The 110,957-nt window shown below is 47.6% G+C and carries 104 protein-coding genes, 1 tRNA gene and 1 pseudogene (1 of these 106 only partly in view); 15 read left to right on the forward strand and 91 right to left on the reverse strand.

What is annotated here, in order from left to right:
• The 3 genes from MHH93_RS21510 to MHH93_RS21520 all read right to left on the reverse strand — a co-directional run.
• Positions 1-736, reverse strand: the 5' end (the start) of a protein-coding gene (locus MHH93_RS21510) for a S8 family serine peptidase (RefSeq protein WP_500055680.1). The gene continues 3,224 nt to the left of window position 1, outside the view; the window shows 736 of its 3,960 coding nt (coding positions 1-736); the start codon lies at positions 734-736; its stop codon lies beyond the left edge, outside the window.
• Positions 737-1,128: 392 nt separating this feature from the next.
• Positions 1,129-1,899 (reverse strand): class I SAM-dependent methyltransferase, encoded by a 771-nt coding sequence (locus MHH93_RS21515; RefSeq protein ID WP_500055681.1) that lies wholly within the window; start codon positions 1,897-1,899, stop codon positions 1,129-1,131.
• 157 nt (positions 1,900-2,056) lie between these two features.
• Positions 2,057-2,130: transfer RNA gene (locus MHH93_RS21520), tRNA-Arg, on the reverse strand.
• Positions 2,131-2,475: 345 nt separating this feature from the next.
• Here MHH93_RS21520 and MHH93_RS21525 point away from each other — a divergent pair.
• Positions 2,476-2,769: a magnetosome magnetite crystal formation protein family gene (locus MHH93_RS21525; RefSeq protein WP_440391609.1), complete on the forward strand. Its 294-nt coding sequence runs from the start codon at positions 2,476-2,478 to the stop codon at positions 2,767-2,769.
• A 168-nt stretch (positions 2,770-2,937) separates the two neighbouring features.
• On the opposite strand, the gene MHH93_RS21530 is transcribed toward MHH93_RS21525, so the two are convergent.
• Together MHH93_RS21530 and MHH93_RS21535 are read right to left on the reverse strand one after the other, a co-directional pair.
• Positions 2,938-3,294, reverse strand: a complete 357-nt coding sequence (locus tag MHH93_RS21530; protein ID WP_500055682.1) for a hypothetical protein — start codon at positions 3,292-3,294, stop codon at positions 2,938-2,940.
• A gap of 31 nt (positions 3,295-3,325) precedes the next feature.
• Entirely contained in the window at positions 3,326-3,625 is a 300-nt protein-coding gene (locus tag MHH93_RS21535; protein WP_215075788.1) for a hypothetical protein, read from the reverse strand.
• Between the two features lie 193 nt (positions 3,626-3,818).
• Between MHH93_RS21535 and asnB the strand changes: the two genes are divergently transcribed.
• On the forward strand, positions 3,819-5,663 hold the full coding sequence (gene asnB / locus MHH93_RS21540) for an asparagine synthase (glutamine-hydrolyzing) (RefSeq protein WP_500055683.1): 1,845 nt from the start codon (positions 3,819-3,821) through the stop codon (positions 5,661-5,663).
• A gap of 96 nt (positions 5,664-5,759) precedes the next feature.
• On the opposite strand, the gene MHH93_RS21545 is transcribed toward asnB, so the two are convergent.
• The 9 genes from MHH93_RS21545 to MHH93_RS21585 form a co-directional block, all read right to left on the reverse strand.
• Positions 5,760-7,454: a methyl-accepting chemotaxis protein gene (locus MHH93_RS21545; protein ID WP_500055684.1), complete on the reverse strand. Its 1,695-nt coding sequence runs from the start codon at positions 7,452-7,454 to the stop codon at positions 5,760-5,762.
• Positions 7,455-7,868: 414 nt separating this feature from the next.
• Positions 7,869-8,729 (reverse strand): STM4011 family radical SAM protein, encoded by an 861-nt coding sequence (locus MHH93_RS21550; protein WP_500055685.1) that lies wholly within the window; start codon positions 8,727-8,729, stop codon positions 7,869-7,871.
• A complete protein-coding gene (locus tag MHH93_RS21555; protein ID WP_500055686.1) occupies positions 8,726-10,114 on the reverse strand; it encodes an STM4012 family radical SAM protein in 1,389 nt (462 codons plus the stop codon). Before MHH93_RS21555 ends, MHH93_RS21550 begins: the two co-directional genes overlap by 4 nt.
• 56 nt (positions 10,115-10,170) lie before the next feature.
• Positions 10,171-10,956: an STM4013/SEN3800 family hydrolase gene (locus tag MHH93_RS21560; protein ID WP_500055687.1), complete on the reverse strand. Its 786-nt coding sequence runs from the start codon at positions 10,954-10,956 to the stop codon at positions 10,171-10,173.
• The gene (locus tag MHH93_RS21565; protein WP_500055688.1) at positions 10,949-12,214 is read right to left on the reverse strand and encodes an STM4014 family protein; all 1,266 of its coding nucleotides are present in this window, start codon (positions 12,212-12,214) and stop codon (positions 10,949-10,951) included. The genes MHH93_RS21560 and MHH93_RS21565 overlap by 8 nt, the downstream gene beginning before the upstream one ends.
• Before the next feature lie 3 nt (positions 12,215-12,217).
• Positions 12,218-13,060, reverse strand: a complete 843-nt coding sequence (locus tag MHH93_RS21570; protein ID WP_500055689.1) for an STM4015 family protein — start codon at positions 13,058-13,060, stop codon at positions 12,218-12,220.
• Positions 13,061-13,412: 352 nt separating this feature from the next.
• Positions 13,413-14,036 carry an XTP/dITP diphosphatase gene (locus MHH93_RS21575; RefSeq protein WP_500055690.1) on the reverse strand — a complete coding sequence of 208 codons (624 nt, stop codon included), beginning with the start codon at positions 14,034-14,036 and terminating at the stop codon, positions 13,413-13,415.
• Between the two features lies 1 nt (position 14,037).
• Positions 14,038-14,793 (reverse strand): ribonuclease PH, encoded by a 756-nt coding sequence (gene rph, locus MHH93_RS21580; protein WP_253440370.1) that lies wholly within the window; start codon positions 14,791-14,793, stop codon positions 14,038-14,040.
• Between the two features lie 118 nt (positions 14,794-14,911).
• On the reverse strand, positions 14,912-15,967 hold the full coding sequence (locus MHH93_RS21585) for a GerMN domain-containing protein (protein WP_500055691.1): 1,056 nt from the start codon (positions 15,965-15,967) through the stop codon (positions 14,912-14,914).
• Positions 15,968-16,159: 192 nt separating this feature from the next.
• Here MHH93_RS21585 and MHH93_RS21590 point away from each other — a divergent pair, with 192 nt between their 5' ends.
• Positions 16,160-16,726: a phosphatidylglycerophosphatase A family protein gene (locus tag MHH93_RS21590; protein ID WP_105601152.1), complete on the forward strand. Its 567-nt coding sequence runs from the start codon at positions 16,160-16,162 to the stop codon at positions 16,724-16,726.
• Positions 16,727-16,885: 159 nt separating this feature from the next.
• Here the strand turns inward: MHH93_RS21590 and MHH93_RS21595 are convergent, their stop codons facing one another.
• The 5 genes from MHH93_RS21595 to MHH93_RS21615 all read right to left on the reverse strand — a co-directional run bounded on the left by MHH93_RS21595 (position 16,886) and on the right by MHH93_RS21615 (position 20,962).
• Positions 16,886-17,539: a ferric reductase-like transmembrane domain-containing protein gene (locus MHH93_RS21595; RefSeq protein ID WP_500055692.1), complete on the reverse strand. Its 654-nt coding sequence runs from the start codon at positions 17,537-17,539 to the stop codon at positions 16,886-16,888.
• A 37-nt stretch (positions 17,540-17,576) separates the two neighbouring features.
• Complete coding sequence (locus tag MHH93_RS21600) at positions 17,577-18,620, reverse strand: FAD:protein FMN transferase (protein WP_500055693.1); 1,044 nt, start codon at positions 18,618-18,620, stop codon at positions 17,577-17,579.
• A complete protein-coding gene (locus tag MHH93_RS21605; protein WP_500055694.1) occupies positions 18,617-19,033 on the reverse strand; it encodes a hypothetical protein in 417 nt (138 codons plus the stop codon). The genes MHH93_RS21600 and MHH93_RS21605 overlap by 4 nt, the downstream gene beginning before the upstream one ends.
• Before the next feature lie 174 nt (positions 19,034-19,207).
• Entirely contained in the window at positions 19,208-20,191 is a 984-nt protein-coding gene (locus MHH93_RS21610; RefSeq protein WP_500055695.1) for an MBL fold metallo-hydrolase, read from the reverse strand.
• A gap of 27 nt (positions 20,192-20,218) precedes the next feature.
• Positions 20,219-20,962, reverse strand: coding sequence for a class I SAM-dependent methyltransferase (locus tag MHH93_RS21615; RefSeq protein WP_500055696.1), 744 nt, complete (start codon positions 20,960-20,962; stop codon positions 20,219-20,221).
• A gap of 238 nt (positions 20,963-21,200) precedes the next feature.
• Here MHH93_RS21615 and MHH93_RS21620 point away from each other — a divergent pair, with 238 nt between their 5' ends.
• Positions 21,201-22,076 carry a DUF72 domain-containing protein gene (locus MHH93_RS21620; RefSeq protein WP_500055697.1) on the forward strand — a complete coding sequence of 292 codons (876 nt, stop codon included), beginning with the start codon at positions 21,201-21,203 and terminating at the stop codon, positions 22,074-22,076.
• A 157-nt stretch (positions 22,077-22,233) separates the two neighbouring features.
• On the opposite strand, the gene MHH93_RS21625 is transcribed toward MHH93_RS21620, so the two are convergent.
• From MHH93_RS21625 to MHH93_RS21670, 10 genes are all read right to left on the reverse strand, one after another.
• The gene (locus MHH93_RS21625) at positions 22,234-23,208 is read right to left on the reverse strand and encodes a phosphotransferase enzyme family protein (RefSeq protein WP_500055698.1); all 975 of its coding nucleotides are present in this window, start codon (positions 23,206-23,208) and stop codon (positions 22,234-22,236) included.
• Between the two features lie 97 nt (positions 23,209-23,305).
• Positions 23,306-24,388: a nucleotidyltransferase domain-containing protein gene (locus MHH93_RS21630; protein ID WP_500055699.1), complete on the reverse strand. Its 1,083-nt coding sequence runs from the start codon at positions 24,386-24,388 to the stop codon at positions 23,306-23,308.
• Between the two features lie 154 nt (positions 24,389-24,542).
• A complete protein-coding gene (locus tag MHH93_RS21635; protein ID WP_500055700.1) occupies positions 24,543-24,809 on the reverse strand; it encodes a CD3324 family protein in 267 nt (88 codons plus the stop codon).
• 339 nt (positions 24,810-25,148) lie between these two features.
• A complete protein-coding gene (locus MHH93_RS21640) occupies positions 25,149-27,344 on the reverse strand; it encodes a glycoside hydrolase family 88/105 protein (protein ID WP_500055701.1) in 2,196 nt (731 codons plus the stop codon).
• Between the two features lie 24 nt (positions 27,345-27,368).
• Complete coding sequence (locus MHH93_RS21645; protein ID WP_500055702.1) at positions 27,369-28,178, reverse strand: polysaccharide deacetylase family protein; 810 nt, start codon at positions 28,176-28,178, stop codon at positions 27,369-27,371.
• A gap of 17 nt (positions 28,179-28,195) precedes the next feature.
• Positions 28,196-31,549 (reverse strand): glycosyl hydrolase, encoded by a 3,354-nt coding sequence (locus tag MHH93_RS21650; RefSeq protein WP_500055703.1) that lies wholly within the window; start codon positions 31,547-31,549, stop codon positions 28,196-28,198.
• A gap of 44 nt (positions 31,550-31,593) precedes the next feature.
• Entirely contained in the window at positions 31,594-33,099 is a 1,506-nt protein-coding gene (locus MHH93_RS21655; protein WP_500055704.1) for an extracellular solute-binding protein, read from the reverse strand.
• Between the two features lie 18 nt (positions 33,100-33,117).
• Positions 33,118-34,005 (reverse strand): carbohydrate ABC transporter permease, encoded by an 888-nt coding sequence (locus MHH93_RS21660; RefSeq protein ID WP_500055705.1) that lies wholly within the window; start codon positions 34,003-34,005, stop codon positions 33,118-33,120.
• 12 nt (positions 34,006-34,017) lie between these two features.
• On the reverse strand, positions 34,018-34,947 hold the full coding sequence (locus tag MHH93_RS21665) for an ABC transporter permease (protein WP_500055766.1): 930 nt from the start codon (positions 34,945-34,947) through the stop codon (positions 34,018-34,020).
• A 332-nt stretch (positions 34,948-35,279) separates the two neighbouring features.
• Positions 35,280-37,511: an AraC family transcriptional regulator gene (locus MHH93_RS21670; RefSeq protein WP_500055706.1), complete on the reverse strand. Its 2,232-nt coding sequence runs from the start codon at positions 37,509-37,511 to the stop codon at positions 35,280-35,282.
• Between the two features lie 393 nt (positions 37,512-37,904).
• On the opposite strand from MHH93_RS21670, the gene MHH93_RS21675 reads away from it, so the two are divergent.
• The 3 genes from MHH93_RS21675 (at position 37,905) to MHH93_RS21685 (ending at position 42,679) form a co-directional block, all read left to right on the forward strand.
• Positions 37,905-39,260: a dipeptidase gene (locus tag MHH93_RS21675; RefSeq protein WP_500055707.1), complete on the forward strand. Its 1,356-nt coding sequence runs from the start codon at positions 37,905-37,907 to the stop codon at positions 39,258-39,260.
• A 1,041-nt stretch (positions 39,261-40,301) separates the two neighbouring features.
• Positions 40,302-40,937: a TetR-like C-terminal domain-containing protein gene (locus MHH93_RS21680; protein WP_500055708.1), complete on the forward strand. Its 636-nt coding sequence runs from the start codon at positions 40,302-40,304 to the stop codon at positions 40,935-40,937.
• Positions 40,938-41,098: 161 nt separating this feature from the next.
• On the forward strand, positions 41,099-42,679 hold the full coding sequence (locus tag MHH93_RS21685) for an oleate hydratase (RefSeq protein ID WP_500055709.1): 1,581 nt from the start codon (positions 41,099-41,101) through the stop codon (positions 42,677-42,679).
• A 507-nt stretch (positions 42,680-43,186) separates the two neighbouring features.
• Here the strand turns inward: MHH93_RS21685 and MHH93_RS21690 are convergent.
• The 4 genes from MHH93_RS21690 to MHH93_RS21705 all read right to left on the reverse strand — a co-directional run bounded on the left by MHH93_RS21690 (position 43,187) and on the right by MHH93_RS21705 (position 46,477).
• Positions 43,187-43,558 carry a hypothetical protein gene (locus MHH93_RS21690; RefSeq protein WP_278298463.1) on the reverse strand — a complete coding sequence of 124 codons (372 nt, stop codon included), beginning with the start codon at positions 43,556-43,558 and terminating at the stop codon, positions 43,187-43,189.
• A gap of 106 nt (positions 43,559-43,664) precedes the next feature.
• Positions 43,665-44,879, reverse strand: a complete 1,215-nt coding sequence (gene nagA / locus MHH93_RS21695) for an N-acetylglucosamine-6-phosphate deacetylase (protein ID WP_500055710.1) — start codon at positions 44,877-44,879, stop codon at positions 43,665-43,667.
• Positions 44,876-45,604: a glucosamine-6-phosphate deaminase gene (gene nagB / locus MHH93_RS21700; protein WP_500055767.1), complete on the reverse strand. Its 729-nt coding sequence runs from the start codon at positions 45,602-45,604 to the stop codon at positions 44,876-44,878. The genes nagA and nagB overlap by 4 nt, the downstream gene beginning before the upstream one ends.
• A 9-nt stretch (positions 45,605-45,613) precedes the next feature.
• Complete coding sequence (locus tag MHH93_RS21705; RefSeq protein ID WP_500055711.1) at positions 45,614-46,477, reverse strand: MurR/RpiR family transcriptional regulator; 864 nt, start codon at positions 46,475-46,477, stop codon at positions 45,614-45,616.
• A gap of 227 nt (positions 46,478-46,704) precedes the next feature.
• Between MHH93_RS21705 and MHH93_RS21710 the strand changes: the two genes are divergently transcribed.
• Positions 46,705-47,052 carry a hypothetical protein gene (locus tag MHH93_RS21710; protein ID WP_500055712.1) on the forward strand — a complete coding sequence of 116 codons (348 nt, stop codon included), beginning with the start codon at positions 46,705-46,707 and terminating at the stop codon, positions 47,050-47,052.
• Between the two features lie 118 nt (positions 47,053-47,170).
• Here the strand turns inward: MHH93_RS21710 and MHH93_RS21715 are convergent, their stop codons facing one another.
• From MHH93_RS21715 to MHH93_RS21745, 7 genes are all read right to left on the reverse strand, one after another.
• Positions 47,171-47,710 carry a DUF4303 domain-containing protein gene (locus MHH93_RS21715; RefSeq protein WP_500055713.1) on the reverse strand — a complete coding sequence of 180 codons (540 nt, stop codon included), beginning with the start codon at positions 47,708-47,710 and terminating at the stop codon, positions 47,171-47,173.
• Positions 47,711-48,136: 426 nt separating this feature from the next.
• The gene (locus MHH93_RS21720; RefSeq protein WP_017692532.1) at positions 48,137-48,361 is read right to left on the reverse strand and encodes a helix-turn-helix domain-containing protein; all 225 of its coding nucleotides are present in this window, start codon (positions 48,359-48,361) and stop codon (positions 48,137-48,139) included.
• Positions 48,362-48,607: 246 nt separating this feature from the next.
• Positions 48,608-49,597: a YhcN/YlaJ family sporulation lipoprotein gene (locus MHH93_RS21725; RefSeq protein ID WP_500055714.1), complete on the reverse strand. Its 990-nt coding sequence runs from the start codon at positions 49,595-49,597 to the stop codon at positions 48,608-48,610.
• 245 nt (positions 49,598-49,842) lie between these two features.
• Positions 49,843-50,862, reverse strand: coding sequence for a DUF4340 domain-containing protein (locus tag MHH93_RS21730; RefSeq protein ID WP_500055715.1), 1,020 nt, complete (start codon positions 50,860-50,862; stop codon positions 49,843-49,845).
• A complete protein-coding gene (locus tag MHH93_RS21735; protein ID WP_500055716.1) occupies positions 50,859-52,253 on the reverse strand; it encodes a GldG family protein in 1,395 nt (464 codons plus the stop codon). The genes MHH93_RS21730 and MHH93_RS21735 overlap by 4 nt, the downstream gene beginning before the upstream one ends.
• Positions 52,254-52,257: 4 nt before the next feature.
• The gene (locus MHH93_RS21740; RefSeq protein ID WP_500055717.1) at positions 52,258-52,974 is read right to left on the reverse strand and encodes an ABC transporter permease subunit; all 717 of its coding nucleotides are present in this window, start codon (positions 52,972-52,974) and stop codon (positions 52,258-52,260) included.
• Positions 52,971-54,134, reverse strand: a complete 1,164-nt coding sequence (locus tag MHH93_RS21745; RefSeq protein WP_500055718.1) for an ABC transporter ATP-binding protein — start codon at positions 54,132-54,134, stop codon at positions 52,971-52,973. The genes MHH93_RS21740 and MHH93_RS21745 overlap by 4 nt, the downstream gene beginning before the upstream one ends.
• 472 nt (positions 54,135-54,606) lie before the next feature.
• Between MHH93_RS21745 and MHH93_RS21750 the strand changes: the two genes are divergently transcribed.
• Positions 54,607-55,680 (forward strand): glycosyltransferase family 4 protein, encoded by a 1,074-nt coding sequence (locus tag MHH93_RS21750; RefSeq protein ID WP_500055719.1) that lies wholly within the window; start codon positions 54,607-54,609, stop codon positions 55,678-55,680.
• A 67-nt stretch (positions 55,681-55,747) separates the two neighbouring features.
• On the opposite strand, the gene MHH93_RS21755 is transcribed toward MHH93_RS21750, so the two are convergent.
• Together MHH93_RS21755 and MHH93_RS21760 are read right to left on the reverse strand one after the other, a co-directional pair.
• Positions 55,748-57,232, reverse strand: coding sequence for a DHA2 family efflux MFS transporter permease subunit (locus MHH93_RS21755; protein WP_500055720.1), 1,485 nt, complete (start codon positions 57,230-57,232; stop codon positions 55,748-55,750).
• A gap of 262 nt (positions 57,233-57,494) precedes the next feature.
• Positions 57,495-57,854 (reverse strand): hypothetical protein, encoded by a 360-nt coding sequence (locus MHH93_RS21760; protein WP_500055721.1) that lies wholly within the window; start codon positions 57,852-57,854, stop codon positions 57,495-57,497.
• A 185-nt stretch (positions 57,855-58,039) separates the two neighbouring features.
• On the opposite strand from MHH93_RS21760, the gene MHH93_RS21765 reads away from it, so the two are divergent.
• Positions 58,040-59,278 (forward strand): glycosyltransferase family 4 protein, encoded by a 1,239-nt coding sequence (locus tag MHH93_RS21765; RefSeq protein ID WP_500055722.1) that lies wholly within the window; start codon positions 58,040-58,042, stop codon positions 59,276-59,278.
• Positions 59,275-59,445: a hypothetical protein gene (locus MHH93_RS21770; protein ID WP_167483784.1), complete on the forward strand. Its 171-nt coding sequence runs from the start codon at positions 59,275-59,277 to the stop codon at positions 59,443-59,445. The genes MHH93_RS21765 and MHH93_RS21770 overlap by 4 nt, the downstream gene beginning before the upstream one ends.
• A gap of 326 nt (positions 59,446-59,771) precedes the next feature.
• On the opposite strand, the gene MHH93_RS21775 is transcribed toward MHH93_RS21770, so the two are convergent.
• The 20 genes from MHH93_RS21775 to modA all read right to left on the reverse strand — a co-directional run bounded on the left by MHH93_RS21775 (position 59,772) and on the right by modA (position 76,315).
• Positions 59,772-60,488 carry a glycosyltransferase gene (locus tag MHH93_RS21775; protein ID WP_500055723.1) on the reverse strand — a complete coding sequence of 239 codons (717 nt, stop codon included), beginning with the start codon at positions 60,486-60,488 and terminating at the stop codon, positions 59,772-59,774.
• A 96-nt stretch (positions 60,489-60,584) separates the two neighbouring features.
• Positions 60,585-61,301: a glycosyltransferase gene (locus MHH93_RS21780; protein ID WP_440391565.1), complete on the reverse strand. Its 717-nt coding sequence runs from the start codon at positions 61,299-61,301 to the stop codon at positions 60,585-60,587.
• A complete protein-coding gene (locus tag MHH93_RS21785) occupies positions 61,298-62,239 on the reverse strand; it encodes an NAD-dependent epimerase/dehydratase family protein (RefSeq protein WP_500055724.1) in 942 nt (313 codons plus the stop codon). The genes MHH93_RS21780 and MHH93_RS21785 overlap by 4 nt, the downstream gene beginning before the upstream one ends.
• Positions 62,221-63,048 (reverse strand): dTDP-4-dehydrorhamnose reductase family protein, encoded by an 828-nt coding sequence (locus MHH93_RS21790; protein ID WP_500055725.1) that lies wholly within the window; start codon positions 63,046-63,048, stop codon positions 62,221-62,223. Before MHH93_RS21790 ends, MHH93_RS21785 begins: the two co-directional genes overlap by 19 nt.
• Entirely contained in the window at positions 63,045-64,031 is a 987-nt protein-coding gene (locus tag MHH93_RS21795) for a polysaccharide biosynthesis protein (protein ID WP_017692517.1), read from the reverse strand. The genes MHH93_RS21790 and MHH93_RS21795 overlap by 4 nt, the downstream gene beginning before the upstream one ends.
• The gene (gene wecB / locus MHH93_RS21800; RefSeq protein WP_500055726.1) at positions 64,024-65,115 is read right to left on the reverse strand and encodes a non-hydrolyzing UDP-N-acetylglucosamine 2-epimerase; all 1,092 of its coding nucleotides are present in this window, start codon (positions 65,113-65,115) and stop codon (positions 64,024-64,026) included. Before wecB ends, MHH93_RS21795 begins: the two co-directional genes overlap by 8 nt.
• Positions 65,116-65,129: 14 nt before the next feature.
• On the reverse strand, positions 65,130-66,755 hold the full coding sequence (locus MHH93_RS21805; protein WP_500055727.1) for a glycosyltransferase: 1,626 nt from the start codon (positions 66,753-66,755) through the stop codon (positions 65,130-65,132).
• Positions 66,756-66,821: 66 nt separating this feature from the next.
• The gene (locus MHH93_RS21810) at positions 66,822-67,961 is read right to left on the reverse strand and encodes a CgeB family protein (protein ID WP_500055728.1); all 1,140 of its coding nucleotides are present in this window, start codon (positions 67,959-67,961) and stop codon (positions 66,822-66,824) included.
• A gap of 60 nt (positions 67,962-68,021) precedes the next feature.
• A complete protein-coding gene (locus MHH93_RS21815) occupies positions 68,022-69,116 on the reverse strand; it encodes a CgeB family protein (RefSeq protein ID WP_500055729.1) in 1,095 nt (364 codons plus the stop codon).
• A 252-nt stretch (positions 69,117-69,368) separates the two neighbouring features.
• Positions 69,369-69,710 carry a hypothetical protein gene (locus tag MHH93_RS21820; RefSeq protein ID WP_500055730.1) on the reverse strand — a complete coding sequence of 114 codons (342 nt, stop codon included), beginning with the start codon at positions 69,708-69,710 and terminating at the stop codon, positions 69,369-69,371.
• 4 nt (positions 69,711-69,714) lie between these two features.
• Positions 69,715-70,011 (reverse strand): hypothetical protein, encoded by a 297-nt coding sequence (locus MHH93_RS21825; RefSeq protein ID WP_421894415.1) that lies wholly within the window; start codon positions 70,009-70,011, stop codon positions 69,715-69,717.
• Positions 70,008-70,349 (reverse strand): alpha-helical endospore appendage domain-containing protein, encoded by a 342-nt coding sequence (locus MHH93_RS21830; RefSeq protein ID WP_017692510.1) that lies wholly within the window; start codon positions 70,347-70,349, stop codon positions 70,008-70,010. Before MHH93_RS21830 ends, MHH93_RS21825 begins: the two co-directional genes overlap by 4 nt.
• Before the next feature lie 23 nt (positions 70,350-70,372).
• Positions 70,373-70,660 (reverse strand): hypothetical protein, encoded by a 288-nt coding sequence (locus MHH93_RS21835; protein ID WP_017692509.1) that lies wholly within the window; start codon positions 70,658-70,660, stop codon positions 70,373-70,375.
• 121 nt (positions 70,661-70,781) lie between these two features.
• Positions 70,782-71,534 carry an amino acid ABC transporter ATP-binding protein gene (locus tag MHH93_RS21840; protein ID WP_500055731.1) on the reverse strand — a complete coding sequence of 251 codons (753 nt, stop codon included), beginning with the start codon at positions 71,532-71,534 and terminating at the stop codon, positions 70,782-70,784.
• On the reverse strand, positions 71,531-72,241 hold the full coding sequence (locus MHH93_RS21845; protein ID WP_500055732.1) for an amino acid ABC transporter permease: 711 nt from the start codon (positions 72,239-72,241) through the stop codon (positions 71,531-71,533). The genes MHH93_RS21840 and MHH93_RS21845 overlap by 4 nt, the downstream gene beginning before the upstream one ends.
• A 4-nt stretch (positions 72,242-72,245) precedes the next feature.
• Positions 72,246-72,989 carry an amino acid ABC transporter permease gene (locus MHH93_RS21850; RefSeq protein ID WP_500055733.1) on the reverse strand — a complete coding sequence of 248 codons (744 nt, stop codon included), beginning with the start codon at positions 72,987-72,989 and terminating at the stop codon, positions 72,246-72,248.
• Positions 72,990-73,012: 23 nt separating this feature from the next.
• Positions 73,013-73,852, reverse strand: coding sequence for a transporter substrate-binding domain-containing protein (locus MHH93_RS21855; protein ID WP_500055734.1), 840 nt, complete (start codon positions 73,850-73,852; stop codon positions 73,013-73,015).
• Between the two features lie 299 nt (positions 73,853-74,151).
• Positions 74,152-74,484 carry a hypothetical protein gene (locus tag MHH93_RS21860; protein ID WP_500055735.1) on the reverse strand — a complete coding sequence of 111 codons (333 nt, stop codon included), beginning with the start codon at positions 74,482-74,484 and terminating at the stop codon, positions 74,152-74,154.
• 275 nt (positions 74,485-74,759) lie between these two features.
• Positions 74,760-75,446, reverse strand: coding sequence for a molybdate ABC transporter permease subunit (modB, locus tag MHH93_RS21865; protein ID WP_500055736.1), 687 nt, complete (start codon positions 75,444-75,446; stop codon positions 74,760-74,762).
• Positions 75,443-76,315: a molybdate ABC transporter substrate-binding protein gene (gene modA / locus MHH93_RS21870; protein ID WP_500055737.1), complete on the reverse strand. Its 873-nt coding sequence runs from the start codon at positions 76,313-76,315 to the stop codon at positions 75,443-75,445. Before modA ends, modB begins: the two co-directional genes overlap by 4 nt.
• Before the next feature lie 298 nt (positions 76,316-76,613).
• Here modA and MHH93_RS21875 point away from each other — a divergent pair, with 298 nt between their 5' ends.
• Positions 76,614-77,657: a helix-turn-helix transcriptional regulator gene (locus MHH93_RS21875; RefSeq protein ID WP_500055738.1), complete on the forward strand. Its 1,044-nt coding sequence runs from the start codon at positions 76,614-76,616 to the stop codon at positions 77,655-77,657.
• A 141-nt stretch (positions 77,658-77,798) separates the two neighbouring features.
• On the opposite strand, the gene MHH93_RS21880 is transcribed toward MHH93_RS21875, so the two are convergent.
• Entirely contained in the window at positions 77,799-79,871 is a 2,073-nt protein-coding gene (locus MHH93_RS21880) for a beta-galactosidase (RefSeq protein WP_500055739.1), read from the reverse strand.
• A 180-nt stretch (positions 79,872-80,051) separates the two neighbouring features.
• Here MHH93_RS21880 and MHH93_RS21885 point away from each other — a divergent pair, with 180 nt between their 5' ends.
• Entirely contained in the window at positions 80,052-80,903 is an 852-nt protein-coding gene (locus MHH93_RS21885) for a helix-turn-helix transcriptional regulator (protein ID WP_500055740.1), read from the forward strand.
• Between the two features lie 122 nt (positions 80,904-81,025).
• Here the strand turns inward: MHH93_RS21885 and nfsA are convergent, their stop codons facing one another.
• Positions 81,026-81,760, reverse strand: coding sequence for an oxygen-insensitive NADPH nitroreductase (gene nfsA, locus MHH93_RS21890; protein WP_500055741.1), 735 nt, complete (start codon positions 81,758-81,760; stop codon positions 81,026-81,028).
• Between the two features lie 284 nt (positions 81,761-82,044).
• Between nfsA and MHH93_RS21895 the strand changes: the two are divergent.
• Positions 82,045-82,293: pseudogene (locus MHH93_RS21895) on the forward strand (winged helix-turn-helix transcriptional regulator); the annotation flags it as partial.
• Between the two features lie 21 nt (positions 82,294-82,314).
• Entirely contained in the window at positions 82,315-82,623 is a 309-nt protein-coding gene (locus tag MHH93_RS21900) for a winged helix-turn-helix transcriptional regulator (protein ID WP_500055768.1), read from the forward strand.
• 141 nt (positions 82,624-82,764) lie between these two features.
• On the opposite strand, the gene MHH93_RS21905 is transcribed toward MHH93_RS21900, so the two are convergent.
• The 27 genes from MHH93_RS21905 to MHH93_RS22035 form a co-directional block, all read right to left on the reverse strand.
• The gene (locus tag MHH93_RS21905) at positions 82,765-82,998 is read right to left on the reverse strand and encodes a helix-turn-helix domain-containing protein (protein WP_500055742.1); all 234 of its coding nucleotides are present in this window, start codon (positions 82,996-82,998) and stop codon (positions 82,765-82,767) included.
• Positions 82,999-83,007: 9 nt separating this feature from the next.
• The gene (locus MHH93_RS21910) at positions 83,008-83,484 is read right to left on the reverse strand and encodes a DUF2975 domain-containing protein (RefSeq protein ID WP_145151513.1); all 477 of its coding nucleotides are present in this window, start codon (positions 83,482-83,484) and stop codon (positions 83,008-83,010) included.
• Between the two features lie 275 nt (positions 83,485-83,759).
• The gene (locus tag MHH93_RS21915) at positions 83,760-84,119 is read right to left on the reverse strand and encodes a DUF3024 domain-containing protein (protein WP_500055743.1); all 360 of its coding nucleotides are present in this window, start codon (positions 84,117-84,119) and stop codon (positions 83,760-83,762) included.
• 22 nt (positions 84,120-84,141) lie between these two features.
• On the reverse strand, positions 84,142-84,411 hold the full coding sequence (gene rpsN / locus MHH93_RS21920; protein WP_036605831.1) for a 30S ribosomal protein S14: 270 nt from the start codon (positions 84,409-84,411) through the stop codon (positions 84,142-84,144).
• Positions 84,412-84,463: 52 nt separating this feature from the next.
• Entirely contained in the window at positions 84,464-85,660 is a 1,197-nt protein-coding gene (locus MHH93_RS21925) for a GTP-binding protein (RefSeq protein WP_500055744.1), read from the reverse strand.
• 331 nt (positions 85,661-85,991) lie between these two features.
• A complete protein-coding gene (gene cntE, locus MHH93_RS21930; protein ID WP_500055745.1) occupies positions 85,992-87,257 on the reverse strand; it encodes a staphylopine family metallophore export MFS transporter CntE in 1,266 nt (421 codons plus the stop codon).
• On the reverse strand, positions 87,254-88,447 hold the full coding sequence (cntE, locus tag MHH93_RS21935) for a staphylopine family metallophore export MFS transporter CntE (RefSeq protein WP_500055746.1): 1,194 nt from the start codon (positions 88,445-88,447) through the stop codon (positions 87,254-87,256). Before cntE (MHH93_RS21935) ends, cntE (MHH93_RS21930) begins: the two co-directional genes overlap by 4 nt.
• A gap of 13 nt (positions 88,448-88,460) precedes the next feature.
• On the reverse strand, positions 88,461-89,213 hold the full coding sequence (locus tag MHH93_RS21940) for an ABC transporter ATP-binding protein (protein ID WP_500055747.1): 753 nt from the start codon (positions 89,211-89,213) through the stop codon (positions 88,461-88,463).
• The gene (cntD, locus tag MHH93_RS21945) at positions 89,214-90,023 is read right to left on the reverse strand and encodes a staphylopine uptake ABC transporter ATP-binding protein CntD (protein WP_500055748.1); all 810 of its coding nucleotides are present in this window, start codon (positions 90,021-90,023) and stop codon (positions 89,214-89,216) included.
• Positions 90,004-90,900, reverse strand: coding sequence for a staphylopine uptake ABC transporter permease subunit CntC (gene cntC, locus MHH93_RS21950; protein ID WP_500055749.1), 897 nt, complete (start codon positions 90,898-90,900; stop codon positions 90,004-90,006). The genes cntD and cntC overlap by 20 nt, the downstream gene beginning before the upstream one ends.
• The gene (gene opp1B / locus MHH93_RS21955) at positions 90,900-91,832 is read right to left on the reverse strand and encodes a nickel/cobalt ABC transporter permease (RefSeq protein ID WP_500055750.1); all 933 of its coding nucleotides are present in this window, start codon (positions 91,830-91,832) and stop codon (positions 90,900-90,902) included. Before opp1B ends, cntC begins: the two co-directional genes overlap by 1 nt.
• 13 nt (positions 91,833-91,845) lie before the next feature.
• A complete protein-coding gene (cntA, locus tag MHH93_RS21960; protein WP_500055751.1) occupies positions 91,846-93,474 on the reverse strand; it encodes a staphylopine-dependent metal ABC transporter substrate-binding lipoprotein in 1,629 nt (542 codons plus the stop codon).
• A gap of 218 nt (positions 93,475-93,692) precedes the next feature.
• A complete protein-coding gene (locus MHH93_RS21965; protein ID WP_500055752.1) occupies positions 93,693-94,994 on the reverse strand; it encodes an opine metallophore biosynthesis dehydrogenase in 1,302 nt (433 codons plus the stop codon).
• A 77-nt stretch (positions 94,995-95,071) separates the two neighbouring features.
• Positions 95,072-96,028 carry an SAM-dependent methyltransferase gene (locus MHH93_RS21970; RefSeq protein WP_500055753.1) on the reverse strand — a complete coding sequence of 319 codons (957 nt, stop codon included), beginning with the start codon at positions 96,026-96,028 and terminating at the stop codon, positions 95,072-95,074.
• 43 nt (positions 96,029-96,071) lie between these two features.
• Positions 96,072-96,932, reverse strand: coding sequence for a histidine racemase CntK family protein (locus tag MHH93_RS21975; RefSeq protein WP_500055754.1), 861 nt, complete (start codon positions 96,930-96,932; stop codon positions 96,072-96,074).
• Positions 96,933-97,255: 323 nt separating this feature from the next.
• Positions 97,256-98,482, reverse strand: a complete 1,227-nt coding sequence (locus MHH93_RS21980; protein ID WP_500055755.1) for an amidohydrolase — start codon at positions 98,480-98,482, stop codon at positions 97,256-97,258.
• 50 nt (positions 98,483-98,532) lie between these two features.
• Positions 98,533-99,594, reverse strand: coding sequence for an LLM class flavin-dependent oxidoreductase (locus tag MHH93_RS21985; RefSeq protein ID WP_500055756.1), 1,062 nt, complete (start codon positions 99,592-99,594; stop codon positions 98,533-98,535).
• A 54-nt stretch (positions 99,595-99,648) separates the two neighbouring features.
• Positions 99,649-100,521, reverse strand: a complete 873-nt coding sequence (locus MHH93_RS21990) for a LysR family transcriptional regulator (protein ID WP_339305856.1) — start codon at positions 100,519-100,521, stop codon at positions 99,649-99,651.
• A 69-nt stretch (positions 100,522-100,590) separates the two neighbouring features.
• On the reverse strand, positions 100,591-101,139 hold the full coding sequence (ssuE, locus tag MHH93_RS21995; RefSeq protein ID WP_500055757.1) for an NADPH-dependent FMN reductase: 549 nt from the start codon (positions 101,137-101,139) through the stop codon (positions 100,591-100,593).
• Positions 101,140-101,262: 123 nt separating this feature from the next.
• Complete coding sequence (locus tag MHH93_RS22000; protein WP_500055758.1) at positions 101,263-102,180, reverse strand: ABC transporter permease; 918 nt, start codon at positions 102,178-102,180, stop codon at positions 101,263-101,265.
• Between the two features lie 60 nt (positions 102,181-102,240).
• Entirely contained in the window at positions 102,241-103,173 is a 933-nt protein-coding gene (locus MHH93_RS22005; RefSeq protein WP_036605816.1) for an ABC transporter permease, read from the reverse strand.
• Between the two features lie 261 nt (positions 103,174-103,434).
• Positions 103,435-105,078 carry an ABC transporter substrate-binding protein gene (locus MHH93_RS22010; protein WP_500055759.1) on the reverse strand — a complete coding sequence of 548 codons (1,644 nt, stop codon included), beginning with the start codon at positions 105,076-105,078 and terminating at the stop codon, positions 103,435-103,437.
• 118 nt (positions 105,079-105,196) lie between these two features.
• Positions 105,197-106,540, reverse strand: a complete 1,344-nt coding sequence (locus tag MHH93_RS22015; protein WP_500055760.1) for an LLM class flavin-dependent oxidoreductase — start codon at positions 106,538-106,540, stop codon at positions 105,197-105,199.
• Between the two features lie 324 nt (positions 106,541-106,864).
• Positions 106,865-107,143: a glutaredoxin family protein gene (locus MHH93_RS22020; protein WP_500055761.1), complete on the reverse strand. Its 279-nt coding sequence runs from the start codon at positions 107,141-107,143 to the stop codon at positions 106,865-106,867.
• A gap of 201 nt (positions 107,144-107,344) precedes the next feature.
• A complete protein-coding gene (locus tag MHH93_RS22025) occupies positions 107,345-108,313 on the reverse strand; it encodes an aminoglycoside phosphotransferase family protein (protein WP_500055762.1) in 969 nt (322 codons plus the stop codon).
• 194 nt (positions 108,314-108,507) lie between these two features.
• Positions 108,508-110,136: a glycosyltransferase family 2 protein gene (locus MHH93_RS22030; protein WP_500055763.1), complete on the reverse strand. Its 1,629-nt coding sequence runs from the start codon at positions 110,134-110,136 to the stop codon at positions 108,508-108,510.
• Between the two features lie 67 nt (positions 110,137-110,203).
• Positions 110,204-110,851 (reverse strand): GT-D fold domain-containing protein, encoded by a 648-nt coding sequence (locus MHH93_RS22035; RefSeq protein WP_440391528.1) that lies wholly within the window; start codon positions 110,849-110,851, stop codon positions 110,204-110,206.
• Positions 110,852-110,957 lie beyond the last annotated feature (106 nt).

Below are 110,957 nucleotides of genomic sequence, written 5' to 3' on the forward strand. Positions count from 1 at the left end.
ATTCTTGATATGTCGCTTCATACGGATCATTGTCGTTTCCAACAAAGTCCCATCCACCTTTGTAAGCTTCCTGCAAATTAGGATGCTCATAGTCAATCCCTGTATCGATGACACCCACTTTGATGCCATTTCCTTTGTAACCCAAATCCCATACTTCAGGTGCACCAATAAAAGGCGCTGTGTCTTTCATGTACGGGTTCACTTCATCTGTCTCAGGCGCTATGGTAACTTCAAGGTCAGGATATACGCTGACCACACCAGGTATTTGAAGCAATTGTCCCACTTGGTTTCCTTTAAGCTCAATCGCTACACCATTTAGGGCATATGCATATTCTTCCAGTACTTCATGTTTGATTTTCTTCTGAGTGAGGCTATGTACAAATGACTGTTGTTGTTGCTCAACTTGAGTCACAGCCTTTGTTTCCATAGAGGAGGTAAAAGATTTTCCAGAGAGGGTTGATTCACCTTGCGCTACAGCAACAGGTTTATTGGAAAGCTCAACGATTACTCGGGTGTTCTCTCCACCCAGGCCTTCCAAGCTTTTATCCAAAAATGGATCTGCGGCAAGTTTTGCCTCTCGCCCTGCAAGAATCTCTCTCCATTGTTTCGCTTCGGCTGTACTTGGTATGTTCTCAAGCTGAATTGCTGAATCTGCGGGAGCGGCTCCAGCCGTGGGGAGAATAATGGAAAAGACCATCAGAACACTTAATAACGTAGATATCAATCGTTTACTCAAGGCTTAGCCCCTCCTTTTAATGTAACTACCTCACCAAATGATGGGTTCCTGCTGTTTGTGCGTACTGCAATACACACTCCAATTTCACCACCTATCTGCAAGAAGATTGACCCATGGTAAATTATTCTATCAAAATACCACATTTTCCTTCTAAATACTTACAAATATGATATAGAAATTACTTATATGGGTCTTGAGTATGATAAAAATATCCATTTGTAATTATTTGTCGTTTGAATATTTCATTTTTAAAATAAGGCAGAAAAAAAAGACCAAGAGCCTCTTTATCCGAAAGAGATTCCTGGTATATAGGGGAAGCGTGGTTAGCATACAAGGCATCTAAATAATTCGTTTAACATCGATAAAAATTGATACATATCACAAAATCCTACTTATTCCGGCTTCACGGCTTCAATACGCAGACGCTTGTAATCTGCATACAAAGCATCATCCTTCCAAAGTTTAGGCATCACGATCCGACTGGTTTCATGGCATATTTGTTGTATCTCATCATGACTGAGACCTGCAAAATAGTCGCCGCCAAAATGAGCCAACCAGCCTACTATACCCTGCTCACCATCTGCCAGTCTGGTAGGACGCTCATAGTGATAGGCATGACGCACCAGAAATCCGCGTTGTTCTAAAATATGGCTATATTCTCCGATCGAAGGAAAATACCAAGGATTGCGTTCTGAAGCACGAATACCCGTGTTTCGCCCCACAACCTCCTCTAATGCATTCACAATGGTCTGCACGTTCCCTTTACCACCGAATTCTGCGACAAAACGCCCTGCGGGCTTCAGTGACTTCCATATGCTATCCACCACTAATTGCGGGCTTCGCATCCAGTGCAGGGCTGCATTGGAGAAGACGGCATCATATAGTCTATTCGTCTCAAATTGATGGCCGTCTCCTTCCACAAATTCAATTTCAGGGAATTTCTCCCTCGCACGGAGAATCATGTCGGGCGAAGCATCCATACCAATAACTTCAGCTTCGGTCAGAGAAATTTCATACGTCAAATCTCCCGTCCCGCAACCCAGATCAAGAATGTATTCCCCTTTTTGGGGTTGAAGCCAAGAGATCAGGTTTTTGCCATATCCGGACACAAAAGCCAGTTTGTTGTCATACGCCTCTGCTTGCCATTGATTTAAAGATTTCATGGATGCCACCGTCGCTTTCGTTATGATATCCTCATTGTGGCATAGAATTGTTTATTCTTTAAATATATAAATTCTATATTACTTATAGGTATAACCAATAAAACACTCTTCCCTTGAACGCAAAAAAACTTCCCGAAGGAAGCTTCTTCTTTTTTTACGTCCCAGGAGGGATTCGAACCCCCGACCGACGCCTTAGAAGGGCGTTGCTCTATCCAGCTGAGCTACTGAGACAAATATGTATAATAAATTTTCGGCGCGGTTCTTATTATACTCTGATTTCTATATTTTTCAATAGTTTTATAAAAAAATTAATAATTATATTTAAATACGGGTTTAAAGGCATCGCTTGTAATCAAAAGAGGAATTTTCGAACGACCTCTATGCATGTATTTTACTGTATTATTGTATTATTCTCATACTCCAATCTCATCGAGAATATGATAGCTTGAACCAGGTTATATTGAGGAGATCGGGACAACTGGAGCAAGTTGATCACAATACATGTTTATTGGCAGAGTTGTTGGGTAATGTTTTGCATACATATAATTCAATGTTCCATTGAAGGAGAGAATCGTCATGAGACAACTTTTATCAGCCCTATCCTACTTTAGTATTTTCTTTGCCCCATTCCTGTTTCCCATCATTATATGGATTGTAGCCAAGGATGCTTACATTGAGGGACATGCGAAACGCGCCTTGTTTTCACATGTATTCCCCTTTCTGGCTGCCATTCCGCTATTCTATTTCTTCGTGACTGCACATAGCCTGGGTTCAGCCGTCGGGTTTGTCATTCTATTTTTTGTGATCTACGGATTAAGCTTTCTGTACAACGTGGTCAAAGGCATTCAAGTGCTGCGCGAGTATGCTTGATCACATAGCCACCTGATCTGATCATCGCATAACAAAACCCGCCGTTTACAACGGCGGGTTTTTCCAGTTCCAGATAAAGATATAACAACAATAGGTTACTGTCTACGTATACTCAACATTGAACCCTATCCCGCTATCACCACATATGTTGCTGGAGAGCGTTGCCTGCTAAGCCCGCCCGATCAGATAACGCTGAAGTGTTGGACCAAGTAAACCAAAGGCAAACAACTCACTTTGAAACCGGGCCTTATCTTCTTCAACTGTCATACCTTCGCTGTTCTCAAATGCGGTATCTGTCGCCTCTTCAAATGCGGTGTGCATATTATTGTTATACCAGTCGATCGCTGAATCAGAGTGGTTGCGTACAATCCGAACGACTTCCAGCGAATTTCCGGGTTGAGTAGAGGCCACGTATACAAGTAATGACGGATCTCCGACATTTCCAGGCTGCACTTCCACTTCTGCACAGGATAATCCGTCTACCTCAGTTAATCTGCGTATTTTGGCATCTTGAATGGCATACATTCGTTATCGCGCTCCTTTTTCTGTGTTCTTATCACGTAGTTTGTTCAATCTGGTATCGTGTCTCTGGTGTGCCTAATCGGTAAATCTCCCGATACACCTGTTGTAATACCGTTTCATACGCCCGGTTTACGGATTCCTCCGGTGTATCTGGCCATGGGAATACCATGCCGGGAAAGGCTTCTTCCTCCTTCTCCTGCATAAGGTTAAGCAGTCCCAGCAAATGCTCCGCTTCCTGCGGCGTTGCCTGAATGATCCATTCATACGATGTTACCGACGGATCAGGAATAACGGAGCGGCCCATGACAGACACATAATACTTCATACTGTCCATTGCATGTTCTCTCCTTCACAGGCATGTTGAGGCCGTTGTCCCTAGAACTAGTTTCCGAAGAGGACAGACATTTTATGCCTGCTTTCGGCATATATTTGTTACGACCTCTGACGAAAAAGACAACATTTGCTGGTTGCCTGTAACGAAGCAACCATACGGATGAATGACTCGACCAAGAAAGGATGAACAAACCATGTGCGGTATTACCGGCTTCATACAGTGGAATCGGGATTTGACCCAGGAATCAGAGCTGCTGGTCCGTATGACGGATAGCTTGTCGAACCGGGGGCCCGACGCTTCAGGTACATGGATCTCCAATCCTTGTGCCTTTGGGCATCGGCGTCTTAGTGTAATGGACCCCGAGAACGGAGCACAGCCCATGCATGCGTTACAGGGAGATACCTCCTATACCGTCGTGTATAACGGAGAACTATACAATGCACCCGAGTTGAAAAAGGAATTGCTCCAGCGGGGGCATCAGTTCCGCACGCAATGTGATACGGAAGTGTTGCTCGCATCTTATATTGAGTGGGGACCAGCATGTGTTGACCGGTTTAACGGCATTTTCGCTTTTGCCATATGGGATGGGGGACGCGAGCAGGTTTTCATCGCACGAGATCGCCTTGGCGTAAAACCTCTGTTCTACAGTAATGCAAAAGACACCCTCGTATTCGGCTCAGAGCCCAAAGCCCTGCTCATTCACCCCGATGTGGAAGCGGCTGTTGGACCGGAAGGATTGGCCGAAGTGTTTATCGTAGGGCCTGCACGGACCCCAGGACATGGCGTATACTCTTCACTGAGCGAACTCAAGCCTGCGCACGCGCTGATTTATAACCGAAATGGGATCCGAACCTATGCCTACTGGAAACTGGAAAGTCAGAATCACGAGCATAACCTGGAAGAGACGGCAGCCGAGGTGCGTACGCTCTTGCAAGATACACTGGAGCGCCAGTTGGCTTCGGATGTTCCCGTATGCTCTCTTTTATCAGGAGGACTGGACTCCAGTGCATTGTCAGCATTAGCCGTGGATTATTACAACCGGACCGGGCAAGGCCAAGTCAGTACCTATTCTGTCGATTATGTGGATAACGCCAAGCACTTCCAGGCGCATTCCTTTCAGCCGGGTGCAGATGGCCCTTGGATCAAACGAATGGTGGAGGAACTCAAGACCGATCATCACTGGATTGAAATTGAGAATGGAGAGCTGGTTCATGCGCTGACACAGGCCATGCTAGTAAGAGATCTGCCAGGCATGGCAGATGTGGACTCCTCGCTCTATCTGTTCTGCAAAGAGATCAAAAAAGGGGCCACGGTTGCCATTTCAGGTGAAGCAGCGGATGAGGTATTTGGCGGTTACCCCTGGTTCCATCGGGATGAGATGCTGAACTCCGGTACGTTTCCATGGTCTGTAGCACCTGACATGCGAGCAGGGCTTTTATCACCTGACATACGGGAATGGATTCGCCCACTCGACTATCTTGCAGACCGCTATTCGGATGCAGTGGCTGAAGTGCCTCTTCTGGATGGGGAAACGGGTAAAGCTGCACAAATGCGTGTGATGTCCTATCTGAACATTACACGTTTCATGCCTACTCTTCTGGATCGCAAAGACCGAATGAGTATGGGGGCAGGGCTGGAAGTACGGGTGCCTTTCTGTGATCACCGTCTGATCCAATACGTCTTTAACATCCCTTGGGAGATGAAAATAACCGGCGGACGAGAAAAAGGTATTTTGCGTAAAGCACTCGAAGGTGTCCTGCCTGACGATGTGTTATATCGCAAAAAGAGTCCGTATCCAAAAACACATAATCCGCAATATCTGGCCGCAGTCAAACAACAGGTCCTTGATATTCTGGATGATCCTACATCGCCAATTTTGCCATTAATCGACAAAACTCAGATCCGCAATCTTGCGTCTTCACCGGATGCAGCGTCCAATCTGCCCTGGTTCGGGCAACTCATGTCGGGTCCTCAGCTATTTGCTTATCTGACTCAGATCAATAACTGGTTGCGGACATATAAAGTCGCTATTCGTTAGAATCATCCTCTGATTTCTCATTCATCAAAAAAAGGTGTCAGGAGAACAGCATAACTGTTACTCTCCTGGCACCCTCTTGTTATATATGCACAATCATTACACTTTGAATCGACTTACGGACTCCTGTAACTCTTCCGCCATGGACGAAAGATCAGTGGCTGCCGAAGCGATTTCCTGCATGGCAGACAGTTGTTCCTCGGACGTTGCACTAACTTCCTCTGTTCCAGCAGCCGCATTCTCTGTTACTTCCATGATGGTCTTCATGGACACACTAATCTGCTCCACACCCGCAGCCATCTGTTCTATTGACGCAGATACCTCCTGAGTCTGACCAGCGACATTGCTGACAGCTTCACGAATTTCTTCGAAAGTACCTCCCGCTTTATGAACAAGCTCCATACCCTCTTGAACCTCTGCGGTTACTTCTCCCATAGATTGAACTGCATCACTCATGCCTTTATTAATGGCAGTAACAAGTACACTGATCTGTTCCGCTGATTTCGCCGATTGGTCAGACAGCTTGCGCACCTCAGTAGCAACTACCTCGAATCCACGACCATGCTCGCCTGCTCTTGCAGCTTCAATGGCTGCATTCAGAGACAGCAGATTGGTTTGTGCAGATATCTCAGTTATACTCTCCACCATGAGCCCAATCTCCTGTGAGTGATTGCCCAACTCCTCAATAACTGCGGCAAGGCTCCGAACAGTCTGATGAATAGAATTCATCTGTCCAACAGCGGATTGAACTGCCTCATTACCAGACAAGGCTTTGGTTGATGCATGGATTGCTTCATTCGACATATTTTGTGTATTCTCTGTCATCTGCTGAAAACCTGTGGATAATTCATTGATCGTATGGAATCCATCTCCCACCATGTTCACTTGAGTATCCATACCGGTCGCAATCTCTTCCATCGTTGTAGCTACCTGTTCAGTGGCCGCTGCTGTTTGTTCTGTACTCGCCGTTAACTCTTCAGAAGAAGCCGCTACCCGATCCGCATTGTGTCCCACCTGATGGATTAATTGACGCAAGTTCCCCATCATCTTATTGAAGGATTCGGCCATATCTCCGATCTCATCCCGATTACGAACAACAATGGCCTCACCTGTGAGATCACCGTCAGCAATCCGGCTTGCAGCTTGTGCAACGGCAGCAACTGGCAAGGAGATCAATCTGCCGATGATCAACGCCACCAGTGTCCCTATTAGAATTGAAGCAATTCCGATGATCGTAATCCAACGAATAACCCGGGCAATCTGAAGATTGGCATCCACCACTCCTGAATTCATGGCATCTTGTTGATGTTTTTCCATTCCTTCCACAATTCCTTCAATCTCAGCAATGATCCCTGGTGCTGTCTCCTGGAACAACCTTGAGATCTCACTGTTATTCCCCTGTTTTGTCAATGTCATGATGTTCTGTGCTAATGCATAATACTTGTTCATTGACTCATCGGATTGCGTAAGGTAATCTTTCATTTTTTGACTTGTGACCGTTGGTTTTAACCCATCACTTAACGCTATGTAATTTTCATAAGCCTTATTAAATTCCTGTTCGTTTTCTGAGCTGTCTTCCATCACATAGTTCCTCAAAGCAATCTGCTGTGATTTAAGATCTATCGACATATTTTTGATGAGTAGTAATTTCGTTGTCCTATCATTAATTAATTCTGTATACGTTCTATCGACAGATACAAATTGGGTATAGGCTATGACTGTCACCGCTACCAATAACAACAATACAGATGAGAATCCCAAGAGTAATTTTCGGCTAATTGATATTCTTTTCATGTTATCCCCCCGAAAGTTCAAATAAAGTACATGGTGTTTCAAACTTCTCGCATCTGGCCTCCCTTAGGCATTATTAAGTCTTTAGACCCATTTGTAAATATATGCAGCGACTATAAACGCCCATATCATCTGAATAAGGGTCTTTATTCCTAAGATTACTAACCCACTAACTATGAAATTTGAACCATAAAGTACTCATGAAATATTTTCAGGAATTTTCAAAGAAATTCACGACTTAACCAGGAGAAACAAATTCACCCTCCACTCGAGAAATCAAAAAATACACCTCCATTATGGCGTGTTCAAACCACTATGGTTTGCTTCACGTTCACTCCGAAGATGTACTTTATGCCGTTCCATATCATTTGTGAGCAATGTAATTCAATCGTGATTCTGTTAGAAAATTGCATTCGCTTAACGAATCAATACCGGATTTCGCTCAAGTAACCCACTACCAAACGTTTCCCTGAAGGGAGAATCCTCCATATGGATATAACCGATGTAACAGCCACATTTTTTCATACGACAGGGCCGATCCGCGGCCAAATCTTCCAGACCATCGCGATACAGATGCCCTATGATTCGGCGATCCTTGTAACACCGCTTCACATGCCCGGACCCTTGTACATAAAATACTTCCGAACCCGCAGCACATCGTTTACCCAAGCTCTCGTAATCCTGCAAATTGCCCTCAAAAAGTGGATCAAGCTCACGTAAAAACTGAATCTCTTCTGGCGAGTAATACTTGGGCCGATCTTTGAAGGCATTAACCCACATATACACATCATCCGGCAACGCCTGTCTCATCGACTCAATGGCGGAGAAAGCACTACGCAGTCCTACCGTACCGACACTAAAAGCAAGTCCCATCTGACGCAAGGTCAGACATTGTTTTACAAAAGAAGCCTCTTTTGTCTCACGAGGATGATACGTCGCCCAAAAGGCTGCTTTATTCGCATCCAGCTCTCTCGCCCAATCCAGTTTGACGGACAGGTTGGTTTGAATTGCAACTTTATCCACATGTGGCATATGGGACAGCTCAACCATCGCTTCACGGTACCAACGACGCACCAAAGCTTCACCATAAGGATTGAAAAAAATCGAAAATTGATGCCCAGCACTCTCCTGCTCCCTCACCCAATCCACAAATTGACGCAATTGTTGTTCATCCACTTCCAACGTCTCTTTGGAATCCACCGTTTTGCTAAAAGGGCAGTACGGACAGTCGTAATTACAGGAAGACAACTTCCCCCGATAATACAAAGTCGCTCTCATGAGAAAACAAACCCTTCCATCTGTTCACGAATTTCGGCAGATATAAGCCAATCTCCAATCGCATCGGAGTAACCTAGCCCTTCTTCTGTCAGACGTAATACGCGTTCGCCTTCCTCCAGTTCAACCCGTCCCATATCTTCCGTAAACAACTCGCTAAGCCAAGGATAATCGGACATCACATCGGTACCGAATCGCTGTTGGTAGTCAGACAATGTCAATCCCTCGCGATGCAGCAAAGCTTTCAGAATAAAACGGCGTCTCTGTTCCTCACGACTTAACACGATACCATAATCCGCCACATCGTAGCGCTCAGTCGCCACATAATCGGCAATGATGCTCTGTGTGGCCTTGTAACTCACGCCGTACTTGGAAGCATAGTGTACTTCACTCGTATAAGAGCGTGCGCCACATCCCAGACCAACCATGCCCTCCTCCTGACAGCTATAAGGCAGAAGCACTTTGGAGGACGATTGTTCCTTGGCAAATCTTCGCATCGAATACTGCACATATCCTTTACTTTTTAAAGTCTCACGTGCAGCTATATACAGCTCCATGCGAATGTCAGGTCCCTGACGACGAATATCATCAGGCTTTACAATCGTATTTTCCCGAGTATACAAAGGATAGATAAAGACTTCGCCCGGCTCGTAAGCCAAAACTCTTTCCAGTGAATAGATCCACGATTCGACCGTTTGCCCCGGCAAACCATAGATCAAATCCAGATTCAATAATGGGAAATCATAACGAGTAAGCTTCTCAAGCGCCCGTTCGACCTCCTGCGGTTTTTGCGGACGATAGATGGCGGATGCTTCAGCTTCAATAAAACTCTGGATGCCCATGCTAACCCGATCCACACTTCGTTCCTTCATAATGGAAAGCTTGGCTTCCGTAACCGTATCCGGTGACGTTTCCACAGAGATCGATGCTTGTGTGGGGTCCAGCCCCATCACATGTTCTGCAATATCAAACAAACGATTCAACTGAACCTCATTCAATAATGTAGGCGTTCCTCCACCAATCGCGAACCTCGAATACGGCCTGCGAGATGTAATAGGTGCCCACTGCTTGGCCTGACGTTCCAGCGCATCCACATAGCGTTCATGCGTATCATCCCGTCGATCCGGCAGGGTGAACAGATTACAGAATCCGCAACGAGCAGCGCAAAAGGGAATGTGCATATATAAAAAATACGTATCCGTATTCTCCCGCTCCCATAAGGACTGCAGCGGCAGCGGTGGGTCCAGCTCCCGATATGCGGTCTTGTGAGGGTAAGAGTATAAATAAGAACGATACGGGAATGCCAGTACTTCACTGAGACCTGTAGTTATATCGGATCCGGACTGTGCGGAATGACCTGTTGTTGTATGTTGTACATGTTTGTCCATCGGTTTCCTCCTGTCTCCGGTTATTGTTATCATAAGCGCATTACATTCTATACGTTCTATACGAAAAATTCACGATAAGGCACCGTCCAGACGACATCATGTGCGAGTCGGTGCCCTCGATAACCGTCTTCACCGTAAGCTGTACCATGATCGGAAAAAGCTAAACAAAAGGCAGGCCGGGCACGTTGCCTCATCGCCTCAAACAATGGCCCAAGAGCTTCGTCTACGTAACGAAGTGCAGCCCGTTGAGTATCCACCGAGTCCTCCTTGGCTCCTTCTACAAAGTAACGATTGGGGCCATGAATGGCAGACACGTTCAAAAACAAAAATAATTTCTCATCCGGCGCAGTCTGTTCCAACAGTTTTAACGCATGCTGTACCTGATGTTCTGTCGATTTGGGGTTGGTTACCCCAAAATTCATTCGCCAGTAGCTCTGCTGGAAATAGCCAGGCAATACTTTTGCAAGCGGGTTTTTTTTCGTAAAAAAAATGACACCGCCAATACAGATCGTGCGATAACCTTCAGCTGCGAACCCGGATACAATATCCGGTGTATCAAACAGCCAGGTATGCGGATGTGTCTTGAGTCCGGTATTCCGGGAATGAAACAATCTTACATGAGATGCCTTATCCGTATTGGCAGGAGTCGGCATGAAACCACCAAAAAAAGCATGGTGCGCCGCATATGTAAAACTGCCAGGGGTATGACGCTTCTCCCACGGACCCGAACCACACAGATTAGGACAATTCGCCTCTTCCAGCTTAGCTACGTCATATCGCAACGTGTCCAAGGTAATCATTAACAGATCATAGGAGCCTACAATGGTGTTCATATCAGGCATGTTGAATAGGCTCCTTTCGCAGAAGTTCCATTTCCCACTCATAGGTTCCGAGGCCATGATGCTCAACCCTGTATAACAGATCTCCAAATGGATTCACATCCAGCACATAGGCACGCGGATTCGAATCACTCGTAAGCATCACATCAATCCCGGCTGACCACGAGTTGGGAAAAGCAGACATGGCTGCCTGCGCTGCCGTCCGAACCAGCGACATACGCTGTTCATCCAGACCCGCTTCAGCAGGCAACATACGTTCATTGCGCAGATGCAAATTAGTTATAGGCGTACGACTAAGTCGTATAATCGCATGGCCTGCCTGTCCACCTGCAACCAGTTGGCGAATATCATAGGCCCGCTGATTCAGCGTGGCTTTGGGCATCCACCGTTCAATCTGTGCGCCTTCTGCACATAACCAGTTCATCAACGTAGCAATCTCTTCACTGCGGGTGTACTTGCGCAGACGTCCTTCATTATAGAAAATCGTCTTGCCCTGCGCCTGTTCCATTCCCATCGTCGTTATGGCGATTTCATCACCCGTACGTGGGTTAATCTGATACGCGACAACACCTGAGGCCCCCGAACCGCACGCAAGCTTCACAAATACACGGTTCATACCGGCCGATTGCATCGCTGTACGCAAGTCAGTGTAACTTCGAATCGGCTGTGAAGACTGGAGCGTAGGAGGTACATGAACCCCCTGAGAGTATAGATGCTGCTGACATGTTCTCTTGTCAAACATCAATTGGATGTCAGCAGGATCATTCATGAATCGAACTTCAGGCCATATTTCCCGAGCCTCATGGCCGATTCGATCCAGACATGCTTTCCAGCCGCGGAACCACTGAGCAGGGGCATAGATTCTTCCCCACTCCTGTTCCAACGCAAGTACCTGCTCTGCTGAGAATGCCTCTGCCGCCATTTCATTTGCTAAGGATGACGTATCATTCATAACTCCAAGGAATAACAACTCACGCTCTACTTCCCAATCCTCACCAGGAGCATCAATCCGAACGAGGGGCACAGGCAGATTGGAATCTACTATATCAGCGATCGTTCGCCCCTGTCTCCAGTTCTGGAGTAATTGGGCATAAGGCAATACAACGGCAGGTTTCATCCCTAATCTATGCCTGGCCTCTTGCATCCTTTGCGTTCGTCGGTTATGAGGATTTCCGATCAATAATAATGGCTGCTCCCGGTCCAGATCAGGAACATCATCTGATTGATGCAGACTTTCAACTATTTTCGCAAAACCTGACATCAACTATTCCGTTAACGACGGATAACGCCAGTCATCCTCATCACTTTGTTGCTGGTCGCTAACATCTACGGATATACCCGATTGGTTCCAACGACGGATCATTTCATCAGTCATGTAATGGTAACTTAGATCGAGGTGTTTCAATTTCTTGATCTTGTCACTGGCAAGTAAGGCCTCAGCCCCTTCATCAGACAACGTTCCTTGCGATAGATCCAGTACTTCAAGTTGATCCAGAATAGGTGCTTCAGCTGCTGCTTTCGCAATCTCATCCTGAATTTCACTGTCTTTCAGACCCAGGTACACCAGCTTTGGAAATAATCCTTTTTCTAACAAAGGCAGTACATCTTCAATTGAACCATTGAAGCCATAATTATCGACGCCCAGATATAATTCCAGTTTACGCAATTCAGGCAATTTGGCATGGGTGATCGAAGATAATACCTCTTTCGGGAGACCGCCACAGATAATAATCAATTCTTCAAGCTTGGCATGTTGGAGCGGCTCCAGACTAAGGCCGCTACTGCCCTTAATCGAGAATGATGTTAATTGTGGAAAGGCACCCAATAAGGGAGCAAGATTCGTCTGAATAATCCACGACACTTCACATTCTTCGAATCCCATATCACCGATGAACAGTTTCTTCAATGACGGAAAGCTTGAAGCCGACTCGATGAGCGTGCTCATGAACTCTTGGGGCGAATTCTCATAAGCCTGTCCCCAATCTCCGACGACCAGACTTTCCAATGAGCTGGCCTCTGGTTTAGCCGCCAAATCCTTAATTAATTTTTCCATACGAATGCCGTCCTCATAATCATCGTAGGATACAACAAGCTTCACTTCTTGCATGAGCAAATCCCTCCGTTTAAGGTTCATATATGATTCGTTAATTTGAATGTTAACCCATACCACACACAGCTTGCAACTTCTTCCAACTCCAGTCCCAATGAGATTCCCAATCATGCAATGTGAAGCATTTCTTATGTAGGTACAAGAACATATGTTCTGTAATAAAGTCGCGCAGATAGCCCCCATTATTAGGTATATCGAAGGAGCTTACCTAACCCCATTGGACAACTTCAATTCATATAAAAAAGCGTTAATGGCGGGTGAACCATTCCCTCGGAATGCTCCTGTCCTTCCATTAACGCTTTGATTGTTCACATATCATTAAAATAAAGCAAAATGTTTCCGGTTAATCTCAGCCTTCAAGTCTGGATACGAGCGCTCTCAATGCATGACCACGATGGCTAATCGCTTGTTTTTGCTCGAGCGTAAGCTCTGCCATCGTCATCTCGTATTCAGGTACATAGAAGAGTGGGTCATATCCAAAACCACCAGCACCTGCAGCTTGAGCCGTAATCCAGCCTTCCGCAATGCCTTCTGCTTCATACTTGTCTCCGGTTGTCGGATCGTACAGTACCAACGCACAGACGAATCGAGCGGGACTAAGGAGCGGCTGCTCGGTGTCCTCACCGGATTTTAACGATTCCAGCGTCTCCAGCAACTTCGCATTATTCCGTGCATCCGTTGCTCCTTCGCCTGCATATCTCGCTGAATATACTCCCGGCTCGCCGTCCAACAGATCTACGCAAAGTCCTGAATCGTCTGCCAGAACGGGCAAACCAAGCGCATCACCAACCGCTTTGGCTTTCTTCCAGGCATTCTCAGCAAACGTTACACCGTCTTCCACCACATCCGGCAACTCCGGGTAGTCAAACATGCTCTTGACCTCTTTGCCAAGCGGTGCGAAAGCATGAGCGAACTCACGGACTTTACCCGCGTTGCGGGTTGCGACAATGAGGATTGGGCTGTCCAAGCTCATCTTACGCTTCCCCTAATCCACGCGCGCCAATTTTGAGCGCAATCGGTCCAAGTACTTCTTTTTGACGCTCAATCATCTCCAGAATTCCCTGCTCGCCCAGTTCCAGCATGGCGTTCAGCTCACGGCGATCAAATGGCGCTTCCTCACCTGTCCCCTGAAGCTCAACATATTTACCGCCGCCTGTCATCACCAGGTTCATATCCACCTTGGCTTTGGAATCTTCATCATAGTTCAGATCCAGTACAGGCTGTTCACCCACAACTCCCACGCTTACTGCTGCAATGAAATCCGTAATTGGGAATACTTGCAGTTTGTGTTGTTGAGAAATCTTGTTCACAGCAAGTGCCAGCGCTACAAATGCACCGGTAATGGACGTTGTGCGTGTGCCTCCGTCGGCTTGAATAACATCACAGTCCAGCGTAATCGTACGCTCACCAAGCGCCTGCAAATTGACCACCGAGCGCAATGCCCGACCAATCAGACGCTGGATTTCCATGGTGCGTCCAGTTAATTTGCCGCGATTGGCTTCACGCTGGTTACGAGTGTGTGTTGCACGTGGCAGCATGGAATATTCAGCCGTTACCCAGCCTTTTCCTTGCCCTTTCATAAAGGGAGGAACACGTTCCTCCACTGTAGCTGTACAGATTACCTTTGTATCTCCAACTTCAATCAGTACAGAGCCCTCGGCGTATTTATTCGTGTTCACTGTTAAATTCAGCGGGCGCAGCTGTTCGCTGTTTCGTCCGTTTGATCTCATTTTTTCTGCCTCCTACGACTTAAGCATCCTGTAATGCTGAGCTTGTTAACAATTTTACGAATCCCTTATATTTTACCAAAGAGTTCGGTTAAAAGCATCCTTATGCATTCTGCGTTCATTAAATCGGAATTTCGTTGATATATTCAGGCTTGGAAACAGGCGCACTGTAATCCCGGTTATCGTCACCCATGACCGTTTTTTGGCCGTTCCATTCGATCTGCACTTTGGCATCCTTGCCGGCTGTATTCTCCGCGGTCGTTAATACGACAGACTGTAACAGCTCGCTAGGTACGATATCCCCTTCGGCAAACATATCATCTTTCAAGGCAACCGTTACTGTGCCATCCTCAGCCGTTTTGACCGATTGCAGCTCTGTTCCGCCTGTCATGACTTCTTCCAATTCGCCGCCTTTGTCAGGTCCCTTGATCAGCTCATTCAATGCTGCCTGCACCCGATCTTCGCCAGGGGTAACGAGACGTGTAACTGGAACATAATATTGAATGCCTGCTGGTGAAGCAGCTGAGAAATAGACCGTGACCGGGCTGCTGTTCGCCACTAATGTTTCACCCAGATCCAGATTGATTCCCACAGCCCGATTCAGCGGTTCAGGCAAAGGTGTGCTGTTCACCGGCATTTGTGTTAACTTTTTGCCATCCACCCAGATCTGCACATTCTCCACATCAGGAGTTCCCGTCAATGTCCACGTGACAGCTTCTAGCATTTTCCGTTCTTGCTTCGCATCATACTTGGCAAAATTACCCGAGAACTCCACGACCGCCAGCTTGTCATCCGCGTGAATCGTTACATTCTGTACAACCGTCCCCTGCGGGAGAACGCCCTGGAATCCTTCCGGCAGCATACCCGCATATGCCCCGCCTGTGACAAGTGTATCCAATGCTGTCTTCGGACTGCTGGCATCTGTTCCAGAAGGAAGTGTCAGGGATACCGGAGCGAGCAGCCCCTGCTGGTCTTGCAGATATACCGTCGTTAACGGGAGCGTTGCAAGTGCCCCATTCCCTTCGGCCGCCTGAATCATGGCTGCTTCCTGAATGGGCGGTGGTGGATCAACAGCTTCGGAAGACTGTGCTCCAAACATGCCACAACCTGACAACACCATCGGAATGCTCAGCAGCGCAGCTGCCGATACCGTACGCAAAGATTGGATCTTTCTCATGATCACGTTCCCCCTCATCATTTTTACAGTTTGTACTACCATGTATACGAGCCTTTGTCCAAAAAATAACTAAAAGATCATAGCATCGCTGAAAACTTATAAATTCGATGATCTTAAAGAAACGTAAAACCGGTTAATACGTATTAGGAAGCAAGAGTAGGGACATTGCTAACTTCAGAGGAGGAATCGCCCATGGAACATCCTGAGCAAGAAAAAATCCCTTACAGCCTGAATAGCCGCAAGGTCGCGGAGGCAACAAGGGAATGGCTGCATAAGCGGGGCGTCACGATCCCTGAGATCGCAGAACTGGTCATGTTATTGCAGAAAAAATATTATCCTGGTCTTACGATGGAAGAATGTATCGAAAATGTGGAGATGGTTCTCCGTAAACGTGAGGTACAGAACGCTGTCCTGACCGGGATTCAGCTTGATATTCTGGCAGAACAGGGGCAGCTCATATCTCCTTTGCAGGAGATGATTGAGAATGATGAAGGGTTGTATGGCGTGGATGAGATTTTGGCATTCTCCATCGTCAATGTATATGGCAGTATCGGATTTACGAATTATGGCTATGTGGACAAGCTGAAGCCAGGGGTGCTCGAACGACTGAATGACAAGAGCCTGGGTCCTGTCCACACCTTCTTCGATGATATTGTCGGTGCGATTGCATCGGCAGCAAGCAGTCGGATCGCCCATCGCAAACAATCCGAGCTTGAAGAAGCACTGGGCGAAAAACCTGTCAGCGATGACACGGTATAACACGTAACTCGTTTCATTCCTGAAATCATGTGGATCATTGGACATGTGTGAGAATGCTTGGTGAAATGATTCTTTGAGGAAATAACTGTACATGGAAAAAGCGGCCTGATGGCCGCTTCTTTTGCATGTGTACGATACTTTTTGATGATCCACATATTATTATTTCAGATGTTTAGGTCGTACCGTTCCCGCCAGACCATAACCTTCAACCCACTTCTGCTCGGTAGCTGGCTCAGCTGATGCCCATTTCGGTCCAATCGTGATTTCCGGGCCTTTGCGCTCTCGCAACATGCCACGCAGCACAGTGATGCCGATTATGCTGAGTCCGGTAAATACATACATCATTCGCATGATAATGTTACCAGAATCTGATCCTGTTACCATGCCGTGAACCAGCAGACCTACGAATACGGGATAGGACAGCATGTGGAACATGAACCACCATTTGCGGCCAAGCTTGTTCCGCAGATCACTGGATAAGAGAACGATCACTAATCCGTAGAAGGATAATGTTCCCAGACCACTGCCGATCGGATGCACAGAGGCGGTAAAAGGAATCAGAAGTTCTCCCCAAGTAAACGGGCTGTAGTGATCAATATATAACGTTAACGCATGCACGAGTCCAAGTCCGAAGGCGAGCCAGGTCGTTCGTGTATGCCATTTGAACATGGCTGCTTTCGGTTTGCCTTTAGCCATAGGCATCCCTTGAGCAATGCCCAGAAATACTCCTGCAAAGAGCAGCACATAAGCAGCAATCCCACTAATTCGAATGATATTCCACGTCGGCAGGTAATCTACAATCCATTGTGCCATAACCGGCTCCCCCATATCTGTTAGACTTGTTCCCCGTTTAAATCAGACTGAAGCGATGATCCGGATCAAAACCGGGCCAGTGCTCAGCAAGCGTATCCGTATTTCCTCTAAAATAAGTGCTTCCATCCTGTGTTATCCACAGGACGTCATGCCGATCATAGTGCCGGTTTAACCAGCCCACCGCCTCTGCACTCCCCAGAATGCAGACCGTCTTGGCAATAATCTCGCATTGCGAAGCATGCTGTCCCAAAACGGTGCACTGTAACACATCCGTATTCGCCGGTTCCATTGTCCGGGGGTCAATGAGATGATGCGCAAGGCTTCCGTCTGAATTATGCCATTGTCTATGCGCAATACCCGAAGTGGCAACAGCTCCTCGCTGTAAGCGAACCGTACCTGACACATCCCCCTGTTCTTGCAAAGGATCTGCTACTTTCAAGGTCCACTGGGGATGATCCGATGTGCCCCATACCTGAACATCTCCACCGGCGTTAATTAAACCCGCCGGGATATGCAATGTTCGCTGCAACCAGTCCGCAATGCGCTCCACTGCCCATCCCTTAACGATCCCTCCCAGATCCAGCTCTGTTCCAGGGTCCAGATGAACCATCCGGCTACCTTCCCGCTGAATCCATCCCGGACGACCGTGGTCATGCCGATCTTCCATCATTCCTGAACTTTCAGGTGTTCTCGTTCGCAAAATGCGTTCAAGCAGCGGACGTTGCGGTTGTCGTTGTTGCAGTTTCTCGAAGCTTAGATCATATCCCGAAGCCTGAAGAGCTTGCGAGATACCCGGTTGGAAAATCCCTTCAGTCAGTCCAATATACCCATAGGCCAGACTCAAAACTTCATCCATCGCAGCAGAAATGGGCATCCATCCGTTCGCATGATTCAGACGATTCAGTTCACTGTCTGCCACAAACCGGCTAAAGCGCTGCTCTTGCGTCCCAAACCAATTCCTCACCAAGGTTGCTGCATGCTCAACTTGTTCCTTCCCGGCGGACAGCTGCACTTCAACATCCGTGTTCATCGCACGGAATTGAAACCTGAGCGGACAAGCAACTTGCACTGTGCGGCTCATGATGCACCTGTGCGTGACTGATAGTTGCCACTGCTGGTTCCGGAGTCTGTATCCTGATTACTTTGCCCGAAACGCTGAGCATCTGAATAACTTCCCTTATTGCTCATGGTCCGATCCGGCTGAGTTGCTTGTGTGTTGCCGGATGTTCCATTATCTTGACTATCCTTATTGTCATTGTCCTGCGTATTCCAGTTATGGCTGTCTGTTGTGCTACTAATCCACTCATCCATCACATCATCACGCGTACCTACCTGGCTTGAAGCAGTAACGCTTGTATCTGTGCCATTCGCTGCTGCGTAAGCCACATCAAAAGCATCCGAAGTTCTTACATATTGAAAGAGTGCAGCCACGGTTAACGTTGCTGCCGCTGAAGCTTGCCATTTTCTCCATTGATTCCGTTTTCTTCTGGTCATCGCTCTTCCCTGCTTTCTTTAGCGAAGTTCATAGATGTATCATAGGCACACTGGCTTAAAAATAGATGAATGAACCGTTAAGAGAGACTAAAAAGGCCCGAAACAGGTGAATTTTCTGTCCCGAGCCTCTATATAAGATCGCATTATCTTCTTGTAACCATATCAACATTCCGTTTAGATTTGAAAATAGAACGTACCATCCGTGTGCTGCTCTTGCTTCACTACTTCACGTCGAATTAACTCCTGCAAGTGGGCCAACGTCTCGCTCATCGCAAATCGCAGTTGATGGGTACCAAGCCGATTGCCAAACATGTATACACAGATGTCATACGCACTCGCTGGTGACTCCAGAATTCTCTCCGTCATCTTCTGAAGACGTTCTTCATGGTGTAAGAGCAGTTGAACGGTCCGTTCGTTAAATGTGGAAAAAGGATTCCGATGCCCTGGATACGCCTGCTTGACATTCAACTTCCCGAGACGTTGTAATCCTTCCATATAAGACAACAATGGCACAGGGTCACTGCCGGGTTGCAGACTGATATTCGGTGAAATCTGTGGCAAAACTGCATCTCCGCACAGAATCTCCATGGTCTCCGGCGCATAAAAGGATAAATGGCCTGGGGCATGTCCACCCGTCTCCACAGCGACCCAACGTCTCCCGCCCATATCGAGCCACTCGCCATCTTCAATGGGAATGACATTCGGAAGTGGCGTGATCTGCGTAGTAAAGGCCTTCATATGTTCATGTATCTGCTCAGTCATGTCTTCCGGCATACCATGACGACCATAATATTCAGGTAATATGGTATTGATGTGTGAATTAGGTCCCCACATATAATCAGCCTCTTGACGGGAGCGTGTGGACATTCGAACGGGTGCCCCCGACATCTGTTGCATCCAACCTGACAACCCAAGATGATCCGGGTGATGGTGGGTCAATACAATTTGACGAATATCACCAAAGGTCAGGCCGAGATCTGCCAGCGCTTCATTCCACTCCTGTTCTGTTTCCGAATTACGTGGTCCCGGATCTACAATGGTTATCTTTCCATCTGATTCTGATAATACATAACTGTTCACCCATCGCAAGGGAAACGCCATGCTGATCTTGATCCGGTGCATGCCCTCCGTCATGGATATCTCTTCTGTTCGCTTCATGTTATCCCCCTTCCTGACGGCCTCTGTTCACTCCACAGGACGACGACCCACAAAAATCATGCGCGGAGAAGTTTGCTCGTCATATTTCTCTTCATTATAGCCGCCATGAACCTGATCTACCTGAAGCCCAGCTTCACTTATCAGCTCACTCAGTTGATCCTTTGTGTACAACTTCACACGCTCCTGATATGCCCGCGGTTCATGTCCGGATGCGGTATCCGTAATACGAATCTCCTTCTGCACAAATCCATCCTCAATCTTGCGGAACTCTTCAATTCGCTGTCCTTCATCCTCTCGAACCGAGTGCGGTACCAGATGACGAGTCACATAAGCCGTGTTCATAAAATCAATAATATAGCTGCCACCCGGCCGAAGCATCCGATGAATGGCACATAAAACTTTCAGTTGTTCTCCGTCCTCCAGGAAATAACCAAACGATGTGAACAGATTGACTACAGCGTCGAATCCACCTTTCAGAGGGAGTTCACGCATGTCTGCATGGCACCAGGTTACTCGGTGTTCGGTGTCCATGAGGCTCGCTTCACGTAAAAGCACATCGGACAGATCAACTCCCGTCACTCGCAGTCCTGCATCAGCAAGTGCCAAGGAGTGTCGTCCCATACCGCAGCATAGATCCAATACTTCAGCATTAGGCTCAAGCTTCAACCAATTGATCATTTTATGTACTTCCTGATAGGCACCGTGCACATCCCGGTGCTTGTATACGAGAAGATAATCTTCTCCAAAACTCTTTTCATACCATTCCGTCATTCAATCTCGCCCTCCACATAGTCATCGGCCCTCTATCTGTAGTGCGCTTTGTGCAGGCCTGGTGATTTCCCCTAGCTTTAATGTATTGTAACGTCTTTATTCTGCAAACTCAAAAAATCCCAGTACATTACCTACATTGAAGAGCCCAAATGTAGACGATATAATGTTAAGCATACGCATACCCCTGCGAATCGGTTAATTATAAGAGGTTGTTCATAAAGCAACAGGAGGTGTTCTTATGATTCACATCGGACTTACCGGATGGGGGGATCAGGAAGATCTCTATCCGAACCGTACCAAAGCCAAAGACAAGCTCAGTCTATACGGTCAATACTTCTCCACCGTGGAGGTGGATAGTTCCTTCTATGCCGTACAGCCGCGGGATCGCATGGCTCGATGGGCTGCTGAGACGCCCGAATCCTTTGCTTTTATCATCAAAGCCTATCAGGGAATGACCGGACATTTGCGAGGCAAACCCTACTTCACCAGTACGTCGGAGATGTATAAAGCTTTTCGGGAATCACTGGAACCTGTCATAGAAGCCGGCAAGATGCAGGCAGCCTTATTTCAATATCCGCCCTGGTTCGAATGTAATAAGGACAATGTGAAAGAGCTTCGTGAAGTAAAACTTCGCATGGAGGGAATTCCATGCGCCCTGGAATTCCGGCATCGCAGCTGGTATGAAGATGACATGCGTGAGCGAACACTTTCGTTCATGAAGGAGCAAGGCTGGATTCACAGCGTCTGTGACGAACCTCAGGCGGGTTTAGGCTCCATTCCCATCGTGCCCCAGGCCACCGATTCGCACATGACACTGGTTCGCATGCACGGGCGCAATGTGTCCGGCTGGCATCAGAATGGTGCGCCCAATTGGCGCGAGACCCGTTATCTGTACCGTTACAACAAGGATGAGCTGTTGGAGTGGAAAGGTTATCTGGAACAATTGCAGGAGCAGAGTAAGGACGTCTATGTTATTTTCAACAACAACTCCGGTGGCGATGCAGCGGCGAATGCCCAGATGATGATGGATCTGCTGGACCTGCCGGTGAAGCCTTTTCCTGACCGTACTGAACCCGAGAAGGAAGAAGGACCGGAGCAGCTGGAATTATTTTGATCCGTGTTTACGATGTAGTTATTCATATAGTTGGGTGAAGTAAAATTATAATCAGCTAAAAGCGGCAAGCCCGAAGGCATTGCCGCTTTTTTCAGCACGTTATCCATATCTACTATTGCGATTGACTTCACTGAATTTATTGAGCTATCCTTTCCCGTTAGCTTAACAAAAAATTCGCTCCTTTAAGATATTTCACAAAATAATGTTGAATAACGGATGGGAAATTTTGTACCAAGGGTTGGTGTTCTTTTGGATTTAGAGAATGGAATGCGAAAGTCCTTATTATTGACCAAATAAAAAATGCCTCTAATAATTCTAAATAATTTTCTTGTAGCTGATTTACTTTGCTATACGATGAAATAAATACTTTCCTATTTTCAGATGAAAGATGCATACATGTTTCAGCCATATCAAATAAATAAAACCCATATCCACAATTCGAAAAATCTATGGGTCGAGGAATATCTTCATAAAAAACATAGTTACTCTCATGAAGATCTGAATGAATAATTCCCCAATTATTCAGCAATGGTGTATGACTGTGTATCGCATCTGCTATTTTATGTGCTGACTCTTCCACATGAACAAACGCTTCGCTTGAGATAAGCTCTAAATTAACTAACTCTTTTAATTGATGAAGTGATGAATATAAGTGATTGGCATTGTATAGTGGTCTATCAAAACCTTCAGGTTCATTCCACTGCATTGAATGTCTATGTAAAGCAGCCATTAAGAGAGCCAGATTCTCAGTTTCGTTACTAGTGGGCTCTCTATTAAGCACGCTTCCATTAACCCAATGCTGCATAGTCACGATGAATGTATTTCCGCTATGGTCAGTGGATATTTCTGTTACCAGATCACCTTGAAGATTTCTTACAGGTGCGGGTACAACGAGATTTGTATCTCTAACCAAAGCTTCAAGCCAAATAAGCTCTGATGCGATATTCCCTTTTGATTTAATGGAACTCGTTGCGGTATGGATTTTGATAAGAAACGTTTGATTAACATCGTGGGTCTGAACTCGAAAAGTAACATTATCACTCTTTCCAAGGTACACAAGTTCTTCCCATATGATTGGGTATTGACGTAACGCTTCTTTCGCCACCACCGTATAACTCTCTTCAGAAAACATAGTATCCACTCCAGTTATAGTGATCTCCACTTCACAATTTACCAAGTTAGCGCAATGCTTTCGCCATTTAACTTATTCAAACTCTTTGTGTATAAGGTCAATGATTCATATAATGGGCATATAGTTCTTCGAAGGTTGTAAACCGTTCGACTTCTCTGCCGACCTTATCATATTCCTCTAGATATTCATCCATCACTTCAAGGAACTTCTCTTTCATAACTGGTAAATTACTTGCATCAAAGTACTGCATCATATCAAATTTCTTAGTTCCATTTTCCCGAGACATTTCATCAAGATACCCTTGTGCTCCATAGACCGAAAGAAAGACGTAGGAAGCATCGTTCGTCATAACACTGTTCAGAATTTTATTGCGGTAGTTGCACCACAATTCTTCATATGTTCCCCTCAGATTATCATAGGTCGGGGCAGATTTAATTATGAAGTTATCACACATCGTGTTATATAATTTCGTAACGCTATTCAACATATTAAAAGAGGTTATTCGGATATCTTCAATGGTATGAGCTTCGATGATTGACATGTATAAGGAATCAAGATCATCAGGAACATAGCGAAACGAGCGGATCTCTTCCAAATAACGCTTGATTCCTCGCTTGATGCACGTGTTATTCATATTAACCAAGGCATTGACTAGATTGTACAGAACATCGGCAGATGCATGTCGCACAGAACCAATATCTTCACCTAGCATCGTATCGCTGTAGGCTTGTTTGGCCAGATCGATCCATTTTTTTGCTCGACCAAGACACGCTTCCCCTACCGGGTTCGCAAGTTCATCAAGTGCTTTTTGCCTGAAGTCGTTCAATTTCTCCAAATCCTCAGGCTTTGCATAGTAGAGTATTTTGAGCTCGGTCAAGCTCGATACGTTGGGACTCTCCAAGATGGATTGCTCTTGTATTCTTGAATCCCATGGCGTGCAATAGATGTCATATCCAACGTCATCTAAGATAAAGCATTTGGATATTTCCCATCCCTTTTCTGTATTATTAATGATAATTAAATCAAGATCGCTCTTCTCGTGATAGTCCCCGCTGCTAAATGAACCTGTAAGCCCAATAATTGCGATATCGTCTATAAAATCTCTTTTTACACGTTCAATCACCATGTTAATGAGTAGTTCATTTCTGTCCAGTAGCTTCTTCTTTATGATTTCATCCATTCGTTGCACCCCTTCGTGATCTGGCCGTCCTTTATCACAACAACCTTAACTTGATTCTATCGATTTAGAGGTGCTGTTAATATGTATAAGTTGATTTAACTCATCTTTGAACAAAATCCGCTAAACCGTCGATATGACGATTTAGCGGATTTCATTAGTTCTTTGTATAGACAATTTTCTTTATGCTTTCGCAGGACAAGAAAAACCGCCCCGCCAACTCCTCTATGCTGACTCCATTGTGGAATAAGGATTTTATCTCAGCGTTTCGAGCAGAGACTCTGCTCTTGCTATGTGTTTTCTCGCCCCACTTTAAATGTGCCTCTTTGGGTTTGGGGATATAAACCAATTCCCCTTGAACGTATTCTTGAATGATACGTAGCAATTCTTCCGGAAAAATAGACTCGGCTTTTGAATATTTCATGGGCCTCACTCCTTATTTAATAAATCAATAAGGTGCAAAGCCAGTTAACAGAATATTACGATTCCTCGTTGGCAATATGAATGTTTCTAAACTCTATGCAAAGCATTGCCATATCCTCCACTGGCTTTGCATAGAGCCATGCATGTAAATACCCTACCCCGATTGTTTTCAATAGCCTCACCTCCATAGAAAACAGATAGTTGTTATGTGCTATTATATCAGAGCTTGTTGTTCAAGTGTTTAAAGAGGAGTCGCCCTATAGGGACTCACGGCACCAAAATTTTAAGCATTTTCTGAAATACTTATGGGTAAATATCTGATCCTTTTTTGGGTTAAGCCTCAGATCGATGCCTCGCGTAGCTGCTGGTTCATCTTATGTGCTTCAATGCCTGCCAAGAGCACAATGCCGATTCCATGGGTATCGTTCAGATTCCACCCCAGATCATCGCGATAATACAAGGCAGTAAACGAGTACCCTGAACCCCGGCATACCCCATATACATTGCCCTTGTAGTCAATTGACAAGCGCGTCATGCCCTCCCATCCTTTGCGTACCGCCTCCAAATAAGGCTCCGGCTGTTCCAGCCAACCTTCCCGAATGCCACGAGCATAAGCGTAAATGAACATGGATGTGCAGGAGGTTTCTTCATACGAATCCGGGCGGTTCAGCACCTGATGCCAAAGCCCATTTTCCCCTTGCAACGCCAAATAACCTTCACTTAAAGCACGATAGAACTGTAATAGTTCCGTTCGTTTCACATGATCATACGGCAGGATAGATAACAGTTCGGTTAATGAGAATAGCACCCAGCCGTTTCCACGTCCCCACGGAATACCTGTCGCCCGACCACGCACAAAATCATACACATGGGACATGATCTGTTGATCGGGAAGGTAGAGGTATTTACGGAACATCAGGAACTGATTGATCGCATCATCCCAGTACGCCCTATCTCCTGTCAACTGACCATAACGCATCAGAAAAGGTGTACTCATGTACAAGTCATCACACCACATCGTCTCCTGACGCATCTCCCCACTGCCACGAACCCGGTAAAAGGCGCCATCCTCCAAACGTTCTTGCTCATCCGTAATGTAGCCCGCAATTCGATCCGCGGTATCTCTTCCCCCACGAATATCACCCAACTCCATCGCAGCAAGCATTGTAGATCCAAACGAACCACAATCATCCAGACTGTCTATCGCAGACAGCTGATTATTGATTCCTGCCGCACCATACCCTTTCCGATCCCACAGACCATAGCGGTCAAATGAAGTACTCAGTTCAATATGTTGCCGTACATACTTAATGTAGTCGTCCCGTCCCAATTCCTGTCCCGTCTGGAGCAGTCCAAGCAAGGTAACACCAAGCGGATAATTCCACTTCCCGTAATGTGTGTTCTCCAGATAGGGACGAACATGGGTGTCGGGCAGGTCTACCCGCCAATATACACCTTGTGCGCCATCATCAAACACGGTATCTGTTCGCACGATGTCAGTGTGGGATGGCTCAGCGCCGGGAGCAAACACACCTGTGTACAGCCAGGGGTCAGAGCACCCCGCAACCGGATAAGGTGATTTTAGTCTCCAGCCTGTGCAACCCGAACTTTCGTCATCTTCCAACGTGAATCCCCAGGAGCCACCTTGTGCCTGGATTTCACCTTTCGCGACCAGATCCCATGAACCGTAACGGCGCGGGAGTTCAACGTGGAAGTTAGTACTGCTTTCAGCAGAGTATATTTCCGTGCCATCCACATATAGAGTCAAAGCACCGTCATGATTGCCTTTTAAAATAATTGGCGTTGATCCCGGCAAGATTACATCCAGTCTCGTCCATGCATAAGCCACGGCGGGTTGTTCCGTACCCAAAATTCGAGCAAATGAACCCTTGCTCTGTTCCTCCCCTGTCCAGCTCCTGCGTGGATACCAGGTAAGACCTGTTTCTTCTTCCGTCATGCCGTTACGAGGAAGAGACAATACAGGTTCATCGACAGGTTCCGAATATAACCAGCCTTCCTGACCCTGACGATCTGTCCCCGGAGTAAGGAAATGCAGCGGGAAATTCTTGAACGAGGCTGTTCCGTAGATACCGCCGAATCCTACTTCTGTTTTGACAAAACACAGCAACACATCATTCCAGCCATAATTCACGGAAATCGGAATCTGGGTTCTTCGCTCGGGAAATAATTCCTGCAACAACTCCGACTTGAATACCTCTATGCCATTCACATAGATCGTCACTGGACTATAACAGTTCAGGCCTGTATTTAACGTTGTATTCTGCTCGCTCCATAACTTTCCCCATACATACACGTACTGCCCTGCACGCGCCTCTGCACATTTCTCATTCAGATTCAGGTCGTAGCGATAATCCCCCAGCCTGCGAAAACCTCCCTGATGATAAGCTCTGAACAAAAAGGAATGTTGCGGATGATCGCCAATATAACGCTGAGCTACCGTGGTCAATATATCCGGAATTGAATTGTACACCTTACCTGCAATCGCCTCGTTCTCATGGAAATAACGAATGGTCATCAGCTCCCTTCCTTATACCTTGATTCATTCCCTTAGCCGCAATGTCTCCCCGCCCTGCACTTCAACTACCTGCTGATCTGCCGTGAACCAAACCGGGATGGCAGACGGATTATGAATGATGGATCGATCGGCTGAACACTCCAGTCGTTGCACCGCTTTCCAGTAGGCAATCACTTCGATGTTCGTCGCGTACCAGATGTCGTTCCTGCCGCCAATCTGCTTACCGAACTGTTCGATGATCTCCCAGTTGTCGTTGTCATTGAACTCATAACTGTGACCCCAGACGTAGAGTAATAGTGGTGTACCTGTTTTGGAATGCTGGATAAAACGATCGGCATGCCCCGCCAAATCATGATTATGATGACAGGTCGGATGCCATTCAAGCGGCCGGTCTGGCAGTGTGTATCTGCCATGAGACTCAACGGTACGTGCATAATCGATGCCGAGCCACTCCAGCTTTGTACTTAACGTACGGTCGTATCCTCCATTGGGATAAGCCATGCCTCGTACCGGATAACCGACAAGCTTCTCCAGCGCTTTTCGGTCCTCGATAATCTCTTCGGTCAATAATTCATTCGGAACATAAGGCAGCGTAGGATGCGTAACGGTATGAACGGCTACTTCATGTCCAGCGTACAGTTCTGCGACTTCGCCCGAATCAATGCGGCCTGGATTGCCTAGCGTACCCGAGTTCAGATTAAATGTCCCCCGCAGTCCATACTGATTACAGATTTCCACCAGTCTTCGATCATGAATCACTCCATCGTCATAACTGAGCGTGAGCGCTTTCATCACACCGCCTGGATAGCGGTCAAACTGAATACGATGTCCCATCCCCTAATTCCACTCCTTTATCTGAATTCTTCAGCAGGTACATGACCTGCATCCTGTAAGCGATGATGTTCTGAATCAAAATACGTGCCTTCCAGCAAGCCAATCAATGTGTTGGTAATCCGCACCTCAATGTCGTTCTCCCCATGACGCAAACATGTTGTATCTCCCTTCCAGCGATACGGAGACCAGCATCGTATACCCAGACTCTGTCCGTTCACCCGCACTTCCGTTACATCCTGCACCCGCCAATCGCTGAATTCCAGTTCAAACAAGGTAATACCATGCCCAGGCTCATCCACCCAGAAGGTGCGTTTATAACTCATCTCCCCGGCAAAATGAGGATACAACGGCTGAGGTTCAGGTCCGATGCGAAGGGCAGTATCTGACTCCCGTACGAGCGAAGCCATGCCTTCACGATGGAACTCCACCCCGAATCTCCCTTGCAGATACAGAGGATCAACGATACCATCCTCATCTTTCGTCACCTGCACAATCACCGTCATTTCATTGAGACCGCTGTGAAGCCGTTCTGTAATATCACAAGCGATATTATTGTGGTCGGTTATTTCGATTGGATCGAATTGTTCTATTTCGAGCGGTTGCCCGTTAATCTCTATCGACCAAGTGCCCGAAATCGCCGCTCTGTCCATAAATAACAGGCATGCAGGCAATGCTGTTCTCAGCTCAAATGTGGTTGTATAACGGCACTCGATCGGGTAAGCAACGGATGCCTTTTTCGGTGTGCCAAACACCTGATTAAACTGGACTGGCAGATGCTGCTGCTCCGATAATTCTGCCGCCTGATCAATAAACGGTTTCACAGCTATATGCTGGCTTTCCAGAATCACACCATTAGCATTGGAGGCCTGAAGGTGGAAATGCCCCATTCGCAAAATGTTGGGCTGCACCGTGTCCAGTCGCCATGGTCCTTCCGCAGGAATACTGATCTTAGTGGCTTGCTGCACTTCTGCTGAAACATCCGTTTGGAATGTCGAATTTATTGGGTCTGTGACGTCCACCTTCGTTAGTACCGTCTCTACCTTCTTAGGTTGTAAAGTAAGGCGTACAGCATGCGCTTCGAAAGGCGCTAGTGTTAGTGTGATGCACCATTCCCCGCCACTACTCGTATAAGGCAATACCTGAAGCTGCCCTGTCTCCAGATCGAGTCGTTCTGCCAACAGACAAGTATTCTCCGCCAGTTCCTCTCCATCCCACAGCTTTCTGGCGACCAGTTTCAACTGACCCTTTAATTGCTGTCCCTCCTGATTGGTCAAGAAAACCATATGCTCACCAGCCGACAATTGACGGGTATGCATCAACAGGGAGGCGCTCTCTTCCTCCATAATCCAGCAGATGGGTTCGGGCAATACCTGATCGAGCAGGAGGCAGATTAACTCCAGCGAAAAGTCATCTCCTTTCCCCGTTCCTGCGGGTAAGAAATACGCATTGCCCTCACCCTGATGCCACATGGATTCACGGTGATCATGATCAGTTGCCCCACTTCGACCCCAGTACACTTCGTGCGGCTGTTTACCCGCACCAAAGAACTGGGCAGCTTCATCTCCCTCCGGACTTCCCAGCTGGATGGCAATATGCGGAGGCATCCCAACAGAGATGACCGTTCCGCCCTGCTGAACGAATCGCTTCACCTGTTCCCAGGCCGCAGCCTCCAGGTTCAGCATCGGTGGCAGAATCAATACGTCATAACGGGCAACGCCGATCTGAATGATACCATCCGTTAAGTCAGCTTCAGCCAGCAATTCGGGATCAAGGTGATCGTAGTCGCGTCTATTTTCGAGCAGATGGGTCGTGATTCGCATCCAGTCCTTCGTCAGACGATTCAGTTGCACCCGCTCAGCTTCGTCCTCGCCGCTATACTCGAATCCATGCAGCGGATTGCCCATCAGACTCCAGAATGTCGTCGTTGGGTCAAGTACAGCAATACGAATGTCTGCTGCTCCGGTACTCATGAGATAGCTCAATCGTCCAGTGTAATCTCCCAACTGCCGGAAATGCTTCCAGTAGGGATTCTGCAAAAATTGAGACGGCGGTGCATCATGTTTTGCAAGACCACCGATCGTATAGAAAAAGGCGTGAAAGTTATAGAAATTGGTGCCCATGGCGGCCATTCGGTCAATCATCCACTTGGCATCCTGTAGCGTCATGGACCAGCCTACACTGTGAAAACATTCAATCAGATTGCGACTTCGGCCCAGTTGTCTGGCAAGTGAACTGACCATCTTGGGATTGTCACGCATCTTTTGGCCGTAACGTTCCAGAATCCACGATAAGGATCGTCCGATTTTCTCATGTGCCGAATCACCACCTGGCATATGGCTGAACAACTGGGTAGTCATCCGTACGCCAGGTACCTCTGCCGCGTACTGGATTCCCGCTTCCTCACACCAGTCATGCACCTGTTTGTGATAGGACTCCCTGAGAAGCAGATGCAGAGACTGATAATAGTCATACCGAATTCGATGCGCGTCCGGAATATCACCATATAGCAGGGCTGGTAGCGAATCGATCAGACTGTAACCACAACGCTCGCTGAAATAACGGGGAAGCTGTTGGGACCAGGGGATAGGGCCCAGCGGTGCAATCTCATCCGAGAACATGCCTTTGATTACGCTTTCAAATTGATCTCCAACCGCTGACTTATAACGCTCGTGCGTCAGTTCAATAAAACGACTCATCGCGTCCTTGTGGCAAGGATCAACAAAGTTGCCGTAATATTTGAAATCGTCGATCTCCATTTCTTGAAATATAATCAACTCCCAATCACCCGGGGGAACATCCCACAACAATTGAAATGCTGTACGGTAGGTGAAAAACCGCTTGCGGTTATACGATGTGAGTCCTGTTTCCTGATACACCTGATCCGTTTGAATATTACCGATTTTGCTGCGCAGATCGATGGATTCATGCCATAATTTTTTACCCTGTGCATCCTTAGGAATCGCCTTGGCAACCAATACTCGTCCCCATGGCAGCTCCAGATTCACAACTTCTTCGCCCTGAACCACCAGCTGGTGATGCATGAGCTGACGCTGCTTCGCTTCAGGGAAATCAAGGGTCACTTCTCCGCCAGCCATCCCACTTGGATATGGATATTCGTCATATAACCATACCTGCATGCCGTGAGTGGCCGCCGCTTCCACTGCAATCCGCACCTTATCAAACCACGCTTCGGAGAGATAGGGAATTTGCAGTCCTTGACGTGGACAGATAAAGAATCCACCCACGCCTTGCACGGCCATCTCAGCCACCTGCCGCTTAATCTGTTCTTCTTCCATATCCCCGTTCCAGAACCAAAAGGGATGAACCCGGTACTGCGCCTCGGGATTTTTAAATGCATCCCCGTTCCACATGTCGCCTTCCTCCCTGCCTGTTCAAGAGTATGATTGGTCTCCAACTACTTCAGCGCAGCGTAAAGTTCATTAACTTCTTTCACATAATCGTCTCCGCCATTGTTCTTCCACAGAGCAACAGCATCTTCGAATCCTTTCTCATCAATCTGTCCTACGATATATTTGATTCGCGCATCGTTAATGATATTGTCCAGCTGCGGTCCTTTTTGGGCGTACACATCCGAGATCAGCGGTTCACCAGGGTTGGCAATGACAATCTCTTCGTTGGCTTTCTGTACCTGTGCAACTTTTTCACGGACAGGTGTCTGTTGCACGCGAAGGGTTTTGTCCTCCGGTACAAACATCAATATCTGATTCAAGCCCTGCAGATCGCGGAGAGCAAGCTTGTCAGTGGAAGGAATGATGTAGTTTTCTTTTTTCTCATACTGCTTGCCTTCCAGTCCATTCCCAAGCAGCGCCTGCAATTCTGGTTCATTGAGTTGATCCAGGAAGCGCAGTACCTTCTTCAGTTCCTCTTCCGTTTTGACACTGCCTTTGGAGATGGCAATCATTCCGGAATATCCGGACGTTGGCATATCACGCAGCCCCTTCGGACCTTCCATGGCTTGCAGCACATCCACACGTCCTGTCGCATTCGGATCTTTATCGAGTATCTTCTGATCCATACGCTGCGCATTATCTGCTACATCCACCATGACACCCGCTTGCCCGTTCACAAATGGATCAGGCAATTTCGTTGCATCCATCACGGCAAAATCCTTGTTCACCAGACCCTCGCTGTAGATCTGGCGGAAAAATTTCAGCGCTTCCATGTATTCTGGTGTCTCATGCGCAGGGATTAGCCCCCCGTTTCCATCCTCTCCCCATTTGTTGGGGGCACCGAACCACACCTGCATGTTATCCCATGGGCCCATGAATTTGCTGGCTACCAGACCGTACGTATCATCCTTTCCGTTACCATCCGGGTCATCCTTCGTGAACGCTTTCAATACATTGTAAAATTCATCAATCGTCTTCGGCTCTTCCAGCCCCAGATTCTCCAGCCAGTCCTTACGGATAGTCACCCCATTACGTCCCAGAGGGCGAGCCCGATATATCCCATACGTTTTGCCATCGATAGAGGCATTGTTGGTGATGATTTCATTCATCTGGCTCAGGTTCGGGTAGTCCTTCAGATAAGGACCCAGTTCCCAGAATGCTCCGGTTCGTGCCGCATTAATGAAACTCGGAGACTTCCCTAAGACCACCATAATCTGAGGCAGCTTACCCGAGGCAAGTGTAATATTGAATTTGTCCTCATAGGAACTGCTAGGGACCCATTGCAGATTAACATCAACCTTGGTCAATTCCTCCAGCTTCTGAATCACAGGGCTGTTGTCCGGCGGATTCTCCGCTTCAAAGTTCGGCAGCATAATCGTGAGCTGATCGGTGCCACCCGCAGCGGTCCCTGAATCTGCCTTGTCCGTGGAGCATGCGCCCAGAATTGTACTAAGTACCAGTGACGCCGAGAGTAACAGTGCCCCTTTTTTGAATCCCGTTTTTTGTCCCATACGTTCTCCCCCTTGGCTTTAGCCTTTGATTGAACCTAACATGACACCTTTGGCAAAATGCTTCTGCAAAAACGGATACACCAGCAAAATCGGAATGGTACCTACAACGATTACCGCCATTTTGATCGACTGCTCTGGTGGCTGTACAAAATTGGGGTCCATATTCGCCATATCTCCGACACTGGCTTGCGAGAGCAATACAATCTGTCTTAACATGACTTGCAGCGGCCATTTGTCACTGTCGGAAATGTAGAGCAGTGCCGAGAAAAAGTTGTTCCAATGTCCCACAGCGTAAAACAAGGCAAACGTAGCAATGACCGGCTTCGATAAAGGCAGTACGATTCGCCACAGCACGCCGAGATCCGAACAGCCGTCGATGCGGGCCGCTTCCTCCAGCCCGGGCGGCATTTGCTGAAAAAAGTTTTTGACTACTATTAAGTTAAAAGCGCTGATCGCGCCAGGAAGCATAAGGGCCCAGTAAGAATCGAGCAGTCCCAGTCCACGAATAACGAGATACGTCGGGATCATGCCACCGCCGAATAACATAGAGAAGATCACCATGTTCATCATGACGTTACGGCCCCAGAAGTCACTTCTGGATAGGGGATAGGCCATCGTCAGGGTGAAGAACAGATTCACCAGTGTACCTGCCACCGTGATGAAAATGGAAACACCAATGCTGCGAAAGATCGTGGACGATGAAAAGATATACTCATATGCACTGAAGGAAAACACCTTCGGAATGAGGAAAAAATGGCGTTCGGTAATCTCGGCTTCCGTTGCGAAAGAATTCCCTATAATATACAGGAACGGAAGGACAGTTAATATGCCCAGAATCCCCAGCATGACGTAATTGAAGATATCAAATACCTTGCCGGCAGGGCTGTTGTATAGACGGCTGTTCATGGGCGCTCCTCCTTAATAAATTCCGGGATGGCCGAATTTTTTCGCAAGTTTATTACTGCCAAGCACCAGGATAATCCCCACCACAGACTTGAATAGTCCAACAGCGGTACTGTAACTGAATGCACCTTGCGTAATCCCTACCGTGTACACATACGTATCAAATACGTCCGCTACATCCCGGTTGAGGGAGTTGGTCATCAGATAGATCTGCTCAAATCCGGTATCGAGGAAGTTCCCCAGTCTGAGAATGAGTAAAATGACTATGGTCGTACGAATGGCTGGAAGCGTGATATGCCACATCCGCCGTAATCGTCCGGCGCCATCCACAATGGAGGCTTCATATTGTTCCGTATCGACACCTGCGAGGGCTGCCAAGAAAATGATTGTGCCCCACCCCATCTCCTTCCACATCATCTGAACAATAATCAGCGGACGGAACGAACCCGGACTGGAGAGTACATCAATAGGCTTGCCTGTAATCCAGGCGATCAGGTCGTATAACACCCCGCCCTGCGGGGTAAGAAACACGTACGTGATACTGGCGATAATCACCATGGATACAAAATGGGGGACATAGACCAGCGTTTGAATCGTTCTTTTGAAGAAAGCGACCCTAATTTCATTTAATAATAAAGCTATAATGATCGGTGCCGGGAAAAAAAAGATCAGATCATACAGGGCAAGAACCAGCGTATTACGTAATAGTCGGAAGAAGTCCGGGTTGGAGAAAAAGTTCGTAAAGTTCTCTAGCCCCACCCAGTTGCTCTCCCGAATGCCAAGGAAAGGCTGGTAGTCCTGAAAGGCAATGATGATCCCCCACATAGGCAAGTATTTAAAGATGACAAAGTACAAAAAGCCAGGAAGCACAAGCACATATAACCATTTGTTTCGTTTGAACTGCCTTTTCCAGTTCGACTCTCGTCTCATTGAACTTGTGGCCATATCTGCTTGAGCAGTTGCCGTGGCGTTGGTGTTCCAGTCCGTCTTCCCGTTCATCACGTCTCCCCTTCCACAACATTGTAAGCGTTATCAATTTATCTGTTATTCAGACTATACAGCCTCTCGGTTTCCGGCAACCTTCATTTTTTGCATGGCTACGACATGATGGTCGAGAAGCCCGCTATAACGCCATTCTTCCTTGATATTGGACATATCGTAGCAGATAGAATTGCACATTTTTGCAGGTTTATCCTTCTTTGTATTACGGTAAAATAAGAAAAAAACGTCATCCGCTAAAGCTGGATGACGGTCAGAAATGAAAGACGGATAAACGGTTATTGTCCGAACCATTGCTCACGATACTGACTCGGGGTAACTCCCTCCTGTTTCTTGAAAATCCGATTAAAATAACTATGCTGATATCCTACAGCCACGGCAACATCATTGATTTTCATCGTTGACTCCCGTAACAATTGCTTCGCTGCATCCATTCTCACACGTGTCAGATAATCAATAAAATTAATGCCAGATACCTGTTTGAAAGCCTTGCTCAGTGCATAAGGTGTCATCTGCTCAGCGTCAGCGCAGTTTTCCAGCGAAATGTCGCTTCGGTAATGCGTATCGATATACAACATCGTTCGTTCGACCACCTGTTTCAGCGGTTCCTGGGATCGTGCTTCGATCTCTTGGATATACGGTGTGAATACCTCATTCATCATCCATTGTCTCATCTGGACAGGTTCACGAATACCGGATAGTCGTTCATACATGTTGCACCCACCAAACAGCTTGTAAGGTGTGACCCCCGTTTGCAGCATCATGTGCTGAATACTGCCGAGCAATTGCAGCATCATCTGCTGAACTTGGAATTCGGTACTTCCTGCCCTCGTAATCTCACTCATGAATTGCTCCAGCACACGTTCCGCTTCGGCTTGTTTGCCCAGTCTGACCGCCTGTAGCAACTCCCGTTCCAGCCCAAGCGGATAGGAAGCTGCTTCGTTTCTGCGGAAACACGCCTCATCCTCCAGATCGAGAATCTGACTTCCTTCCTCCACACTGCGATATGCCACGGCCTGTTCCATCTCGACGAATCGTCCGGGCAGTTCCTGAAGTGAGGCTGCTGGGCGGCTGATCATCAAGGTCACCTTCATTTTGAGCGTTCGTCCAATGACCTCCACGAGCTCCTGTCCCCATAACATCGCTTGTGACTTCACAGGTTCGTCCTGAGGAGCGATCACAAGCATGGCGGAAGACAGGTCATGAAAGTTCATGACACTGATCTGCCTGAAATGATTTTTTGCCACTTCCTGTGTGATATTCACTGCTGCAAAGGTGACTAAACCCGTGTCCTGGCTTCCAAATCTACCTTGCAGTTGCTCATATCCCGTAAAATACATCTGCACCAGCAAATACTGCTGACCCTCCAGTTCAAATCCGAGATGACGCATGCGCTGCTGGAGATCCTGCTCGTTATAGGCATATAGATGACCCTGTACAAGTTGTAAGACAAAGCTGTCGCGCAGATGGGGAAGCTGCTCCTGCAACTGGCGATGTGCCGCTACACTGCTGGAGGTCAGTTCGTTCCATTGTTGCTCCAGCAGCTCAAACTCGTCCAGCTTCTCATCCGTTGATATTGTTTCGTTTCGGACAGGCGTAAGCAGGTGCAGCATCCGTGCTACAGGCGAATAGATGCGGCGGGAAGCAAACCACGATAACAATAATCCCAGGATGAGACTGCCTGCACTCGCGATGACGATGATCTTGGATACCAGCTTGACTGGCGAAGTGACTGAGGTCAAAGGTGCAGCGGAAACATAGGTCCAGTCCGAATCAATTCGACTCAACGAGCCGTACGAGACGGAATAGGTCTGATCCTCATATCGGAACAGGAATGAACGGCTGTCTGCATGCAGGGCCACTTCTTCTTTTAGCTGCTGCTCAAAAGCAGAAGTCTCCCCCACCATTCCCGGATTCCCGGTAACCAATGTGTTGCCTTCCTGATCCATAAGGAACGTTAAACCTTCATCATAAGGAGTAAGCGTTTTCAATAAACTGGCGACTTTCTCGTTATCCAACGTAATAATCAGTGCACCAAATGGATTCATGCTCTCCCCCGGAATCTTATGTACAAGAACCAGTGCATTACCTGCATCCGTATGCAGTAGACTATTGTTGGTCGAAGGCGCCGTATCTCGGTTGATGCCCGAAACCCAGTCTGTCCAGTACACGTGGTTGCCCATGGAGAGGTATCGATCATACGCTTGTACCTTGGCTTCATCGTTCAATTCGGTATAATCCCGATTAAACAAGATCGGCTTCGGTTCATGCAAATACAGCTGTGCTGACTTGATCAACGGGTGGGAACCTTGTAATACATATAATGTAGTGACAATCTCCTGCGTTTCATTGAAATAATACACAAAATCCAGCGTTCGTAGTGCATTGCCAAACCTGGGTTCAAAAGCCCAATGAGATAAGTTCATCTCCAGATAGGCCAGTTGATCATCCACATTGCGTGCCCGATTCTCGATCTGGTTCTGATGCATCCGATTGAATTCGGTTTCCATCCGGCCAACCACCTGTTGATACATCACGATCCCTGTGATGAGCCCGGGAATGCTGGCAATGAGTAAAATAAGAATGAGACTGTTTCGATAAAATCGTCCCTTATGCCTTCCCGATTTTAAATCGGATAACCGCTTAAATCTGCCAAATATTCGATCACTCCTTGTCGGTTCCATCGCTGCTCACCTGCCTGCCTGCTTGCATCGGGTCTGACTGTCATGGAAACTTCCTCAACTCCCCTGAGAATATATGGATGAAATCCTTTTCTTGTATTATACGCACAATCTTCAGGTGAATGAAACGATCTGTAACCGATCATTTTTTTAACCAATGTTTTATTAACATGACAAAATGGATTACAATGAGATAAAGCAAACTTGAAGGAGGCCTTTTTAATGAAAGAACAGATTTACTTTGAACAAAATAGAGAAAAACACCTGGCAGAACTGAATGAATGGTTGTCCATTCCGAGTATCTCCGCCATTTCAGAGCATAAAGAGGATGTTAATCGTGCAGCACAATGGGCAGCAGATGCGCTCACACGTGCAGGTATGGAAAACGTAGAGGTCATTCAAACGGCTGGACATCCGATTGTCTATGCAGATCACCTGCATGCCCCCGGCAAACCGACAGCCCTGATCTACGGTCACTATGATGTACAACCTGTTGATCCGCTTAACCTGTGGGAGACACCTCCTTTCGAACCTACCGTTCGTGATGGCAAGCTGTTCGCTCGTGGTGCAACGGATGACAAAGGACAGATTTTCCTACATATCAAGGCAGTAGAAGCCATTCTCGCCGAAAACAAAGAACTGCCGGTTAACGTTAAGTTCTGCATCGAAGGCGAAGAGGAAATCTCCAGCCCGAACCTGCCCATCTATCTGAATGACAATACGGACAAGCTGCGTGCAGACATGGTACTGATCTCGGATACATCCCTGCTTGAAAAAGGAAAACCTGCGATCTCCACTGGCCTGCGTGGCCTATGCTCGCTTCACGTGGATCTGAACACAGCCAATACCGACTTGCACTCCGGTTCATTTGGTGGTGGTGTACCGAACGCACTGCACGCACTCGTATCCCTGCTCGCTTCGTTGCATGATGAGCAAGGCCGTGTAAGTGTAGATGGTTTCTACGATGGCGTTCTGCCACTGTCTCCTGAGATGAGAGAAGAATTTGTGAAACAGGGCTTCAATGAAGAACAGCTTCGTCAAGACCTCGGACTGGAACAATTGTACGGCGAAGAAGGTTACTCGTTCGTGGAACGTGTTGGCGCTCGTCCAACATTGGAACTGAACGGCGTATGGGGTGGTTTCCAAGGTGAAGGCAGCAAAACGGTTATTCCGAAGGAAGCTCATGCCAAAATCACCTGCCGCCTCGTGGCGGACCAAGATCCACAACATGTATTGGATCGTATCGAAGCACATCTGCGCGCTCATGTTCAACCGGGTGCAACGCTTCATGTGAAACAGATCGAGAAAGCTTTTGCTTTCAACACCGATCCTTCCAATCCCATCCTGCAAAAAGCGGCAGATGCGTATGAGCACGTGTACGGCGTTCGTGCCCTCTTTACCAAAGATGGTGGCTCCATTCCGATTGTAGAGAAGCTCTCACGTGTACTCGAAATCCCTGCTGTCATGATGGGCTTTGGTTTGCCGGATGAGAATCTGCATGCACCAAACGAGCATTTCAACCTGGAGAATTTTGATAAAGGGTTGTTGACGATTGTTCGGTTTTTGAAAAGTTTGTAATCATCGCGTTTAAAACCAGTTCATGCTGAGATCGTGCGGACGTGACGTTCCGGTGCCGAATCGTTCTTTAGATCGCTGTTATCGTCGGATTTTTTTGGATTCCCCTTCTCAAAGGGTAAAATCCGACGATAAAGGCGAGCGCTCCGCTTCTTCAGAATCGATTTCGTCCCCTCCACTACGTTGCAGCTCTCGCGGACTGATTTTAGGATTGATCCTAACTTTTTATATGGGTTAGGTAATAAGGAGAACAAAAGAACGGCCTTCGGGTCGTTCTTTTTTGATTTGATTTTTTTCATTTGTTTTCTTGTGTTTTTGTTGCTTTGTTACTTTGGGGTTTTGAGGCTTTGGCGAATATGTAGTTTTTTTCAATGGCTGTTTTCATGATGGAGACTTGCTTTTATCGGGCACCAGTAATAGGGAAAGAATTAAAAAACATTGGCTGATGGCGACTCTTTGAATGTTGTCTCAATCGTTATGTATTAACTTGCTTTATCAGGGCTGCTTTAAAGGATTGGGTGTGAATTTGATGGGTTAGTGTAGCAGATAATCAAAACGATGGGCTTCGGGCTCTCGGGCTGTATTTTTGATTTTTTCTTCTTCACTCGTTGTAGTTCTTCCTATGACTGATTTTATAGACGGAGTCTTGGTCTGAATGGTTTAGTGTATTAGAGATAACATACGCGACGGCTTATCAGCTCTTTTAGATGGACTTGGTATTTTCACTAGGTTCCAAGTTTCCGCTTTACTTTTACTTCTGATTCTTTATGGTGAATGATTTTGATGAGGCCTGACTTTTAAAGGGTTGTGATCGTCAGATTATAAGTGAAGGACTTCGGCATTTGGTTTGGAACGGTTGATATCTGGAATATCCACTGGTGGAGTCACATGGTGCGGATCGGGTAACAAATGCCTTAATAGCTATAGGTGCCCTGCTTCACTACAAGGGTGGTCAGCCACGGGGATATCTGAATGGGAGGATCTTTCGGGATTCCTGCGTTTTGACTTGCTTATGTTCAGCGACTTCGCTTTGGGGCTTTTGCCATGAGTGTTTACCTGCTGTTGCGCCCAAGCAAGCTAATCCAAAATGATGAGGTGATTATTGTGTCTGCTTCTCACCTAACCAAACATGCGCTGGCTTACTCGCTTAAATCACTGATGGAGCATACTCCGCTGAACAAGATTACAGTCAAACATCTGGTGGATCATTGCGGATTGAATCGGCAAACCTTTTATTATCATTTTCAGGATATTTACGCGCTGCTTGGGTGGATCTATCAGACTGAAGCGGTGGAGAGTCTTACGGAGTACCGAAGCTACAACACATGGACGGACGGATTCTATACAATCTTTTGTTACATCGAGAACAACAAAACGTTCTGTTGCAATACACTCGACTCGCTCGGGCGCACCCACTTGGATACATACCTCTATGAAGTAACCTATGATCTGATCATGGGTGTTATTGATGAGTTGACTTGCGGGATTAAGGTCCGCAGTGAGGACAAAGAGTTCGTCGCGAACTTTTATACCTTGGCCTTCACCGGGCTGATCATTCAATGGATGAGGGGCGGCATGCAAGAACCGCCAAAACAGATTATCGAGAAACTCAGTGAGCTGATCGAAGGCAGTGTCCTGAGGGCTCTGCACAAGTATGAGAATAAGCTGCCATCCAATTAGGATAGGCGGCTTTTTTTACATGTGTTCCAAGCATGATCTTTAGACACTTTTTCAAAAGTGACCAAAAATTGGACACTCTCGTTCTTTTGATCATACCTTTCAGGATCCCCAGGGTTTACATTAGGGATGTGATTACAGAACCTTTTGGAGGCGAATTGATCGTGAAGAAAGAACACGGTAATAAACAGGTCTATTTTGTAGGCGGCGGCATTGCATCATTGGCGGGTGCAGCTTATCTAGTCAGAGATTGTGGCTTTCCAGGACAACACATTCACATTATCGAAGAAATGCCGATTCTCGGTGGCAGCAATGATGGCGCTGGTAATCCCGATCAAGGATATATCATCCGCGGCGGGCGAATGCTCAATGACGAGGCTTATGAGAATCTGTGGGAGTTGTTGGCGTCCATCCCTTCCATCGACCGTCCGGGCATATCTGTCCGACAGGAGATTACCGAATTTGACGATGCCAATCCCACACATTCCAATGCGCGGCTCATTAACCGTGACGGCAAGGTCGAAGATGTGCTCTCCATGGGTTTTGATATGGCCGACCGTCTTGCGATGGGCAAACTGATTATTACTCCTGAAGACATGCTGGGTAAACTGCGAATCAACGACTGGTTTGGCCCACACTTTTTCCAAACGAACTTCTGGTATATGTGGGCGACCACCTTTGCCTTCCAACCTTGGCACAGTGCCGTGGAATTCAAAAGATACATGCTTCGCTTTTTTCACGAATTCCCAAGAATTCAGACGCTGGAAGGTGTCACCCGCACACCGTTCAACCAATATGACTCAATTATCCTGCCACTCTATAATTACCTGGAACCGTTTGGCGTTGATTTTACGCTGAAATGTACCGTAACAGATCTGGATTTCGAAGACGGCGACAGCATTACGGTAAATCGGATGCATGTGCTCAGGGGAGGTATAGAGGAAGTCATTAACATCCACGAAGGCGATCTGGTCATAGTCACCAACGGCTCGATGACCGAAGGGGCTGATATCGGCTCCATGACTTCCGCACCGAAACTGAATGGCAAGGGCAGCTCATGGAAGCTGTGGGAGAACATTGCCGCCAAGAAACCGATACTGGGCAACCCTTCATCTTTTGACGATCATGTGCATGAGTCCAAATGGGAGTCGTTTACGGTCACCTTCCAGGATTCGGTCTTCTTTGATCTGATGGAGAAATTCACACGCAACCGGGCAGGTACAGGCGCTCTGGTTACTTTCAAGGATTCCAGTTGGTTCATGTCCGTCGTTCTGGCTTTCCAGCCGCATTTCCGCGGCCAGCCCGAGCATGTCAACGTATTCTGGGGATACGGATTATACCCGGATAACGCGGGTGACTACGTGAAGAAAAGAATGAGCGATTGTACCGGGGAAGAGATTATGCAGGAGTTAATTGGCCATCTTCGTTTCCAAGAACACCAAGAAGCTATCATGGCTACCGCCAACTGTATTCCATGCATGATGCCTTATATTACAGCCCAATTCATGCCTAGACTGAACAGCGATAGACCGAAGGTTGTGCCTGAAGGCTCTACCAACCTGGCCTTCATCAGCCAATTCTGCGAGATTCCCGATGACGTGGTATTCACCGAAGAATATTCAGTCCGGGCAGCACGAATCGCCGTCTATACTCTACTCGGAGAGAACCGTCCGATTGAGCCGATTAACCAGTACCAGTATGATGTTCGGACGCTGTTCAGCAGTTTTGTGACATCGTTTAGATAACTGTTTAGCATGAGGATTCAGGCATAACAAAAGCTTGATTCTCGTCGAACGAGTTAAATCGAGTCAATAAATGAATCGTGGTGAATACGTCTGATTCTGGATTGAAAGGTCGTTTTATAAAGCAAATAGAGAGTTCCGTCAGTGATGACAGGACTCTCTATTTCATGTACTCCTTTACTATCTGAGCCCGACACATAAATAACCTTCATCGAGATCGGCAACTACCAACTGTCGTCTAAAGAACCTCACAAGCCTTATTGCTCGTAATTTCGCAGGTTTGAAAATCTAACGAATCGTAGACGCCTTATTTGTACTGTAGGCTTGATCTTGTATCAGATTATCGCTAAATGGCATTACATAGCGTGTCTGAGATTCGTTATATTTTGTATGACAGCGAAATCATTCAAATAAGGCTTCACAGATTCGTTAGCACTAAGCGGCCTTCGGAGAAAACTACTTATGAGAAAAGGAATCGTAGTGATAGGTTGTTGTTGATATCCTAGTCCATTATGTGCGGAATGTCGTAAATTTCAGCATGTGCACAAGCTTGGAGAAATGTGTGATTTCCTGTTGGACTCCAGAAGTATCTGTCCCCGCCATGGCCTGATTCGCCCGCAATGTTCTGCGGGTGTTCAGCATACCTTCGATCAATTTCATGACCGTGTTGCGTCCGCGATGATCGACAATCATATACTTTTTGCGTGCGTCCAGCTCTACCCACACGATATTGCTGAATGATGTGAACAGATGCTTGCGGTACAGCTCCATATCGGTCTCATTGTAATGCTCGCCATAAAAGGCATAGTATCCGTGTATGTGCAACTTCTCCGCCAACACTGTGATGAACGGATCATTTTCGAGCATAGCGTTACGTTCCATGTTTCACGCCTCCGTTATGCGTGATCCGCAGATCCCGTCTTTTTGAGATCTATTTTAACATATTGTGCAAGGTGTTGCCTCTCCGCAAACATTTCCATGCTACAACTTACTCACCAACCCGTCTGCCCTTCACCCACACAACCTCAATATCCAGCTCCGCATTCAGCAAAACGATATCTGCCTGTTTTCCTTGAGCCAGGGAACCTGTCCGGTGATCAATGCCCAGCAGGCGTGCCGGGGTCAGACTTGCTGCACGTGATGCAGCGTTCAGACTCAAGCCCACTTCCTGTACCAGGTAACGGAAACCGCGGATCATCGTCAGTGTACTTCCGGCCAGTGCGCCGCCGTCCTTCAGTCTGGCCTCACCATGCTTCACGATGACGGGCAGATCACCGATCTTGTATTCCCCGTCATCTAATCCCGCAGCAGACATAGCATCTGTGATCAACACGAGTTGATCGTTATGTTGCTTCAGCTGAGCGAGGATCGAGATCGCCGCAGGGTGTACATGAATACCATCGGCAATCACCTCGGCACTGATTCGTGGATCACTCAGCACAGCTCCGGCAGCCCCGGGTAACCGGTGATGCAGCGGAGTCATGGCATTGAATGTATGTACTGCATGATGCAGTCCGGCTTCCACTGCCCGCTCCACCTCTTCATAGGTCGCATCGGTGTGGCCGAGTGCCGCTGTAATCCGCTGTTCACGCAGCCATGAGATCACTTCCAGTGCGCCTTCACGTTCCGGTGCCAACGTAACTTGACGGATTAGGCCTGGATACTGCTTCTCCCATGCTTTAAGCCAGGATACATCGGGAAGAATGATATGTTCCGGATTTTGCGCACCAGGCCATTTCGGACTGAAAAAGGGACCTTCCAAGTGTACACCCTCAAGCTGTGCATATGGCATTTTGCCTGAACGGTAGCGGTCCACTTCAGCAAGTACGCTGTCCAGTCGCTCTTTCGGAGCGGTCATGGAAGTCGCAAGCATCGCTGTTGTTCCCTGCGTACTATGAAAAGAAGTGATCTTGTCCAACACCTCCGGACTTGCGTCCATAAAGTCTTCTCCGTTCCCACCATGCACATGGATATCAATGAATCCAGGCACAATGAGGCCGCGTTCCGGGACAGGTATGGGCGCAACCTCTCTCCGGATTTGTTCGGACAGACCTTCCGGTATCCCAGCATAAAGGATCTTCCCATCCCTCCAAGCTAATACACCGTCTTCCAATATCTCATCTGTAAGGAGCATCCTGCCTCGGAGAAGCGAAATATTTTCATCATACCGGCTCACAGGTTCACGGCTATTCGTTCCGGTCATCTCACCAGCCTCCCTGCTGCACGGTCCAGCAATACCACCACATTTGGATGACATTGCAATAGCGATGCGGGACAGGCCGTTGTGATCGGGCCCATGAATGCTTCGCGAATAATCTCGGCTTTTTCCTCGCCACGGGCAATGAGCAGAATTTGTTTGGCTTTTAAAATGGTACCAACACCCATTGTAATCGCCTGAGCCGGAACTTCGTCGATGCTGTCAAAGAAGCGCGCGTTTGCCTTTCGCGTCTCGGCTTTCAGATCCACGACATGCGTTCTTCCTGTAAGTTCAGTTCCCGGTTCATTGAAGCCAATATGACCATTATGTCCAATGCCCAGCAGTTGCAGATCTACAGGTCCACGATCGTCCAGCCGCTGTTCATAGGATTTACATTCCTGTTCCAGATCGACAGCCTGACCATCAGGTACATGCGTTCTCGCAAGATCCATATCAATATGATGGAATAATTGTTCGTTCATGAAACTGCGGTAACTTTCGCGATGTTCTGTTGGAAGTCCAACATACTCATCGAGATTAAAAGAAGAAGCCTGTGAGAAGCTAACCAGCCCCTTCTGGTACAACGTGATAAGCTGTTTATATATGCCTACAGGAGAACTTCCTGTCGCAAGTCCCAATACAGCTCGTGGTTTGGTCTGCAACAAACTGGCAATGACGCCAGCACCCGTGGCGTTTAAATCTTCTTCATTTTCAAAAATGCGGATATTCATCTTCATCTGTCAGGCACCTCCGTTGTGTTGTACGCGATAGGACTGCACGTTGTGATAGGATTGTTCCAATCTGGGTATAAAACGGTCGAAGTCGGCACTTACCATGCCTGTGAACAAAATATCGATCACATGCAGCAGTGCAATGCGTGAAGCCATATCTCCACGCCTCATGCCTTCCTCAAGAGATGAGGTGAACAGTGGAATGTCGGATACCGTTGCGAGTGTGTTACTGCCATAGGAAGTCAGTGAAATCGTAGAAGCTCCGGCCTGTTTAGCACAATGCAGCGCATCAATGGTTTCGGGTGTTTCTCCTGAATAGGATACGGCCATCGCCACATCTCCCTCAGCGAGCGAAGATGCCGAGGTAATCTGCATATGGGAGTCGGAGAAAGCAGTACAACTTTTGCCAATCCGCACCAATTTCTGATAGAAATCCTGTGTAACAATGGACGAGGTCGCCACACCGTACAGATCAATGCGGCGAGCCTGGCACAATAACTGCACGGCATGCTCCAGTCTGCCCAGATCCAGCAAACGGGTCGTATCTGCAATCGACGCGAGGTGATTGGCTTCAATTGCTTCAACAATTTTGGAGAGCGGGTTGCCCGCGACAATATCCTGATACGCCGTTTCATCAGAAGCGTGGGACAATTCTGCGGCGAGCTTCATTTTGAAATCGGGGAAGCCTTTGAAATGAAACGACTTGCAAAAGCGGGTCACCGTCGCCGCACTTGTGCCACTCTGCTCTGCCAGATGACTGATCGTCCAGCCGGGAATATCCGATGGAGATTGCATAATGACTTCCGCAATACGGCGCTCCTGAGACGGAAGGTTATTCAGTTCTTGCTGCAACGCACGTAATATGGCTGCCATAAGGCCCTCACTTTTATGAAAATTATTTTTATATATTTTTAAATAAATAAGAAAATCATTTTTATAACTTTATTTTAATCAAGACGATCCTGCAAATCAAGAGCAATTTCCCACGACTTTCGCAATGATACTGAACGTGTATAGAAACTCACCTGCTTGATACACATCATAGGTATCCTTTATATTGAAAATCGAGACATGATCGTATTAAAAAAAGGAGCGATTCAATGAATCGAAGACAACGGAAAAAACTTATTCCTTCCATCTGGATTATTGCTACCAAACAAACAGAAGGACACGCCTATTATGCCCTCTATGCCATCGACTGGAAACGCGGAGGTCGGCTCAGTTGGGAAGGCTGGAGTCAGCTCGAAGACCTGCTGCAATTTCATATTCGAATCAAACGAAAAGCTGGAGGACGGAGAACCTCTTCTATATCTGCGGCCAAAATAGCAAAAAGAGCGCTCCATCTTCAATTAAACGAAGCACAGTTCGAGGAACTGGAGCAGCTCTTTTATCAGCCATTTTCGAAGAAAAGATGGAGGACGTTCCTTCGAATGAATAGGGGGCTATAAGTGATAAAATGATATCAATTCGCTTGTTTCATTTTTTCACGCTAAAACAAAAAAGCCTCTTCCCTTCTTTAGATAAAGAAATAGGAAAGACTTTCGAGATACTAAGATTTAACTCGTTCTAATTCATGTCATCATATCGTTTTAAGAACGTGCTGACTAAGCCGGGTACCGTCATTTGATGAACGGATTGGTTCTCAATCTCCTCCGCCAGATCGTCATCTGTGAGAGAAACAAAGAACGTAATATCTGCTTTGGTTTGTCCATATCGGGCAAAAACGTCATCTGTTGTCTCATTCACAACTTTGGCGATGATTCGAATGATCTCATCCTTATACTCCTGAACTTCTTCTGTTGCATACAACAATCGGCTGATGTGATTAAAGTGTGTATCCTCGCCATATTGATATTCGGAGCAGCCCCATCTGTAATAGATCTCGTCCTCCTCACTATCACACAGTCCTTGCTCTTTCATATTCGAAATATGCCTCGCCAGGGACTCTTCTGTATTTACCGCCATAAACAGCGTTACCCAATCACTGTCCGTGCCAAATGCACAAGCATATACTTTTTCATGCTGCACTTTAGCCAGCGTTTGTTCCAGATCGGGGAGAAACCCCGCTCTAAATTGTTTTTCAAATTCACTTAAGAAACGGTCCATTCAGCTCGTCCTTTCATGTTTTATATAAGAATACCGAATCGTTACACTTGCCACTTCGCTGACAGAATAACCTTCTGATCGCTGTTATCCCCAGATTTCTTGAATCACTTTTATATAAGTGGAAATCTGCGGATAAAGGCGAACGCTCCGCTTCTTCAGGTCATTTCTGCCCAAACCCAATTTGTTCAAGCTATTGTTTCACTTTCAAGCCTTACCTACAATCTCGTCTACTTCATATATGTAAATCATTATGGCCTAGTAAAATAATGAAAACAAGCGATGCTACGTTTCGAATAGTTCCTCAATTTATTGTTAGTTCCCTCAATCCATGGTCCATACCAGCAAAAAAGCCTTGCCCCATTCTTCATGACAAAGAATAGAGAAAGGCTTTCATGCTGCTACTTCATCCTAACTGCAATTCGCAGGCTAAATCTTCAGTTCTCCAAGCTTAATCAGCTCGACAACTGCCTGCGAACGACCCTTAACATTGAGTTTCTGCATCACATTCGAAATATGGTTACGCACCGTTTTCTCGCTGATGAATAACTGCCCTGCGATGTCACGCGTTGTTTTGTCTTGAACCAGTAATTCGAATACTTCGCGTTCACGGTGGGTCAACAAAAATTTGCTTTTATGATCGATACCCTTCAATGTTCACCCCTCCTTGCTCGGGTTGTTTGGTGTAACAAGGTTAAGGGGATACAGTCAACTCATCTTATGTCAAGTCAAGGGCGTTGGTTCAGTTTTATAAGAAAAATGGGCAGTAATTATGTGATTCATTGTCCAAAGAGAACAACTGCAGTTGTATATGTAATTAATAATTTTGTAAAACAAACATGCCTCTGCAGCGGATGTTACCATCTGCGCAAAGGCACACTTGTTCAACTGTCTTATGAACTACCGATTCATTCGGTTCATGACCCCACCGTTGTGATTACGATTCATCAGGCCATCGTCAAGGATGCCATCACGGTGATTGGTATCTGTTCCGTTTGTTGGGAAGATACGCTCCACCATCGATTGGAACGTATCGATCATGCCACTAACGGGTTTACCGTTACGAATATCTGTGGCATAGTTCTCGACATGCTCCACAAAATCCGGATTGGCTGATACATATACGTTCTCGATATTTGGTGCAAATTGCTTGATCTTGGCTGAAATCTTGCCTTTAATCTCAGCTGATGTGTTATCATCCGTGCTATCTACACGTTGTCCTTCACTTTTCATTCCATAATGTCCATCGTTCGTCCCACGTGCTTTGCCGCTGTTCGTGAGACCACGCATCATTCCAACCGCTCCTGTACCCATCGTGCCGTAGATGCCACGATCATTGCCCATATGGCTGCGATCCGTTGCTGAATTCGTGTTCAGCCCTGGTGCAATCCCGCTCGTGCTGTACGGAGACATTGTACCCGTTCCGCCATTCACACGCATGCCACCCATATCGCGGTTCATATTGCCCCCACGCATGGTATCACTCGCATGATTACGTATCGTTCCATCCAGCATGCTTGTACGACCATTGGACTTGCTTTCCAACTTGCCTGCATGACCATCTGCCAAACGAACCGCGACATATGCATTACGATCCGTTAACATGACACGGGCGGATTTAACTTCCTTCATCTCCGTGATGCGTTTGGCCAGCTCTTCACTGGATTTCAGATCAGTAACATTATGCATGCGATAACTTTTCGCACGGATGCCGTCCATGCCATTCGTTTCCACACCATAACGGTTAATGCCATTGGCTTGCTGACGAACACTTTGCGTATGCATATTGTTGGTATCCCGATTCGTACCACATCCTGTCAATCCGGCCATTACAAAGAGTGCAGTAGACAGTGATAACGTAATAGCTGTTGCCTTTTTGACTGCTGGCATGTACTCATCCTCCAATGTATGTTGGTTTTGGTCACAAAGATAGGATGCGCTTCTGAACGTGCCGATATGCTGAAAGGATATGGTACCTTACCCTGTCGTTTTTAGAAATTTCGTGTTTTGGTCTGAGAGTTTCACTTATAAAAATCAAAAAACAGTGCTGCTTGTTCGCAGCACTGTTTACATTGTAACTTCATTCAACTTGAATCCGTTTCAAGTTAGTTATACTCATCGATCTTACACTTTTTTTATTCCCCGTTTGATGAGGGAGTCGTCGACTCATTGGCTGAACTCAAACCCGATGACTCTTCCGAAGAAGTTGTTGAAGCTTTAATCGTATCCGGGAATTTCTCAGCTTCCTTCAAACTCGTCGCATCCATGGCATATGCCCATTGGCCATCCGGCGTAATGACCCAGATCTGATCCGGTTCGGATGGCATTGTAAGTCCCCGATACACATCTCGAACTTGTTGCCCATTGACCGTCTGTTCCACAGACAGGGTGAATCGGGGAACCGAATTCTTCAGCTCGGATGCTTTGCGTACATCATCTGCTGTCGACAGATTTTTGATTTTACCGATAAGAGATACGGCGTCTGTGGCTTCAATCGTTTTTCCATTCAGTGTCCAGGACTGCTCCGCAGCACCGTTCTCCGATGTCGATGTCAACATCCAGGTAGCGGCTTCACCTTCCCACTCCAGAGACCCAACATTTGTCTCATCCATGTTGAAAGGTGTAGTATCCAACAGTTCACGACGAGACAAGGCTATGTTGGTAATCGCCTCTGTCTGTAAGGCAACCACGGGACCCTCATCTACGCGCACATATCGTGCGTCATCTGCTGGAAGCTGGCCACCAATCGCCAGTTTGATTTCCCGATTATCTTTAAGTTTGATATCCATACGTGTCGCATTTGTTCCTAATCCGTACTTATCCAGATCTGTCGGTGCTTCTTCCACCATCAGTTCCTGGTTCGCACCACTCAGAGCATCTAACCAACTGCTGACACTATAACCGTTCAGAGGATAGGCTTTCGGCTCAACCATCTGCCATACGCCATTTTCAAGCGTCAAAGTTGAAGATGCTGCTGCACCAGATGTTACTGCGGTTGAGTCATGTATTGTGATGGATTGAATATCCCCGGTTTGAATACCGAGCAACTTGGCTTGCACGGCTTCTTCTTCACGAAAATAATTTTGATTGGCTGCGTACACCCAGCCCACAATTAGAATGATGACCACCAGAATCGTTGGGAACCATTTTCTCATACTCGTCTGCGCCTCCACCATAAGAGTACACCGATGATTACAAAGATGAGCGGGAACGCTACAATTGCCACGAAGAAAATTGTTCTGGCCTGTTCGCCGTTCAGGTATGCCGTCACATAGCCGGCTTGTACCCGTGGGCGAATCGTCAATCCATTTTCTTTCTCACTTAAATAATTCACCGTATTCAAAATAAAGTCCCTGTTCCCGCCATTCGCTATTTCCGAATCCTGCATGAAAATGGACGAGCCCAGAATAACCGCCTTCGGTTTACCATCTGTGGTATCGGCTGCATATCCAAGTTCCACAGGTCCCTGAATGTCCTCCTCGGCGTCATTGGTTGTTTCATTTTGCAATAAACCGCCGATATTCGTCTCTCCGTAACTATCATTCGAAGAATGAATTAATGGGGAAAGGGTATATTTATCCTGTTCTTTGCTGGTCAACGCAATCGACAGAGACAACATCGGGTACAATTGGCTTGCAGCAAGTTTGTCCGTAATTGCATGTGTGCCATACTCCGGCACCACCCAGAGTGGCCCCATCGTACTGGCTTGCTGATTATCCACCATGACTGCATGCTCATCAACGACGCCATAGTCAGCCATGAGGGCATCGATGTTTTTCCAACTGGATTTCATATCTTCTACGAATCCGAGGGATAATAACAGCTTGCCTCCATTACTCAGATATGTGCGAATGGCCTTCATTTCTGCATCACTGAGATCACGTTGTGGACCTATAATGGCAAGCACATCTGCATCTTCGGGAACCTTCCCGGCCTGATTTAGCTGCAATTCTTCTGTCTGCACATTATTTTGTTCCAATGAAGATTGCAGCGTAGTCATCTGTTCAAGACTCAGCTCTTCATGCCCGGTCAAAAAGACCATTTTATGCATCTCGGTGGATGACATATTCATGAGCGCTTGTGTTAGCTTTTCCTCACCTGTGAATTGATATGATCCGTCACTTCCGTCACCTGTCGCAGTGAACAAACTGGCGATATCAATCACTTTATGTTGATCTCCCTGCTCAAGAACAATAGAGCTGCCAGTTATACCGTATTTGGATGCAAGCGCAGGTTCCTGCGTCAGATTATATTGTTTTAGCTTCAGCTTGCTGTTACGTTTCGTGTATTCTTCCACCATATCCGTGACCTCACGGTTCAGCACGGTGTTGTTGGCATTTTCGACGGTTAACACCAGAATGTTGACGTCATCCTTCACGTCTTTGATCGCAGTAAGGGACTGGTCAGACAACGTGTATTGTTTGTTCGAGGTCAGATCGAGCTGGAAGCCGCCAAGTGAATTCAGGAACAGTGTTAGCAAAATAAAGATGCCAATCACCGCTACAGACAGCACGGTACTGTTGGTATGACTTAACCATTTTTTCATCTTCTCACCTCCACCGCTTCCGTTCGACAATTTGAATGCTTAACAGCAGAAACACACCTGAAAGTGTGACATAGTACAATATATCCGGTCCGCTAAGCACCCCTTTCATGAAGCTGTCAAACCGGTTGGTCAGAGCAAACGGGTCCAGCCACTGCTGTAAAGCAGATCCTGTATTACCTGCGAATGAATCAAGCATCCACAAAACGAGCAAGATAATAAAACCCGCCACCGCAGACACCATCTGATGCTGGGATAACGTGGAAGCGAACAGTCCTATCGCCATCATGCTTCCGCCCAGGAAGAATAAACCCAGCGCAGACATCCATACCGTCGTCATATCCAACGTTCCATAGAACGACATGATGAAAGGGTACACCAGACTGCACAGGATGAGCACGACCAGAATGGCCAGAGAAGCGAGGTATTTGCCAAAAATAATTTCTGTTACACGCGCCGGAGAAGTCAGCAGCAGTTCATCCGTTCCTTGTCTGAATTCCTCCGCAACCAGCCGCATCGTTAACAAAGGCACGACAAACAACAGCATGGATAACGTATCCCCCAGAACAAGTCGATAATCCACAATACTCGGCTGGTAATATACGAAACTGGAGTAGAACAGCAAGCTGGTCATCAGTACATATACGGCAAAAGCAAAATAGGACGTCGGAGACAGAAAGTAAGCTTGCAGCTCTTTGTTACATATCGCCATCATTCGTCTCATTTGGAGTCCTCCCCTTTGCGAGAATGGGTCGAACTATCCGTGGAAGTATTCGTTAATGGGCTCGTTGTTGGACTCGATGATGTTCCCGATATACTCGACAAGTCGTTGTCCGAAGATACGTCTTCCTGATCCATCTCTACGTCAGCAACCTTAACCACATCTGCCGAATCCGCTTCTGTATCTGTTGTTGTCTCGGTTGTGGTCAGCTTCAGGAAAATCTGTTCCAGACTGAGATTCTCCTTCTTCATCTCCAGGATCGGTAATCCTGCACCGGACAAAAGGTAGAATAGCTCCTCCCGGAAATCTTCCGAGTTGTCTCCGGTAAGCAGCATCTTAACCGTTTCCGCTGAATCAGAAGTAAGTGAAGTATCTTTGCTGGTATTCGCATCCGACGCTTGAATAACTTCACTCCGCACCTTCTCCCATTGTGTCAGCACATTATGTAATTGCTCCGCAGTGGCCTTCACTTCAATCGACACCTTGAACTGATCCCCCATTGCTGATCCGAAATGCTGAGGTGAACCATCCAGCACGAGCTGTCCCTGATTAATAATCAACATTCGATTACAGAGTGTGCTCACTTCAGGTAAAATATGCGTACTGAGCAGCACCGTATGGTTCTCCCCCAGTTCTCGGATTAAATCTCGGATCTCGATAATCTGATTTGGATCAAGGCCCGAGGTTGGCTCATCCAGCACCAGCAGATCCGGCTTGTGAATAATGGCTCCTGCCAGCCCGAGGCGTTGCTTGTATCCTTTGGATAACCCACGTACCATTTGCCTTTCCCGACCCTGAAGTCCCAATCTGCTAACCATCTCACTGACCCGCAGCTTAACTTCACGTGCCGGAACATCTCGCAAATTTGCTACGAATTTAAGATAGGAATGCACCGTCATATCGGGATAGAGTGGCGGCGTTTCAGGCAGATACCCAATTTTGGAACGAACACGCTGGCCCTGTTCATGCACCGATACTCCATCCACCAAGATGGAACCCGCCGTTGGATGCACATAGCCCGTAATCATACGCATCGTTGTTGTTTTTCCGGCACCATTGGGCCCGAGAAAGCCAACAATCTCACCACGTTCCATGGTGAAATCCAGTTGATGTACGCCGCGTTGCCCATCGTAGACTTTGCTGACCTGTTTCACTTCGAGCACATCATTCATCCTTTCCCGTTAAAATACCCGTGCAGCATCGTTCGTTATATAAATTCAACTGAAAATATTACACTTGCACTCCGATGACAGAATAACCTTCCGATCACTGTTATCCCCAGATTTTTTTGATTCCTTCTCAGAAGGAAAAATCCGGGGATAGCGTATGCTTCCGATGTAGCTTTCTTTTCAGAAAGCTTTCAGGCGAACGCTTCGCTTCTTCAAGTTATTTCTGCCCTCTCCGTTATCGTGTAAATGTTATGTTGAACTTATGTAATAGATGATGGGCACGGGAAGTTCCTTGTATCTTACTTGGGCTATCCTAGCCTCAGCTTAATGTCACTTAAAAGCAAGCTTAAAAATATTTGTCCAAAATGTGAACAATCTGGTTAACACCCACACCCTGCACTTCAAGCCAACGTAACATAGAGTACAGGAGAATGTGCTCCTGACCAAAAGTCAGAGGGTGAATCGTGTGAAAGTATTATTCACGTTTTATATTCCAAGCGGTGGCGTGGATACGTTAAATCGCCTGCGCACCGCTGTTCTGAAACGCCATGGCATTGAAGCGCACCTATTATATCTCAACACAGGCTCAGGTTTGCAGAACAACAGTGATACGCCCATTTTCACCGCGTCCAGTGACGAGGATATCCACCATTTGATTCATACTCATCATTATGATGCCATCATCGCCACTTCAGACATCGCTATGCCCGGCCGCTTGAGAGCGCTTGGTTATACAGGAAGAATTATTTATGAAGCGCAGGGACTCGGGACACGCGATCAGGCTCTGGAAACAATACAGATGGGTGTACCTTACCTTCAAGCCCATTGCGATGCTGCCGTCATACCTCCAACAGACCACCTGCTGGATATGTTCATTCATATCTGTCCTTGGCTTCATCGGTTCGTCATTCCTAATATGCTCGATACGGACACCTTCGCCCCGATGTTGGTGGATACGCCCCCCTATCCGGTGCTGGCTTGGGTAGGACGACTTGAACACAACAAAAACTGGCGGGAATATTTAATCATATCGAGTGAAATCATCAAAAAAAATCCGAAGGCGAGACTATGGTTATTTCACGATCCATCTTTAGCTAATCCAGAAGATGAAGTCATGTTCCGGCACACGCTGGCAGAATATGGGCTTGAGGACCGAATTGGCATCTTTATCAATGTCCCTCATTCTCAGATGCCTGCATACTATTCAATGGTCGCGGCTTCAGGAGGAATCATGTTATCTACTTCCCTGCTAGAAGGGTTCGGCTACGCCGTTGCTGAAGCCATTAGCTGTGGCTGTCCGGTGCTCAGCACGGATTCGGATGGTGTACGCTCATTTATCACACATAATCAGACCGGAAAGTTTTATCCAATTGGAGATGTAAAGGCGGCTGTAGCCGAAGCAAGGGAGCTCATGAAAAACAAGAAACTGCGGGAATATATCCGCATTCAGGGCAGGCAGCATATGAGCTTGTCTTTCTCACCCGATCGATATGCCCATTCCTTCCGTGAAATGATGACAGCACTACGAATCTTTCATTGAGCATAACAAAAAAGGCAGTTCAGCAACTTTCTCTGAACTGCCTTAGTATGGTTTGTTGTATAAATTCTTAGTGTCCCATCATCATCGCGGGATCAGGTTTGTCGCCATTTTGAAGTTCTTCTTCCGGCATCGGTTTTGGTTTGCGCAGGATCAGACTGAGCAAACATCCGAACAATGCAATACAAGCGGCCAGGAAGAACGTATCATTGAAACCAGCCACCAAACCATGAACGATAGCGGTCGGCTCTGTACTCATTGTATTGTCTGCGATTCTTGAAGTAAGGAAGCCTGTAAGCCCTGCAACCGCAAAGGACACGACCACTTGCTGTGCAGCAGCCGTGAGCGGTGTCACCCGTCCAACCAGCTTACGCGGTGCAGCATTCAATACATGCGTATTGAGTGGCATCATGGACAGGCCCATACCCAGACCCATCATAATCAAAGCCGTGATGATCAGACCAAGGCCTGTCTCTGCCGTGATGGAGGACAGAATAAACAAAGCGCCCGAGATAATGCCCAGACCCACGAAGGCCAGAGGTCTCGCACCGATTCTATCAAACAATCGGCCGCCGAGTGGCATACCTACTCCGGATGCCAGAGCCTGTGGAAGCAGAATCAATCCTGTCTCCAATGCAGTGTACCCTTTGATCTGCTGCAAATAAAGCGGAATAAGAATCATCGCACCGAACAGCGCCACTTGTGACACCCATGCAAGAATAATCCCCCGTGAGAAATCAGATGATTTGAATACCCGGAGTTCGAGCAATGGATTTTGATGACGAAGTTCCACAATAATGAATAAAATGAGCGCCACACCACCCACAATGACACCAGTAAGTGTTGTTGTAGATGTCCAGCTCGTTCCACCCTCGCTCACACCGTAAGCGAGCATGGAGAACGCAATTGGCGCCAGAATCATACCGAGCAGATCCAGTGCAGGTGTGCGTCCACGATCTGTATCAGGCAAAAATTTGATACATAGAATGAAAGCTGCAATACCAATAGGCAAGTTAATCAGGAAGATCCAGTGCCAGCTCAGTGATTCAATAAACCAACCGGACAATACTGGTCCGAGTGCAGGAGCAAGCAACATCGGAATTCCGAGCATACCCATGATCGAACCTCTTCGTTCAGGAGGAGCCAGACGAAAGACCATTGCCATACCAATAGGAGCAACCATGCCTCCCCCAAGGCCCTGAATGACACGGTAAATAATTAATTGCTCAGGTGATTGGGCAATCGAGCATAATACAGAACCCAAGGTAAACATGGCAATCGTAAACAGAAATACTCTTTTGGCTCCGAACCGGTCCGTTAACCAGCCTGCCAGTGGAATAACCGCAGACAACGCGAGGGTGTAACCCGTAACCGTCCATTGGATGGTCTTCAGATCCGTCTCGAAATATTGAACGAGATTCGGAATGGCTACATTCACAACCGTGCTGTCCAGAATAACCATAATCATTCCGACGATAATAGCCAGAAGTGGCAGTATGATCGTTTTAATTGAAAACTCTGCCGCCTCCTGGGGTACTGCTGTTTGTTCTTTCACGTTCTCCACACTCTTTTCCGGCAGGAGATCACAAATTTATCCATGCGTCTCACTCGGCCTATATTGACGACCAATTTCAAACTATCGTTTTAAATCGTCGTTTTAAACTTTCGTTTAATACTGATCTAATTCTAATGAAAATACCTTTGCTGTCAAGCTATTTTTTTAGACAATTCTACTATGGATGCACCACAAAAAAATGGAACAGGCACCTTCCCTGCTCCACACGTTTGTTAATCATGACTATGCAATGATATCCATATCAATCTGCAAGTTTCATCATCTGACATTCTGACAGTATGCCCAATGTCTGACCGTGAATACTCCTGCAGTACAATCGAATAACCAGATGATTCGGTGAAGAGCTGTTGCTGATAATCCTCAGCTCATAAGGCTCGGAAGATACATCCAGATTATGAATGACCTGATTACCGCCCGCTTCCCTCGTATTTGATCTTATATGAACAAGATGTCGGTACAATTCTCCGTGCATACCGGCTCCGCCAACAAAAACATCGGCCCCTTCCTCGCCCCCCACATAGGCCAGCTCCACGTCCATGTACTTGATGGGAACAGGCGTCTGCAAGAAATTTTCATGAATATGGAGTAAATATGCCGCCATTACAGATCCCTCCTTCGGCACCATGAGCCTCTCTATACATAGGATATGCTTCCTCTCGTCCATTGCCATTTGCATTCACCCATTTTCGATCAATTGCTCGGAAATGCCCGACCTTCCGGCCCTCTTTTTTCATAGAATAAAAGCATAGAAGCTCGGTCGGTGCAGGCCGTGACAAGGAGGTAGCTATGAGAGTTCTGCTCGTTACGTATTGGGAGCTTACACATATGGGTGGCATATGGACATATGTTAAACAACTGGCTGACAGGCTGATCGCACTTGGTGCAGAGGTTGATATCATGGGCACCAATGGTGCCAAGAACGAAGTATATGTTCGTAACCTGAACCGCGCTTTCTCCAAGGATACGGTGTGGCCCATGCTGCAAGCCAAACTCAATCCGACTGATCTGCCACAATTTACGGCCGATCCTCTTATTGCTTATTATGAACTGAATAGATATGCCTTCGAGATGGGCGCCGCTTATCTGGGAGTGAACCACTATGACGTTATTCATGCACAAGATCCGGTAGCTGCCATAGCGATAAAACGCATCTTGAACCGTCATGTTCCCCTCGTTACAAGTTATCATGGCGCTCTTGCACGTGAAGCCTTTTACGATGCTCAAAATTCCAACCCGCAGCTTACGCTCCCAGCCTATATGCAATCCAAACGTGGACGTTATTTTCTCTCATTGGAGGAGCGAAGTGCAGCACAATCTGAGCTCATTCTCGTGTCAAGCCACTGGATCAAGAGTACGCTTACAGAACTTGCAGTTCCTGAATCAAAGTTCAGACAGATCCCCTATGCTGTAGATCTGCCAGCCTACCGTGCCGCGGCAGCTGTGAAGTTCCGCCAGCGACCACCTGCGGGCAAAAAAGTCATTGCTTTTACCGGAAGACTTGAATATATCAAGGGCATTCATGTGTTAATCAAGGCGCTAGCCAGTCTGAAAAGTAAACGTTCTGACTGGGTGTGCTGGATCGCTGGAGAAGGTAATCTACTCGATGAATTGCGCGCACAGACTATGCGTTCCGGAATTGGATCCGATGTTGTGTTCTGGGGCAAGCTGGACAATATTCCTTCCTTCCTGCGCCATGCAGACATCTATGTCCAGCCCAGCCTGCAGGATACACAGCCGTTCTCCGTTACCGAAGCGCAACTGGCGGGTGTGCCTGTTATCGTCAGTGGTACAGCCGGCATGCCTGAGATGGTTGAACCTGGACGTACAGGTTGGGTTGTTCCTCCGCAGGATGTTGACTCGCTCCGCGAACTGCTCGATGCACTATTGGAGGATGATGTTACCCGGAGAACAGTGGGAGCTGCGGCAAAAGCCTGGGCTGAACAACACCGTTCACTGGAAGTGATGGGATTTCGTACATTTCAAGTCTACCAAGAAGCCATATACAGAGGAGGACAACCGACATGACGTTACTTGTACCGAGTGATCTATACAATCGCTGGTTCTCGACGCCTGTCTCCACACCTCACATCGACGTAGATTACGCAGTAATGAATGAATTGATGAAGAAGCTGCCTAAAGGCTATGTATTTCCCGATCCTGCATCGATGGCGATCATGAATTCCAAAGATTGAGTTGTCCAATGATATGCCGTATAGGTACAACATGCCGGAATAGCAAAGGGGTGTCCTATTGTCATATGAATGACAAAGAACACCCCTTATTTGCTTTTACTGTGTTGTACTCTAACGAAACCAGAACACGCTAAATGTTCCTTTTTGCACAGTTCTGACATGTAACGAATCACAGAGACTTCGGCAACCCTTCTACCTTTCTGTCCACGGATCGTCCATGGAACAAAAAAAGAGCTCCCCCACTTATAGCACATTAATCGCGCTTCATCAGGGTGCTCTTCTGTCCATTAACATCTATTCCAATCAGCCATTTTCACCAAAAACATTTACTTCCAGTACCCGCCAACCTGAAGTAAATTGAGTAAAATAGGTCTATGCTTCTCCTGAACTTTTTCCATCTCGGCAACCAGTGCCTTGAAATGGCGTTTGGTACCCATCGACTCATGCAATCGGTAGCACATCAGAGGTTCATTGTAATAGAACAGCTCATACATCGGAAACAATCTCATCCACATCTCATAGTCATGGGTATAGCGAAAATCGGTATCGAACAAGCCAAACCGTTCAAATGCATCCATCTCTAACATGACCGTACAGCCGTTGATCGGACAGCCTTCCAGCAGTACTTGCAACATCTCCAGACGACTGCCGACTTCCGGCTGCACCGTATCCAACCATTCACTCTTCTCATTCACATAATGGTAGGCACCATGACAGAATGAAGCCTTAACCTCTCGCATAAACTTCAGTTGTTTCTCCACCCGATCCAGCAGCATCACATCATCTGAACTGAGCCAAACGAAGTAATCCCCTGTTGCATGCTTGATACCCTCATTTAATGCAGTCGCGGTTCCACCGTTATCTTTGCGAATATAATGGATCTGCTCCATGAATGGCTCTAGCCGCTCCACGTGCTCGGTTGAACCATCATCCACCACGATCACTTCAATATGCGGATACGTCTGGTGAACGGCGCTGTGAACAGCCTGCTCGATATACGCACAATTATAAAAAGGAATGACGATCGATACTTTCGGCTCCATTCGGACCTCCCCCTCCTCTTATTGCCTTAGGTAAAATGCTGCGCAAAGAGGGCGTTAATCAGCCACCTGGTGACCTTCATAACTGCCCTCCCTACGCTACCCGCCAAGCGCTGCGATTCGCTGCAACAACGGTTCGCGATATCTGGACCACACCATGGATGCTTCTCTGCCGATAACATCCGCATGACGAAGTGAACCCATCCCCCCATGCCAACGATACGCAGTAAGTGGCTCATTCAGGTATGGAAAACGATGACCGTTCAGAAGAATACGCAGCCAGAGATCCAGATCGTGCGTGTAAGGCAGAAGCTCATCGAACAGCCCCACTCCGCTAAAGAGATCCTTGCGAATCATGACTGTGCAGCCATTGACCGGATTGCCGTTAACAAACCGTCGCAGTAAGTCCAGATCCGACATCGGTTCAGGTCCACCATGCATTTGGGTAACAGCCGAATGCTCGTTGATATAGTGAAAATTCGTGTACGAGACGAGTACATTCTCTCGCTGCATAAACTCAAGCTGATAACGGATTTTATCCGGGTACAGAAAATCATCTGAACTGAGCCAAGCTACATAATCACCGGAGGCATGCCGGATGCCGTGATTAAGTGCCGAAGCCGTTCCACCATTGCTTTTGCCAAGTACATTAATGTAAGGAAGATAGGGTTGAAGCAACTCGGCATGACGGATGGAACCGTCATTCACAACAATGATCTCCACATCAGGATACGTCTGGTTCAGGGCACTCTGAATCGCTTGAGGCACATACGGGCAGTTATAGAATGGAATGACAATGGACACTCTCGGATTCAACTTGTCGTCCTCCCTTGCTGGGCACGAACATCACTTAAGATATCTTGAAGCGATGTGGCTATTGGAATCATCGGCTGCCAGCCAAGCTTGCGCAGAAGTGATAACTCCTCCTGTTTTCCCGAGCCGTCCGGACCAGAAGATGCTCCATCCCACCGAACAGGGACTTCCGCTTCTGTCATGGACAACAGCAGATCTGCAATCTCACCAAGACTGCGCTCGACTCCAGACACCACCGGGTATACCGTACCACTGGTGCCCTGTACCAGGAGGGTCGCATACGCTCTGACCGCATCCCGCACATCGAGAAAATCACGGGTATTGTCCCGTCCGGACAGACGGAAAGCCTCGGTTTTCCCACCCTGCTCACAGGCAACAACATGACGCGCAAGCAGTGAACAGATGCCTGTGGAAGGACCTGCACCAATCAGATTGCCCGGTTCAGCCAGCATGATCTGTTGTCCGAAGAGTGACATCCACGACAAGGACACCATCTCCTCCAGCGCTTTGCTGAGGCTGTATGGATGCGGAGGCTGGGGTACCCGGCCAGGTTCAGGCGTATATTTTAATCTGGATCCTACAATAACGGTTCGTGCTGCCGGGCAACTGCGAAGCGCATCCAGCAAATACAGCACGGCCATTACATTGGTCTCCAGGACCAGTAGCGGATCAGCCCATGAATCAGGCACTGAATTTTTACCAGCGAGATGCAGCACATAATCGGGCTGCACCTCGCCAATCAGATGACGCACTTGCTGTTTATCGTTCAGATCACAGACATGAACCTCCGTATCTTTACCAAACGAATGCACATCCGGTCTCCGGACGACCGCTGCAACTACTGCACCAACTTCCCGAAAATAAGATACGGCATGTCGCCCGGTAAATCCGGAGGCGCCTGTAATCAGCACTTTCTTGCCTGTCAGCTCTGCTCCATCCATAATGCCAACTCCTTCAGCATTGTAGAATAATCCGGCAGGTCTGTCTTCACATCCTCGCGAGTGGACACCAGCGTACGGTCCTGCACTAGACTGTCATCACGCACAATCGTCACATCCTGCTTATCCCAGGTCTGCTTGAACAACACAAGCAGATCGTGCTTGCTGACAGGTGCCGGATGAGCCAGATGGATGAGACCACTAACGGATGAAGTCAGGTAATGGTCGACCCATTTGGCCAGCTCAAGCGTGGTCACACCATTCCAGAATACGCGGGTATACCCGCCGACCTCACCTGTACTGGACATAAACCATTGCATCAAACCAATGCCGCCTTGCCGGATCTCAGGTCCAATGATGGACGTACGGATCGTCAGATGGCCTTCATCCTGCACTTCCCCAAGTGCTTTGGTGATGGCGTAAGCAGAAGTTCCGTCCGTAACATCATCTTCCCGGTATGCTCCCCGGTCCCCGCTGAACACACAGTCTGTGCTGATATGAATCAGACGTGCACCAATCCCATCCGCAACCCGCCGCAGACGATGCGGCAGGAAACCATTAATATGGTATGCGGTGATTTTGTCCTCATCTGCGAAGCTGTTCAACACACCTACAGCATTAATAATGACATCCGGGTGCACCGCTTCTACCAGTCGATCAACCATGAAGCTGTCGTTCACATCCAGGAGCAGACCATTGGGGTCCTTTACATCCCGGGATGTGTAGAAGACGCTGTGCACACCTTGACGGCGGAAATAGTCGACCAACATATGGCCGGCCATTCCGTTTCCACCAAGTATCAGCAGTTTCATGACAAGAATCCTCCGCGCTTCAGAATTTCACGAATCTCCTCTTTGGTCATGAGTTGGTGTTCAGAACTGAAACTGTTAAAGGAGACTGGGGGACAATTGGTATAATGTTCACGCAGACCCGGTATACCCAGGGTAGGAAGAATAACCAGGTACTGCTCATCGTAGACAACGGTGGTCATACTCTCGAATTCACTCATCAAAATTTCATGGATTTTCTCACCTGGACGAATGCCCCGTTCCACAATGCTTACATTCTCCACACCGGAATCCTCAATCAGCACTTCCGCGAGATCAACGATTTTGCAAGTTGGCATCGTCATGACAAAGATCTCCCCGCCCACACTCTCCACCGAAGCTTTGAACAGCAGGGTAATTGCATCCTTCAGCGTGAGAAAGAACCGAGTCATACTCATATCCGTGATGGAGACCTGCCCTTTCTGGCGGATCTGATTCTTGAACAGATGTACCACACTGCCGTTCGTTCCCAGGACATTCCCGCCCCGTACCGTAACAAACTTCGTGTCACTGTGTAACAAGTTAGCATATACAATTAATTTCTCGCCGATCGCTTTGGTCATGCCGTAGAAGTTGGACGGATTAGCAGCCTTGTCAGTCGAGATATAGATTACTTTTTCGACCTTGTTCTCAATCGCAGCCTCAATCACGTTCTGTGTACCAATTACATTGGTTTTGAGCGCTTCGTAAGGCTGGTCTTCACACACCGGTACATGCTTGAGCGCTGCCAGATGAAATACATAGTCCACATGCTGACAAGCCGCCGTCAAGGCATCCTTGTCACGAATATCTCCAATCCGGAAATGAAGACGTGGGTCTTCAAATTCACGACTCATGGCCACTTGGCTGGACTCGTTCCGGGAATATACAATAATTTCTTTGGGTTGCTGGGGCAGCAGTTGAGCCACAAGTTCATAACCCCATGATCCCGTACCACCAGTCACGAGTATACGCTTATTTTCAAACATGCATTTTCCCTCCAAGCAGAAATTTAACCACTTTACTGGATACATCTGTTGCTTTGTAACCTTGCGGGCAATCCCAATCGGCAGACATCTGGGTCATGACTTTCACGCAATCAGCAATGCGCGCGGCATCGAGACCGGAGACCACATTGCTGCCGCAATCCACCGTTTCCGGCCGCTCGGTTGTTCGACGCATCGTTACGGTTGGCACGCCCATAATGCAACACTCCTCCTGCACAGTACCACTGTCCGTTAGCGCACAGCGTGCATGACGTTCGAGCATCACAAAGTCAAAGAATCCGAACGGCTCGTGAAACTCTACCAACGGATTCATCTCCAGTTGCAGATGCTCCGCAATCCGAATCGCCGTACGCGGATGAATGCTGCAGATCACACGCAGCCCGTGTTCTTCTGCGACTTGGTTCAGCCCTTTCATAATCTCCAGCAAATGAGGAGCATGGTCCACATTCTCGGCTCGATGGGCAGTAACCAAAAAGTATTGCCCGGACTTCAACTTGAGCTTTTTGAGTATTTTGCTCGAACTTACCTGTGCGTCGTAGTGCTGCATTACTTCATAGATGGGATTGCCCGTGAGCACGATGCGCCTGCTTGGTACACCTTCGCTGATCAAATGTTTCTTGCTCTGTTCCGTGTAAGGCATATTCACGGTGGAGATGGCATCAATAACCTTGCGATTCTTCTCCTCAGGCACATCCAGGTCGAAGCAGCGATTGCCTGCTTCCATATGAATAACAGGAACACCCATGCGCTCAGCCAATATTGCACATAAGGCACTATTGGTATCACCAAGCAGCAGTAATTTATCGGGCTTCTCCTGCAATATCAGATCTTCCATCTGCGTAAACATCGAGGACAGCTGTCGTCCCAGAGAGGCCGCTTCATCCTGAAGAACGTAATCCGGTGCGCGCAGGCCCATTTCCTTGAAAAAGAGACCACTGAGACTTTCCGTGAAGTTCTGTCCCGTGTGTACCAGAATATGTTTGGACGCGTACTGGTCCAGCTTGGAAATGATCAGGCTGAGACGAATGATCTCAGGTCTCGTACCCAGCACCGTCATGATCTTCATCGTAATCCCTGCCTTCATCTTGTATTGGAACCTTTGCGCCCTGCCCGGCTACGTCCCGCCTTGGCAGATTTGCGTCTGCGGCTAGCCGATTTCCCCATATGCGGACGCGGTCCCTTCGTTGTACGTTGTCTCCCCTTACGTCTGCCAGTTCCAGAAGTACGTTTCAGCCTCGTAAGGTCTCGGCGAGAATGAGGTGCAAGTGGCTTGCGACGACGTTTCCGCGTTTTGCCCCTCTGTTGAATCAACTTTGCCGTTGGGCCTGTAGCTGAGGCAACAGGAGCATCGTGACCCAATGCGATTGGAGGTAATGTGGATTGTGGCAACGCCTGTATGACAGTCAGCGGGAATAACAGTGCCCGAACCGTAGCCGGCTCCAGAACCAGTACAGTGCGTAGTCCTCCCTCTCCATGGGTATACACAGGTCCATTCGGAGGTTGGATATAAGCAAACCATCCGGGAAAACGCAATAACCACTGTGTCACCATCGTATGCAGTTTCGTGCGGTAGGTTTCAAGCCCGTAGAGCATTTCCGCTTCTGTCCGATTGCGCCACCCCGTATTCGAAGCCAGTTCTGAATCATTCAGCAAGGTTGTCGCCAAGGTGACAAGCGCTTCACTATCGCCCGGAGGGGCCAGAAATGCACCACTGCCTACGGACTCCATTAATTCCTTCAGTCCACCCTGAGCGAAAGCGATGACGGGTTTGGCAAAATACAGACCCTCCAGTGCGGTCATGCCGAATCCCTCTTTGACCATGCTTGGGATGACCACGATATCCATGGCGGTATACGCCAGAGATACGTTCTCTTCGAACGTAGTGAAGGTAAATCGGCGTGAATACCCGGATTTTCTCACCCGTGATACACACTCGTCGTAATACTTTTTATCCGATGGTGCCCCGATGATCCAGAAGCGACAGCGCGAATTCGTTTCACAGATCCTCAAGGCCATATCCACAAAAGGTTTCAACCCTTTGGCTTCATATATAAATGAAGAAATATAACCGATACAGGTCTGCGATGATTTGAAACCGAGTTCCTTGCGCTTACGTTCGCGCAGCTGAACCCAGCGGTCCGGTGCGGGTAGCCCGGGTTCCCAGGTAGGAGAAATAATCGTCAATTTGTGACCCATGCCAGCTTCATGGAATGGGGCCACTGCTGTTTCGGATATCCCAATAATCCAATCGGCGTAACGGCCAATCATCTGGATCGCCTCGGATGTATGTTCATTCGTATGAATGATCTCGGTAATCTTCCAGATGACCGGAATCTGAAGAGACTTTGCCGCTACAGCCGGCATCACATTGACACAGGTGTTGGTTAGAATCAGATCGGGAGCAGTCTCCCGGATGAGGGAGATCACTTCCTGATAGGCTGGTGTATGGCGAAGTTGCTCCGCATCATTTGCAATACCCAAATAAGGTGTGTACACACCGTGAAGCATCGGCAGAGTGCATATTTTGACCTGAATGCCGAATCTTCGGGCAAGCCCCGCAAGCTTTCCCTCCTGGGGAACAACGAGCACACATTCAAAGATCGTACCGATCTCTCTCATAAAATGAAGCAGCAGCTTCTCTGCACCTGTAATACTGCGAGTATTGCATACGTGTGAAAATAACATCATCTTTGGTTTCGTTGCCATGGCCGCACGGACCCTGTATTCGGATGTCCGATACAGGGTACTGTGCACACCTCCTCCCGGCCAGGATTAAGGAAATATGATGGTTAACATTTCATTAATTCTTTTGCCGTACGTGTGGTCTTTCAGGGTACGTTCGAGTCCACGAAGGGCAATCTCACGGCGTTCCTTCTCATGCGTAAGATAATATTCCACCTTGTCGAGTAACTCCTGCGGCGAGGAATAGGTCTCAATCTCCACACCCGGTTTGTAGAAACGCGCAATGTCATCCCGTGCGTCGGTCAATTGCAGCGTCGTGGACGCGGCAATCTCAAAAGTTCTCGGGTTCGGTGAGGCTGGCGGGATTTTGAGGTGATTATTATTGACGGAATCATCTTCGTGGGATCGATGCAGGTTAATGACAATTTTGGTGCCATTGTACACATCATTGGTCTCCTGCGGACTCATCCAGCGGCCGAGTTCAATCTTCTCACCGTAGGCAGTATATTCAGGCAGACGATCCCACCAGATTCCGTTAAATACCGTATTGTGTGACATCAACTGAGGCATGATCGGATTGAAGAAGTATACCCGGTTCCAGTAGGCCGAGCCGATAAAGCTGACATCCCGTTTTAACGTGGAAGGTGTTGTAATCGGAAAATAATGATTGGTGAATGCGGCAAAAGGGAGGTAGTGAACCGACGCGCAACCGATCTGTCGATATAGATCGATACAGTTCAGTTCCAACGTGAAGACATGGTCATAATGTTTGACGATATCAAGTGTCATGTCTGTATAGTACGGATCATCGGTCAACCAGATCGCCGTCTGAATGCCGGCTTGGCGAATCGCATCGATATGCTCAATGGGAATATCCATGCCATCCAACACAAGCACCAGATCAGGACGCGTCTGCAACGCAATTTCCGAAACCGGTTGGCGCGGATCAGTGAGGGTTACCTGAGCGACCATTCCCTGTAACGTGGCCATGATGGCCTCATCCAACGGAGAGTAAGGGAAGCCTTTACCCGAAGATACATACAGCACGTGAATTTGCCGGAAAGGCAACGGTTCCTGTGCACAATTCACAATATAGTTGGCGCGACCGCGCAGGTATCCTTCTTCCTTACCTGCGTCATATCCGGCATGTTGCCCATTTTTGCGCGCTTGATCAGCCAGGCTCAGTACCGGTGCATGAACCTTTTTGGTTTTACGGTGTTTGAGAGACATACCGCCACTCCTTTATTTTTTGGGATAGGATACTCGTTGGTACTGTATTTCAGATGGGGGTTACAGATGTTCCAGCAACTGACCGATGCGACGAGTGAATGTGTGCTGGTTCATCGTGGTGAGAAGTCCCCGCCACGCCATCGCCTGCCGTTCTTCTTCATGCTTCAGATAATAGTCGATCTTGCGTTGAAGTTCTGCTGCATTGGTGAACGTCTCGATGTCATATCCCGGCTTATAATAACGGGGCAAATCTGCACGTGCGTCCGTAATCTGCATTGTGCCGCAAGCGCTAATCTCATACGTGCGTGGATTAATGGAGTGACCTTGAAGATGATGGGTGTTGCGATTGTCTTCCCCGTTCTCACAAGTTCGGTGAATGTTAATGACAATCTTGGCGCCATTGTAATAATCGACTGTCTCTCCGGGAGCAATCCATCCTTCGTGGATGAAACGGCCTAGTACATCAAAGCGTGCCAGCCGGTTCCACTGGCTACCCGCAATGAATACTTTTTTGTCCGCGAGAAAAGGGGCCAGCTCATCAAACAAGGCAATCCGGTTCCAGAACCCTGTACCGATAAAACAGATGTCGTACTGATGCTGAGGTGCCGCACGACGCGGCTGAAACATCCCCGGATTCACCGCGAGTGGCATATAGATCACGCTGCTGGCTCCATGACCTTGATAGAACGGCACAGCGGCCTCTTCATGCGTGAACACGACATCATAGTGTTGACACAGGGACACGGTATCTTCGGTGAAATACGGATCATCCACAAACCACACAGCTGTTCGAATACCGAGTGCACGTATGCCCTTCACCTGCTCCAGATGATCTGGGGGAAATACATGCAGACCATTCATGACGAGCACAACATCGGGTCGATGCTGACTGGCTTCCTGCAACATCGCTGCTGGCGATCCAACAACGCATTCACGTACAGACTGCTGCAGGGCCAGGATGACACCTTCATCGATGGCATCGAAACCTTGCGGAATATACAGCACCTTCATGTCCCGCAGGGTCGGTTCAAACATCTGCACCCGCTCCATCATGGCCTGACAGCCGCCAAATCTGCGGCCTTCTGCATATCCGCCGCGGTAAGCTGTCTCCGCTTCAGTTAGCGGACGGTGTCTTCGTTTTGCCACATTCTTCACCCTGTCTTCCTTCAGGAGAACTCACTTCCAGACTCTCCCCGAGATTGGTCTTCCCTCTAAAGGATATGCCCCGGGGTCAGATGCATCATGGACGGGTGTCCTGCAAGGCGCAAAATTGGCGCTTGCCCTCCACATCCGCCTGCACGGGCATGTCCGCTTTTGCGGCGATGCAAATAACCCGGAGGGATCTGTCCCCCCGGGCTAACTGTGATACAGGTATCCTTCCATGCAGGAATAACCGTGTCTACTCGGTTACTGTGCTTTGTACGCCAGCTGATGTCCGTCCTCGAATCCCTTGGCGAAACCCGCGTTGAATCCCTCGTTGTACGCCTCGTTGTATCCCTGGCTGTACGCACCGTCCGGGTTTGGATCGGTAGGGGTAGCCGGGACGATTGGTTGTACGGGCTTCGGACTCCGGTGCCGCCGTACCGTCCGTTTCTTTTTTTTGAGCCACGCACTGCGTCCTTTAAGTGGGCGTTTGTGAAGCACACGTTTGGCTCTGAGCGCACGCAGCTTGCGAATTTTACGCAGACGGGCTCCACGAGTTACCAGAGCTCTTTTGGTTCTCAGTCGTAGTTTCTTCTTCTTTAACATGTCATCATTCCTCCTGTATGTCCCGAACGATACGAATTGCACACCCGGGGTCTTTGAGCCACGGCAAGCCAGGCTCCCCATGTTGGATTCGGGCCAGCCTGATTCCCGTTACCATACGAGACATCTCTTCCTGATAGCGACTCAGCAGACGAATGTTCTCGGCCAGACTGCGGGCGGATACTTCCGAATGAGCGGTTACACTGGCTACACTGTCCAGAATGCGTGCCAACGCCTGCTGACTGTGTGCAATCGATTCAATGAGGGCCAGTTTAGCCTCCTGCTCACGCCGCATCAGACTCATTTTCCCATGTCTCCCAGATCCATGCCGCCAAACATGCCACCGTCCATACCGCCGCCATCTTCGCTGTCGTTCTGTACCATCACCGCTTTGAGATTGTTGCACAGTCCGGTCTCCATCCGGGTTAATCCTTCCAGCAATTCCACCAGCTGATCATGCATTTTAAGTGGCTCGCCTACCTGATCCCCATGCGTCAGAAAGGTATCCCCATTTAAATGATTCAGCGTCCAGTTCCGTACCTTCTCGGCCTCAATCGCTTTTGCCTCCAGGATCAGGGCAATATTCCACTGCATCTTGGCTGCTGCGTCCAGCATCAGAATGAGGCTCTGTTCTCTACTCATGTTCCTTCACCCGCCTTCCGGGCTTATTCTTCCTCTTGAACCGCGATCTCCCGCATGACTTGGGTCAGCGTTTCAGCTACAGCCTCTTCCAGATCTGCAAGGCCTCCCAAGTAAGAGATAATGCTTTTGTTGATTTGCCCAGAGCTATCCAGCAGACCGTCAACACCATCCAACTCCGGTTCAATATCTGGCAAATGATTGATGATTTCAGACATGCGCACAGCGACTTGGCGTTTGGCATCCAGCACACGTGCGATCTGCTGGTGAGAGTGTGCAATATGTGTGATGATTTCATCGATTTTGCTCTGCATAGTCCTCCTCCTTACCGTCACGGCCTGCTTCACCCATAGAAAAACCCGGCCTATCAGCATTTGCCTGTTACAGCATATGCCGGGCCGGGATCGTCAGTTACTACAGCTTGCGCCTATATCGTTAGATGACATAACTCCAGTCGGAAGAATATCGACTGAGGAATTGCCGGGTACGTTCCTGCTTGGGACGCACAAATACCTCTTCCGGTGTTCCTTCCTCCACAACAGAGCCTCCATCCATGAAAACAACCCGATTTGCCACCTCACGGGCAAACCCCATTTCATGGGTAACCACAATCATGGTAATCCCCTCTTGAGCAATGGAACGGATGACAGACAATACCTCGCCCACCAGCTCCGGGTCCAGCGCCGAGGTCGGTTCATCAAACAAAATCACTTGGGGATTCAGTGCCAGTGCTCTGGCGATCCCCACCCGTTGCTGTTGTCCACCGGACAACATACTCGGATACTCATTGATTTTGGCAGACAATCCGACTTGTTCAAGCACACGCAAGGCACGAGTTCTTGCTTCAGCTTTGGGTATTTTCTGGGCAATAATTAATCCTTCGGTGACGTTATCCAGTACAGACTTATGTTTGAACAGATTATAATGCTGGAACACCATCGCCGTTTTTCGTCTCAGTTGCACAATGTCATGTTTGCGCGCATGCTTGCAGTCCACGGTCAACCCACTGATCTGAACCTCGCCTTCATCGGCACGTTCCAGAAAATTGACGCAGCGCAGCAGCGTTGTTTTACCTGATCCGCTCGGTCCAAGGATCGCTACGACATCGCCCTGTTCCACGGTCAGATCAATTCCCTTCAATACTTCCTGCTTGCCAAAAGTTTTGTGTATGTTCGTTAGTGTAATCATGACACGCCTCCTTTGCTGTACACGGCAACCCGACGCTCAAGCAGAGCAGTGATCCGCTCGGCAATGATGGTCAGCCCCCAATAGATGAACGCTGCGGCGATAAAGGCCTCCAGAAATTTCAGACTGACGGATGCCACCACATCGGCTTTACCGAGAATGTCCATCTGCGACACGGTAAAAGCGAGGGTTGATCCATGTAGGAACCCGACAAACATGCTGCACAGATTAGGCAATACTGCCCCGATCGCTTGAGGGATGATGATGCGCCTCAAAGCCTGGAATGTGCTCATGCCCACGGCGTGAGCGGCTTCCATCTGGCCAATATCCACAGCAAGAATGCCTGAACGGATAATCTCGGACATATAGGCACCCGCAGTGAGCGAGAAGGCAATCAGTACAAATACGAGAATCGGAATCGACGAAGATTGGAAAGCCCAACCGTACTGTTCTGCCAGCTTATCGATGATCATCGGAATTCCATAATAGATGAGGAATAGATGCATCAGCATCGGTGTTCCACGCAGGAAAGAAACGTAGAACTCAGCAATACGGTGAATCCACCGCACACGATAGATACGGATCAGAGCCGTAGCCAGACCGATTCCGAAGCCTGCAATCAACGGCACAATCGTAATGACGAGTGTCAGTGGCAATGCCTTCAGAATTTGAAAAAAAGAAGTATAGATAAACTGGAGATCAATCGACATATGCTCACCCCGCTATTCGTTTCAGGCGTTCGGCGCGAACGGCCGGTTTGTGTACAACCCTCTTGCGTTCATGACGCTGGAGTTTGCGTTCTGCAACGGCAAATCCTTTTTCAAGTACAATGACAATGACATAATAGACCACAGACAGACTGATATATACCTCAAGTGCGTGGGACGTGGCGGAGATTAACGTCTGGCCTCTGCCGACCATATCCATAACACCGATGGAGAAGGCCAGAGACGTATCCTTTAATGAACCGATTAACGTATTGGCCATGTTCGGAAAAGCAACAATCAGTGCCTGCGGAACGACAATCCGCCGAAAAGACTGGAATGTCGTCATCCCTGCAGCATAGGCTGCTTCCGTCTGACCTTTATCCACACTGCGCACCGCTCCGCGAAAGATCTCGGCAAAGGATGCCGCGTCACTAAGCGCATAGGTCACAATGACAAATAACAACGGGTCGGTTCTCGACAGGTCGATGCCAATCGGTTTTAACAACTCGGGAAGTCCATAATACACCAGGAACAATTTGATCAGGATCGGTGTGCCCCGCATGAATGAGACGTACAGGGTGGCCAGCTGGCTTAGTACTGGAATCCGATACAGCCGGGGAACGGCCAGAAGCACGCCACCGACCAGTCCAAGCACGATGGAGCCACCCAGTACAATCAGTGTTATATGCAAATATCGTAGCAGTTCCGGGATGAAATCCAGAACCAATGATAAATCAAATGATTTTCCCATTACCGCTGCACACCTTTCTCAGACTACTCTTCAACCGTATAGTCAGCCCCAAGCCACTCTGTGCTCAGTTTGCCTAATGTCCCATCTTCTTTGATCGATTTGAGCGCTTCGTCCACTTTGGTTTTGAGCTCCTGCTCATCTTTGTTCAGAATGAAATACACTTTGGAGTTAGAGAGGGCATCTCCCACCGTTTTCAGCTGGGCATCAACTGCTTTATTCTGATAATCAATGGCAAACTGAGTGCTGATGGTTGCATCCACCCGTCCTGTTTTGATCTGGGTAATGGTATCTTCACCTGCTCCGGAATAGACGATATCAATCCCGTTGCCGTTCGCTGCATTCCATTTCTCAGCAAGTACAGCCGCATTACTCGTAGCGCCGACAATCAGTTTTTTACCCTTCAGATCCTCAATCGATTTTACTTCCTCATTTTTCTGACTTACGACAATTTTATTTGGGAAAATATTATAGGCTTCATCATTAAACAGGAACTTGGCCTGTCTCTCTTCATTCACTTCCATCTGGTGAGCGATCAGGTCAATTTTTTTCGTTTCCAGACTCAGCAGCAGGTTTTTGAAATCCATAGTGCTGAATTCGAATTCGTACTCAGGCAAACGTTTGTCGATCTCCCGGATCAGTTCCACATCATAACCTGTTAACTTGCCATTCTCATCGATGAAGCAGACATTTGGGAACTGTGTACCTGTTCCTACAATGATCTTTTTCACTTTGGTGTCGCCTGCTGCCGAAGCAGATTCAGACTCATTGCTTGCAATACCTGTGCTGCATCCAGCCAGGACCGCCAGCATTGTAATGAACAGCAGTGCTGTCCGGAATTGTTGAATCCCCCGTTTTTTAACCATTCCCAATCTCCTCCACAGGCTGTTATCACAGCAAATATGATGTGTATTCCCATTCCTCTATCTCATTAACAAACCATTCTTACTTGTATAGTCGGAATTAGGTTGAACAAAGAATATCATTACAAGTCATCTTAGGGCAATAACTTTACTAATAGGACATCCTGATATGGTTATAGGACTTCTCTATAGTACACGAAAAAGCCATCCCCAATATCCATTGGCGGATGGCTTCTTCATGTATGAATCTCATTCGATTATATGCTTCTGGTGTTACACCATTTTGTGCCTTTTTCTCTCATCTATCTGCGACTTGCCCATTTAATTTTACGTGCAACTTCCACTCGCTGTAGTTGCAAGAGACCGATCCGTTCCTCGAACTTCTTGCGTTCATCCATGGAATGAGCGGCATGAATCTGATGGCACAGACCTGTTAATTTGCTGTTAATATAATCAAAGCGTGTCCATAATTCCTCTTCAGGAGTGCGCTGCTGCTCCGTCGCCGTCTGAAATATTTTAAGTTGGTGGATTAAGGATTGCTGCCATTCCTCATCTTGAATTTGGATGGCAAAATGCAAAAGATCCAGATAGTCATCGATTTGCAACGAAACGCCGCAATCAGGTTTAGTGTTCATCGTCGTCTCTCCTTATTTCAGTACTTTGCTGGAATCAATTACTTCTATCTTACAGGAACAAGCCCACTGAAAGCGAGTACTGAATGATTAAATTTGGGTATTTTTTTTATTTTTTTATGTTAAAACAGCTTTACATTTCCATTAGGTCCAATTTGGTTAACTGTTTGATATTGGTGCATATGAAATTGGTAATAAAAACCCGTATAAAGGAAGAATCACTTTCCTTAACACGGGTTTTTCGTTATGTTTTTTATATAATATGGGCGCGTATAGAATCAATCATTCTTACCATCGCGTTGCTGTCTGGTCATCAATAACATGATAAACGAGATAATGATAATGGAAACAGTCCATGCCCAGGCCATAGTCTGATTGCCGGAATCCACAGCGACATAGATTGCCGTGGGTACCGTTTGTGTTTTGCCCGGAATATTGCCTGCAATCATCAGTGTGGCTCCGAATTCCCCAAGTGCCCGGGCAAAGCCCAGGATGAAGGCGGTCATCAAGGCTCTGCCTGCGAGCGGCAAGGAAATGTAACGAAAAACCTGCCACTCATTCGCCCCAATCGAACGTCCCGCATCTTCCAGATCCCGATCCACACCGCTGAATCCTGATTTCATGGTCTGATACACGAGTGGAAAAGCAACCACCACCGAAGCAATCACCGCAGCCCACCAAGTGAAAATAACCGGTGCGGAGAATATGGCTTCAATCCATTGTCCAAACAGACTTTTACGTCCCAGTATGACAAGCAACAGAAATCCAACCACCGTCGGAGGCAGTACTAGCGGTAGCATAAATGCCGTTTCCAGCAACGTCTTTCCCCGAAATGAAGTACGTGACATCTTCCAGGCTATCGCAATTCCCAGCACAGTGGCCACCACGCTGGATAACAGCGCAACCTGAAGCGACAGGCGCACCGGTGACCAGAATACGGACCAGTCTATGGCGTTCACATTCATTCCGGAATCGTGAAGCCGTATTTCGCGAAGATATCCAATACTTCAGGGGTTTGCAAATACGCATAAAATTGTTCGGCCTCTGTACGGTGTTTTGTTCCTTCAATAATGCCTATCGGATAATTGGCGGGTGTGTAGCTGTTCTTGTCCACCTCAAACGCAATGTTCACCTGATCCGAAGTAAGAGCATCCGTTTTATATACAAATCCTGCATCTGCATTGCCTGTCTCTACATATTGGAGAACCTGTCTAACATCTTTCCCCTGCACAAGTTTGCTCTCCAGTTGATCCCACAGTTTGGCATTCGTCAAAGCTTCTTTCGCATAGGTTCCCGCAGGCACACTTTCCGGAATGCCAATCGCTACCGTCTTAATGGAGTCACTTGTGAGATCCTTTTCGCTGGTTACGGTATGGGTTCCATCTGCTGGCACAATTGCCACCAGTGAATTCTGTAGCAAATTCTTTTGGTCGCCCGAGGCAATCAGGTTCTCATCCACCAGCGCATTCATATTTTTCGTTGCCGCCGATACGAAGATATCAGCCGGTGCACCCTGTTCAATCTGCTGTTGCAAGGCGCCCGATGCGCCAAAGTTAAAATTAAGTTCTATATACGGATTCGCTAGTTCATAATTGGTTTCAATCTCTTTCATCGCATCGGTCAGACTGGCAGCCGCAGAGATTGTCAGATCTACTGTTTCCTGAGGATCACTATTCCCCACTGATGAACTTTCACCTGATGCCGCTGGCGTTGAAGTCGTTTGCTCTGCACCCGTGGACGTATCCGTAGTGCCCGTACTTGCGCCACAACCAGCCAATACTAGAGCCAGTCCCAGTGACATACTTCCCAATACATATCCAATTCTTTTTCTCATTCATTTATCCCCCAATGTTATGTTTGGTTATAATTAGATATAACTGATTATATTTAATTATACACATGATGAATAAAATGGGAAGGTGATTTCAATCACATTTGATTTTCCCATCCTGTCCAACGGGTTCAATCCATGTTCTCTGGTTTATGGCATCCCTCTATTAATGGTATAGTACAAGTAACATTCCATTACATTGAATGATCTATATACATCAATCGCATCACTTCTTATATGATATTACGCTGATGTAATGAAACCATAGTTGCTCTATACCTTTGAAGGAGGATCTTCACTTATGACGGAGGAGCAATCCTACACAACCGAAGAAATATCCAAGCTGCTCAAAATATCGAAATTAACGGTCTATGATCTGATCAAAAAGGGAGACCTTGTCGCATACCGTGTGGGTAAACAAATGCGGATTGATGCAACGGATCTGGAGGCATATAAACGTCGCTCCAAGCAACTTCAATCTTCAGGTCAACGTATCTCGACGTCGGATCAAACATCGGCATCCGGTAGTCAGCCTGGTCATGGTGATGCTCAGGAAAATTCCTTACAAGCGACTTCACCCGTTGGGTCTCCACATGCGATTACACCAGCGAGTTTTACCCATACCATGACTTCTGCACCACGGCATCTGGTCATCACAGGTCAGGATGTCAGTCTGGATATCCTCATGCGCCATATGGAAAAACAAACCCGGGACATTCGCCCGCTACGCTCGTTCATGGGTAGTCTGGATGGGCTTATCTCGATGTATCGCGGTGAATCCGATCTCGTCAGCACCCATCTGCTCGACGGAGATACGGGTGAGTATAATCTGCCGTATATTCGCAAAATCCTGACGGGACGGTCTTATGTAGTGGTGAATTTGCTGTCCCGACCAGCAGGATTGTATGTTGGGCGAGGCAACCCGCTTCATTTGCAGAATTGGACCGATCTGAGCAAGCCCGAACTTCGTCTGGCTAACCGGGAGAAAGGCTCTGGCGCGCGGGTATTGCTGGATGAACAGCTTCGACTGCATGGAATTCCTGCTGCGAATCTAATCGGATATGAAGCCGAAGAAACCAGTCATATGGGCGTAGCTGCCAAAGTCAGTTCAGGTGAAGCCGACGTCGGAGTTGGCATTGAAAAGGCTGCACGACTTGTGGGCCAGGTTGATTTTATCCCGCTCGTTCAGGAACGCTATGATCTGGTCATGCTGAGGAAACAAGGCAATGAAGCCTGGACCGAAACGGTGCTGCGAATTCTCCAATCACCTGAGTTCAGGCAGGAACTGCAATCATTCGAGGGATATGATGTGTCCCGAACAGGCGAAATTTTGTACGAAGCTTAGTCATACGAACTCCAGCCCTTCAGTCATCGATAATAAACGTATGAGACACATGATGCATATACCAAACGCCTTGCAATAGCTACAAGGCGTTTTTGGGTTCTTTCTATATATAATCGCTCATCAGATGGAAGGATAGGCTGCTCATTGGGGCAAATCGATCTCAAAGATAAATACACCATATGCAGGCATGTTGATTTCATTTTGAAGTGTTGTACCCGACAGCAACTCTTTGGCTTCTTTTTTAAGCTGGATGGCCACTTGATGATCCGAGTAGTTGAGTAAAAATACATAAGCTTTATCCTTACCGGAACGGATCCCAAGCTCTACTTCAGACGGCACCTCTACCAGGTCACCCACAGGCGAGTCTAGCCCGATTTCATCCAGAATGGCATCTACGACCGGTTCATTGTAAGCCGCTCCATAATACCATACCTGCCCCTGACCCACCGTACGTTTGGTCAATGCAGGACTACCTGTATAATATTCGGATGCATACTCGGCTACGACCTGTACGTCGGGATGCTCCACATGAAGAACTTCGTTAAATCCGGCCGTTGGCGTTCCCTCCTCAAGCCGCATACTCGCTCCACTCCATTGCAACGTGGCTGCGGGAACGGTTCCTTTGATTAAGGTAAAGTCCTCTACGTTTACACCACATAAGTCAGCGACAGCCCCCGGGAATGGTCTCATATAACAATGTCCCTTGAGATCCTTATAACCGGTGCGCGCACCGAAAAACAGGGTGCCCCCTTGACTGACATAGGCTTGCAGCAGTTCTGCTGTCTCATCTGTCATGATGGCCGGGTGAGCATAGATGATCACCTTATATTCGGATAACGCCTCCAATGTTGTCGTTGGTTGCATGGTAACCAGATCCGTCGGAATATGACGATATTGCAGCTGCTTATACCAGGAGCGTACGCTCTGTTGATGAAGCGGTCCGTGCCACTCATCCAACTCTCCGTCCCAGATGTTATCGTAATCCTGTAGGATCGCAACATCAGCTTGATAGGTAGTGCCCGCAATAACGCGCCCGATCTTGGCAAACTCTTCCCCTACTTGCGTAACCTCACGTACCCTCCTATTGGGTTGATTATGGTAATCATTGATGCCATGCCAGTACATCTCGGTGCCAAATGTTGCCGTCCGCCAGCGGAAATAGACGAGCAGGTCTGTTCCATGAAGGACAGATTGATACGACCATAATCGGATCTGTCCCGGTCTTGGCGTACCCATGCCGATACTATCGACCCATCCTCCTGGCCCAGACTGTTGTTCCATGACGCAAAAGTTCGGTGACATATTGCGTACATTGGACAGTTTCATGCTCCAGGCCCGGTCCTGTAACGAATTGTCGTCTGTCCCCGGGAAGATCGTGGCAAACTGCGGATACGAATCATAGGAGAAGAAATCGAGCAGCTCCTCTGTCATTTCATGGTTATCCAAGTGTCCAAACGTACCGTTTGTTGTGATCCAATGTTTCGGATCCAGTTCCCGAATGATGTCCACCTGAAGCTTGGCAAATGAAATGGTATTGGCTGAGATGAATCTCTTTTCATCCAATGCCAGGTGAGGATTTGGCGATTGGCTGACCATATTGCGGGTAAGGTGAACTTGCTCCCAGTCGGTATAGGTCTGACTCCAGAAAACGGTTCCCCATGCCTGGTTCAGCTTCTCCAACGATTCATAACGATTCTTAAGCCATTCACGGAAGGCGACATGATCAGCCTCAGCATAGAAAACATCCATATGACAATTGAATTCGTTATCGATCTGCCAGCCAATAAGAGCCGGATGATCTTTATAGGCAATCACCATATTGCGCACGATTTTTTCACATTGCTGTCTGTAGATTGGGCTGCTGTAGTTGGTATGGCGTCGCATGCCGTGTTGATACAACACCCCGTCCTTATTTGCGTTTAATACTTCAGGATATTTAGATGTTAACCACGCTGGTGGCGTTGCAGTAGGTGTTCCCAAAATAACACTTAAACCGTATTGATGCGCCAGATCCAGTGCCTTCTGGAAAAAACTAAAATCGAACTGGTCTTCTTCCGGTTCAAAAATGGCCCATGCGAATTCAGCCATGCGAATAACCGTAATATTCATCTCTTTCATCCTACGGAAATCGTCCTCCCACAATGCTTCCGACCAATGCTCAGGGTAATAACAGACCCCCATTTTCAATTCATCCATATGTATAGACTTTGCCACCTTCAATTGCCCCCTTAACCTGCCATATTGCCTCCATTCTATTGGAACCTTCACATATAATAAATGACAAGATTATGCGACTTATAATAAAATATTGTCATTGTCTAAGATTCAAATAACGGTTGGTTGAATCCATTTCCGTTCATTACATAAAAATATTGCGTTCAATGGAGGATGCACATGAAAGAGCATATCTTTCTTCCCAAGCCGATTTTCCCCAGACATGTGTGCTTTCCCGATTTTATTGGAGGGTATAGTGACTTTCCGAAGCATCGTGTGCACCGAGAATATGGCACGACTGAAATTAACTTGGATCGATGTTATAATCTGCACCTTGTACTCAACGGCAAAGGGTTCCTGGACACTGGAACCACACGATATGAGTTAATGCAAGGACAAGGATTCCTCTATGGTCCCGGTCTCAGACAAACCTATTACTCAGATTCGGATGACCCTTGGAGTATTCGCTGGATTCACTTCTACGGCATTCGTCTCGAAGAACTGCTAAATGGAAAAGGAGTGGACGAGCCTTGGCTGTTCCAATGTTCCAACTTCCCGGTGGTTACTTCGCTGATGGACAGACTACTGGAGCTGGGAAGAAGCTATCAAGTGGAAGACGAGCATAGCATGGCGGCAACGCTATACGAACTCCTGACCCGATTGCAATCCGCCGCGAGTCGAATCAATGTTTCACTCAATCACAATTCAGAGCGAATTCGTGAGGCAGGGAATTATATTCGTTCCCATAGTAACAAGCATATTACTCTCGAACATGTTGCCGGGATAGCCGGATACAGTACAACCTACTTTAGCCGCAAGTTCAGTCAAACGTTCGGCATCTCCTTCCCTGAATTCCTGATGGAATCCAGGTTATTGCATGCAAAGCAGCTGCTCGCGACAACCAACCTTTCCATTAAGCAAATTACGCTGGAAACGGGATTCTCTCAGTCAAGCTACTTTATCCGATGTTTTAAAACCCAGGAAAACGTAACACCCATGCAATTTCGAATGATGCACAATCATACGTTATAGGCACAGACATCCAGACCCGGACAGCCTCGTTGCACGCGTATTATGGCATCGTATGCTTATACAAAAAACGCCCTGCACTTAGTGTAGGGCGTTCTGGAGTATGCTCTCTTCTTAATCAAGAATTAGTGTTTTGCCCAGCCTTTATCATTCAAATAGTCCTTCATGAAGCTTCTAGGAAGACGCTTTAAACTTCCAATTGCGGTATCACTCCATGAACGGCTCTGATTTCTGGTCTCTTCATAATATAGCTTCGTGGTCTCGTCATATTGTTTTATGATCTCTTTTTTATGGTTATCGTAGCGATTCGTATGATAGATTCCTTCCAATGGAATTCTAGGTTTGCGGTTGTTACGTTCATTTGCATAACCAACAACGAGTCCAAATACAGGAAATACATGATCAGGAATATGGAGCAGCTCAGATATTTCTATTATTCCATCTCGAACACCGCCAATGTAGCAAATACCCAAACCCATAGATTCTGCAGCAATAACCAAATTTTGAGCTGCCAAAGTAGCATCTATGGCCCCTAGCAGTACAGCATCTATTCCCTCAATGGTCTCCGTGATATCCATATTCAGTTCCTCTGCCATTTGTTTATGACGATTTACATCAGCACAAAATATAAAGAAATGCCCGCCTTCTGTTATAAAGGGTTGATTTCCTGCGAGTTCAGCTATTTGCTGTTTTAGCCCGGGGTCTGTCACGCCAATGATGGAATAAGCTTGCTGAAAACTTGCTGATGAGGCTGCTTGAGCAGCGATTACTAATTTCTCAACCTGATCCTCTGTTAACCCCTGATCCTTAAAAGAACGAACTGATACATGATTTAACATGGTTTCAATGGTTTTGTTCATTTATTTTTACTCCTTTGAATGGTGATATTGTAATGTACAAGAATGTAAAGTATGTGCTTTTGGCGGATAGGATAAAATACATTTTTAATATGCCAGCGTTTAACCCTGTCGACAGGTTTTTGGTCTTAGCCATTGCGCATATTCCTGTTGAGAAAATATGAGGAACACGTAAATAATAACGGATAAGACTCTTTCATAGAAGTAGTCACTTTAATTTGATATAGTATCATTTTATGGAGTAAGGGGCTGAACATCAGATGAGTGAAAACATTTTCCAAGAAATTATGTATCAAATTGAAGGGAAGGGGAAAATTTTCATTTTGAACGAACTGGCTCTACATGGAACGCAAAGATACAGTGAACTCAAACTGTTATTGCCCCACTCTTCGGATCAATTATTAACAAACAAACTCAAAGAATTGCTAAAGTACAATCTGATTTCTAGAACCATTTTTCTTACGGTACCTCCGAAAGTCGAATATTCAATAACCGTGAAAGGCCAGAATCTCATTGAAATTGTATGTTTACTGGATCACTGGGCCACCCATAAACCCATTTTATATAAAAATAAATATTTCCATTGTGAAGTAGGTTTCTTCCTGAATTTTATAAGCGGCAAGTGGAAATTATTTCTTTTAGATCAACTTACGGAAACCAAACGGTTCATGGAACTAAAAAGTTCTTTGCCCGAAATCACAAAAAAAATGCTGACCCACCAGTTAAGAGAACTGGAAATGGATGGTATCGTACATCGAGAAGTGTATCCGGAAATTCCGCCTAGAGTGGAATATTCGTTAACAGAGAACGGTAAAGAACTAATACCTCTTCTCAACCTTTTAAAAGCATGGGGCAAAAATGACTAACACCCGTTCTGCTTGTTGTATTGTCCTCAGCCAAGGATGAATGATGGAGGTAGACGTGTACATCCTCTACATGGCTATCCGACAAAAAACCATGAAAAAAGACTCTGCATATCCTATGCAGAGTCTTTTTTCAACATTAAATCATGTATGCTCATTCGCTTCTTCGTCCTCGTCAGCCTTATATTCCAATATATCTCCAGGCTGACAATCCAGTGCTTTACAGATGGCATCCAGAGTGGATAATCGGATCGCTTTCGCTTTTCCTGTTTTTAATATGGAAATATTAGCGATCGTGATCTCAACTCTCTCAGCAAGTTCGGTGACCGTCATTTTCCGCTTTGCCAACATCACATCAATATTGATTACGATGGCCATATATTCACCTCAGACCACTAGGTCATTTTCTGATTTAATATCAATCGCTTCCTGCAACAATCTTTGGAGCACCGCGGAAAATACGGCAATAACTAATGAAGCAAAAATAGGAACCATTCCCATAAGAATGAGGCCCGGGGCATCATCTTTCTCTGCTACAACATAAACAAATGGCAACATCACAAAATAGAGACTACTGATTACAATAGCACAATATTTTATTGTTTTTAAGGATCTTACTGATATTAGAGAGAACGCTTCATTTTTGTCGATGTAGCTCAACAGACGGAATGCCTGGTACAGTGCAACGATAAACGGAATAACCGACACATACATCATAATCACTATGGGGTATAGTGCACCTGCATAATTCGGATTCACCGGGTTGTTCGCTAACCAAGGTATGCCGAATATACATAAGGCAAGAATGGGAACACCAATAAGCAACACAGCCAATTTTAAAAAGATGGTTGTACCTCGCTTCACAAAAAGCACCTCGCTTTTTTTAAGTGATATGAATTTATCACATTATTTATCGTTTTACAATAAATTTTTATTGTAAAACAGTCTTTTTTTTGTTTTTACTCATTAAGAAAAGATAACCAAAAGATCGTCCCCCTCTTTGCTTCAGTTCTTTTTGGACACAAAAAAAAGCCCAAAGAGCCACTGAATGTGGTTATCTTTGGACTCGACTGCATATACGCCCTACTTTTCTGATTTTACATTTACTTTAACGAATGAAATATTCTATTATTCGATCTTCACGTACGCCAGAACAGTCCGGCCTCATCCCGTTCAACCTGCTCGAGCACATCCTCAAAATCAGAACAAGGTGCAATTACATCTACCGGGTTCCAGCTGCTCTGTTCATCTCTGGCATACACTTTCCACTGATTTTCTTCCCAGTAAAATCGGGCAATATGCATCTTGTCCCATTGATACCGCTCCTCCGCAGGTCTTTCTTCAGTCAGGATCAATTCATTGTCATTCATCACATATGTCAACTTCACCATCGTACGCAGTGGCGCAGGTACCTTCTCGTGAATATAGCCGTCCATTACGGACTGAATTCTTCTTAGTGTAAACAAGTCCAGCATGGTGATGCACATCCTTTCAGCCAAATACCAAAGCCCCTTGATCATTTTACCAGCTGGATTTCGTTACCCCAGGAATCTGTCCTTGATGAGCCAGTTCTCTGAATTTAATTCGAGATACCTTGAACTTGCGTAGATAACCCCGCGGGCGACCTGTTACTTCACAACGGTTCTTTAGTCTGGTCGGAGATGCATTCCGCGGCAATTTCTGCAAGGCTTCGTAATCCCCTTTTTCCTTCAGTTCCCGGCGCAGGTCCGCATATTTTGCCACGATTGCCTGACGTTGCTTTTCACGTACCACTTTTGATTTTTTAGCCATGAATTACAGCTCCTTATCGATTGAATGTATGTTTAGAACATTATCTTCCGAGTTAAACGACTTCCACAGGCCATGGCAGTGGATTGTCGAAATGGCTCCAGTCGGCCAGCATTTCTTCATCACTGAGCAGACACTGGTCCAGCTCATCTTCAATGCTCGCACGCTCCATTTCGATCCCGATCATGACAAGCTCCGTCTGGCGATCTCCCCACTGGGCATCCCATTTCTCCAGCACATCCGGCTCGTTACGCAAAATCTCTTCCTTGTCCACTTCCGGCAACGCCGCAACCCAATGTCCCGCAGGACCGAACTGAATGGATGGCCCTGCCTGACTGAGGCTTGCAGCAACATCCCCTTCAGCCGCGAGCCACACCAATCCTTTGGCACGTACCACTTCTTCCGGCCAATAACTCATGAATTCTGCCAGACGAGAAGGATGGAATGGCTTTCTGCGACGATAGACGAAGGAACCAATGCCATATTCCTCGGTTTCAGGTGTATGCGACTCCTTCTCCAATTCCTGAATCCATCCAGCGGACATGCTCACTTTCTCGAAATCAAAGCGGCCTGTATTCAGAATCTCGGACGGATTCACCTGTCCATTCTCAGTCCGAATGATCTTGGCGTTAGGCTGTAGCTTGCGGATGATGCCTTCGAGCTTGTTCAGCTCGGTGTCATCGACCAGATCACATTTGTTAAGCAGTAGCACATCACAGGTTTCGATCTGATCAATCAACAAGTCTACAACATCACGGGTGTCCTCATCTCCGGTCGCCTGGTTACGATCCAGAAGACTCTGTCCTGATCCAAAATCATGCCAGAATCGATTGGCATCCACCACCGTTACCAGACAATCCAATCGGGCCAGGCTAGTCAGGTCAATACCCGACTCCTCATCGGCATATGTAAAGGTCTGTGCAACTGGAACAGGTTCACTGATGCCAGTGGATTCGATCAAAATATAATCATACTTGCCTTCGTTCACCAGCTTCTCAATCTCCTGCATCAGATCATCTCGCAAGGTGCAGCAGATACAGCCATTGGACAACTCCACCAGCTTCTCTTCGGTTCGAGACAAGGTTGTCTCCCCCTTAACAAGCGCAGCATCAATATTGACCTCACTCATGTCGTTAACGATTACGGCAACTTTAAGTCCTTGCCTGTTGTTCAACACGTGATTTAAAACCGTCGTTTTCCCTGAACCGAGGTACCCACTCAGTACGGTTACCGGAACTTGCTTTTGTGTCATAGATCTCTACTCCTTATATTTGCAGTTTGCGTAATCCAAACTTTAATAGTAATTATTACGATTAACAACAATGACTATAATCCTGTTAGACGGTCGTTGTCAAATTATTTTTACGAAATCGTCCAAAAAATTGATAAAATCTACTATCTAAAAAAAGGCCATGGTCTGTTTCCTGCAGCTTGTACCCTGCGGTACGTCCCAGAAAATTCAGTCCATAAGCCTTTTACTTTACATTCCTACATCGGTGCTCCAATCGCACCACGATAACTGATACCTGGCAGTAACATCCGACTGTCTATCACTGCACAGGATCAATCTACTACAATACCGTTCATCTTGCCACCACTGAACTGGCCTTATTCCCCGCTTCCATCTGTTGCCTGAACACCAGCACCAGAATCATTGCTGCAATAGACAGCAACGTGCAGATCATAAACATGGTCGAATACGAACACACTTGCACAATAAGCCCCATTGCCAGTCCACCCAGAGAGAATCCAAGGTCATACGAGGACATGAAAATCCCCATGAGTACATATCTGGAATCCGCAGGCAGCACAAAAGACAGATATGTGGTTAATGTCGGATACAACAATGCCAGAGCAAAACCGCTAAATACCGCGGATAGATACACCAATGGCCCGATGGTCTCCATTAGACTGAGCAACTGGGTTCCCAGTGCAGCACACAGCATTAACCCTGCCATCAACCAGGTATTCCAGCTACCGTCGGACGGGATTTTTTTACGCAAAATAAACCTGCACAGGATTACAACCAGTCCCTGAATCGTCAGAAATACGCCTGCACTTGCCATTCCGGTGGATACCATATACAGGGGAAGAAAGGTCGCTGTCGCCCCAAAAACGCAGGACGCAAACAACATCACCACACTGCTGATCAGCAGTGGCGTGCTGCGCCAGATGCCGCCGAATGAACGAAACATATCGCCCAAGGTATACGATTTGTTCTGCACGGTACTACGCGGCAGATCCACATTGTACCCGATCAAAAGTGGCAGAGCCGCCAGTCCAATCATCAGCAGTGTAAACGCCAGATCACTGGCATTTTCCCAGATTTGTATGGCAAGGATCGGAATGACCAGAGAAGGAACCATCGTAAACAGGGTGTACATGGACAGCCCTTGTGCCCGGTCTTTGTCCTCCAATTTTTCCACAATGCCTGCCTGCATCGTCATGGAGAAAAAGGCCGTAGCCACCCCTTGCAGGGCCCGCAACCACAGATACGTCTCCACACCAAAAACAACAAACAGCAGCAGTGTTCCGGCATGTAAAAGCAATAGCCATTGCATCACTCGAAGCGGCCCATGCTTGCCCAGCAGCTGTGCTGCAAAAGGTCTCAAGAGCATACAGGTGAACATATACGCCCCCATCATCAGACCAATCTCAGCCTGATTCAATCCGGCGGCTTCACTTCGCAAAGGCAGAATAATCGTCAAAGCCGAATTCGCCGCAAAAAACAAAAAGGCCAGCATATAAAACCGGATGAACGAAAAGGATACCGGATTTAATTTCCCATTGGATGTTGCCGTCATTGAAGACTTCAAACGTTCGTCACCACTTTCTCTTCTGGCAGTCAACTCACAGATGTACCTGTCACGGGTCTTCGCCGTTCATAGGCAAAAACGATCATTACCGCTCCTAGGATAGCACACATCCTGTACATAAATGAATAGGAAGAGAAGTCAGCGACGGGTCCCATAATCACACCACCCAGAGAAATACCCAGATCCGCCATCGCGATAAATAAACCGATCAGGACGTTTCGATTCAACTTAGGCAACACAAAAGATAAATAGGTCGTGAGTGTTGGATACAGGATTGCCTGACCGATTCCCATGAATACAGCGCCCACATAGAAAAAGAGAACCCCGCCTGTTACGGCATAACTGACACATTGCGCAGCTACGGCGAGCAGACACATGGTGCCCATCATGAAAGGAGCATGCCAACTGCCATCGGAAGGAATCCTTTTTCGAAGCATAATTCGAGCCAGCACCACCGTTCCTGCCTGAAGCATCAGATAGACGCCGGCATTCCCGTTTGGTACTTGGCCCGCATACAGCGGAATAAAGGTGGTAATCGCGCCAAATACAACGGAAGCAGCGAGCATTAACACACTGCACCGAAACAAATATGGATTTTTCACCAACTGACCAAAGGATTCCCACACACTCACGTTCTGCTCCGAAAGATTCTCAGCAGGCTGCTCCTTGTTTGGTTCCATTTTGGCGGTATATCCGAAGACGCCCGTACAGACGGCAATGCCGATCAGAACCACTGTAAAATAATCCATGCCTCCCGCCTGCCATATCCCTAATGCGAGCACAGGTCCCACGATCCCCGGTATATAACTGAACAACGAATAATACGAAATTCCCTGTGACCGATCTTTCTCCGGAAGGGCATCAATAATGCCAATCTGTAAAGCCATGGAGAAGAACGCTGTCGATACACCTTGCAAAATACGAGCAACCAAATAACCGCCGAGTCCCGTAAAGGGATATAAAAACAGCGCAAATCCATTGATAATCAGAATCAGACGTAATATTTTAATCGGTCCATGCTTTTGAATAATCCGACCGGCCCAGGGTCTGAAAAACATCGTTGTGAACATATAAGCACCCATGATCAGTCCAATCGTTGTACCGCTCGCACCCAAGGACTCCCCTTGCAATGGGATGATCACGTTAAGAATGGCATTGGCGCTAAAATATAGAAGAACCAATATGTACAAGCGCAGAAAAGGCCAAGACATCGCTCCACTCACAATGAGGCTCCTCCTAAAATGGTATTAAATGCTTCAATAATTTCTTCGCATAGTCGGACTGTACGTCCTTAAGTTGCTTGGTCGGAACGATCTCTACAACCTGTCCCTCTCTGAAAATGATCACCCTGTCGCAGATATAAGCTGCCGCCTGTATATCATGCGTGATAAAGACATAGCTCAGCTTATAGATGTCCTTAAGCTCTTTCAACAATTGCAGCACCTGAATCTGAACAGACACGTCCAGTGAGCTGATCGCTTCATCGAACACGATGCATTTGGGGGCGGTGGAGATGGCCCTGGCAATGCACACTCTCTGAGCCTCCCCGCCGGATAGTTCATGCGGATATTTGGATCTATAGGAAGGGTCCAGTCCAACTTGGTTCAGCAACAGATCCACCTTCTCTGAGTTACTCTGATCCTTTCGCAGCTTCTGCTGCGCTTGCATCGGTTCCATAATGGCAGCTTCCACGGTAAGAAACGGATTGATCGAAGACGTATAATTTTGAAAAACAGCGCTGATATTACCCATCCGTACACGTCGATCCTGTACGTCTTTACCATCGAGCAAGATCGTTCCACGATCCGGTCGTTCAATGCCCAGAATCAGACGACCCAACGTAGATTTGCCGCTTCCACTTTCGCCGATGATGCCCAGACATTCGCCCTGCTGGCATTCAAAGGTAACTTGTTTCAAAACTTGTTTTTTGTGCTTGGAGAACAGTCCGCCTTGGTTATATGATTTTTCGATACCTTCCACCTTTAGCATCTAGGAGTCCCCCTGCATCAACGCCTTAAAATGATTGCTCAGCTCCAGTCGGGTAGAGACCAGATACTGCGTATAGGCATGCTTCGGCTCTGTCAAAACAGCATGCATACTGCCGCGCTCTAAGATCTCGCCGTCCTTCATGACCATCACGTCATCTGCAATTTTCTGAACGACGCCGAGATCATGGGAGATGAACATCATGGAACAGCCCATGCGTTCACGTAATTGAATCAATTGCTCCACCACTTCATATTGGGAGATCGTATCCAGCGCCGTTGTCGGCTCATCCGCAATTATCAGATCGGGCTCCAGCACCAATGCCAGTGCAATCATGATTCGTTGCAGCATGCCACCGGACAGCTGATGTGGATATTGATTCAGAATCTCGCGCGGATGTCTGAGCATGACGCTTTCCATGGCATTGATGATTTTTCGTTCAACCTCACGGGTGTTCCAGGCAAAATGCTGCTGAAGCGTCTCCCGAATATGGACACCAATGACACAGGATGGATCAAATGCACTCATGCCATTCTGCAAAATCATACACAGATGTTTGCCCCGCTTACGCCGCATCTCCGGTTCCGAAAGCTGGTTCAGGTCTTCTCCCTGAAATAACATCGTGCCCGTTTGGTGAATCCACGGCTTGTTCAGTCGCATGATGGCCCTGCACGTGACGGACTTGCCGCTACCACTTTCCCCCACGATGGCCATACAGCTTCCCTGCTTGACTTCGAATGAACTGTTATGAATGATCACTTTGTCTGTATTGGTATCCCATACTTTCAAATGTTCAACCTCGACTATATTCATAAGCGGCCTTTCTCACCTCACTTTCGTAAGACTTGTCAGACTTACCTTGAGAGGTCATCAATTTGGGGTCCAGAGCCACTTGAAGCGCATCTGATAGAAAATTAAAAGCAGACACCACCACTACAATGGCCAGGCCTGGTGCCAACATCAATTCAGGTCTGGAGAACATGACTTCCCTCGCCTCATTAAGCATCATCCCCCACTCCGCATGCGGAGCCTGAATACCAAGCCCCAGGAAGGAAAGACCAGAGATCTGCAACATCATCGAACACATGGAGCCACTGGCAATGACGGCAATATCGGCAAAGGTAACCGGAACAATATGTTTGGTTATAATTCTCAGATTAGGCGTGCCGGAGGCTTTCGCGAATTTTACATAATCCATATCGGAGAATTGCATCACAGATGTTCGAATAACGCGGGCAAACCAGGCCCATTTCATCCATACAAAGGCAATCAAAATATTCTCCAGTCCTGCACCCAAAATGCCCACTACCGCCAGTGTCATCACGTATCCGGGAAAAGACAGCATAATGTCACAGACCCTCATGATCCACGCGTCCACTTTCCCCTTGAAGTAACCCGCGACGAATCCGACAACAGCCCCAATCAGAACAGATAGACTGAGTGCAACCAGAACCCATAATACACTTGGACGGATGCCATAGATAAGCCGGGATAATACACATCTGCCCAGATGATCATTGCCTAATAGATACTCCCAAGACGAGGAGGCATAACGAAGCTTCATGTTCACTTGTCCAGGATCATGCGGCGCAATAAGTGGAGCCAACATACCCGCCATGATCGTGACCATAATCACTACCAAAGAGGTCAACGCAAGCTTGTCTTTGCGCAGATTTTTCAATATTCGCATCAGAATTCCTTTCTCAACCGGGGATTCATCGCCGCATTAATGATGTCGGATAACGTGTTAAACAAGACAAAAGTAACAGCCAGCATCAGAACATACGCCTGAATAATGGGAAAATCTCTGCTTAAAATGGATTTCACACTGAGTCTCCCGAGTCCGGGCCAGGCAAATACATTTTCGATAACCACCGTACTGCCAAGCACAATCGGGATCGCCATGCAAAAGATGGACACGGCCACCTGTAATGAATTTCTAAGAATATGCAGAGTTACTTTCTTCTCGCTCAGACCACTTGCCCGTGCATATAACACATAGTCCTCATTTATATTGCTCAGCATGGAGCTTCGAACCGTTCGGAAATAAATGCCTGTATAACTCACCGTGATCACAATCACCGGTAGAATGTAGCTTCGATATGAGTCCATACCACTGGTAGGCAACAGATCCAGCTTGACGGAAAAATACCAGATCATAATAGCTGCAAGCCAGTAGGATGGCATGGCTGTGAGGAAAAAGGAAATTCCTCTGACCGATCGATCCAGCAGCTTGCCTTCTCTCATGGCACAGATCACACCGAGCAGAATGGATAGCGCAATAATGAATACCGATGAGACGAGCGTTAGCTTCAATGTGTTCATAAAAGCCGGCCCCATTAATGACCACACGGGTTCACCAGATACATAAGAGTTGCCGAAATCCAATTGCACAACAGCCATGACCCAGTTCGCATACTGGATCATGAATGGCTGATCGAACCCCAGCGCTTCATTCGTTTGCGCGATCAGTTCATCCGTAATCTGCGGAACTTCCTGTGCCTGTAACACAACAACCGCCGGGTCCAAGGGAGATAGATTAATCAGAACGAACGTTATAAATGAAATGATAATCAGTAAAGGGATGGCTAACAGAATCCTTTTGACGATATAACTTCCCATATCCATCTCCGCTCTATTTAAAATTCATTTGTTCAAATGGTAGTTCATATTGGGTCTGTTTGAATGAGATTCCATCGAGATTCTCGGGAGCGACTACGGTGACACGCCCGTTGGTAATCGGGATAAAGACTGCTTCATCATGGACGATCTTCATAATGTCGGCATACAGGGATTGGCGTGAAGCCTCATCCGTGGAGACCATGACCGCATCAATTTTCTGATATAGTTCATCTGCTTCGGCAATTCCACTTGTCGTATGCTTGTATGCGGAATCGGACGTAAAGGCAGCAATGGTACTTTGTGGATCATAGGCCAGTCCCCAGGTTTGATTGAACAGCAAATCATATTCCCCGGTTGCTCTCCGATTCGCGATGGAAGTAGACTCTTCGCCCACGATATCAAGCTGAACACCCAATTCTTTCATCGAATACTGGATCAATTCGGCCTGTATTTTCTGTGAAGATGAGTTGCTGTCATAGTAGAGTTTCATGGCTAAAGGCTGACCGTTCTTCGTTCTCACCACTTTACCGTCTGCCAATGTCCAGCCTGCTTGGTCCAGAAGCTTTTTAGCCATTTCCGGATCATACTCCCGTTTCTTCAGGTCCACCTTGGCGTAATTGACATTGGCTGAAAATAGCGTGTCCGCTACCGTCTGCGTTCCGTTGAAAATATCTTTACTGATCGTTTCACGATCAATGCCAACCCATAGCGCTTCCCGCACTGCCGTTTCCTGAACCGGACTATTCTCGCGACTGCTATTGGCTACGATCATACTCGTATTCATCGCTTCACTTCGGACCACTTGATAATCCCCGGATTCAGCCAGTTGGTCCATGGCCTCTACATCAATACTGTCTGCCCCCCGGTCATCCGTGAATACAAAGTTGATTTCACCCTTTTGTAATGCCAGAAATGTCGTTTCGCCTGCCGGAAGAACCTTGGATGTGATTTTCTGGATTGCAGGTGCACCGTCCCAATAGTCTTCATTGGCTTCAAACGTGGCATTCTCTTCGACTTTATGAGCAGTTAGCTTGTAGGGTCCTGTGCCGTGGAAACCACTTACCCCGTCTTTGGTTCCGCCATCCTTGAAATCGTTGGGTGATATGAAGACATAAGGTCTTGTCATGGACAATTCCACCAGTGCAGGATAGTAGGCTTCCGACAGCACTAACTCCACCGTATACTCATCGATTACCTTTACACTCGTGATTTTGGTGGACAGCTTGATCCATGCGTGTTTTTCGGCATTCGCCTGTACTGCATTGACATTTTGTTTAACCGCCTCTGCGTTGAACGGCTCTCCATCATGAAATTTCACATCTTGTCGCAGATGAAAAGTGTAGGTCTTGCCATCCTCCGAGATGTCCCATGATTCAGCCAGCAAGGGCTTGATCCCGTCAGGCGTGTTTTCCACCAGAGACTCATATACCATTCCTTGCGCAGGCATGGAGCCTGTGTATAGATGGGGATTCATATCATTAATATCTTTGGCTGAAGCATAGATAAGTTCTGTTAGTACCTGGCTATTGGCAGGCTCCGTTTGGGCGCTCTCTTTCTCTTTTGGACTCTGTCCGCATCCGGCGAGCAGCGCAATGGCAGACACCAGCAATAGTATGGATGTAAAAGTAAGACCCTTTTTCACAATATTTCCTCCTGATAAGCAAATTAAATTCAAACTTTACACAAGACCACTACACGATCAGAACAACCTTCCAATCCCTGTTATCCCCAGATTTTTTTGATCTCTTTTCCAAAGAGAAAATCCGGGGATAAAGGCGACCGCTTCGCTTCTTCAGATTGGTTCTGCACTCTCCGTTATGATGTAAACATCAGGTTCAACTTGATTAATTTGAGATGTAACTAGACCCTATTAGTTGGAAGTCCGCTGCAGATCATGCGGATATCCTCTTCAAAGGATTGGATCACAAAGGCATCGGACAAGCGTTGATTCGGGTGTGCGTCAGCCACTTCCTGAAGTTTCGCTTCATATCTGGCGATAAATTGATCAATGGTTGGACAGCTCACATCGAGGTGTCTGGCAATGCCCTGAATGATTTTGATGCGGTAGTAATCTTCCTTGGGCATCCGCGGGATGTCCAATTCCCCTTCGCGGTTCATGAACGTTCTACGGAATGGGACTGCTGAAAAGTCGAAATATTTGCCTTCCGAATCGGGTTCCGAGAATGGATCAATCAATAATGAGGTGTATCGTATGTATAATAAATACTCTTGATGAATGACCTGCAGCTGATTGAAATTCTCGATATCCTGGCGTGATATACTCTCTAATCGAACCGGATAGTTGTCATCCGTCATGAATTGAAGCAGGTTCACTCCCGGGATATTGAGTCGGTCCGTAATATTCATAATCTCCTGCCACTGTGCCCGCATCTCCCGAATCAAACCTTGTGTTATCGGACCTTCGGGATACATCTTGTATACGTATTTCTGAGTATCTGGAGCTCCAAAGATGGCTTCTAATGAGAAGTCATTCATGAACAAGGGCGGATGTACATACAACGAGATATTTCTCGTTTCCGCCTCCAATGGAGATCGCATCATTTCCAGCGCAATACCCAAACGCTCAAACACTTGGCATAGCTTACTGACCTGTTCAGACGGGTAACGAGTGGAACCGATATAGACCTTTTTCTTGACCCCTGTTGTCATGACATGATTAGACGGATGTTCGTGCACCCAACGCGTATCTCCGAGGTAGGTCGAGAAACTGATCACTTCCGGCGCTGCCTTCCGCTCTCTCATATAATGGCTCACTAGACGATTCGAACCGAACGTTGGGGAAACCAAAATGACACGTTTCAGTTGTTTGATGAATTGTTCATTCATGTGTTCCAAAACATCGATATAAGCATCGGTGGTGACAGCTAAAATAAGTGTGTCCCATTCCCCCTGGGTGGTGTCATATCCCTTGAACACATGATCAATGAAACACTCACCTGCGAGTGGCTGATGTTTCTCATTTTGAATGCTGACCTGAACACGCCCATTGCTCTGTTCGAGAGCTGCGAATACGGACGCTGAACGAACCGATTGTCTCCCCGCAATACCTATGCAGCAGTTAAGATGATCTTTGAGCGTTACCGCTAGCTGAATGGATGCAGGCCCGGTTCCGAGGATCAGAATTCGCTGAAGATTGCTCATATTAACCTCCTATATTCAAAGTTCAATCTGGAATCCATTTGGATGTACTTGGGACGTACTTGGATGCACTTGCATACCTATACTTTCTGGTACAACACAATATCGAACACATCATCCGGGCGCAGAATCTGGTCCACCAGCTTCCACTTGCTGCTGTCTGTCTCGCTCATGGGATAATTGAACAAGGACTTCAACTGGTCACCATATCTCATGGCTACAACCACCTTCTCATTCGTCAGGGTATGCAGTTGATCGAGCAGATCATATTTAGCGGCCACGGTAGAGCTGAAAATGATATGGGTTGCTTCCCTGGTATAATCCAAATTCTCCAGCAAGGTTGACTCCAAACGAATCTTCAAACCCGTGCCAAGTGTCTCCACCACTTTTCGCCCGAGTGTAATGGACTCTTCATCAATATCGATCCCGACAACCTGTGCACCTGTTCGCTTGGCGATAAGTAATGGTGTCATGGGGAAGGAACCGGAGCCTACCAGCAATACTTTTGAATTGGAGGTGACATGGAAGCTGCCGAATTCTTTATCGATACACTCTTCTATATTCTTGAAATAATCGGCAATCTGTACATCCCCGTTCTCTAGGGCGTGTCTGGAAGCTCCGAAGGAAGCAGATTTTGCCGAATTTTCGTTCCAAGCAAGGAAGTTTTCCGCAGGCGTGCCGGGGCACGTAAAGGGAAAGTGACGCAGCAGGGGGCGAAAAGGCGGTAAAAGATGCACTTCAGCGAGTTTCGAGACACGCCCTAACTTCAATGCACGATATTTCTCCATGATCGCCACACACTGGGCGGATTTATTTCTCAACTGCCATATAAGCGAATCCAGTTCTTTCAGCTCCGAATGCTCCAACTGTTCCCAGGCTTCCTTATTCTCCTGATCGGTCACAAAGCGGGAGTAGTCATTGATCACAGCCTCCAGCTCCGAACTATGCTGAATCGTATGATCATACTTGCTCGCGAGCTTCTCGAATTTCTCTGCAAATTCACTCAAACATGTCTGAAAATGGACCAATGTGATCATTTCTTTTCCCCCTATACGCTGTCTCGATCATGTATCATGTACCTCATGCGTTTACAGCGCTCCATTCTGCTGGAGCATCGATGAAGGCTTTGCCCTGTGCCACGATACCAACAGATCCCTCAATCGTAATGCTCCCAAGTTCTGCGCCATTCCACTGGGCTACCACTTTGATCGCACCACCAGGCTGCTTGATGTACTGAGTAATCCCTCTCTGCTGTCTCCATGCGAGATAGGCTCCCACAGAGGCTGTACCCGAGCCACACCCTCTCTCCCAGATCAGACTATCCAGCTCCGGAACATAGATGAGTGGGGCCATTTCTTCCGAGTGCGATTGATATAACAAGATACCGATCAGCTTATCTCCCAGGGTTAGTCCGAGTAACCTTGCAAGGGTCTGTGCCCTCTTTTTCATCGGTTCGTCGAAGTCATCCACTTCAATCACGATATGGATGAACTCAGCGTACCGGATGATTACCATATCCAGCTCAATGCCTTCGTACCGGATGGTTCGCTGCTCAATCTGCTTCGGAACCGGCATGGTTACCTGGCAGTCATATTCATTCTGCTGTTTCTTCACATGGCACATGATCAATTGATCGGTTCCGGAAACCTCCAACACGATGTCCATCGATTCCTGTTGTGCCAGTCCTGCTTCAAATGCGTGGTGTGCTGCAAGTGCCATACAGGCATTACCACAGAACTCTCCTCCGGCCATTTCCAGACGAGCCACAGCTTCCGGTCTACTCGTTGGTTCAATGAATCCCACTTGTTCAGCATAAACGTTGTCATACGACATTAGACGGGTAGCAATATGACTGTAATGCTCGGCTGCATGATCCGTTTTAACCAGAATCGTCATGTTTTGGGTGGGACTGAACTTGATAAATTCGATCTCCTGTTTCATCGCAGCGACTACTCCTGTTCTTCTTTTTTACCTAATAGTAATTATTACGATTAAAGGTCGAGAAAAATATAGCACATCCTTTTGGGGAGCGTCAACAAATATTTCCATTTTAAAAAGACTGCACCTCATTCATTCCTTCATTTCCACTCCTGTAAAAAACCAAACAGAGCTGACGCTTCTGCGCCAGCCCTACATAAATACTCTGATAAGATTAAACGGATTGATGTTCCACCTCGCTCTTGCTATAAAAAGAAATACAAAAAACGGTTGCCGCAGAACGGAACCGTTTCGATCTGGATAGGATACAAAATTCATTGTACCTATCACTCCTGATGTGATTGCACATTGTGCAGTGCCTGTTCAGCTAATGCAGCCAGAAGATATGCGCCCAGCGGCAATGCCCGTTCATCCACATCAAAGCCAGGATGATGCCACTCGTTCGGGCCAGAGGTGCCCAGGAAGAGGAACAGGCCCGGAACTTCTTTTTGATAAAAAGAGAAGTCCTCTCCTGCTGGAGAAGGCAGCGGTCTTACACTATTCAGCCCAATCTCACTTGCAACCTGCTCCGCCGCAGATGCGAGAGACGCATCGTTGACCACGGCAGGTGGTCCCTGAATCCAGCGAACCGTAGCCCGTGTGCCATAGGCCGCTGCCACACCGGCGACCACCTGATTGAAACGCTCGCGAATCCGGGCACGCACTTTCTCATCAAAGGTCCGCACTGTGCCATCGAGTATGGCTTCATCCGGAATGACGTTCCAGGCTGTGCCGCTGTGGAGCTTGGTGACGCTGATGACGGCACTCTCCTGTGCGCCTACATTGCGACTCACAATCGCCTGTAGAGCCGTAACGATATGTGCGGCTACCACAATCGGATCAATGCCGGCTTCAGGCACGGCTGCATGGGTGCCAACCCCTTCCACTTTGACAACAAAACCGTCTGCCGCCGCCATCAATGCGCCTTCCCGAATACCCACCGTACCCACCTGAAGATCCGGTTTGTTATGCAAACCAAATACCGCCCGAACATCGGATAATGCACCGCTCTGAATCACTTGCCGTGCACCCGTTGCTTTTTCTTCCGATGGCTGGAACAACAAGCGTACTTTCCCCGGGAGTGTGGACTCGCGCTGTTTCAGTAATCGTGCCGCACCAATCAGAATAGCGGTATGTGCGTCGTGTCCACAAGCGTGCATCTTTCCATCGACCTGGGAGGCAAATTCCAGCTTCGTCTCTTCCCGAATGGGCAGCGCATCAATGTCCGCTCTTAGGGCAACCACAGGTCCGTCTCCTTGGCCAACTTCAGCGACAAGCCCTGTCCGCAGCACATATTCGTCTGCAATACGGACGCCTTCCTCTTCCAGCCAGCTGCGAATGGCTGCCGTCGTCTCCTTTTCCTCGCCAGACAATTCCGGGTTACGATGCAGGTGTCGCCGAATGGTGATTAAACGTTCCGCGAATGCCTCCGCCTGTTCACCGTGAAGCTTATGTTCGGAGCCCTGTACTTGCTCTTCAGCCTGCTGCTCGGGCTGTTCCAGATCACTTTTCATCACATGGCCTCCCATTCGTATATATTCACTGCTATATTAACTGCCTACTTCTATCCGATTGCAGCTTCCTGTTCCTTGGATTCCAGTGCAAATTCACTTAGTCCCTGCTCTGCCAGAATTTCACGCAACAATTCGAATGAACGAATTCGCTTGGTAAAGTCCCGTGTAGCTGTAGTCACAATGAACTCTTCCACAGCAAACTCCTGCTGGAACTTCAGCAGCGCCTGACCTACGCTTTCCTTTGTACCTCGGGTCACACTTGGCTCCAAAATCTCGATCCGATAGGTTTCGTTCGATTGACGGCCGAATTCTTCCGCCTGTTCCACAGAACCGACGGTCAGCACCTTACCACTCTCCAGATGAATCTTCACCAGCATATGCTCGCTCGCAAGTCCTTCCGCTTCCTCCTCACTTTCGGCCACAATTAACGATATGGCTAGTGCAGCGTAGGGCTCCCGTCCCTGGGAACGATTGAATTGTTCACGATATACACGGATCGCTTGAAGTGCTACCTCTATATTACTGTTAATGAACAGTGAAAAGACATATGGAAGTCCCAGTTCCGCAGCCATGCCTGCACTATCGACACTGGCTCCAAGCACATACAGTTCCGCTGGAATGTCGGACACAGGCGAAGCAGTCAGCCCCGCAAGTGCATGAGATGGATCTTCAAGCGGCTCATTATGAATGTATCTTTTCACTTGCACAATTTTCTCTTTGAGGGATGCGGCATCCTGAATGCCTTCCTGTAACGCCTGTGTTGAACGCGGTAATCCACCTGGTGCACGACCAATGCCCAGGTCAACTCTTCCTGGTCCGAGTGCTGCGAGGATATTGAAATTCTCGGCGACTTTGTATGGACTGTAATGCTGGAGCATCACTCCGCCAGATCCCAGACGAATCCGCTTCGTATGTGCAAGCAAGTGGGAGATGAGTACCTCCGGGGAGGAACCTGCAACATGCCCGGAATCATGGTGTTCCGATACCCAGAACCGATGGAATCCAAGTTGCTCTGCCCGCTGTGCCAGCTCAATCGTATGCCGAAAAGCATCCACCGCCGTTTCCCCTTCATAGATGGGAGTCTGATCCAAAATGCCAACACGAATACTCATATCCTTCTCCTCCTTGATTGTGCTGAACCGCTGTTCTTGAACCTTACATACACGCTATAACTGCCGCAGCAGTTCCCCGAAGGGCTCCGCCAATGGCGAATATTCTTCCTTTAACGTGACAACGCTGATCTGCAACGATACACCTGCCACCTCATGTACCTGAATGGGGAATAACTCCTGATTCTGCACTTCCTTCTTCACCGTGAGTCCCGGGAGAAAAGCAATGCCCGCCCCTTGCATAACCAGTTTCTTCGCTGTCTCCGAATTGTCGACATGATATGTAATATTCGGCGGATGCTCCAGCGAGTCGAAAGCCCGGTGAATGCGAAGCCAGTCCAATGAACCACATTCGAAAAAGACCAGTTGCTCATGCCGGATCGCTTCCATGCTGACATGCCCGCTCTCAATGAATGGATGTCCTTTGTACACATAGAGCTGGATCGGATCTTCATAAAAAGCAACCGTACGGATCGCAGGATGCATCACCTTGCGTACAAAAGCAAGATCGATCTCCTGACCAAGCAATTTGGCAATCAGCTGATCCGTCGTTGCAGTCGTCAGTTTAATGTTAATTTCGGGGTAAGCTTCCTTGATCTTGGGTAGAAAATCGGGAATGACATAATTCGATACCGATACTGTACTCCCCAGTCGAAGCGCATCCGGTGTTGTCCGGCGTTGCTGAATCTTCTGCTTGCCCTTCTGAATGACTTGCAGCACTTGCTGCGCATACGGCAGGAATTTCCGACCTTCTTCTGTAAGGACGATTTGCTTGCCAAGCCGATCAAACAACTTGCAGCCCAGCTCCCTTTCCAGTGACTGAATGCGAGCTGTGACCGAAGGTTGGGACAAGAAGAGTACTTCGGCAGCCTTATTGAAGCTTCCATAATGATTGATATATACAAATGCTTCAATATTCTCGATATTCATGAGTGCCTCCGTATCCACGTCCGCAGACGTTTGATCTTATATTGATTTATCCAATAAATTTACTTGGTTTTATGATATCGTAATCCCATCCTTTTCCAGTGTCAATCTCAATTCATCCAGCGAGCGATCCAGACGTGTAGTAATATCTGCCGAGAGTACGAATTGTCCATCATCCAGTCGTTCGATTCCCTGATCCACAGCATACACGCCACCCAAGATATGTCTTCCACCAAGGGCTGCCAGAACAGGTTTCAATGCATAATCAATGGCGAGTAGATGAGCTATAGAGCCACCGATAACGAGTGGGAGTGTCAACTTGCCCCGTAGCCCTTCTTGTGGAATCAGGTCCAGGAACAACTTGAGTACTCCCGAGTACGATGCCTTGTATACGGGTGTAGCTACAATGACTGCATCCGCGGCTTCAACGACAGCCAGTGCATCCCGAATGAATGAGCTGTCGAACCGGGCTTGCACCAGATCCTCAGCGGGTAGATCCGCAACGTGAATGACGTCAACAGTAATGCCTGCCTCCGTTAATTTTTGGCTGCTGTAATCCGTCAGACCTGTCAAACGCGAACGTTTGGAAGGTGATCCGGCAATAATGACGACATGTGGCATAACGTATTCCTCCTCAAGCGTAAACGGCTGTCGCCGTCTTTTGGTGGCACAGTTACCGTTTCGCAGTGAAATATAAAAATGAATAGAGTGAAACTTATAAATTCTTATATTTTGGTATAGCGGTCAAGCCGCTCCTTTTACTTTGGGGTCCAACCGATCGCGAATATCGTCTCCAATCAGATTAACCGCCAGTACAAACAACGTGATCGCAAGCCCCGGGAACGTACAGATCCACCAGGCAACCGTCAGATAACCTCTACCTTGGGAGAGCAATGCACCCCAATCCGGAATTTCTTTTAACACCCCAAGCCCAAGAAAACTTAGTCCGGAACCCGTCAAGATCGATGTCCCTACGCCCAGCGTAGCCATGACCAGCAACGGTGACAACGAATGCGGCAGTACATGTTTCCAGAAAATACGCGTATTGGAACCGCCCAGTGAACGTGTCGCTGTAATGAATGGCAGCCCTTTAACCGATATGACCTGCCCACGCATGACCCGTGCATACCCCGGAATGGAGGAAACGGCAACAGCCAGTGCAATATTCATCAACCCTGGCCCGAGAGCAGCTGCAACAGACAACGCCAGGAGCACGCCGGGTACAGCCATCAGAATATCAACGGCACGCATGGTGATGGTATCCACAATTCCTCCGGCGTAACCGGAGATAATACCAAGCGCACTACCGACAATACCGCCGACAAGTACCGAAGCGAATCCAATGAGCAATGAATCTCTGCTCCCATGCACAACCACACTGAAGATATCCCTGCCAAAATAGTCCGTCCCGAACAGATGTGCAGCAGAGGGAGCCTGCAGTATGGCATCCGTCATCATATGCGTTGGATCATAGGGCGCTATCCAGCCTGGCACAATCGCACATGCCACAGTAAATACCACTACCAGCAATGCTGCATAAAAGAATAATCGGGATACCGCGAATGAGACGCGATAACGCCAAGGGCGGCGATTCCACAGACGGATACGTCCTGCACTGCCCGCCCATGCTTTTTTGTCACCAGCCAAAGGTTTCATGCTCATGAGCAACAACGCCTCCTTCCATACTCCTTGTCAGGACTCTTCTGACTGTTCCATCCAATATCATGTTCGGACTGCACGCCGAACCCGGGGATCAATGTACGAATACGAGATATCCACCAGCAGGTTCAAGACAACATAGATAATGGATGTGAAAAAGACGACACCTTGCACCACTGGCAGATCCTTGGCCATTAGCGCATCTGCAATAATACGGCCGATTCCTTGTCTGGAGAAGACGGTCTCCACCACAACGGTTCCCGCAAGCAGATCACCGATCAACATGCCGATTACTGTTACGGCAGGGATCAGCGCATTACGCAGCGCATGGCCATACATGATGGCGCGCTCGGAAAGCCCTTTGGCCCGTAACGCCACAATAAATGGTTCATTGATCACTTCCAGCATGCTGTTCCGCACCATCCGTACGATAAACCCTGCACCCACGAGACCCAGTGTGGCTGCCGGAAGAACCAGTGAGCTGAACCCATCCGATCCCATCGCCGGGAACCAGCCAAGCTGTACCGAGAATAACAGGATGAGCAGGATTCCCGTCCAGAAGGTTGGCATGGAGATACCGAACAGTCCAACGAGCCGGGCGACGAAATCAATCACACCATTGCGATGAATTGCAGACAATACACCAAGTGTAATTCCGATTGTGATGGCAATGATTGAGCTGAGTGCGGTCAAAGCCAGGGTGGCTGGAAAATGTTCCAGTATTTTTGGCAAAACCGGATCTGAATTAATCATCGATTTACCAAAATCCCCGCGCAGCATATCACCAAAATAGTTCGCAAACTGGATGTAAAACGGCTGATCCAGTCCAAGCTGAACTCGCAGATTCTCAATCATCTCCGGGGTAGCCGAGGACGGGTCCAGCATGAGTAGCACCGGATCACCCGGCAGAAGATACATGATGCAGTACACCAGCACCGAAGCTCCAAAAATAACCAGAAGCGATGTTGCGAGTCGTGACAGTATCGTTTGAACCATACCGGGATATCTCCTTCCTGAATCGGGATTGGTCGTTCCTATAGTGCGTGTTCAAAAAGACCAGTTTTCAGTACCGAGAAGATGGAATGAAGCTAGAAATGAAGTAGCGGAGCGTAGGAAACTACGTGAGCAACTACAATGTTTCCAAAGGAAACATACTTCGTAAGTCTCCCGCTTATTTCGGCTGAATTTCATATTCGATGCTGACCATGCCATTAGGCATGACTCGTAATCAAAAGTGGACTTTTTGAACAACCTCTGTTAGGGCTGAATGCGGACGTCGTTAAAGAGTGGATAACCCAATGAATCGAATTTGATGCCTTCGACCTTTTTGGATGCTGCGATGGTATACGGGAAAACATAGATCGGCAGAATGACCGCTTGCTCAATCAGATATTGCTGAATTTCATTGTAGATCTCGACACGTTTATCCACGTCACTCTCAACGGCCCCCTGCTCCAGCAGTTCATCGATCTTCGGATCAGACAAACCGGATAGTGTCGGACGCTGGCCCTCTGCACTCGTATGATAGAAAGCATATAAGGCATTCGGATCGGAGTTGACCTGGCTATTCCCATAGAGATCATAATCCCAGTTCTGATAGATGACCGTTGCGATGTCTTTGGTAATTTCCACTTCAACAGCGATGCCCACCTGCTTCAACTGCTGCTGGATAATGGCGGCAATGTCATTGCGTTTCTCCCGATTGGGTGAACCATCGACATAACGCAGGGTCAGCTTCTGGCCGTCTTTGGCACGAATACCGTCAGCACCTTTCGCCCAGCCTTGTTCATCGAGCAGCTGATTAGCTTTGTTGATGTCCGGGTTGATGCTTCCTTCCAGCGATGCATCATAACCCAGGATTCCAGGGGACAGGGCAGACCACGCACGTTCGTAGTTGCCCAGATACAATGTTTTCACAATTGATTCCACATCTACGGCAGATTGTACCGCCTGCCTTACTTTCACATCATCCCAAGGCGCTTTGCGAAGATTGAAAAAGAGTGTGTACGGCAGTCCGACTGTATTGGCCTGCAGCAATTGCTGGTTCGGATCGTTTTTTAATGCAGCGATATTTTGCGGTGGAACCGTCTCGGCAGCGAGTACCTGACTACTCTGTACACTTCCGATACGTGTTGCTTCTTCCGGTACAATTTTGAATGTGATCGTGTCCACATGTGGCGCAGCTTTATTTTCAACCGTCTCAGGTCCCCAGTTGTAATCCTTGTTTTTGGCAACGACGATATCCGCATTTTCATCCCATTTCACAAAGGTATACGGACCCGTTCCCACCGGATTTTTACCCAGCTGGTCGCCAAATTTTTGGGCAGCTGTAGGAGATACGATCCCTAGAAGTGCCTGACTCAGATTGCCGAGGAAAGCTTGCGATGGTGATTCCAGATTTACCTTGATGGTATATTCATCAATGACCTCGGAGGAGCTATAGGGTCTAATCAGGGCTAGAGAATTGGCAGCTTTGGTGGCCGGATCAATCACTCGGTCCAGGTTGTATTTCACGGCTTCCGCATTAAACGGTGTACCATCGTGAAACTTCACGCCTTCACGCAGCTTGAACGTATAACTCTTGCCGTCCTCGGATAAGCTCCATTCCTTAGCAAGCCAAGGTTTGATGGAACCGTCCGGTAGCTGTACGACCAGATTGTCATAAATCGTCCGGATGGCACGTACCGTTACGGCAAGCCCACTGCGATGAGGATCCAGCGTATCCGGGGAAGTCGCGAGTGCAAACGTCAGGTTGCCACCTTCCGCTTGCCCGGCCTGATTCCCGCCTGAAGCCTGTGCTGCACCGTTCGTGCTGCCTCCAGCTGCTCCGCAACCGGATAATACCACCACCAATACTGCTGCCAATGCCATATATTTCATCCATGAGATAGACCTGTTCATATCGCTTCCCCCTCTGTGTATACAGGTGTCATTATAATGATGCTTATAGCTAATACTTGATATATCCTATGAGTTAAGTCGGTTTTAAGATAGTGTAAATTGAATAGTTTTATCTCAATTATGCCAGATCAGATACCACTTGCTCCCTGGCAGCCGTATAACGGTTAACCGGAATTTTCACCCCAAGGTTACCTCGCAATGTATCGTGTTCATAGTCCGTACGATACAGGCCGCGTTCTTGCAGAATCGGAACAACCAGTTCTACGAAATCAGACAATCCACTTGGCAGTTCGGACGCAATAATGAAGCCATCTGCCGCTTCCGTCTCGAACCATTCCTGAATTTTGTCAGCAACCTGCTCTGGTGTGCCCAGAAATTTGCTGCGTGGTGTTGCTGCCCGCAGAGCCACTTCACGCAAGGTCAACCCTTGCTCCTTGGCATCCTTCTTAATCTTGTCCGTGCCACTTCGGAAGCTGTTGCTTCCAATTCCGTTCAGCTCCGGGAAAGGCTCATCGAGTGCATATTGGGAGAAATCATGATGTTCGAAGAAACGTCCCAGGTAATCCAATGCTTTGTCAATCGTGACCAAGCTTGCGATTTCCTGATATTTCTGTTCAGCTTCCTCTTCTGTCCGTCCAACAATAGGATTGATACCTGGCAGAATGACAATATCCTGTGAAGAACGTCCATAGGAAGCGGCCCGTGTTTTGACATCCTTATAGAATGCCTGAGCATCTTCAATCGTATCGTGTCCGGTAAAGACAGCATCCGCTTCTTGCGCAGCCAGGTTTTTGCCATCTTCCGAAGAACCTGCCTGGAATATCACCGGCTGTCCTTGCCGTGAACGGGCAATGTTGAGCGGCCCCTGTACGGAGAAGAATTCTCCTTCATGATTAAGCGTGTGCAGCTTGGATGGGTCGAAGAATACACCGCTCTCTTTGTCTCTGACAAAGGCATCATCTTCCCACGAGTCCCACAACCCTTTGGTTACCTGCAGATATTCCGTAGCGATGCGATACCGTTCCGGATGCGTCGGGTGATTACTCTTGCTGTAGTTCTTCGCTGTACCTTCCAGCGGGGAAGTCACGACGTTCCAGCCTGCACGACCATTACTGATCTGATCGAGGGAACCGAACTGTCTGGCTACGGTGAACGGATCACTATAGGATGTCGAAAGGGTACCCACCAGTCCAATCCGTGAAGTAACGGCAGCCAACGCGGACAAGATACTGATCGGTTCGAAGCGATTCAGGAAATGGGGAATGGATTTCTCGGTAATATACAGACCGTCTGCGATAAAAACAAGATCGAACTTGCCTTCTTCCGCTTTCAGCGTCTGACGCTTGTAGAACTCAAAGTTAACGCTGGCATCTGCCTGAACTTCCGGGTGTCTCCATGTGGTATTGCTGCCTCCAATGCCGTGTACAATAGCTCCGAATTTCAAACTGCGTTTCGCTGTCATGTGCATTCCGCCTTCCTTGGATTAAAATCATCAAGTGAATGTTCAAGTGACATTGTGAACTGATTACATATACGAAATAACTTAAAAGTTAACTATTCCTATGAGTTTGGTTTGTTTTAATTTCACAAATCTTATCACTGCCCCGTAAAAGGGTCAACAGCGCGACTAATAGATTTTTTCTATATGAGTATTGAAGATGTGAATTAGAATCTTATACATCTCATCAAGTGTTGAGTTATGAACGTTCCAAACTGCTGTAAATATGCGATCTTGCGTCATACAGCAGCCGGAACGAGTTGTTCCAAAGGGATATATCGACTTCCGTCAGACCGTTGCTGCTTCGTCCGGTTGTGCCAGAAGTTCAGCCAGTTTCTCCAGATCAGGTTCCAGCAAAGCTTCAAACTTGCCGTCCCCTCCCACTTCAATAACGGGTACATGCCGAATGCCATATTTTGCTTCAAGCACATCTCGGAGCACGTCATTACCCTGCACTTCAATGTTCTCAAAAGGCTGGTTTCGCTCTGTCAGAAATGCTTTTACTTCTCCGCAGAAATGACAGCCTGTTTTGCTCCACAGCACGACTTTTTTGGTTGATGATGACATCGACATACCTCCTGATTGGTTTTAAGATCAAGGTCTGGACGCTTAACTATAAATGCTCTAGACCTTCAATTCCCATCTGTTAAATAAGAATTATGGCTCTAAATGTACTCCTGTGCCTTCCATGCGTCAATGGATCTGCTAATAGAATAAACCTATAACCAAATAGAAAGATTAAATTTTAAATTTGAGAGATGAATGATTTTACAGGAAAGATTCCCTATTATCCCTCCAAACCTGTTCAAAAGCTTGTTTCGCTAATACAGTGTAAAACTTGATTTGATCCGGACTTCGATCTATGGCCCACCTCAGGGTGTCAAAAGCTTTTAGAAGCAATATATGACTCGCTTGATTCAGTTCACGCTCTTGCTCTTGTATACTTGTCCCACAGCCTGTTAAGAACGCTTTCATTTCTTCCATGTCAGGACCCTCGCCCCGTAGCTGGCATTGCATGAGTTGAATGATATCGCCGTAAGGCACGACGGTGACCTCCGCATTGCCCCAGTCCAGAAGGGTAATCTCACCCGTAGAACTTACGATTGTATTCTTCAAGGAGAGATCCCCATGGCATAGGCCAAAGCGGAACTTTTGCATTTTCAATTGTTCGAACCATTGCCTTACGACTTGTGATTCCTTGATCGTTATGACACCAAGCTCGATCAGCGGGTCCTGCTCCGTCAGACTATTGATATTGTATTGCACATATCCGTGCCAACTGCCATCTGATCCTGGATGCGGGGGAGAGTAGAATCGATCCTGTACGGAATCGTGCAGTTCACTTCCGAAACCTGTTACCGGGATGGATTGCATACGTTGTGTGTACTCACCGAGCTTTCTCCAAATCACGGTTGCGGACAATGTCGTGTCCAAACCGTTATCCCCTTCCACAACTGTTTGAATCATATAGGCATGTTCAGCGTTGACTCCAACAGACAATGTCTGTGGACCAGGAATACCGGCACTCTCCGCTTGTTCGATGCACCATTTTTCTTTTACAAAGGTGGAATATGTATCTGGATCGTTCATGCGTACAATCACTTTATGACTTGCCGTCTCCACCAGGCAGACCTGATTAACAAAACCTTTACCGATAATATGATGTGAGCATGTTACTTTTTCCAGCAGAAAATCACTGGCAATCTGTTCAGCTTGTCTAACTACAGAATTCTTCATCCCGCATCCTCCCTATACCTATCTCATGATTCCAAGTTATGCTTGGTGATCGTTGTTGTTGGACATAGTGTAAAAGGAAATCGCTGATCTTTCAATGATTCGGATGCGGAATGAGTCAGAGCGATTCCACAGGATACCGCTGCATCTTTCATTCCGCATCATGCTGCTGTTTCGCATATACAGATCGCCTGACATTATAGATCCGGATTCAAGAGCTGTGGTGGGGCGATAATCGGCCAGCCTTCTTCCAACGAATTCAGCTGTTCCGCAGACACGCTGATAATATGCCCGGAATGTACACCCCAACGTTCTGAGGCATAGACCGATACGAATCGTCTCCGTTTGCCTCCGCTGATCTGATATCGAATCTCGGGTGCATCCACGGCGGCAACTATACTTCCCTCTGCCCAGGCATTGGAAGAACCTTGTGCCCCTTTATGCTGCACCTGATGGGCCTCCATCGGCCAGCCGTGCACTTCTCCCGCTAATATCAGTGCTTCTCCGGCGGGAATGGCGAGCAGGTCCGGTTTGGCAACCTGAACAGGAGATATTCCACGCGGTACAGGGATGTTCAACTTACGCCGCCGACCACCAGTTAACGTATAGACATCACCTTTGGCATCCGACAGGAACGAGCCTTCCGGGTAGAAGTCACAACTGCGTCTAAACTGTAGTGCCGGATCTTGGCTACCCTGCGTCGAGATTCGCTGACGTGGATCGATTGGGTTTGTGTCACCATCTTCTTGTTGACCGGATGGGGTACCAGAGGATTGTTGCCTCGCCAACCGGGAAGTCTCGGCAACCAGCGCATGAGGATCTCCCCACTTTTGACTATAAAACTGCTCGTTATCCTTGTTCACTACTGCAAAGTCCTGTTCACCCAATGCTTTCATGCTGACACTTCCGAAGTGATGGATAAAGGCATCACCGGCTACCGCAAGCTGGTATCCTGCCAGCTTCACCCGGATGATCCAGTCGTCATCTTCAAAATTTCCCACTGCGTACCCTTCGTCCAGATAACCTACCCGTTCCAGCAGCTCCCGCGAGAACAGCCAGCAGAATCCGACCAGCCGATCAGTGATTCGATGTTTGTCTGCATCCGGACGATTCTGTGTGGCGGCAAAGGACCACATCTCTCCTACCTCACGATACGGAACCTCGATCTGCTGATCCCCGCCAATATAGTTGGTCACCGGACCTACCACACCAATATTCGGATCACTGGCAAGACAAGTCATCATGTTATCCAGCCAGCCCGGAGTAACCAGCGTATCGTTGTTCAGCACAATGATATGTCGTCCTCTCGCCATCATCAGCCCATGATTGACACCTCCGGCAAACCCCCGATTCTGATCCAGGGCAGCAACCCTCACCATGCCGCCTTTGCGAAGCATGGCCTTGGCAGTTCCATCCTTGGAGCCATTATCCACCACAATGATTTCGAAGGGGGCAGGGGTATGCTTTTCGATACTGGATACACATTGCAGCACATACTCCCGCTGATTGTACGTGGGAATAATGATGCTAACTCCTTCAAAAACAAGACCAAATGAACTCTGTCCCTGGCGGACACCTTCGTCATATCCTCTACGATAACCCTGTTTGTAAAGCCTCGCTCTGGCTGTGCGGCTGCTTTTACCATTACGTCTGGATCTCCGCGTTGAGCGACGACCTGCTGCATGCAGGACGGCCTTGGCAGGTCGCGATGCAGCGCGCCGCATGGCAGGGCGGGCCGCTTTTTTTTCGTTGCTTATGCTGCCATTCCGATTATTTTCACTGCGGCTATGACGTTCTTCCCCGCGTTGTTGATCGGGTGTGATCATGTTGCTCCCTCCATTTCCACTCGTCCGCGAGGCCAACACGGCACATGACCAGCCCCCGGACGGTCCACTAGAGTTGAAGCTCTCCTGTTACCAGTTTGTCAGCCAAATGTCCAAAATCAAGAGCGACCTTGCCGAGTTCACCTGCGATTCGCCGACACAGAATGACCGCCGGAATACCCGCTGCCACCAATGCGATATCAAAGGCATGTTCTGCGGTGAGCTGCATCACTCTCGGAATGTCCATCACTCCCGCCATAGAACCAATGATGCCTGTAACATGAATCCCCCGGTTATGCAGCAGTGCCCCAAGCTCGGCAGCCTGACTGCCGATAAGCAGAACCCGCCGTCCTTGCAGCACCGGCAGCAACAACCCGGACTGGTGCAGACTGTAATTGATCGTGGAGCTGGTCAACTTCAGCCGGGACCAGTCGATCCCGAAGTGGCGCAATACAGGGAAGAGCAGCCCCTGGAATGTGGGCGCCCGCGAGATCGGGACGCCAACCCAGTCGGCGGCCTGTATGGCTTCCGCAAGCATCGCGCGGATGTCTGGCGTGGAGCATGGCACCCCTGCATAGGGCAGAAACGGTGCCAGCTCCTGCACTTCCTGGCCGGGCAGCACCGTATCAGCTGCCAGGGTAAGCAGTTCGCCATCTCCGAGGCGAACGACAGACAAGGGGCGCTGCGCATCCAGCGCCGCCACGATGTGTCCAGCCATCTCATGCGGGCTGGACAGCCGGGTCAGGCTGGGCGCGTATTGGCGAAATCCCGCCGCGATCAGATCTGCCGCCGCCACGGCAGGCAGAATGTGATCCGGCGGGATG

Origin of the sequence: Priestia sp. FSL H7-0729, from assembly GCF_038005685.1 — a bacterium.
Lineage (GTDB): Bacteria > Bacillota > Bacilli > Paenibacillales > Paenibacillaceae > Paenibacillus.

What these genes read in the sequence shown, in the direction of transcription:
- MHH93_RS21515 (WP_500055681.1), bottom strand. Translation starts at nt 1,899, where the DNA reads ATGAAATCTTTAAATCAATGGCAAGCAGAGGCGTATGACAACAAACTG.
- MHH93_RS21525 (WP_440391609.1), top strand. Translation starts at nt 2,476, where the DNA reads ATGAGACAACTTTTATCAGCCCTATCCTACTTTAGTATTTTCTTTGCC.
- MHH93_RS21530 (WP_500055682.1), bottom strand. Translation starts at nt 3,294, where the DNA reads ATGTATGCCATTCAAGATGCCAAAATACGCAGATTAACTGAGGTAGAC.
- MHH93_RS21535 (WP_215075788.1), bottom strand. Translation starts at nt 3,625, where the DNA reads ATGGACAGTATGAAGTATTATGTGTCTGTCATGGGCCGCTCCGTTATT.
- asnB (WP_500055683.1), top strand. Translation starts at nt 3,819, where the DNA reads ATGTGCGGTATTACCGGCTTCATACAGTGGAATCGGGATTTGACCCAG.
- MHH93_RS21545 (WP_500055684.1), bottom strand. Translation starts at nt 7,454, where the DNA reads ATGAAAAGAATATCAATTAGCCGAAAATTACTCTTGGGATTCTCATCT.
- MHH93_RS21550 (WP_500055685.1), bottom strand. Translation starts at nt 8,729, where the DNA reads ATGAGAGCGACTTTGTATTATCGGGGGAAGTTGTCTTCCTGTAATTAC.
- MHH93_RS21555 (WP_500055686.1), bottom strand. Translation starts at nt 10,114, where the DNA reads ATGGACAAACATGTACAACATACAACAACAGGTCATTCCGCACAGTCC.
- MHH93_RS21560 (WP_500055687.1), bottom strand. Translation starts at nt 10,956, where the DNA reads ATGCCTGATATGAACACCATTGTAGGCTCCTATGATCTGTTAATGATT.
- MHH93_RS21565 (WP_500055688.1), bottom strand. Translation starts at nt 12,214, where the DNA reads ATGTCAGGTTTTGCGAAAATAGTTGAAAGTCTGCATCAATCAGATGAT.
- MHH93_RS21570 (WP_500055689.1), bottom strand. Translation starts at nt 13,060, where the DNA reads ATGCAAGAAGTGAAGCTTGTTGTATCCTACGATGATTATGAGGACGGC.
- MHH93_RS21575 (WP_500055690.1), bottom strand. Translation starts at nt 14,036, where the DNA reads ATGAGCTTGGACAGCCCAATCCTCATTGTCGCAACCCGCAACGCGGGT.
- rph (WP_253440370.1), bottom strand. Translation starts at nt 14,793, where the DNA reads ATGAGATCAAACGGACGAAACAGCGAACAGCTGCGCCCGCTGAATTTA.
- MHH93_RS21585 (WP_500055691.1), bottom strand. Translation starts at nt 15,967, where the DNA reads ATGAGAAAGATCCAATCTTTGCGTACGGTATCGGCAGCTGCGCTGCTG.
- MHH93_RS21590 (WP_105601152.1), top strand. Translation starts at nt 16,160, where the DNA reads ATGGAACATCCTGAGCAAGAAAAAATCCCTTACAGCCTGAATAGCCGC.
- MHH93_RS21595 (WP_500055692.1), bottom strand. Translation starts at nt 17,539, where the DNA reads ATGGCACAATGGATTGTAGATTACCTGCCGACGTGGAATATCATTCGA.
- MHH93_RS21600 (WP_500055693.1), bottom strand. Translation starts at nt 18,620, where the DNA reads ATGAGCCGCACAGTGCAAGTTGCTTGTCCGCTCAGGTTTCAATTCCGT.
- MHH93_RS21605 (WP_500055694.1), bottom strand. Translation starts at nt 19,033, where the DNA reads ATGACCAGAAGAAAACGGAATCAATGGAGAAAATGGCAAGCTTCAGCG.
- MHH93_RS21610 (WP_500055695.1), bottom strand. Translation starts at nt 20,191, where the DNA reads ATGAAGCGAACAGAAGAGATATCCATGACGGAGGGCATGCACCGGATC.
- MHH93_RS21615 (WP_500055696.1), bottom strand. Translation starts at nt 20,962, where the DNA reads ATGACGGAATGGTATGAAAAGAGTTTTGGAGAAGATTATCTTCTCGTA.
- MHH93_RS21620 (WP_500055697.1), top strand. Translation starts at nt 21,201, where the DNA reads ATGATTCACATCGGACTTACCGGATGGGGGGATCAGGAAGATCTCTAT.
- MHH93_RS21625 (WP_500055698.1), bottom strand. Translation starts at nt 23,208, where the DNA reads ATGTTTTCTGAAGAGAGTTATACGGTGGTGGCGAAAGAAGCGTTACGT.
- MHH93_RS21630 (WP_500055699.1), bottom strand. Translation starts at nt 24,388, where the DNA reads ATGGATGAAATCATAAAGAAGAAGCTACTGGACAGAAATGAACTACTC.
- MHH93_RS21635 (WP_500055700.1), bottom strand. Translation starts at nt 24,809, where the DNA reads ATGAAATATTCAAAAGCCGAGTCTATTTTTCCGGAAGAATTGCTACGT.
- MHH93_RS21640 (WP_500055701.1), bottom strand. Translation starts at nt 27,344, where the DNA reads ATGACCATTCGTTATTTCCATGAGAACGAGGCGATTGCAGGTAAGGTG.
- MHH93_RS21645 (WP_500055702.1), bottom strand. Translation starts at nt 28,178, where the DNA reads ATGGGACATCGTATTCAGTTTGACCGCTATCCAGGCGGTGTGATGAAA.
- MHH93_RS21650 (WP_500055703.1), bottom strand. Translation starts at nt 31,549, where the DNA reads ATGTGGAACGGGGATGCATTTAAAAATCCCGAGGCGCAGTACCGGGTT.
- MHH93_RS21655 (WP_500055704.1), bottom strand. Translation starts at nt 33,099, where the DNA reads ATGGGACAAAAAACGGGATTCAAAAAAGGGGCACTGTTACTCTCGGCG.
- MHH93_RS21660 (WP_500055705.1), bottom strand. Translation starts at nt 34,005, where the DNA reads ATGAACAGCCGTCTATACAACAGCCCTGCCGGCAAGGTATTTGATATC.
- MHH93_RS21665 (WP_500055766.1), bottom strand. Translation starts at nt 34,947, where the DNA reads ATGGCCACAAGTTCAATGAGACGAGAGTCGAACTGGAAAAGGCAGTTC.
- MHH93_RS21670 (WP_500055706.1), bottom strand. Translation starts at nt 37,511, where the DNA reads ATGGAAACCGAATTCAATCGGATGCATCAGAACCAGATCGAGAATCGG.
- MHH93_RS21675 (WP_500055707.1), top strand. Translation starts at nt 37,905, where the DNA reads ATGAAAGAACAGATTTACTTTGAACAAAATAGAGAAAAACACCTGGCA.
- MHH93_RS21680 (WP_500055708.1), top strand. Translation starts at nt 40,302, where the DNA reads ATGAGTGTTTACCTGCTGTTGCGCCCAAGCAAGCTAATCCAAAATGAT.
- MHH93_RS21690 (WP_278298463.1), bottom strand. Translation starts at nt 43,558, where the DNA reads ATGGAACGTAACGCTATGCTCGAAAATGATCCGTTCATCACAGTGTTG.
- nagA (WP_500055710.1), bottom strand. Translation starts at nt 44,879, where the DNA reads ATGACCGGAACGAATAGCCGTGAACCTGTGAGCCGGTATGATGAAAAT.
- nagB (WP_500055767.1), bottom strand. Translation starts at nt 45,604, where the DNA reads ATGAATATCCGCATTTTTGAAAATGAAGAAGATTTAAACGCCACGGGT.
- MHH93_RS21705 (WP_500055711.1), bottom strand. Translation starts at nt 46,477, where the DNA reads ATGGCAGCCATATTACGTGCGTTGCAGCAAGAACTGAATAACCTTCCG.
- MHH93_RS21710 (WP_500055712.1), top strand. Translation starts at nt 46,705, where the DNA reads ATGAATCGAAGACAACGGAAAAAACTTATTCCTTCCATCTGGATTATT.
- MHH93_RS21715 (WP_500055713.1), bottom strand. Translation starts at nt 47,710, where the DNA reads ATGGACCGTTTCTTAAGTGAATTTGAAAAACAATTTAGAGCGGGGTTT.
- MHH93_RS21725 (WP_500055714.1), bottom strand. Translation starts at nt 49,597, where the DNA reads ATGCCAGCAGTCAAAAAGGCAACAGCTATTACGTTATCACTGTCTACT.
- MHH93_RS21730 (WP_500055715.1), bottom strand. Translation starts at nt 50,862, where the DNA reads ATGAGAAAATGGTTCCCAACGATTCTGGTGGTCATCATTCTAATTGTG.
- MHH93_RS21735 (WP_500055716.1), bottom strand. Translation starts at nt 52,253, where the DNA reads ATGAAAAAATGGTTAAGTCATACCAACAGTACCGTGCTGTCTGTAGCG.
- MHH93_RS21740 (WP_500055717.1), bottom strand. Translation starts at nt 52,974, where the DNA reads ATGAGACGAATGATGGCGATATGTAACAAAGAGCTGCAAGCTTACTTT.
- MHH93_RS21760 (WP_500055721.1), bottom strand. Translation starts at nt 57,854, where the DNA reads ATGGCGGCATATTTACTCCATATTCATGAAAATTTCTTGCAGACGCCT.
- MHH93_RS21765 (WP_500055722.1), top strand. Translation starts at nt 58,040, where the DNA reads ATGAGAGTTCTGCTCGTTACGTATTGGGAGCTTACACATATGGGTGGC.
- MHH93_RS21770 (WP_167483784.1), top strand. Translation starts at nt 59,275, where the DNA reads ATGACGTTACTTGTACCGAGTGATCTATACAATCGCTGGTTCTCGACG.
- MHH93_RS21775 (WP_500055723.1), bottom strand. Translation starts at nt 60,488, where the DNA reads ATGGAGCCGAAAGTATCGATCGTCATTCCTTTTTATAATTGTGCGTAT.
- MHH93_RS21785 (WP_500055724.1), bottom strand. Translation starts at nt 62,239, where the DNA reads ATGGATGGAGCAGAGCTGACAGGCAAGAAAGTGCTGATTACAGGCGCC.
- MHH93_RS21790 (WP_500055725.1), bottom strand. Translation starts at nt 63,048, where the DNA reads ATGAAACTGCTGATACTTGGTGGAAACGGAATGGCCGGCCATATGTTG.
- MHH93_RS21795 (WP_017692517.1), bottom strand. Translation starts at nt 64,031, where the DNA reads ATGTTTGAAAATAAGCGTATACTCGTGACTGGTGGTACGGGATCATGG.
- wecB (WP_500055726.1), bottom strand. Translation starts at nt 65,115, where the DNA reads ATGAAGATCATGACGGTGCTGGGTACGAGACCTGAGATCATTCGTCTC.
- MHH93_RS21805 (WP_500055727.1), bottom strand. Translation starts at nt 66,755, where the DNA reads ATGGCAACGAAACCAAAGATGATGTTATTTTCACACGTATGCAATACT.
- MHH93_RS21810 (WP_500055728.1), bottom strand. Translation starts at nt 67,961, where the DNA reads ATGTCTCTCAAACACCGTAAAACCAAAAAGGTTCATGCACCGGTACTG.
- MHH93_RS21820 (WP_500055730.1), bottom strand. Translation starts at nt 69,710, where the DNA reads ATGTTAAAGAAGAAGAAACTACGACTGAGAACCAAAAGAGCTCTGGTA.
- MHH93_RS21825 (WP_421894415.1), bottom strand. Translation starts at nt 70,011, where the DNA reads ATGAGTCTGATGCGGCGTGAGCAGGAGGCTAAACTGGCCCTCATTGAA.
- MHH93_RS21830 (WP_017692510.1), bottom strand. Translation starts at nt 70,349, where the DNA reads ATGAGTAGAGAACAGAGCCTCATTCTGATGCTGGACGCAGCAGCCAAG.
- MHH93_RS21835 (WP_017692509.1), bottom strand. Translation starts at nt 70,660, where the DNA reads ATGCAGAGCAAAATCGATGAAATCATCACACATATTGCACACTCTCAC.
- MHH93_RS21840 (WP_500055731.1), bottom strand. Translation starts at nt 71,534, where the DNA reads ATGATTACACTAACGAACATACACAAAACTTTTGGCAAGCAGGAAGTA.
- MHH93_RS21845 (WP_500055732.1), bottom strand. Translation starts at nt 72,241, where the DNA reads ATGTCGATTGATCTCCAGTTTATCTATACTTCTTTTTTTCAAATTCTG.
- MHH93_RS21850 (WP_500055733.1), bottom strand. Translation starts at nt 72,989, where the DNA reads ATGGGAAAATCATTTGATTTATCATTGGTTCTGGATTTCATCCCGGAA.
- MHH93_RS21855 (WP_500055734.1), bottom strand. Translation starts at nt 73,852, where the DNA reads ATGGTTAAAAAACGGGGGATTCAACAATTCCGGACAGCACTGCTGTTC.
- MHH93_RS21860 (WP_500055735.1), bottom strand. Translation starts at nt 74,484, where the DNA reads ATGAACACTAAACCTGATTGCGGCGTTTCGTTGCAAATCGATGACTAT.
- modB (WP_500055736.1), bottom strand. Translation starts at nt 75,446, where the DNA reads ATGAATGTGAACGCCATAGACTGGTCCGTATTCTGGTCACCGGTGCGC.
- modA (WP_500055737.1), bottom strand. Translation starts at nt 76,315, where the DNA reads ATGAGAAAAAGAATTGGATATGTATTGGGAAGTATGTCACTGGGACTG.
- MHH93_RS21875 (WP_500055738.1), top strand. Translation starts at nt 76,614, where the DNA reads ATGACGGAGGAGCAATCCTACACAACCGAAGAAATATCCAAGCTGCTC.
- MHH93_RS21885 (WP_500055740.1), top strand. Translation starts at nt 80,052, where the DNA reads ATGAAAGAGCATATCTTTCTTCCCAAGCCGATTTTCCCCAGACATGTG.
- nfsA (WP_500055741.1), bottom strand. Translation starts at nt 81,760, where the DNA reads ATGAACAAAACCATTGAAACCATGTTAAATCATGTATCAGTTCGTTCT.
- MHH93_RS21905 (WP_500055742.1), bottom strand. Translation starts at nt 82,998, where the DNA reads ATGGCCATCGTAATCAATATTGATGTGATGTTGGCAAAGCGGAAAATG.
- rpsN (WP_036605831.1), bottom strand. Translation starts at nt 84,411, where the DNA reads ATGGCTAAAAAATCAAAAGTGGTACGTGAAAAGCAACGTCAGGCAATC.
- MHH93_RS21925 (WP_500055744.1), bottom strand. Translation starts at nt 85,660, where the DNA reads ATGACACAAAAGCAAGTTCCGGTAACCGTACTGAGTGGGTACCTCGGT.
- MHH93_RS21940 (WP_500055747.1), bottom strand. Translation starts at nt 89,213, where the DNA reads ATGCTAAAGGTGGAAGGTATCGAAAAATCATATAACCAAGGCGGACTG.
- cntD (WP_500055748.1), bottom strand. Translation starts at nt 90,023, where the DNA reads ATGAATATAGTCGAGGTTGAACATTTGAAAGTATGGGATACCAATACA.
- cntC (WP_500055749.1), bottom strand. Translation starts at nt 90,900, where the DNA reads ATGCGAATATTGAAAAATCTGCGCAAAGACAAGCTTGCGTTGACCTCT.
- opp1B (WP_500055750.1), bottom strand. Translation starts at nt 91,832, where the DNA reads ATGGGAAGTTATATCGTCAAAAGGATTCTGTTAGCCATCCCTTTACTG.
- MHH93_RS21965 (WP_500055752.1), bottom strand. Translation starts at nt 94,994, where the DNA reads ATGAGCAATCTTCAGCGAATTCTGATCCTCGGAACCGGGCCTGCATCC.
- MHH93_RS21970 (WP_500055753.1), bottom strand. Translation starts at nt 96,028, where the DNA reads ATGATCACATTGGTCCATTTTCAGACATGTTTGAGTGAATTTGCAGAG.
- MHH93_RS21975 (WP_500055754.1), bottom strand. Translation starts at nt 96,932, where the DNA reads ATGAAACAGGAGATCGAATTTATCAAGTTCAGTCCCACCCAAAACATG.
- MHH93_RS21980 (WP_500055755.1), bottom strand. Translation starts at nt 98,482, where the DNA reads ATGAAAAGTGATCTGGAACAGCCCGAGCAGCAGGCTGAAGAGCAAGTA.
- MHH93_RS21985 (WP_500055756.1), bottom strand. Translation starts at nt 99,594, where the DNA reads ATGAGTATTCGTGTTGGCATTTTGGATCAGACTCCCATCTATGAAGGG.
- MHH93_RS21990 (WP_339305856.1), bottom strand. Translation starts at nt 100,521, where the DNA reads ATGAATATCGAGAATATTGAAGCATTTGTATATATCAATCATTATGGA.
- ssuE (WP_500055757.1), bottom strand. Translation starts at nt 101,139, where the DNA reads ATGCCACATGTCGTCATTATTGCCGGATCACCTTCCAAACGTTCGCGT.
- MHH93_RS22000 (WP_500055758.1), bottom strand. Translation starts at nt 102,180, where the DNA reads ATGAGCATGAAACCTTTGGCTGGTGACAAAAAAGCATGGGCGGGCAGT.
- MHH93_RS22005 (WP_036605816.1), bottom strand. Translation starts at nt 103,173, where the DNA reads ATGGTTCAAACGATACTGTCACGACTCGCAACATCGCTTCTGGTTATT.
- MHH93_RS22010 (WP_500055759.1), bottom strand. Translation starts at nt 105,078, where the DNA reads ATGAACAGGTCTATCTCATGGATGAAATATATGGCATTGGCAGCAGTA.
- MHH93_RS22015 (WP_500055760.1), bottom strand. Translation starts at nt 106,540, where the DNA reads ATGACAGCGAAACGCAGTTTGAAATTCGGAGCTATTGTACACGGCATT.
- MHH93_RS22020 (WP_500055761.1), bottom strand. Translation starts at nt 107,143, where the DNA reads ATGTCATCATCAACCAAAAAAGTCGTGCTGTGGAGCAAAACAGGCTGT.
- MHH93_RS22025 (WP_500055762.1), bottom strand. Translation starts at nt 108,313, where the DNA reads ATGAAGAATTCTGTAGTTAGACAAGCTGAACAGATTGCCAGTGATTTT.
- MHH93_RS22030 (WP_500055763.1), bottom strand. Translation starts at nt 110,136, where the DNA reads ATGATCACACCCGATCAACAACGCGGGGAAGAACGTCATAGCCGCAGT.
- MHH93_RS22035 (WP_440391528.1), bottom strand. Translation starts at nt 110,851, where the DNA reads ATGGCTGGACACATCGTGGCGGCGCTGGATGCGCAGCGCCCCTTGTCT.